This is a genomic window from Parabacteroides provencensis, assembly GCF_900232875.1.
Lineage (GTDB): Bacteria > Bacteroidota > Bacteroidia > Bacteroidales > Tannerellaceae > Parabacteroides > Parabacteroides chinchillae.
The window spans coordinates 757,501-872,843 of the sequence record NZ_LT960489.1; the positions used below are offsets into that span (position 1 = coordinate 757,501).

The following is a 115,343-nucleotide window of genomic DNA, read 5'->3' on the forward strand; positions in this document are numbered from 1 at the left end:
CTTCCGGTACGGCTACCTTGTTACGACTTAGCCCCAGTCACCAGTTTTACCCTAGGCCGATCCTCAACGGTTACGGACTTCAGGTACCCCCGGCTCCCATGGCTTGACGGGCGGTGTGTACAAGGCCCGGGAACGTATTCACCGCGCCATGGCTGATGCGCGATTACTAGCGAATCCAGCTTCACGGAGTCGAGTTGCAGACTCCGATCCGAACTGAGACATGGTTTGGAGATTTGCATCACATCGCTGTGTAGCAGCTCTTTGTCCATGCCATTGTAACACGTGTGTCGCCCCGGATGTAAGGGCCGTGCTGATTTGACGTCATCCCCACCTTCCTCACAGCTTACGCTGGCAGTCTCACTAGAGTCCTCAGCTTGACCTGTTAGTAACTAGTGATAAGGGTTGCGCTCGTTATGGCACTTAAGCCGACACCTCACGGCACGAGCTGACGACAACCATGCAGCACCTCGTAAAAAGCTATTACTAGAAAACCAGTTTCCTGGTCGGTCTTCTTACGTTCAAACCCGGGTAAGGTTCCTCGCGTATCATCGAATTAAACCACATGTTCCTCCGCTTGTGCGGGCCCCCGTCAATTCCTTTGAGTTTCACCGTTGCCGGCGTACTCCCCAGGTGGATTACTTAACGCTTTCGCTGTAGAGCTTACAATATATCGCAAACTCCTAGTAATCATCGTTTACTGCGTGGACTACCAGGGTATCTAATCCTGTTTGATACCCACGCTTTCGTGCTTCAGTGTCAGTTATGGTTTAGTAAGCTGCCTTCGCAATTGGAGTTCTGCGTGATATCTATGCATTTCACCGCTACACCACGCATTCCGCCTACCTCAAACATACTCAAGACGCCCAGTTTCAACGGCAATTTTATGGTTGAGCCACAAACTTTCACCGCTGACTTAAACATCCACCTACGCACCCTTTAAACCCAATAAATCCGGATAACGCTCGCATCCTCCGTATTACCGCGGCTGCTGGCACGGAGTTAGCCGATGCTTATTCAGAGGGTACATACAAAACAGGACACGTCCCGCACTTTATTCCCCTCTAAAAGAAGTTTACAATCCATAGAACCTTCATCCTTCACGCGACTTGGCTGGTTCAGGCTCTCGCCCATTGACCAATATTCCTCACTGCTGCCTCCCGTAGGAGTTTGGTCCGTGTCTCAGTACCAATGTGGGGGACCTTCCTCTCAGAACCCCTATCCATCGCCGACTTGGTGAGCCGTTACCTCACCAACTATCTAATGGAACGCATGCCTATCTATCAGCAATAAATCTTTAACAAATATTCCCATGCGGGACCCCTGTTTTATGCGGTATTAGTCCGACTTTCGCCGGGTTATCCCACTCTGATAGGTAAGTTGCATACGCGTTACTCACCCGTGCGCCGGTCGTCAGCGGGATATTGCTATCCCCTGCTACCCCTCGACTTGCATGTGTTAAGCCTGTCGCTAGCGTTCATCCTGAGCCAGGATCAAACTCTTCGTTGTTAATTTGTTTTTTATACCTTTGCTCAGAATCTCTAAATCTATTAAGTAATTGACGGTATTATTATTCTTTAAACAAACATCAATGTCTGTATAATACTTGTACTACTTGTTGTATGTAAATCTTTCAAAGAACTCGTGCGCTTTCTTTCGATTGCGGGTGCAAAGGTAAGGACTATTTTGAAACTAACAAATATTTCAGAAGAAATTTTTGAAAAAAGTTTCCCGAACATTTCAGGAGGTTGGACATTTTGCTTAGCCCGGCTAACCTCATCCCCTTCCTAAATTACCTTAAACCAATATTGTTATCAACCACTCTCGCTTGAATGCGGGGACAAAAGTAGTATTACCTTTTTTACTATCCAAATTTTTAAAGGGATTTTTTTAATGTTTTTATCTACATATTATATGCAAATACTGGAAATGAGTCAGGTAGCGATAATATATCTCAGCCTATCTTATTTCGTTCGGTTATTTTATGTTTTAATCTCTGCTTTCTTATATCATAGAAAACGATTATTACGTAAAAACAGATTCATAGTTATGACTTTTCAAAATCATTACGATGAATTGAATAAATCATTACGATGATTTTTTTTGACGTATGTAAATTTAAGTCATTATCTTTGTACATCTATACTTAATAAAAAACACGAAATAATGAGAAACAGCATTTTATTATTGGGATTTGGATTGTGTACGTTGCTTTCTTGTAAAGAAGTTCCGGCTCCTGCCCCCATTTTGCCGGTTCCCACGCCTGCACAAACAGAATGGCACAAAATGGAAACGTATGCATTTGTACACTTCGGGCTAAACACATTTAATGATCTGGAATGGGGATATGGCAATACGCCAGCTTCAACGTTCAACCCGACCGATCTGGACTGTGATCAATGGGCACGCACTATTAAAGCAGCCGGTCTGAAAGGTGTAATCCTGACTGCCAAACATCACGACGGCTTCTGCCTATGGCAAACAAAAACGACAGACTACAGTGTAAAAAACTCTCCTTGGAAAAACGGACAAGGAGATATGGTAAAGGAACTATCAGATGCGTGTCGGAAACACGGACTCAAATTCGGGATATATCTTTCTCCCTGGGATAGAAACAGCTCAAACTACGGCACCCCGGACTATGTGAAAAAATTTCATGCCCAAATGCATGAACTCGTCAGCAACTATGGCCCCTTATTCGAATACTGGTTTGACGGAGCAAATGGAGGAAACGGTTGGTATGGCGGTGCAGACGAAACCCGTTCTATCGATCCAAAGACATATTACAAATATGAAGAAGCCCGTGACACCATCAAGGCGCACCATCCTGATGTAATGATATTCGGAGGAACTGTCCCAGATATACGCTGGATCGGCAATGAAGAAGGATGGGCAGGTGATACTCAATGGAGTTTTTATTCATACGACAAAGAGACCAACTACCAGCAAAGCCAATGGGGTATGGAGGATGGCGATCAATGGCTTGGAGGCGAATGTGATGTATCGATACGTCCGGGTTGGTTTTATCATGCACGTGAAGATCATCAAGTAAAATCACTCGCCCATCTTGTAGACTTGTATTATCGCAGCGTTGGTCATAATACTAATTTCCTGCTGAACTTCCCAGTTGCATTAAACGGAAAAATCAGTCCACAGGACTCTATCCGGGCTATCGAATGGTATCAGACCATCCAAAATGACTTGAAAACAAATATACTGAAAGATTCCCGTATAGAAGCCAGCAACACTCGCGGGCAAAAATTCCGCGCCAGTTATGCGACAGACGGAGAATGGGACACATATTGGGCTACAGAAGATAACGTACACAACGGTTCTCTAACATTTACACTAGCTCATCCATCAGATGTAAACCGTATTATGATACAGGAATACATCCCACTAGGACAACGCGTAAAATCATTCAATATAGAATATGAGAAGGAAGGAATATGGCACCCGGTAGAGTCTGTCGATACAACTACCACGGTAGGTTATAAACGTATTGTACGCTTTCCAACAGTAAAAGCGAAAAAAATCCGTATCAACTTTACAGATTCGCGTGGTCCACTCTGTATTAATAATGTAGAAGCATTTTTGGCACCAGCCTTAATGACAGAGCCAGTTATTACCCGTAACCTGCATGGAGATGTAACAATTCTGGCCGGTGACAAAGTGGCAGAAATACACTATACAACAGATGGCTCAGAACCAACTAAAGACTCTCCTTTATATGAAGCACCATTTGCTTTTCGTCAGAAAGGAACTGTTAAGGCTATTTTATATGACGCTACATTCGGCAAAACCAGTCCTGTTTCTACCAAATTGTTGGACATTGCATCCGACAGTTACAAGGTTCTTTCTCCGAAAGACAAAAATACATCCCTGATATTTGACGGAAACGGCTACACCTCCTTCTACTTACCAAAAGGAAAGCAAGAGTTTACTGTACAACTTGATAAAGCATACAAAATAAGTGGTTTTCGTTATACCCCCAACCAGGGACGTGATGCCAGCGGACATATTGCAAGCTATCAGCTTTACATCGACAACCGGAAGGTAGCCGAAGGAGAGTTTTCGAATATAAAAGCCAATCCGATCGAACAGGAAATCCATTTCCCTGCAACCAACGGCCAACAAATACGTCTTGTCGCCACCCGCATTGTAGACGATTTGAAACAGGCGGGTATAGGTGAGTTTTCGGTGATAACAGAGTAATGGATAGCTCCCTGAATATTCATTTAACAAAGCCAATCTTCGGCCGCGGTTTATTCAGGGAGTTATTACGGTTTTGTAATCCAGCCAATGTTTCGTTAATCAACTCTAGCTGCATACGGGTATCATCGTTAATGTCATTGTAGTCGGCAAATACGTCGTCTATGTATTTTTTTAATTCCATTATCTGGTTTTCCAGTTCGTCTACTCTGTCAACCCGAGGTAGAACAACCAGCTGACGGATAGCCACAAATGCGCGTGTTACTAAAACACTGACTTGTACAGCTATTTTGCTACGTAATACACTCGCCAGCATTACTACCCCATGTTCTGTAAACGCCAAAGGAACAGCAGATTTAGGCCTTTTAGCTCTTGATGTCATCACAAATTGTGACGACATAGCGCCCCATTCCGCATCAGTCAACTGGAACATAAAATCTTCAGGAAATCGTTCTATATTACGTTTTACGGCCTGATTTAATACACGGGTTTCCACCTGATATATTTCCGCCAAGTCAAAGTCAAGCATAACCTTTTGCTCCCGTATTTCGTATATCTTGCTCTGTATCAATTGCAATTGTTCCATAGTCTCTGATTTTGATGTTAATATTTTTGCTACAACAAGGGCAAGTAATCCCAACTGAATTACTTTAATTATACACAAAAGTATGGATAATTATAATTAAAGAGAAATATTTACAAGAATTGAAACAAACAAAAACTACGGGACGCGTAAGTATATTAAGGAGAGAATATAAAAGAGAAGCAGCTACAACTTTCATTGTAACTGCTTTATTTTCAATCCGTGGTCCCACTTGGGCTTGAACCAAGGACTCCCTGATTATGAGTCAGGTGCTCTAACCAACTGAGCTATGGGACCTTTTCAGAGACTAGCTCTGAAATCGGATGCAAACTTATGAAACAATCTTGACTTATGCAAATGATTTGCATATTTTTTAAACAAACTACTTTATTTCCGGCCGATCTACTACAAAACGGCAAAAATCATGATACAACTTTTTATCCGTAGAATGAGATGATACACTCAACTTATACAGAGCATTATTACCCTGATAATAAGCCAAACGTTTGGTATCCCATATACCATTTTCACGGAAAGCATTCATATAATCATAAAGGCGATTGCCCCATTCATTCATTCCAACCAACACATTTTCATCAAACTCCACTTCCATATCCATCTCATTTTTGACCGCAATCTGGCAAGCTTCATCCAATCGATCATAAGGAACCGATTCATTAAAGAAATAATTGGGTTGGAGAAATGCGTAATTAAAACTCAAACCTTTCCACTCATTATAACCGTCCGACTTGAAATAAGGAATCCAGTTAAAGCTATATTTCAGTTCATTCAGATAAGCAGAAATATCACGGACAATGGCACGTGTATTAGTTGCTTCCTCTGCAATCCAGTAAAAGCCTGCCAACTCTACATTTTGCGGCATCAATTCCTTGAATTTTTTCCGAACATAATCAATATACCACTCACAGGCGGCAATACGATCTATAGAATAGGAAAAATCGAGCATCTTACCATCCTTTAGCGAGCCCCAATCCTTTTGTCCCTGTATAGGTTCGGGCAAACCTATCACAATACGGTGTTTTCTGGCAGGTTTTCCAATCCGGGGTATCGCATCGCCAATACATTTATCAAGTGCACCGACTGCAATTTTCGACTGGAAATAAAAGTCCGCCAAATCCATCCAATCTTTCTGAGTAGCCGGAGCATCTGTATATCCGGACGCAAACATCTTTCCCTTTCCATTATGAATTTCAAGGAATAAAAAACTGTCAAACAACCACTGTTCTTTTCCCGATTCATCCGTATAAGAAACATAAGGAACAAGATGTTCCTTATCCCATACAGTTGTCCGATGCGCACCGCCACCATAAATTAATACCATATCTTTGGTTGGCAACAAAGCCGTACGTTCCTTTTCCCAAGGATAATCTGATTCATCAACAGGGGGAGCAGGCACAGGTTCGGTATCATTCGTATCTCCACAGGAAGACACGAATAATATCAAACATATAATTAATGAGTATAATTTCATTTCGTCAAACCTTTTAGTTTTTTACTCTTTTGTCTTTCTGCAATACGTTTTGCCAATTCCATATATAACTGTTTATCTTCAATATCCTTAGAATGAAACAGATTATAGAAAGCCCTATCGCCCTGGTAATAAGCTATCGGGAACGAAGCAAATGCCCCACATTCATCAAAAGCATTAATATAGTCGGAAAGACGACTACCAAAGCCTCCATTCTTCAATGCTCTTTCATCAAATTCCATTTCGAGGCACATACCATTTTCGGCAGCCAGTTTACACGCTTGGTCAAGACGTTCGAAAGGAACTTTTTTATCAAAGAAATAATTAGGTTGCAAATAAGCTATATCGAAGCCTAAAGTTTTCCATTCCTGAAATCCATCGGATTTAAAGTAAGGAATCCAATTAAAATTGAAACCTTTAGAGCGAACATAGTCGCCAACATTATGTGCCAATGAACGGCTATTAGTTGCCTCTTCAGCAATCCAGTAGAAACCGGAAAGCTCCAAGTTGTCCAAATTAGCTTCATTAAACTTTTTAATGGCATAATTTACAAACCACTGACAAGCAGCCAAACGATCCTCACCATTCGAAAAGTCTATCACCTTTCCATCTATCTCTCCCCAATCTTTTTGATTTGGAATAGGTTCCGGCATGCCAATTACGACTTTTTTCTTTTCGAATTTTTTCGGATTGGCAGCACGTACTTCGCCAACACAATCATTCAAAGCACACACCATCTGCCCCGGCGTAAAATAATCATCCAGCAATTTTGTCCATTCTTGTCTGCGAGCTCCTTCTTTTTCATAATATGAAGCAAATCCCCTTCCCTGTCCGTTTTTAATTTCCAGGAAAAGATAACCATCAAACAACCATTGATTCTTTCCTTTACTATCTTTCATGGCCACATAAGGCTCAAACTGGCTTTTATCCCATGCCTTACGATGTGATCCTCCGGCATAAATCAACACCATATCACGGGCAAAGGGTTTTATTGCCAATATTGTTTCCGGCATTACACACAACATCATTACCAAACCTGCAATTACACTTAACAACTTCACATTCTTCATGATTATTAAATATTTTAATTAAAACTCCACTACAAATATAAAAAAAGAGTGTAACAAAAGGATTGTTCTCCTTTTATCACACTCTTAAAAACAACCTATATTACATATTATAACCCCATACATTCACTTCACAGAGAGAGAATGAGGTCGTCCCCCTATAATTTTCCAAACAACGAAGTCTCAGATAACGGACTTTTGGACTTTTATCTTTTTCGAAATAAAGATTATCGCCTTCACCGAAGTCTGTCAATCTGGAATTAGAATTATCTATGTCACCCAGTTTTGTCCATTCATCCCAATCTCCATTCTGAGAAGGGACACCATCACCTAAATAACCCCATAATTCATAACGCTTAGGGCATACATTTGTATATGCCCAATACAAACTGGCGCGAAAACGATACAGATTTATTGTTTCTCCAATGTCATAAGTAAATGAAGAAGGTGCATTTCCGGGATCACCACAAAGATAATTTCCATAATTAACTTCGTTATACGCTTCGGGTTTAGACATCCTCAATCCGTCCCACAACTTATCTATGTTTCCTTCAAGCACACGAGAATCATTGGATAATAAATGAGCTTTATGTTTGCTAACGTCAATCATTGTAAACTCCGGAATAGTAGCAGTCAATGTATAGGTAACATCTTTAAGCAAGTTGTTCACTACTACTTCATTTGGTTTCGTAAGATCCAATTTCAGAATCGTATCGGAAGGTGCAATCAATTTAGCCCGTTTGGCAATACTCAAATGCACATTAACATTGGATAAGCTCTGTAAATTTTTTAAACTCAATTCAATCGTTCTTGTTTTATCGGATATTACAGCCTGAACAGTCTCCGCTCCATCTTCAGCAGTAACGGCCTTGATAGGAGTCATTACCGGATTTACAGGAATAGATTCATCCATTCCTTCCTCTTCACAAGACGTAAAACAAAATACAGAATAGAGTATTACGCCTGATAATAAAATTATATTTTTCATAATCTGTTTCTTATTTAATATTACCACCAAGGATTCTGAACCAACGCTTTACTCTTTTCTATTTCTGTCTCAGGTATAGGGAACAAATAATAGGCTTTTTTAAATACGCGGGTTTCAAAAGGCACTCTCTTGTAGAAATCTGTAAATGCAAAACTGTTTGTATTAGCATCTCCAGCATTAATATCCATCCCGAACATACGTCCGCCATCACCAAACTTACGGTCTTTTGCTGCGCCGTCGTCCGGTGTATCGGCCAACCAACGACGACGGGTTGTAAAGTAACGGTCGCCTTCAAAACAAAGTTCAATCTGGCGTTCTCGGATTATATAATCACGCTGCGCTTCTTTGTTTCCGGTAATCTGAGGAGTGGCAATAAAAGCACTTGGCACACCGGCACGGCTACGGATCATATCCCAATATTTGCGTATATTCTGATTCCCCGGATCATATTCATTTAATGCTTCAATATAATTCAACAAAATCTGGGCATAGCGGATAAATACGTTTCCGTATTGCTGTGGGAAAACACGATCATACATATTTGCCATCGGGTCATTGTTTTTATATACCAGATAGCCCGTACGGGAGAAAAATGTATAAGAACCGGACTGGCGGGATTTACCTCCGTAATACAGCTCTGCGCGGGCATAACCATCTTGTTGGCCCGGTGAATTATAGAAATTACGCTTTTCTATATCGTCCGGTAAAGAAGGCATAATACGTTTATTATACAGAATAGAAGCATAAAAACGAGGTTCGCGGTTAGCATACATATTCCAGTCACCAGCCCAATGCCCCCAGGCTTCAGACTTACGGATATCTGATATCATCTGTTTGCGGCCTTCTTCCGTATTCACTTCACGATTATTTGGGTTCCAATGCTTGTTAGGGGCTGTAGAAAAGCCTTCTTCCACATAACCAGATGCCGGATCTTCAATCGGTTTTCCGTTCTCCATCAGAAATGCATCTACTATGCGTTGAGTAGCACCTACTCCACCCAATGTTTTAGGTCCGGGAAAAGTATGAATCATCCAGGCCTGTGTATTTGAACCTTCCGAACGGGCAAAAATGACTTCACAGTTCCAGTTGACCAAATGTACATCCACACATGACTTATAAGGATTAAACTCAGCATCTCCATTTTCATTATTTCTGTACAAACGTAGATTGGCTTCAGGATGTTGTTCCGAAATATCAATCACTTCACGGCTGGCAGCAGCAGCTCTGCGCCACTTATTTTCATCATACGTCGTATTTACCAATAAAGTCCCATCTTTATTTACAAAATCGGCATAATCTTTATTACCATTCCATTGCGGACTGGCAGCAAAAGTCAGAATTAATGACTTTACAGCTTTACAAACAATTTTGTTAGGCTTACCCATCCAATTGGTATTATCCTGCCAATGCAGTGGAAGATCTTTCTCCGCTTCATCCATCATCTCGCAAACATAATCTACACATTCATCAAACGGAGCACGTGCCATATTTGCAAAATCTGCGTCATTCGGTTGTTCTTCTTTAATCAAAACAACGGGGCCATATTGACGGATTAATAACCAATAATAATATCCTCTCAAGAACTTGACTTCTGCTTTATACTGCTTTTTCAAATCTTCACTCAATTCTCCACAGCGATCTACATTGTTTTCGAAGACAAAAGAAGCTCTAATGGCACGGTACCAGAGGGCATATTTATTATAGAAGTTACTTGAAGTTGTCCAGTTACCCAGATTAATATTATACGTATTATAAACTACCCACGACAAATCACACTCATCTGAGCATCCCAACCATGGATCATCCTGATGCAAATTATGCATTGGAATACCTGCATATACGTTTGCTAAATAACCTTCAGTCTCTATGCGCGAGCTCCAAACCATTTTATCTGTTTTCATATCATCGGGTTGTTTATCCAGATAATCTGCACATCCGGAAAACATAGTGAGAGCTGCAAATAAACCTATTATATAGTTTTTCATATCTGTATTATTTAAAATGAAGTTCTTACACCAAAATTAATCTTTCTCGGAAGCGGATATTTATTACCATTAGAAGTCCCCGTCTCCGGATCCCACATATCCCATTTGGAGAACAAGGCAACATTATTTGCCAACACATAAATACGCAAAGACTTCATGCCTATCGGCGCAATCCATTTTTTCTTAAAAGAATAGCCAACCTCCACATCTGCCAGACGTAGCAAACTACCATCATAGATAGTACGAGTAGAAGCTTGCCAGTTATTGGAAGAACGTCCGTTTGACAAACGAGGATAGAAAGCATTCGGATTGGGATTTTCAGGCGTCCAGCGATCTAAAGCCTTTTCAAATAAATTCCCTTTACCAACACCTTCATTAAACGGAATAAAAGTAGAACCTCCTAAAGCATAAGAGACATGAGCCTGCCCGCGGAAGAAAACACCAAAATCAAAACCGTTCCAGCTTAATTGCGTACCAAAACCATAATTAATTTCAGGGATAGAAGAATAACCAATAGGTACCTCATCCTCAATATCGACAATACCATCACCATTTACATCTTTGTATCTCACATCACCGGGACGAACTACTCCGAATTTTTGCTCTGGTGTAGAAGGATCATCAATTTCGGCCTGATCTTTAAATAACCCTAAAGCTATCAAACCAAACTGTTGTTTATAACGATTACCGGTTCTCATACGATAAGCCCATTTCTTTTCCGGCTCATCCATTTCAAGAATTTTATTACGCGTAAATGTGAAATTTCCGTATAAACGATAATCCACTTTACCCAAATGGTGACTAAATTCAAGCGTACCATCCACACCTTGGTTAGTCATAACACCCATATTAGCAAATGGCTGCTGATTTAAACCCGCAATAGCAGGTAAAGAGGCACGTTGGATAAGAATATCCGTTCTCTTTTCGTGGAAATAGTCGAAATCTAATGATATAGCATTATTAAACATCTTCAATTCTATACCTATATCTTTTTTCAAACCTTTTTCCCATGTCAGATTTTGAATACCAATCTGATCTTCTCCAACACCATTTATATATGAAGGATTCAAACCAAAAGACCAGCCACCCAATCCACTTCCATAAGTAGATAAATAACCGAAACGCATATTTTCCGGCAAAGATTCCGAACCAACCAAACCAACAGAACCCCTTATTTTTAATACATTGACAGATGGTATTTTCCAAAACGATTCGTTAGAGAGCAAATATCCTAAAGCTCCGGCAGGAAAGAAACCAAAACGATGTCCCTTGGGAAAGTTTTCAGAACCATTATATCCAAGATTAAACTCTGCAAAATATTTATCCTTGAAAGCATATGTTCCTCTAAAAGCCAGACCTTGTTTCTTATACGGCAAAGATTTAATAGAAGCACTCGCCGTACCATCCACATAGTCACGCTGATAATACATTACCATTCCACTCACACGGTGCATTTCTTTAAATAACTGATTATAATTAAACTGCAATTTCAATTCTTCTGCACGGTTATTAGAAGAACTGACATTATAACCCAAGAATTCCGAACCTTTATTTACTTCTGAGAATAATAAATTACCGGTTTCATCGTCTACGCCTGTCACAGCATACGTTGTAGACATTTTCCTGCGATTTTGAATAGACTGGCTATTGGAGTCAAATGAAAATGATCCTCTAAATTCCAATCCTTTCAACCAGAAAGACAAATCCTGAGTTAATACAATCTGGCTCATAATCTGTGTGCGAAATAGTTTATTATAACCGGATCCATATAGACGTTCAGCCGGATTTAATTCGCCCACCTGATTGGGAGCTCCCCATCCCCATTTTGTAGAACCGTCAGAGTTCGTACCGATAGGAAGCCGTACCGGACAAGAAAGCGGAGTAGATAAATATGTATAGTAATACAACATCTCAACTGGTGTATAATAAGTACCATACAACCATTCGTTTCCTACGCCAGGCTGGTGTGTATCTGTCAGATTAGCACCTAATTCAATGTTTAAATTAGTTGTTTTGGTTAAAGTAACATCCACATTGGAACGAAAATTATAACGGCGAAGAGTTACATTAGATTTATAATCATTTTCCTTACTATTTTTCAAATTACCATTATCTTCCAAAAAGCTGGCACTAATATAATAACGAGCTCTCTCACCTCCACCCCGAATATTAAGAGAGGCATTCATATTAGAAGAATACTTCTTAAAAACTTCATCTATCCAATTCACATTCGGATAAAGGAAACGGTTTGCATTGTTACGTAAATTTTCAATATAGTCTTGTGAATAATTTTCCTGCCCGAATGCTTCATTATATAACATTGCATAATCTGCTCCGCCCAAAAGTTTCGGCAAATTAGGCAGATCGGAAGTTCCATATTCAAATTTAGCTTCTACCGACGGTGCTTGTGCAACACCTTTACGGGTTGTAACCAAAACAACGCCATTTGCTGCACGTACACCATACACGGCAGTTGCAGATGCATCTTTTAAAATAGAAATGGATTCTACTTCTTCAATGGACAAATCAGACATATCACGTTCAACGCCATCAACCAGCATCAATGGTTTCTGATTAGCTCCAAACGAAGAAATACCACGAACCCAGAAATCGGCATTATCTTGCCCAGGCTCACCTGAGCGCTGCACAACAACAGCACCCGCAATACGTCCCGAAAGTGCTGAAGTCAACGAACGTTGGGGTATTTTCATATTTTCAATAGGAGCGGCAGCTATAGATCCAATCACACTAGCTTTACGCTGTTTACCCATACCAACAACAACTGCTTCATCCAGCTCCTGTACATCTTCTTTCAAAACAATGTCCAATGAGGGATTTTTACCAACCGGCACTTCCTGCAATTTAAATCCGATATAAGAAAACTGAAGAATATCTCCTTTTTGAGCCTTGATTACATAATAACCATTCACATCGGATACAACTCCACTTGTAGAGCCTTTAATTACAATATTAACACCGGGAAGTCCCTGCCCTGTAATATCAGAAATTTTACCTCGCACAGTATTATCATCCTGATGCGTCACCGATTTTTCGGGAACATCCGTTTTCTTATAAAGAATAATATGCGAGCCTTCTATACGATAATTCAATTCTGAATTAGACAGCAAAATGCCCAATACATTATCTAAACTTTCTTTTTGAGCATGAACAGAAACACTTTCTTGCAGATTTATTTCATCATCCCTGAACCAGAATGAATAATTACTCTGTTTTTTTACTGCATCCAAAGCCTTTTCCAATGTGACATTATTCAGCGCCAGAGAAATTCTGACATTTTGGGAATGAACATCAGCTGCAGATACAGTAAACAAGGAAAGCAAACAGAATATAAATGTCAATCTCATAACACTAAATAACTTACCACACCCACCTAGACACACAGGTAGATACAGGATGTGCTTTTTTTCCATAACTTTGTACTGATTTTAAATTAAACTTTTTGTGATTTAAATCTTAAAGGTCAGAAGACTGGCGGGTTTTCTGGCCTTTTTTATAGACTTCACGAACTAGGTTGAATCTTTCATAATTATACTTTTAAACAGGTTAACAACTTTAGCATCTTATTTCTCGTATACAAAAACCGAGTCATTTTTGATATTATATCTTATCCGGTTGTCCCAGGATATGATATGAAGTATCTCTTCCAAACTATCCGTAGACTTAAACTGTCCGGTAAAAGTTATCTTCTTTAAATTGTTGGAAGCTATAACAAATTCTTTTTTAAAATGACGTCCGAGAATAGCAGCAATTTCATTGAAGTTATTTTTCTCAAAATAAATTTCTCCTTTTAACCAGGAAGTATACGGATCAGTCTCTATTTGACGTTTTAAAAACTTATTGTTTTCCTTATTAAATAAAAGCTGTTCGCCCGGTACCAAGACAGCTTCTTCCATTTTATTTTCCAAATCCCGCACACCAACCTGTCCTTCAAGCAAAGTTACTGCAGTATTTAACGATTCATTATACGACTGAACATTAAACTTTGTTCCATAAACACAAACTTTCAATGCTTCACAGGTAACAATAAACGGATGATCCGAATCATGCGTTACTTCAAAATAAGCTTCACCTGATAAGTTTATATTTCGATTCTTACAAAAAGCTGAATTATATTCAATTGCAGAACCTGCATTTAATATCACTTTAGATTTATCTGGTAAAATCAATTCTTTCGTTTCGCCATTCATAACCTCAACCCGGACTAAGTCTCCTGATGAATTTATGTCATGCAAATAAAAAAATGCTCCCACAGACACTAGAACAGCAACTACTGCAGCCACAGATATCAGTTTCACAAATATTGAATGGCGTCGGGCTCCTTTGATTTTATGAATAACGCGACTTCTAATATCTTCTTTCAATTCCTCTGCTACCGATTCAACAGACGAAGAAATTTGAATCCGTTTAGTAAAACGGCTTTCCTCTTCTGTATTTTTCATTATTTCTTTCACAAAACACCTCCTTTTTATATAGAGGAGTCATGCTTTAAAAAAAAGGTTTAAAAGAAATCGATATTTTTATCAATTATTTTACAAAACGATAAAAATAGTATCGCCAGATCAATATCCGGATAGTATTTGCGCATTTGTTCTACAATCTTTTTTACTGCAATTCGAGCTTGTACATGGACAGTACTTTCTGCCAGACCAAGTATCTCAGCTATTTCCCGATACTTAAGTCCATCCCTACGGGACATCATAAAAATAATACGGCTTTTTTCCGGAAGGTCATTGATTACTTCGGTTAACATTTGCTCTATTTCACTTGTCAAAAGGTCATTTTCGGGATTATCGTCCAATTGTTCCACAGACATGGGGATCTGATCCAGCATTACATACTTAGACGAAGAGTTATTATTCAAATAACGGTAACATGCATTTTTGGCAATAATATAAAGGTACAATTCAATATTTGTAATCTCGGGCAATCTTTTCTTCGATTTCCAAACAGAAAGAAAGACATCAGAAACTACTTCACGACAAGCTTCCTTATTACGAAGAAAACAATAACAGAAACGAAAAGTCTTTGTATAATAGCAATCATAGAATTGGTTAAATGCAATCATGTTGTCTTCCGACACTTTTTGCAAAAGGTTTCTTATTTTATCTGTATCTTTCATGAAATAAGATTAACATAGGGCAGAATTTGAAATATTCTGCCCTTTTCCATTTAAATGGAAAAATTATTTTTCTGCAACTTCTTTTGCGGCAAACTCCATTAAGTATGATTTAATAAAACCATCTATTTTACCATCCATTACAGCATTAACATCAGAAGTTTGATAATTGGTACGATGATCTTTTACCCGGCGATCATCAAAAACATAACTACGAATCTGTGATCCCCATTCTATTTTTTTCTTTCCGGCTTCAATCTTTGCCCGCTCAGCCATACGATGTTGCAATTCTTTATCATAAAGAATTGAGCGCAATTGACGCATTGCATTTTCACGGTTTTTAGGTTGATCACGCGTTTCCGTATTTTCAATTAAAATTTCTTCTTCCTCTCCTGTATACGGGTCCTTGAACTGATAACGCAAACGTACTCCGGATTCAACCTTATTAACATTCTGCCCACCTGCTCCTCCTGAACGGAATGTATCCCAGGAAATAGCAGCTTGATCAATCTTCACCTCTATTGTATCATCCACCAAAGGAGTTACAAATACAGAAGCAAAAGAAGTCATCCGCTTCCCTTGTGCATTATAAGGAGATACACGTACCAGACGATGGACACCATTTTCACTTTTCAGATAACCATAAGCATAATCGCCTTCAATATTAATGGTTGTCGTTTTTATACCCGCTTCATCGCCTTCCTGATAATTGGCAATAGATATCTTATAGTTATTGTTTTCTGCCCAACGCATATACATACGCATTAACATAGAAGCCCAATCCTGACTTTCGGTTCCTCCGGCTCCCGAGTTAATCTTGAGTACACAACTCATTTGGTCTGCTTCGTCACGAAGCATATTACGAAATTCCAAATCTTCTATTAACCGAATGGCTTTACTATATGCCTGGTCTACTTCCTCTTCCGTAATAATTTCTTCCTTTACGTAGTCATACGACAGTTGTAACTCTTCCGCAGCACTTTGAACTTCATTATATAACTCAATCCACTTTTTCAGTTCTTTTACCTTTTTCATCTGGGCTTCAGCACGTTTGGCATCTTCCCAAAATTCAGGATCATGGGTACGAAGTTCTTCTTCCTCTAACTGGATGGTCTTGCCATCTATGTCAAAGATACCCCCTCAGCGCCCGCTGACGCTCCAACACATTACTTAGTTGGTCTGATGTTATCATATTTATGTTATTATTATTTTCTACAAAGATAAGTATTAAGTCAACACCCGGCAACCCTATTATTCCTGATACATGGCCTCGATCTGTTCCGCATATTTCTTTGCTACGACCGGACGACGTAATTTAAGGGTATCGGTAAGCTCACGGCCTTCCATTGTAAACGGTTGTGATAATAAAGTAAAACGTTTAATTCGTTCATAAGAAGCCAGATTCTTCTGGTGTTCTTCAATTCGAGACTCTATTAATCGAATTATATCTTTATTGCTCATCAAATCTTCACGGTTTTCATATCGAATACCTTTTTGTTCTGCATACTGCTCCAATAAAGAGTAAACCGGTACAATCAAAGCACTAACAAACTTTCTCTGGTCGCCTATAACAGCAATCTGTTCTATATATTTATCGCTGCTCATCAACATTTCAATAGCCTGCGGGGCGACATATTTACCATTGGAAGTTTTATATAAATCTTTAATTCGTTCTGTAAATAACAGCACATTGCCTTCCAACCGGCCAGCATCTCCTGTCCGGAAAAAACCATCTTCAGTAAAAGATTTCGCATTCTCTTCAGGTTTATTATAATAACCGGAAGTTACTGTTTTTCCTTTTACCAGTATCTCATTATTAGCTTCGTCTATTTTAACCTGTATATCCGGCATAATAGTTCCTATAGAACCAAATATAAATCCTTCTTCGGGATAAAAACAAACGGTTGCAGTCGTTTCACTTAATCCGTATCCATAACGGATCGGAATATTAACAGATTGCAAAAATTCATTAACTTCATCGGATAAAGGAGCTCCGGCGACAGGGAAGAAGCGCCCGCGATCTATACCTAAAACCTTTTTTAAGAGCGTGAAAACAGTTTTATCATAAAAAGCAAACTTCGTACTAAGTCCGCATGGTGCTTTCAATCCTTTATTTTTATATTCTAAATTATACAAACGTCCGGTTTCTATCGCATCCAAAAAGATTTTCTTCATGAACGGAGACGAAGAATTAATTTTCTCATGAACTCCTACATAAACTTTTTCCCAAAAACGGGGAACATTGCACATTAAAGTAGGACGTACCTCCACCAAAGTCTTTTGAATCATTTTTGGGTCCAAATTAATTGCAACTTTCACACCTTTATGCAAACAATAATATACCCACGCTTTTTCAAAAATATGGGTCAATGGGAGAAAACACATTGAAGTATCTTTATCTGTAACCATTGGCAAACGGATATCATGGATACGCATTGCTTCCAAATAATTAGAATGATGAAGCATCACTCCCTTGGATTCCCCCGTTGTACCTGACGTATATATTATCGTAGCCAGATCTTCCGGAGTAGCTCCGTTCATACGGATTTTCACAGCAGATGCAGCATGAGTATTATCCCCAAGACGCAAAAAGTCATCAAAATAAACAGATGTTTTATCCTCCGGGTTCAACTTTACGGAAGAATCAAAAATAATTATACGCTTTAATATGGCAGATTCTTTTTGAACTTTAAATGCATTATTGTATTGTAATTGCTCACCGACAAAAAGAGTACGGATATTAGCATCATTAATAATATATTCAATCTGTGCAGGAGAATTGGTTGCATACATCGGCACAGATACAATCCGATTTGTATAAGCTCCAAAATCGGTATATAAGCATTGAGGCATATTCTGAGAATAGACACCAATATTTTCCTGTACTTCTATTCCAAACTCAGCCATAGCTTCAGCAGTCAGCATAACTTTATCGGCAAATTCTCTCCATGAGATTTTCAACCATTTCCCGCTTGCATTATCTCTGTATTTAAGAGCTGTACGCGAACCATATTTTTCAGCTTGCCGCTGTATCAACTCGGCATAATGATAATAAATCATAACCCTTTATTTTGTATTGTTGACGCAAAAATAAGCTTTTATATTCTAAAAGACATAGGTTTACTTCTATTTTTACACAGATCAATCTATTTTGTGCAACAATTATAGTCTATTAATGATAATCGGTTCCAAATTGTTTTATACCTGAAAAACAAATGCTTCATACTAGAGAAACAAACACAGAAAACGTCACCAAATAATAGTAGATAATAAACAATAACACTTCTCATATTGTTAAAAGAGCATAAACTACAGTAGTATGTATTGCATAGTACACAGGCATTACATATTTTTGTAACATAAAACAATAAACAATGAATGCAGAGAACGTAAAATCACAAATGAGGAAGGGGACATTGGAATATTGCATTCTACTACTCCTCAAAAAAGAGCCGGCTTACACCTCTGACATAATTCAGAAGTTACAAGAAGCAAAACTGATTGTTGTAGAAGGTACATTATATCCTCTTTTAACTCGCTTAAAAAACAGCGAACTTTTAAGTTATCAATGGATAGAATCAACTCAGGGGCCTCCTCGCAAGTATTACCAGTTAACAGAAAAAGGCATTGTCTTCCTTGGAGAACTGGAAACTTCCTGGCAGGAATTAAATGATACAATAAACCACATTAGAAACAATTAAAAATAAAGACAATGAAGAAGACGCTTACTGTTAATCTGGGAGGAACGGTTTTCCACATTGACGAAGATGCATATCAGTTATTAGACAAATATTTGTCTAATCTCCGGGTCCACTTCAATAAAGAAGAAGGAACCGATGAAATTATGGGAGACTTTGAAATGCGTATTTCAGAGTTACTGAGCGAGCGTGTCCGGCTGGGCTATAATGTTATCACAATAGAGAATGTAGAAGAAGTGATAAAGCGCATGGGTAAACCCGAAGAAATCTTTGAAGAAGAGGAAGAAAAAAGCAAAGAAGAGCCCAAAGCCCGTCCAATGCAAGAACATCAGGCCTACACTGAAAAGAAAAGACTCATGCGTGATCCGGACAATCGCGTATTAGGAGGAGTAGCTGGCGGTATTGCTGCTTATATGGGTTGGGACGTAACAGCTGTCCGTTTAGCTATGATTATTCTTCTTCTCATACCTTATGCGCCAATAGTAATTATTTATATCATTCTTTGGATTGTCATGCCTGTTGCACATACTGCTGCCGATAAATTAATTATGCGTGGAGAAAGTGTTACATTGGAAAATATAGGAAAAACTGTTACTGATGGTTTTGAAAAAGTAAGTAATAATGTAAATGACTACATCAGCTCCGAACAACCCAGAAATTTCTTCCAGAAATTAGCTGATGCATTTGTTATGATTATCGGTTTTATACTCAAATTTTTCACTATACTAATAGGTATTATCTTATTACCGGTACTTTTATTAGTTATATTTATTCTGGTTATAGTAACAATTGCACTCGCAGCCGGAGGAGCCGGCTTTATCTATCATTTATCACCATTCGGAATGGATTTATACAATGGAGCTCCTATCCCATTAGTTATTTTAGGATGCCTGGGAACGATTTTATTGATTGGTATTCCGGTATTTTCTTTGGTATACACTATATGCGGACAGTTATTTAAAGCAAAACCATTACCAACACAAGCCAAATGGGCTTTATTAGTATTATGGATCATTTCAATGTTAATTTGCGGTATCTATCTATATTACACCAATATTAATGGATGGAACACGTTATTTTGGGACAATCTTTCCATTCATATATAATACAATTTCGTTAAAATAAATAATTTTCATAGTTATAATTGTGCGTTAAAAAAAGGAAGGCCGCTCTGTCTCAGAGGGGCCTTCTTCCAAGGTTAACAAATTTATGAGTAAAAACCACTAATGAATCTAATTTAGCCTATTTGCAAGTCCTAATAAACATAGCTTACATAATAGAGATTACAAATATAATAATCTTATTTAGAAATTAAAATAAATATTTCTTATTTATACTCTTTCTGAATTTTAGCCGCAATTTCTGCTAACTTTTCCTGGGATATTTCCAGCTTCTTTCCACCAAAATACATATCCGATTCTTTTGTAATAGGAATCAAATGAATATGGGCATGGGGAACTTCCAACCCCATAACAGCCAGCCCTACTCGTTTACAGGCTATAGCAGATTCTTGCGCATGAGCAACCCGTTTAGCAAATGCCATCATTCGGCCGAGCATGGGATCGTCAATATCAAAAATATAATCAACTTCTTTTTTCGGAATTACTAACGTATGCCCTAAAGCTACCGGATTTATATCCAGAAAAGCAAAAAATTCGTCATTCTCTGCCACTTTATGGCACGGAATCTCTCCTGCTACTATTCTGCTGAATATCGTTGCCATTGCCTTTTATGATTAAATTGATATGTCCATAATTTCGAAACTCATTATACCAGACGGTACTTTTATTTCAACAATATCACCCACTCTCTTGCCCATTAAACCCTGAGCTATAGGAGTACTTACAGCAATCTTACCTTCTTTCAGATTCGCCTCCGAATCTGACACCAGCATATATGTCATTACCGCATTATTCTTCGTATTTTTTATCTTTACTTTATTCAAAATCTGAATTTCTTCTGTCTGCACACGAGATTCATCAATCAAACGGGCATTAGAAATCAATGATTTTAATTGAGCCAACTTTGCCTCCATTATTCCTTGGGCCTCTTTAGCTGCATCATATTCTGCATTTTCAGACAAATCGCCTTTGTCTCTCGCTTCAGCTATTTGTGCAGAGATTTCAGGACGTTTCACGGTTTCAAGATAGTTGATCTCTGCCAAAATCTTGTTATAACCTTCCTCTGTCATATAACTAACAGCCATATTAAATCCTCCTTAAATTTTTATTTTAACAAATTTATTTACGACATAATAAAAAAAGAATCCCGACCAGTACCTGGCCGGAACTCCTCTTCTTATTTCATTAACACTTTACAAAAGTACGCTTTTTTTTCAAGACATACAACTTTCCGAAAGTGCTTTACAACATATCTACTTGATTGTTTACTAAGAATTTCACAGAACCGACTTCACATCAGATTCTAATTTTTTCACATCATCAACACGTTTTACCAAATTACCTTTCCGGTCTAAAATAAATATTGCAGGTAGTTGTTTCACATTATATAAACCGGCAATTTGAGAATAAACCGATTGCGGATCACGCACACATATCCATGGAAGATTTGAAGCACCGTTTTTCCAGAAATGAGAATCGCTATCCAGAGAAATCTGATATATTTCCAATCCCTTATCATGGTATTTAGTGTACAAATCTCCCAACTCCATATTTAACGCAGGAGACCATTCAGTCTGAAAAGCCGTAAAATTAATCAACACCGGCCTGTCTTTAGCAATCTCTGAAAGCTTAACAACATTACCACGAACGTTGGGCAATGCTATATCCACGAAACTTATTTCATTTGCTTCTACATTATTCAATATCACAGGGCGTTGGGCACGAATTACCTTTATAGATTGCAATGCTAAATTATGAAGATGTTTCGAGCGGGGACTTTCCGGATAATAATGATCAAAGCTAGTAGCAACCGCACCATAAGCTTTAGAATCCTTCTTGTCATATAAATCGAAGAATAATAAGCCATCTACCTGCTGAAATAAAGCAAAATAAGCCGCAGCCGACATCGGGGCGGAATAAATATACTTAAATGCCACATCTTTATATGCATTTGCCGCAGCCAGAACCTTGTCCCTGTATGTAGTATCTGCTAATTGTTTCGCTTCATATTCTTTACGTAAACGACCTATTATCTGATTTGCATCCAATTGAGCCAGAGTAATAGCTTTCATCGCTTTACAATTTTCAGAACCATCGACAGTATAAGAGGTTGCAAATGTACCTGCATCAGCAGCAATTGTAATAGTTTCCGTTGAATCTACAGAAAAGTTAATCAATTGATTATTTAATCTCAGTTGATAAAAATCAGGAAAAGCAGGACGGGGTTTCGAAAACTTGAATTTACCGGAAGCAGTCAATTTTACCGAATCCAGTAAAGTAACATTTGATATGCCTACATTCTCCAAATACATTATCTGGCCATCAGCACCCGCTACCACACCTTTCACCGTAAATTCAGATTTATTACAAGACGTAAATAAAAATGACATCACACAGAGCACAACCAGCAATTTAGTAGATATTTGTTTCATTGCTTTTTATATCTATATATATTTTGTGCTGCAAATATACATTAATTTGCAATTGTGACACTATTATTCTATAATTCTTCCGAGGTTTTTTACAAAAAACTACTTTTAACTCGTTATTTATTTTCATTTTCATGTATTTACACTCAAACTTTCATTACATTTGCAGCAATTTTTATAGATAGAAAAATAAGAAAAGAAGATTATGCTTAATCCAATTAACAAGACGATCGAATTAAGTGATGGAAGAACCATCACAATCGAAACCGGGAAATTGGCAAAACAGGCAGATGGTTCAGTTACTGTTCGTATGAACAACACTGTACTTCTAGCTACCGTATGTGCCGCAAAAGATGCAAATCCCGGTGTTGACTTTATGCCGTTACAGGTTGAATACAAAGAAAAATATTCTGCATTTGGCCGTTTTCCTGGAGGTTTTACAAAAAGAGAAGGTAAAGCTTCCGACTATGAAATCCTTACATCACGTCTGGTAGACCGTGCCCTCCGTCCGCTTTTTCCAGACAACTACCATGCTGAAGTATACGTAAACATCATATTGTTTTCTGCTGATGGCGAAGATATGCCGGACGCATTAGCTGGTTTAGCAGCTTCTGCTGCATTAGCTGTTTCCGATATTCCTTTTAATGGTCCTATCTCTGAAGTACGTGTTGCCCGTGTTGATGGTCAGTTTATCGTAAACCCGACTTTCTCACAATTAGAAAAAGCGGATATCGACATCATGGTTGGTGCCACTTTAGACAACATCATGATGGTAGAAGGAGAAATGAACGAAGTTCAGGAATCCGAAATGCTTGAAGCCATCAAAGTTGCTCACGAAGCAATCAAGAAACAGTGCCAGGCACAGATTGAATTATCTGAAGCTTGTGGCAAATTAAACAAACGCGAATACTGCCATGAAGTAAACGATGAAGAACTTCGCAAAGATGTACACGACAAATGCTATGCAAGCGCTTATGCAGTTGCAACGTCAGGCATAGGCAAGCACGAGCGTGCCGAAGCTTTCGAGAAAATTATCGAAGATTATAAGGCTCAATTCTCCGAAGAAGAACTGACCGACGAAAAAGTTGGAATGATCGGCCGTTACTATCATGATGTAGAAAAAGAAGCAATGCGTCGCGCTATCCTTGATGAAGGAAAGCGCTTGGATGGCCGTAAAACAACTGAAATCCGTCCGATCTGGATCGAAACTGACTGTTTACCTGGCCCTCACGGATCCGCTATTTTTACACGTGGTGAAACACAATCATTATCTACCGTCACATTAGGTACTAAATCTGATGAAAAGATGATAGACGACGTATTGAACCAAAGCAAAGAACGTTTCCTTTTACATTATAATTTCCCTCCGTTCTCCACTGGTGAAGCTAAGGCATCCCGCGGTGTCGGACGTCGTGAAATTGGACACGGCCATTTAGCATGGCGTGCCCTGAAACGTATGATTCCGGAAAACTATCCTTATGTTGTACGCGTCATTTCCGACATTCTGGAATCAAATGGTTCTTCTTCTATGGCAACTGTTTGTGCAGGAACATTAGCTCTGAGAGATGCAGGTGTAGCGATGAAGAAACCGGTATCAGGTATCGCTATGGGACTTATTTCCGAAAACAAAGGTACGAATTACGCTATCCTTTCGGACATCTTAGGTGATGAAGACCACTTAGGGGACATGGACTTCAAGGTTACCGGTACAGAAAATGGCATTACAGCAACTCAAATGGATATCAAAGTAGACGGATTGTCTTACGAAATTCTTGAGAATGCGCTAGCCCAGGCAAAAGCCGGCCGTATGCACATCCTAGGCAAGATAATGGAAGCACAACCGGAAACCCGTTCAGATTTGAAACCGCATACTCCACGCATCGAAACAATGATTATCGGTAAAGAATTTATTGGTGCAGTAATCGGCCCGGGCGGAAAAATTATCCAGGGAATCCAGGAAAAAACCGGAGCAACAATCACTATTGAAGAAGTAGATGGTGCTGGAAGAATTGAAATTGCAGGCAACAATAAAGAAACTATTGATGCAGCAATCAGAGCTGTCAAAGGTATCGTTGCTGTTCCAGAAGTAGGTGAAGTTTACGAAGGTAAAATATCCTCTATCATGCCTTACGGCGCATTTGTAGAATTTATGCCGGGAAAAGATGGTTTGCTTCACATTTCTGAAATTGACTGGAAACGTTTGGAAACAGTGGAACAAGCAGGTTTGAAAGAAGGTGATACCATCTCTGTTAAGTTAGTCGATATTGACGCAAAAACAGGTAAGTTCAAACTTTCTCACAAAGTCCTTCTTCCTAAACCGGAAGGTTATGAAGAACGTCCGCCAAGACAAGAGCGCGGGCCAAGACCGGAACGTGGCGATCGTGGTCCTCGTCAGGATCGTGAAAATCGTACACCATACCGTGACCGTCAAGAATAATCATTCATTATTATTATAAAGAAAGGGGCTATCTAACGAGTGTAGATAGCCCCTTTGCTTATGCACTTTTATTGTAATACTTATATTGGCTCTATTCCCTGCTCTTTTAGTAGCTGCAGGCTTAAGTCTTTTAATTTGAACTTCTGTATCTTGCCACTTCCGGTCATGGGGAATGTATCTATAAAAAATACATATTTGGGTATTTTGTGACGGGCAATTTTACCACGGCAAAAATCTTTTACTACATCTTCTGTCATGCTCACTCCTTCATGTAGAATAATGAAAGCTCCGGCTTCTTCTCCATATTTTTTTGATGGAACAGCAGCCACCTGCACATCTTTTACACCTTCTAAATGATATAAAAATTCTTCTATTTCACGAGGATAAATATTCTCACCACCACGGATGATCATATCTTTGATACGTCCGGTAATACGGTAATTTCCGTTTTCATCTTTTACTCCGAGATCACCACTATGTAAGAAACCGTCTTTGTCAATTATTTCAGCAGTAGCAGCCGGGTTATTATAGTAGCCTTTCATATTATTATAACCGCGGTTACACATTTCTCCCTGTACGCCAACAGGGCATTCTTCTCCAGTTTCAGGATCAATCACGCGTACTTCGGTAAACTCGAAGTCACGCCCTACTGTATTATATCGTATTTCAGCCGGATCGTCAATTCGTGAATGAGTCATGCCCGGTGATGTTTCTGTTAAGCCATACACACTGGTTACGCGCATAAACATTTTCTCATCTACCTGTTTCATTAGTTCAACGGGACAAAGGGAACCTGCCATAATCCCGGTACGGAGAGAGGTAAGATCAAACATCTTAAACATTGGATGATTCAGCTCTGCTATAAACATAGTAGGTACTCCATAAAGAGCAGTACACCGTTCTTTGTGAATGGAGGCAAGTACAACAAGCGGGTCAAACTTCTCAACCATAACCTGTGTACAACCATGTGTCAATACGTTCATAGAAGCTAATACTACGCCAAAGCAATGAAACAGAGGTACACAGCAACAAAGCTTATCATCTGCTGTGAACTTCATGTGTTCACCCGTTAAAAAACCATTATTGGTTATATTATGGTGTGTCAGCATGACTCCTTTGGGAAATCCGGTTGTTCCGGATGTGTATTGCATATTCACAACGTCGTGGCAGTTTACTTTTGCTTTTGCTTCAGCTAATGTTTCATTACTTACATTATCGCCTAATAGCAATAATTCCGGGGTATTGTACATACCACGATATTTTTCCTGACCGATATAAACTACGTTTTTTAATACAGGAAATTTTTTACTTTTCAGATAGCCTCGTTGCGATTCTCTTAATTCGGGAAGCATAGTATAAACCATGTCAACATAACTTCCGTCGAATACACCGTCTGTAATACATAGAGTATGAATGTCTGCATTTTCAACCAGAAACTCTAATTCACTCTGTTTGTAATTGGTGTTGACTGTTACCAATACGGCCCCGATTTTAGCACCTGCAAAAAGGAATGTTAACCAATCCGGAACGTTTGTTGCCCAAATCCCGACATGTGTTCCGTGTTTTACCCCAATGGAAAGTAATCCTTTCGCCATGTTGTCGACACGTTTATTAAACTCACTCCATGTAAAGCGCAAATCGCGATCGGAATATACAATATATTCTTTGTCTGGTGTGGTTTCCGCCCAATGCTCAAGCCATTGGCCGAGTGTTCTGTTTTGTAATTCCATACCTGTAAAAATTAATAAGGAGTATAAACAACGCCTAAGATTCTGGCCGTACTGTCTGTTCCGGCATGTACATGATGGGCTACAATTGAATCATAATAAATACTATCTCCTTCTTCCAGAACGAATGTGTTTTTTCCATAGTTTATTTCCACTATACCATCTAATACATAGATGAATTCTTCACCTTCATGTGTAGAAAGAACGAAGTCTACACCTTCTTCCGATGGAGCTATATCAATCAGGAACGGTTCCATGTGGCGTCCGGATTTATCTTGTGAAAGCGAATGGTATTCCATATGCTTTCGTTCCATAGATGCGTTGTTGGTGAAGCCTATGCTGTTTGTTTCATTGCTGTCTTTTTTGCGGCAGATGACAGGCCCTAATTCGGATTGGTCGTCGAGGAACGTTCCTAATCTTACACCGAATACCCGGGCTATTTTTATTAGAGGAGCCAAAGACGGAAAGTCTATATTTGACTCAATACGTTCAATCTGTTCCACTTTCAAACCTGAGCGTTCTGCAACTTCTTCGATCGACAATTGCTTTGATTCTCGGATGCTTTGTATTTTGGCACCGATTATTTTGTTATTTCCCATAAGTATGATTTTATATTAGAATCCGTATTAAGTTTGATATTTTGTAACCAAACGCCGCAAATTTACATTAATATTTTATTATACACTCAATAAGTAAAAGAAAAAGGGGTAGCTTTATGATCAAGCTACCCCTTTATAAACTTCGTATGAAGTGAATTTTTTACTTTCTTATACCAAGTTCTTTGATGATAGAACGATATCTTTCGATATCAACTTTTATCAGGTAATCCAGTAAACGACGACGCTTACCTACCAACATCTTTAGTGCTCTTTCAGAACTATGGTCTTTATGATTAACCTTCAAGTGTCCTGTTAAGTGAGCAATACGAACTGTGAATAAAGCAATTTGGCTTTCTGCAGAACCGGTGTCAGTAGCTGACTTTCCGTACTTCTCAAAAAGTTCTTTTTTCTTTTCTGAATCTAAAAACATGATTCTTGTTACTTTAATAAATTAATACTATGTTATCTAAGCGGATGCAAAGGTATGGATTACTTTTTGATTTGCAAGACTTTTGTCCTTCTTTTTTATATTTTGGGCATTGAATGTCACTGAGATGTCATAAAAATATTGTATTTTTGTGCCCAATAAATTAGTCTTCAATGCAAAAGATCAGAAACATCGCGATTATCGCGCACGTAGACCACGGTAAAACAACACTCGTGGATAAGATGTTATTAGCCGGCAAGCTCTTCCGTGAAGGACAGGCTGAGCCGGATCAGTTCCTGGATAATAACGACCTGGAACGCGAAAGAGGTATTACTATCCTTGCCAAAAACGTATCAATTAACTATAAAGATTGTAAGATCAATATCATTGATACTCCGGGGCACGCAGACTTCGGAGGAGAAGTTGAACGCGTATTGAATATGGCAGACGGATGCCTGTTATTAGTTGATGCATTCGAAGGTCCGATGCCTCAGACCCGTTTTGTATTACAGAAAGCGATCCAACTCGGATTAAAGCCAATTGTTGTAATTAATAAGGTAGATAAACCGAATTGCCGTCCGTCTGAAGTACAGGAAATGGTGTTCGACCTGATGTTTAGTTTAGATGCGACAGAAGAACAATTGGATTTCCCTACTATATACGGATCTGCAAAACAAGGGTGGATGTCTACAGATTGGAATCATCCGACAGAAGATATTACCGCTTTGCTGGACGCAATTGTTGAACATATACCAGGGCCTCAGGTATTGGAAGGTTCTTCACAGATGTTGATCACTTCGCTTGACTATTCCAAATATGTAGGCCGTATTGCGGTAGGTCGCGTACATCGTGGCGAATTAAGAGAAGGTCAGGACATTATGTTGTGTAAGCGTGATGGTTCGATGGTAAAATCAAGAATCAAGGAAATTGACGTTTTTGAAGGATTAGGACGTACCAAGGTAAATGCTGTTCAGTCTGGCGATATATGTGCTGTTATCGGTATCGAAGGTTTTGAAATTGGTGAAACAATTGCAGATGCGAATGGGCCGGAGGCTTTGCCAACAATTGCTATTGACGAACCAACGATGTCTATGCTTTTTACAATCAATAATTCTCCATTCTTCGGAAAAGAAGGAAAATTCGTTACTTCCCGTCATATTTTCGAACGTTTGCAGAAAGAATTGGATAAAAACCTGGCTTTGCGTGTTGTTCCTACAGACTCGGCAGATTCATGGCTAGTGTATGGCCGTGGCGTATTGCATTTGTCTGTCTTGATAGAAACCATGCGCCGTGAAGGGTATGAATTGCAAGTCGGACAACCGCAGGTTATCATTAAAGAGATTGATGGTGTTAAATGTGAACCGGTAGAACAGCTTACAGTTAATTTACCGGAAGACTGCTCGAGCCGTATTATTGATATGGTAACCAAGCGTAAGGGTGAAATGACTATGATGGAAAGTAAGAATGAACGTATGCATTTGGAATTTGTAATTCCCTCCCGTGGTATTATCGGTTTGAATAATGCTGTCCTTACTGCATCGGCCGGAGAAGCTATTATGGCACACCGTTTTTTGGAATATCAACCTTGGAAAGGTGATATAGAACGTCGCATGAATGGTTCTATCATAGCAATGGAAACGGGTACGGCTTATGCTTACGCTTTGAATAACTTGCAGTCACGCGGACGTTTCTTTATTGAACCTCAGGAAGAAGTATATGCAGGACAGGTTGTCGGAGAGCATACTAAAGAAAATGATTTGGTCGTGAATGTTACGAAATCAAAGAAACTTACAAATATGCGTGCATCCGGTTCCGACGACAAAGTATCTTTGGCTCCTCCTACAGTATTTAGTTTGGAAGATGCTTTGGAATATATCAAAGGAGATGAGTATGTTGAAATTACGCCTAATAGTATGCGTATGCGTAAAATTATTTTGGATGAAACAGAGCGCAAACGTGCCGGAAGATAAAATTTTTAACAGATAAAGTAGAAGTATAGGCGGTATAAATCAATTTATATCGCCTATATTGTTTTGTTTAAAAGCTTGCGCATGTTGTGTTTTTTACGATTATTGCAGCTTCATTCCTCGCTCAATATATTTATTAGAAATTCATAGGTGCCCGCTTTGTATTTGTACATCCTTTAAATTTTAATTAAATTCGGGATTTACTAGTATTTCGTCTGCCAACAGCCAGTAATTGGCCTTGTTGGAGGCAACAACCTTAATGTAGCGTGCCTGTTCATTTAATCCGTCGGCTACAGCAATATCAATCCAGCAATCATGTATGTTATTAGGTGTTGTTTCCATTGCCACGGTCTTTACCTTTTTAAACGATTCCCCATCCGTAGACAAATAGAAGTCTACCATATCAGGCAAAGCTATGGATTTAGGCAGATAGTTCAGGAAGCGGATTGCTAATGTCCGGATAACCTTTACAGAATCTAAATCTAATATGGCATCCATGTCTTTATCTTTAAATCCTAACCAATTCGGGTTTTTCATATCTTCATCACCCAGTTTCTTGTCTGTCAGATTTCCTCTATTATATTTAGAGCTTGGTTGTGATATAAATGTTATATTCTTATCTATGGCATCGTGGTATAGATCATTTGTAAATGTAGCTTCTAATAAAGGCCAGCGTCCTTTCCCTGCTTTCCAGTCCATATAATCCAGGTAGGCTTTGGCGGACAAGCATGGTTGTCCGATAGGCATTTCCGAGCTCGGTTTGTCATATATGCCATACATAGCAAAACTGATTACCTCTTCGGCGCCAGCCTTCGTTACTCCAGTCATTTGGGAAAGGAAACGCGGAAATGCTGCAGGGATTAATGCCGATTCTCTGGAATTTGTTCCTTTCTCCCAAGTAAACGATTCGTTGTTTGCCCAAAAACGGATCCCGGCTTTTTTATGGATATCGCATAGCTTACGGAAGTTTTCTTTCATCAGAGGCAGTGGAAGTGTTTCAGGAACACACCCTATTTCATCCTGGAATGCAATAATATCTACTTTTAGTTTTGCTATTTGTTCCCCGAACTTAGGATCATCTACATTTGATAAACGAACTCCATAAGGAGAAACCATTACTACAGCATCCGGTTTGCAACGGCGTGCTTCTGCCGTTAATGTATTAACAGCATCGACGGCGTGTTCCGGCAGATAAGGATTAACGGCATCTTCAACCGGTAAATACCATCCGTAGAATGATTTATGATGACCGAATTTTGCGGCTACTTCTTCCATTATCCGTATCTGTGTTTTGCGTATTTCGGGTTTGCGAAGATCATCATCTTGGTTTTTAGCCCAGCCACAACTCATAAAAACCTGCATGTTATTATCATCGGCTGCGTTCATAATAGCTTCTACCGGACTTTCGCGATTGTCGGAATATGCGTGAGGCATAAAATCGGATGGATAGAATGATTGTCCTTCATTGGCAACAGCCATAATGACCAGATAATTCACACCCATTTCCGACAGTTCTTTTACTTTGAGCCTCCATAAATCCGGGTTGGTATTATCTATATGTGCAGGGTTCATGTATTTATTGCGTACATCCTGATAAGTAAGGTTGAGCCATGTTCCACGTATTGGCTTTGTGGTACGTGCTTCTGTTACTAGTGTCCCGATAGTTAATAAAATCAATAATGCAATTGCTTTGCTCAATGTGTTCATCTTTTTTCCCGTACTTTTTTTGAATGAGTAAATAAGTTATACTGCCAATAAGACGCAGTTGCGCCCTTATATACGTACAAGATGAGTTTTATTTTGTGTTTTTTATAATTTTGACTAGTCCTAAATAACCGTTACAGTTATTGGACAAAACTAAAACATTTATCACAGTTCAGCAAGGCTAGCCTTGCTGAACTGTTTGTTTTTATAACTTTTAATTTTAATCTGCCTCTGATGGTGCATATACTCCGGTGTTTTGTATCCGCACGAGTAATGTGGTCTGAGATTATTATATTTATAAACAGCATCCTTTACCAGACGCTTCATCTGTGCCAATGGAAGATTAAGGTCTTCAAGCAGAAACTCATGTTTGAGTATCCCGTTTATCCTTTCTGCTATGGCATTTGCATAAGGATCATAGGATTCAGTCATGCTCGGTATGATATGATACCGTTTCAATAATCTCTGATATGCATCGGAGCAGTATTGTATACCACGATCTGAGTGATGTATTAAGGGTTCCTCCCTGTACAATCGGTTGCCGTTGGCCATCTTTAAGGCATTAAGGGTACCCTGAGTGTCCAAAGAACAGGAAAGGTCATATCCCATAACCTTCTTTGAATAAGCGTCTGTAACCAATGAGAGATACAAGTGACTGTTTCTATTTCTTATATAGGTTATATCCGAAACCCAGATTTCTTCCGGACGTATAGATTCCATATTTGCCACAAGGTTCTTGTGCCTGTGGAACCGATGGTGGGAGTTGTTCGTCACATGATAGGAACGGACAGGCTTTATGAGCATGTGGTTGGCACGTAGTATGTCAAACAGCCTGTCACGGCCAACTTTCTTCTCTTTCAATACCGGCTGAAGCATATGATAGAGTTTACGGGTACCTATATGGGGCATCTCCAAACGGAGACCCTGTACTATCTCTACAACTTCGGTAGCTTTTTGGCGACTCCTGTCTATACTCCAATGCTGACGGTAATATTTTTGCCTGCTTATCCCGAGCAGTCGGCAGATCCCGCTGATACTTACGGATTTTTCTTCTTTGTATTGGAGGACTGTTCGGGAAAGGAGTTTTTTCGGATATCGATGTGATATTCCTTTTCTGCGATATCTATCATCATATCAAAGAATTCGGCTTTTATATCCTTTAATTCGAGTTCCTTCTCCAGGCGGGCGTTCTTGCGCTCCAACAACTTTATTTTCTGCTCCAATTCAAGCAGTTGCTGTTCCTTACTCTTTTCCACGGGACAATGAGATTTGTTTGACACGTCAAAGTTACCATATTTTTCAATCCAACGTTTTAATGTATGGCTTCCTTGTATGCCATATTTACGCTGAATAGCCTCCATACTTAGCCGGCTTGTTTCATACTCTTGAACTACTGATAATTTAAAGGACATGCTGTAATCCTTTTGTGTACGTCTAATGTACTTGGTTTCTGACTTTTTCATTTCGTTACTTAATTTGGTGTAACGCTATTTTAGGACTAGACATTTCTATATAAAAGAAAAGGGCTGCATCCAAATGGATGCAGCCCTTTTATGTGGATTGTAAACTTAATTACTTAACCAATGATGCGAAATCTGCGTTAGTTGCATATTTAGCAAATTCCAGATCGATAGCAGCTTCTTTAGCCAAAGCCTTATCTGCAGCGATAGCAGCTTTCAAATTGCTGATAACACCGTTAGCATCGTTTGTACGGGCAGCAACAACAGCTTTCAGATAAGAAGTGATAGCGTCAGGAGTAGCAACTGCATTCAATGTCTGAGAAGCTTTGCTGTAATCCTTAACCAGGATCTGAGCCAATGCAGCGTTGTTAGACTTAACTGAACCGAAAGAGTTAGCAGCTTTAGCCCATTCGCCTTGTTCCAGATAAAGAACACCCAGAGCTTCGCTCAATTCAGCAACACCGGCAGCGCTACCGAACAATTGCTGAGCCTTAGCTTGGTCACCCTTAGTTAAAGCGATCAAACCTAAGTTCATGTTAGCTTCAGGATTGTTCTTAACTGAGTTGGATTTGTTGAACATTTGTTCTGCCTTGTTCAAATCACCAGCGCGGAATGCCATCATACCGATGTTGTTCCAAGTACGGTAATCGTTAGGATATAATTCAGCAGCTTTAGTATAGATAGTCATCTTTTCGCCATTGTTGTTAGTCAATGTTGCAGCGTAAAGAATTTCTTCTACGTTCAGTTCAGAAGGATTGCTCTTAGCCAATGCGCTGATTTCGTCATCAGACTTACCGATGATTTCAACGTTAGCTGTCAAACGAGAACGACGCAACTGAGGCAGGATTGTGTTAGCCAAATCCAAATAAACAGCAGAGATGTTCTTGATTTCTTTTTCTCTTGTTTCAGGATCCTGATACATAGAGATTACACGCAAGATAAGATCTTTGTCCTGTAAGCTGGAAGCAGATACCAATTCTTTGAAACCTTCCCAGTCCTGAGCAGTGTAACGAGCATCGACCGGAGCATCAACTTTCATCTTCTTCAATTCCTTGTTCAGATATTTGGTTGTATTCTTTTCACGGTTTTCAGACAATGTATTGTTCAATTTGAAACCACCATCAGGAGAAGCATAAGCCTGGATTTCGATAGCTACACTCTGGTTAGGAGCTTCGTCAGCATTCTTAACGATTTCCTTCCATTCTTTAACTGCGTCAGAGTTGATTTCTTTTGCACGAAGATTAGCTTGTTGGATCAGGAACATGATGTTTGCATCATGAGCTTCTTTGATAATGCGTTGGAATTTGTCGGCAGCGATAGCAGCGTTAGCTGATGCAGCGTCTGCCAATTCTGATGTAGCGATAACGCCTTCACCGATCTTTACATCCGGCAACTTAACAGTCTTGTTTTTGATTTTTGCTTCGAAAGTAAGATACAGTTCAGATTTCTTCATTTCAGGTTTGTAGGTGAAAGAAGACTTCATTGTTACGTTTGCACCTTCTTTTTGAGGGATAACCTGGTTGTTACCTTTCACTTTTTCACCTTGGTAAGTATAAGAAGTACCCCAAGCTTCACCACCCTGGTAACGAAGTACCGGAGTAACGGTTACTACAGCTTTCTTATTGAACCATTTAGCAGGGAAAGTTGCATTGATAGTTACAGGTACTTTGCCACCGATAGCCTCTAGCGGCTGCGGTTCAGCTTTAATGTACTGTTCTGCTAACGGTTTCAACTTGTTGGAACAAGAAGAAAAGGTTACGATTGCTGCCAATACTAAGAAAGGCAATAAAAACTTTTTGTTCATAATTTGATGTAAGTTTAAAATGTTACTATGTTTATATATTCACTTCCAATTGTCCCTTACCTATCAAAGTGCAAAATTAAAGTATTTTTTTTGTTATGAGCGGTAAAGATAAGGAAAAATCTTTCTAATTTTGATTAAAATATTAACTTTTGTGTATAGTATCTGTTATTACATGTTATTTTTACAAGATAAATTCCTTTTGCAGATACATTTACAGGGATGATGCCAATATTGGAGCGGATGTTTCCGGCCTGAAGAATTTTCCCTTCCAGGGATAATAGTTCATAACTGGCTTTTTCCGTACCGTTGGGCAGCAACACGCGTAGTGTTTTGTGGTTATTTTCTAAATAGATACGTATAGGATTATTATCTTCTATATCTTCTATCCCAACGCTTGTTGTATATTGTATGACCGGGTCAATGTACAGTGATGTGCTGAATGGGTTTTGCGGGTAAGTTGTAGCCTCGATCCACTTGCCGTTGTAATTAGCCCATGCCGTGTTTTTAGTTGTTTCTCCTTTCGGGAGATTATAGACAGAGAAAGTAGTTCCTTTAGGGGCTGTTATTTTATAACTTATGTAAAATGTTCCATCAACGGCGATAGGTTTGGAAAAATGAATGTAAGTCTCTTGTGAGCGGTTTAACGGCTTGTCGGTCTCCTGAAAAGAATTATCGGATGTGTTCAGGTTCTGGTAGGAGGGACGGAATGGTTCCGTATGTAAAAGTGTTTGGGGCTTATCTGTCCCGCCATAAACGTTAACCTCGACATTCAGATCTTTATAACTGCCTGTAACGGATGGTGTAACAAAATAAGCTCCGTAAATCAGGGCTTTGCCGGTGATAGTATAGGCTTCGGCACATTCGGTAACACCTAAGGAGTTGTTTCCGAAAAGAGGCTCGGTGTTAGTTGCCGGGATTGATGCCGTTTCGATTAATTCCTGTTTTCCGGTAGCTTCCACATTACTCAGTTTCAAACAATGGTCTTGTTCGTAAGGATCGAGCCCTTTGCATAAAAGTTTATTTGTATTGGCCGGGTCCAGCCAGTGTTTTAGTTGCTTATCTGTTTCTTCCGAAATTGTCCACGTCTGGCTAAGTGCATAATAAAAGTCGTCAAATGGTTTGTCTTGCATGGATAGTCCGCCGGATAAAGCTCCTATTACGTATCCTTCCGAGTCGAATAGTGCGGAACCCGATGAGCCTTTTGAGGTAAATCCGTCAGACCATTTTTGTACGTGCCAATGACAATTATCATAGAAATGTGTCCCGATTGTATTAAAAGTATTCAACTTTATATTGTCTTCCGACAGACTTATCCGTTTTACGGAACCTCCGGGATGATGAATGCCTGCATAAGGAGGATTGCTTATCTGTGTTGCATTCCATCCGGCATAATATGGCTGGTAATATACCGGAGGGCGTTGTGATAGCTCAAGTAATGCCAGGTCAGTTTGTTCGTTTATGGCAATACTTTTGGCAGAGGCTACGGACATTTCTTCTGTGCCTTTTAAAATAGTATTGCAGGTTGGACTGTCGTAATTGAAGAAAAACACAATCCGTCCGGCCACCTTTTGGTAATCGGGATTAGAGACTGTAAAACTGCGGTTCAGGCAATGTGATGCCGTAAGCAAATAAGGTTTCCCGTCATTTTGCATGTTGTTGACTAATGTGCCCGAACATGCAATCACTCCGTCTATAAGCATCATTACCACACTTCTGCCCAATGGTTCATAAATACTTCCCCCGGTTGCGTAACAGGCTAATGGAGGAATGGCTTTATATTCGTCTGAGCCCGGCCTAGGTTCGTCTCCTCTTAAATCACGGTAGGCATGGTTCACTTCTCCAACAGTCAATTTTCCTCTGAAGGCGGCTTTGGCCGGTTCCTGATATTCAATAATAAGTTCGTCGCCTTGTACAGGCGCTACAGGAAGGATTCCGGATTCGGAATTGTTCATCTGGTTGAAAGAGCCAAGTATCTGGCTTCTGTCCCGGTTATATAAGAATAGTTGGGCGCCTTCAGGCAATTCATACCGGGTAAATAAGATATTAATAGAATAAGCACCCGGGGAACGGATTCCCAGCCGCCACACACGCGTGCCGTCCGGTAATGTGAAATTTACACCTGAGTTGTTGGGATTGTAGTCGGTTATGAACTTATAGGCAAAACGGTAACCGCCGCGCGTATCACTTTCATTAAGCGAATCGATGCGTAATTCCTCTTCAACGTCAAAAGACGGCATATCCACAAACAATGAAGCTTCTGCACTTCTGGATTCTATTCCGGACAGGGCATTCCAGGCCAGGGGCTTTCCTCCGTGAGATATTTGGGCTATGGTTGGTTTGACAGCCAACAGCAGGAAAACAGATATAAAAAGAAACCCTTTACTCATAATACCGGCAAATGTAGATAAAAATATGCTGATATTTTATATCTTTGGTGCTTTACTTATAATCGTTCATTGGTCGGCGGACGGTTGTCCGTCGAATGGCGGACAGTTATAAGTATGGGAGCAAACAGGTAATATATCCTGACAAAAGGATTAACAGAATACGTATAAAACTAAATCAATTTACTTAATATGTCTGCACAATACAAATTAGTACGCAATCTTACTCCTGACAAAGAGAATGGAAAACAGCCGCTTCATGCCCGTTTCGTACCTAACGGAACTATGCGTTTAGACGATCTGGTAAGAAATGCCAACGGACGTTCGTCCCTTTCTTCGGCCGATATAAAAGGTGCTCTGCAATTATTGCAGGATGTAATAGCCGATGCTTTGCTGTTTGGATACAATATCGAGCTGGAAGGGATAGGCACATTCGGCATTGCGCTTAAATGCCGTCCGGTGATGGATAAAAAGGAAATAAGGGCAGAGTCGGTACATTTTCGTGATGTAACTTTCCGCTCGTCTTCCAAATTGCGCGATCGTCTAAAAGCAATGCCCGTAGTCCGTTCGGAAGAAAAGGAAAGAGAAATGTATACACCCGAACAATGCGAAGCCTTTACGATGGAATACCTGAAAACACACCCTTACATTTCCGGTAAAATATATCGTAGCCTTTGCCATTGCGGAAAGACAAAAGCCGCTGCCGATCTGAAACGGATGATGAAGGAAGGAAAACTCAGGAAAGAATCTGTAGGAAGTACATTTCTTTATTCTATTTCAGATTCATTTTAAAATTGTGCTTCATCTTTGTCTTACCGAAAGGTTGGTAAAAAGATGTCTGACAATAAAAATGAACAACAATGAAGAAGATTTTGGTCTTATTAATGTGTCTGCTGGCCGTAAATACGGCGGTACATGCGGACGACGACCGCCCTATTCCGTTTAATGAGTTGCCTGCCAAGGCACAAGCGTATGTAAAGAAGTACTTCCCAAACGATAAAGTTGCCCTGACCAAAATGGAAAAGGAATGGTTCGACAAGAAGTATGAGGTTATATTTACGAATAGTATTAAGGTAGAGTTTGACAAGGATGGCAGTTGGAAAGAGGTGGATTGTAAATATGCAGCAGTGCCCGAAGCGGTTGTTCCTTCTGTAATTCTTCGTTATGTGAAGTCGAATTATGCGGAACAGACTATCGTGAAAATTGAAAAAAGCTCCCGTGATTATGAGGCAAAGTTATCGAATGGCCTCGAATTAAAATTTGACAAGAAGTTTAATCTGATTAACATTGATAATTAAATAAGAAAGGAATTTACTATGAAGAGAATGGTATGCACTATTGTATTGGCTGCAGGGTTGTTAATGAGTTGTGACGATAAAAATGATAAAGGTCTGGAGTGGGTAAGCGAAACAACCCAAACTGCTTTTACAACTCAATATCCGTCTGCTAAAAGTGTGGGATGGGAAAAGCGTAACACGTACCTGGTAGCCGATTTTAAGCAAGACAATAAAGATACAGAAGCCTGGTATGACAATAACGGGGTTTGGTATATGACTGAAACGGACATTCCATTCGATGCCCTTCCTTCTGCGGTGAAAACATCTTTCCAGCAGAGTGAATATAAAAACTGGAAGGTTGATGACGTGGATATGATAGAACGCAAAGACATGGAAACTGTTTACGTAATTGAAGTAGAAGAAGGAAACACTGAAACGGATATTTATTACTCGCCGGACGGCATATTGATAAAGGCAGTAGCTGATGTCGATACTGACGATGACTATGAGGACTTTATCCCTGCCCAACCTGCCGGAAATGTTGAGGAATATATAAAGACTACTTACCCGGATGCCCGTATTATTGAGATCGAAAAAGAAAAAGATATGACGGAAGTCGATATACTGGATGGAAAAGTTAAGCGTGAACTATTGTTTAAAGCGGATGGCTCTTGGGTACAAACCAAAACGGACGTGCATGCTTCCGAATTGCCTTCTGCCGTAGTTGCTGCAATTAAAGCATCTCCTTATGCCACCTATGAGATTGACGATGCAGAGTTTATCCAGACTCCTTCCGAAGAATGGTATCTGGTGGAATTGGAACAGGGCAAGCTGGAGGTGGACTTGCGGATAACTGAAGACGGAATTATTTTATAAATAAAGATGTTTTTATTTGGAAAGGGAGAACAAGTGTTCTCCTTTTCTGTATTCATAAGAAAGATGGAGCTGATACTGTTTGCAGATAGCGTCTGCAATGGCTAGCCCCAGTCCGGTAGATTCTTCCTTGCGGCTTCCCTGATAGAAGCGGTCGAAAATATGCTCGCTGTCCAGTGGGAAATCTGTGCCTGTATTGGCAATAACAAAACTTTGTTCTTTCAGGGTGATATGGATATAACCATTCTCCTTATTATGAATGAAAGCATTTTTGACCAGATTAGAGATTAGAGCCTCTGCCAGTGCTTCGTTCATTATAAGGGTAAATGTTCCGGATTCTTCCAGCGAAACAATTAGTCCGTTATAGCAGAATATTTCTTTATAATCGTCCAGGAGTCTTTTTACCAGATTGTTTATTTCGATCGGGCAGCTTTCTGTAAATTGCCGGTTATCAATTCGCGACAGGAACAATAGAGATTTATTAAGGCGGATGATATAATTCAATGTATGCTTTGTTTTAAACAATTCAGCCATCTGTTCCTCAGTCAGGTCTGTATTGTCCAGTAGCCATTCAATCCGGTTTGTGCATACGGCCAGTGGGGTTTGAAGTTCGTGCGAAGCATTTCCTATGAATTGCTTTTGCTGGTTGAATGCCAGTTCCGAACGTTTTGCCGCGCGTTGGGCAGCATCGTTCAAACGGCGGAATTCGCTGATTGTCGTTTTATTTTGTAACGGAGCAATCGGTTTACCGGGCAAATATCCGTCCAGCCAATGTAGCAGCGTATAAAGCGGTTTCAGGCTTCTGTAGAATACCCAAGCACATACAATCAGCAGAGTAACAAGAAGTGTTGCGTAAAGGAATACGATCCAGGAGGCAACGGCTCCACGCAAGTCTTCTTTTTCGAAAGAAGGTGTAGACACCTCGAGCAGGAAATAACGTCCTTCGTTATTGGCGAAAATAGTCCGGAGTATACGTGCGGGTTCGGTTTCTTTTTTCTCCTGAATGTAAATCTCCGCATCATAATAATGTATTGAGGGGTAAGAGTCTGCTTCCTCTTTGGTTATTTCATGTATTTGATAGGTGTTGTTTGTACCGTCGTTGGCAGAAGGAAGTTCCCGTCCGGCCAGTGCCCGAAGGACAATTGTTTCGGAGTAGTCTTCAAGGGCATCGTCTACTTCATCGTTTATTTCTTCAACCATTGTGTAATAAAAGAATACTGCCCAGCCGCTAAGTATAAGGAGCAGCACAACCGAAAGACGGATTAGTATGCGGTATATCAATTTCATTGTTTGCCGGTAGATTCGTTATTACAGATTACAATTTTATAACCGAAACCATAAATGGAACGAATCTCAACGTCCGCTCCGGCTTTTTTTAATTGTTGACGCAGGTTCTTAACCTGAGCGTATACAAAGTAAAAGTTGTCCGACTGGTCGATATGGTCGCCCCATACGGCTTCAGCCAATGCGGCTTTGTCGATGAGATGGTTCGGGCGGTTCATGAAATAAAGTAATATGTCATATTCTTTTTTGAGTAATTCGATTTCTTTGCCGGCAATAAATACCCGGAAACTATCCGGCTCTATCCGTATGTTGCCAAGTTGTATAGACATGTCGCCGTTGCCCCATCTACGGCGCATAACGCTTTTGATGCGTGCGTTGAGTTCTGCCAAATGGAAAGGTTTGGGCAAATAGTCGTCTGCACCTAGCTCTAATCCGGACACTTTGTCGTCTATAGAGTCTTTGGCCGAAATGATAATGACACTTTCTTGTTTATGTTGCTTCTTTAAATCGTCCAGCAGTTTCAATCCGTTTCCGTCGGGTAGCATAATATCAAGCAGAATACAGTCGTAGCTGTAATCCGTTATCTTTAAACTGGCTTCAAGATATGTACCGGCTGTTTCTACTACGTACCTTTCCTGTAAGAGCGTTTTATACATAAGTTCCCGCAATGAAGGCTCGTCTTCTACAATTAATATCTTCATGTGCATGTTTTGTTTACAATCTTCAAATATACTAACGGAATTTAAAATAAACTTGAAATACAGATTTTAAAAGGCCAAACAACGGCTGTATCTCACGAATTTTAGTTAAGTTTGCCAGTCCGTAAGAAAGACAGTAATTCTAAACCAATATTATAAATTAAAATACAAACGCTATGGCAACACCTCCTTTTAAGTATCAGGAACCGTTCCCATTAGGACCGGATACCACAGAGTATTATTTGCTTACAAAAGATTATGTATCCGTTTCGGAATTTGAAGGAAAACCTATTTTAAAGGTCGCTAAAGAAGGCCTTACGGCAATGGCAAATACCGCATTCCGTGATGTATCCTTTATGCTTCGCCGTTCGCATAACGAGCAAGTGGCTAAGATTCTGAATGATCCTGAAGCCAGCGATAACGATAAATATGTGGCATTGACTTTCCTGCGTAATGCAGAAGTGGCAGCAAAAGGCGTACTTCCGTTCTGCCAGGATACCGGTACGGCTATTATCCACGGTGAGAAAGGACAGCAAGTGTGGACAGGTTATTGCGATGAAGAAGCCTTGGCCTTGGGCGTCTATAAAACATATACGGAAGAAAATCTGCGCTATTCGCAGAATGCTCCTTTGAATATGTATGATGAGGTAAATACAAAATGCAACTTGCCGGCACAGATAGATATTGAAGCTACGGAAGGTATGGAATATAAATTCCTGTGTGTAACCAAAGGAGGCGGTTCGGCAAACAAAACTTATCTGTATCAGGAAACAAAGGCGATCCTTAACCCGGGTACCTTGGTTCCATTTATCATTGAAAAAATAAAAACATTAGGTACGGCAGCTTGCCCTCCTTACCATATTGCTGTTGTTATTGGCGGTACTTCTGCCGAGAAGAACCTGTTGACAGTGAAGTTGGCTTCTACTCATTACTATGACAATTTGCCTACTACAGGTAATGAATACGGCCGTGCTTTCCGCGATGTGGAACTGGAAAAGCAGGTAATGAATGAAGTATATAACATCGGATTGGGTGCACAGTTCGGCGGAAAATATCTGGCGCATGATATCCGTATCGTTCGTTTGCCCCGTCATGGAGCTTCTTGCCCGGTAGGCTTAGGTGTAAGTTGTTCTGCCGACCGCAACGTTAAATGTAAAATCAATAAAGACGGTATCTGGATTGAGAAACTGGATAGCAATCCCGGTGAATTGATTCCCGCCGAATTACGCCAAGCTGGTGAAGGTAACGCTGTAAAAATCAATCTTAACCAACCGATGGCCGATATCCTGAAAGAATTGGATAAATATCCGGTAGCAACCCGTTTGTCATTGAACGGAACGATTATTGTAGGCCGTGATATTGCCCATGCCAAGCTGAAAGAACGTTTGGACAAGGGAGAAGACCTGCCTCAATATATCAAAGACCATCCAATCTACTACGCCGGTCCGGCTAAAACACCGACCGGTATGGCTTGCGGTTCTATGGGACCGACTACGGCTGGCCGTATGGACTCTTATGTCGACCTGTTCCAGAGCCATGGCGGTAGCCTGATTATGCTGGCGAAAGGTAATCGCAGCCAGCAGGTAACGGATGCTTGTAAGAATCACGGTGGTTTCTATCTGGGTTCAATCGGTGGTCCGGCTGCAATTCTGGCGCAAAACAATATCAAGAGTATTGAATGCGTGGAATATCCAGAATTGGGTATGGAAGCAATCTGGAAGATTGAAGTAGAAGATTTCCCTGCTTTTATTCTGGTAGACAACAAGGGTAACGATTTCTTCAAGCAGATCAAACCGCGTTGTACTTGCAATAAGTAAACATTACAGAGTTAATTATATATGGAAAGCGGAAGTCCGGTATAGCACCAGACTCCGCTTTCCTTTTTTTGTCTTGTTTTGGGTGTTAGTACCTATAAATAGTGACTGGACAGGACAAAAGCCTAGCTGTATTTTACCTATTTATGGCGATTGATGTGTTTTTGATTTATGGGGAACTTTGCAGCGTTTTATTAACGTTACAAAATTCATTATACATTGAAAACGGTTATTTATAAGTTTTCCCTGGTACTTCTTTTATCAGTCTTTTCTACTTATGCATGGTCGCAGGATGGCTCCATGATTTCGGGCAAAGTTCTGTCTACGGAAAAAGAGATCGTAGATTTTGCAACAGTTTACTTGAAAGGCACGAATTATGGAGGCACTACTAATAAGGATGGTATTTTCCATCTGAAAGCTCCCGCAGGCGACTATACACTGGTTGTGTCTGCTATTGGCTACAAAACTGTAGAAAAGCCGGTGAAACTTGTTGCCGGCGAACGAACGAAACAGAATGTAACTATCTCTCCTCAAACTACAGAATTGGAAGAAGTTGTGGTCGTTTCCAATGGAATAAGCCGTTTGAAACGTTCTGCATTCAATGCTGTGGCTCTCGATACGAAAGCTTTACAAAATTCCACCCAGAACCTGAGTGAAGCGCTAACACAAGCTCCGGGGATGAAATTACGTGAATCCGGAGGTGTTGGCTCGGATATGCAGTTGATGATGGATGGATTCAGCGGTAAACATATTAAGATATTTATAGATGGCGTACCGCAGGAAGGCGTAGGAAGTTCATTCGGATTAAATAATATCCCGGTTAATTATGCAGAGCGGATCGAAGTATATAAAGGTGTCGTGCCTGTTGGCTTTGGAACTGATGCAATAGGAGGAGTTATCAACATCATTACCAAAAAGAATCAGAAAAAGTGGTTTCTAGATGCCTCTTATTCTTTTGGGTCATTTAATACACATAAATCGTATGTTAATTTCGGACAGACCTTAAGTAATGGGTTTACTTATGAAATCAATGCTTTTCAGAACTATTCTGATAACGACTATTATGTGGATACTCCGGTGAAAGACTTTGCTACCGGGGCAATTAATAAAAAAAAGATTGAACATGTGAAACGGTTTCATGACAATTTCCATAATGAAGCTGTGGTAGGAAAGATTGGTATTGTTGATAAGAAATGGGCTGACCGGTTCATGTTCGGTTTTACCTACTCACGGATGTATAAAGACATTCAGACCGGTGTCCGGCAGGAAGTTGTGTTTGGCGGAAAGTACCGGAAAGGGTACTCCCTTATGCCATCACTTGATTACCGCAAACAAGACCTGTTCACAAAAGGATTAGATTTGGTACTGACGGCTAACTATAATAAGAATATGACGAACAATGTCGATACTTCTTCTTATGAATTTAATTGGCGTGGTGAAATGCGTCCTCTTAAAATGCCGGGCGAACAGTCCTATCAGAATACCCGTTCGGATAATAACAACTGGAACGGGACATTGACGGCTAATTATCGTTTGGGCAAAGCACACATGTTTACCTTTAATCATGTGTTGAATGCCTTCCGGCGATCAAACCGTTCTCTTCTGAATGAAGATTCGGAGGCAAATGCAATTCCTAAGGAAACCCGCAAGAACATTAGCGGCCTGTCTTATCGTTTGATGCCTTCCGAGCACTGGAACGTGTCTGTGTTTGGTAAATATTATAATCAGTTTATAGCCGGTCCGGTTGCTACGTCTGCTGCACAAGATAAATATGTACGTACAACCAACTCTGTAAATGCAATGGGATATGGAGCGGCAGGAACTTACTTTATTTTAAAGAGCCTGCAGGCAAAGTTATCTTATGAGAAAGCATATCGTTTGCCAACCAATGAAGAGATGTTTGGTGATGAGGATCTGGAATCCGGTGATATCGCATTGAAACCGGAAAATAGCGATAACCTGAACCTTAACCTGAGTTATGACGAAATGTTTGGGAAGCATTCCATATATGTTGAAAGCGGAGTGATTTACCGAAATACAAAAGACTACATCCAGCGTAATATATCCGATTTAAGCGGCGGTAAATATGGGGCGACTTATGTGAATCATGGACGCGTGTTGACAAAAGGATTTACTTTTTCTGCACGATATGGTTTTGCGGATTGGATTAGTGTAGGTGGAAGCTTTACACAGATGAACGTGCGTGATAATGTGAAAACCGTTAGCAACGGAAGTAATCAGGAAAGCCTGACATATAAGGCGCGGATGCCGAATTTACCATATCAGTTTGCTAATTCGGACCTTACATTTTATTGGCGCAACTTAGGAAAGAAAGGTAATATGCTGACAGTTACATACGATAACTTGTATATGCACAGTTTTCCGCTCTATTCGGAAGCTGTGGGTAGTGAGTCCGAATTTGTGGTTCCTACACAATTCTCCCATAACCTTACTTTATCTTACGGCATTCAAAACGGACGATACAATATCTCTTTCGAATGCCGGAATTTTACAAATGAAAAACTATACGACAATTTTAGCCTCCAGAAAGCCGGTCGTGCTTTCTATGGAAAGGTAAGAGTTTATTTCGGCGGTAAATAACTCATACAGGCATACATATAAATATTAATTATTAAAAATCTGTTTTGTATATGAAAAAGAACTATTTAAACTGGAGTCTTGCTGCTATCCTATGTTTAGGGTCAATAACATCCTGCAACAATGATATAGTTGAAAGCGGAAATGGTGGTGGCGACGGCGATAATGAAGCCTTAACCAGTTATGTTATCGCTGCTTCTGTTGGTGATGCCAATTATCTGTTAACTGCTGACGAACTGGCCGAAGGAAAAGTGTCGGCTAAGAACAACGGTCTTACAACGGAAAGCGGAACGCAGTGGATATTCTATCAGGATAAGTATTTATATCGTCTGGTGTATAATCAAGGCAATGCAGGAGTTACTTCTTCATATATACTGAATGCAAAAGGAAAAGTGGAAGAACGTGATAATACATACGAGATTAAACGTTTCACCTCTTACGGTATTTATAATAATTATATCATTACATCTTCTACCGGTGATTTGGGTTCGTCTTACGCTGATGAGAATGGTTATTTACCGAAAGGTTTCCTGTTGTCTTATCTGGATGTGGTCAATGAAACATTTACCACAAATAATAATGTGATTATGTCTGAAAACTACCTGGGTAATGGTGAGTATGTTACGTTGGCCGGTATTTTGCAGGCCAATAATAAAATATATTCTGCGCCGATTCCGATGGGATTAAGCAAATATGGAGTGAAAGCCGAAGGTGGCAAATATGTTGTATATCCGGAATTAGTGAAAACAGAATCCGGAGGTAGCAATAGTAGCGCATACGAAAAAGGGGAACTGCAATGGACCCAGCATCCGAATGAAGCATGGATTGCAATTTATGAGAACGAGAAATTGGAAAATCCGAAACTGATTAAAACAGATAAGATCAGTTATGCTTGCGGACGCAATAAATCGCAATACTATCAGACTATTTGGGCAGCTGATAATGGCGACATATATGTGTTTTCGCCAAGTTATGCAAAAACCATGACGGCAGATGTCCAGAAAACAAATTTGCCTGCAGGCGTGGTGCGTATCAAATCCGGAACTGATGATTTCGATTCCGGTTATTATTTCAATATCGAAGCGGCAACGAATGGCAAAGCCTTTTTGCGTTGCTGGCATATCGCAGAAGACTATTTCTTGTTGTTGATGTATGACAGACCTTTGACGGAACCGGGATTTGTAGCTAAAGAACTGGCTGTTTACAAAGGCGAAGACAAAAAACTTACTTATGTGACGGGAATGCCTTCGACAGATATTATCTCAGGATTTGGAAATAGCCCTTATTCAGAGAATGGCAAGGTGTATATGCCTGTAACCACTACGGACGGAAACCAGCCGGCAATTTATCAGATTGATCCTAAGACGGCTGTGGCAACAAAAGGTGTTACTGTCGAGTCTGAACAGATCAGCGGTGTTGGAAAGCTTACAGTTTCTAAGGATTAGTAGTTGCTAAACACGGAAAATGGTTAAAATTCAGTTTCTTTTAATATTCCTCCTGCTCTCGTCGGTTATGCGGAGCCAGGAGGATATTTATATCGGTAAAAAACAAACATTGTATTCTGCGGCTTTGCAGGAGGAACAGGGTTACTGGATAAATCTGCCGGAAAACTATGAGCAGGATAAGGCACAAACTTATCCGGTGATTTATCTTCTTGACGGGGATTCGTTTTTCCATGCTTTGGTAGGGATCAGTAAGGCTTTTTCTTCCGGTAGAGGAAAGTACCTTCCACCAAGTATAATTATCGGTGTATCAAGCACAGACCGGACACGGGATTTCACGCCTACGGCTTCGGCTGCCGGACGTGATGGCAAAGTTTCTCCAGGTACAACATTAGAAGGGGGAGGTAGTGAAACGTTTAGCCGCTTTTTGACTGAAGAGCTTCGTGCTGTTGTTGATAGTGCATACCGGACGAATGGTCGGAATGTATTGATAGGACATTCGTATGCGGGACTTTTCACCCTGAATACATTCCTTTGCCATACGGAGTTGTTCGATATTTATATAGCTATCGATCCTAGTTTGTGGTGGGATAATGGCCGGTTGGCGGATGAAGCGGAAAAACGAATTGAAAACAAAGATTTTACTGGAAAAAGCTTATATATCGGTGTTGCAACAAAAAAGAGGACTGACCGGGTGGATATTCACTTGAATAAAGTGAACCATCTTCTTTTGAATGTATTACCGCAAGCGGAGAAGCTGCGTTTTTTTAGTAAATCATTTCCAGATGAAAACCATGGAACGGTTGCTGTTCCGGGGATATATGATGGGATAAAACAAGTATTCGGAAAATGAGAAGGTTTTTTTTTAAAGTACATTTATGGTTATCGGTGCCTTTTGGTATTATCATTGCTGTTGTTTGCCTGACAGGGGCAATACTTGTATTTGAAACGGAGATATTGGAATTGTGTTATCCTTCACGCTATTTTGTAAAAGAGGTAAAGAACGAACCGCTTCCGCCTGCATCTCTAATAAGTTTGGCACAACAGCAACTTCCTGATTCTATGAAGATAAATGGCATTCGTGTTTTTTCTGATCCAAAGCGAACATATCAGTTGATTTTGCCGGGAAAGAAAGCTGCAGTTTTTATGAATCCATATACCGGAGAGGTAACAGGAATAGATGACGGACAAGGTTTCTTTATGCAGATGATGCGTCTCCACCGTTGGTTATTGGATGAATATAAACGGGACGGAGGTTTTTCGTGGGGAAAAACGCTTGTTGGAGTTTCTACACTAATACTGGTTATTATTATTGTCAGTGGCGTTTTTATCTGGTTTCCGCGTAATAAGAAAGTAATGAAGAACAGGTTAAAAATAAAGACTAAAGCCGGTTGGTTCCGATTCTTTTATGATCTGCATGTTTCGGGAGGTTTTTATGCTGCATTGCTTTTGCTTGTTCTGTGTTTAACTGGGTTGACCTGGTCTTTTGATTGGTATCGTAATGCTTTCTATACGGTTTTTGGAGTTAAGGCAACTCAAACACAAGTACATGCTTCGCCTTCTTCTGCTTTGACCTCAAAAGAAACTTACGGAAAAAAGGCCGGTTCTCATGAACATTCCAATGCGGAAAGAAAAGAAAAACGGCAGAAAAAAACAGATTATACGCAATGGGCGGATGTGTTAACGGCTTTGCAAAACCGCTATGCTAATTTTAATTCTATTACAATTCAAGATGGTTCGGCAACTGTATCTTCTGCTGAATATGGCAATACGCGAGGTAGTGACCGTTATTCTTTTAATCCGGCAACCGGTGAAATTACAGAAATTCAATTATATGACGATATTCCAAAATCCGGTAAGATAAGAGGATGGATTTATTCTGTACACGCTGGTACTTGGGGCGGTATTACAACCCGGGTACTTTCCTGCTTGGTCTCATTGCTTGGAGCAATTTTTGCTGTAACAGGTTACTATTTCTGGTTGAAGAAGATGATGAGGAAACTAAAATAGTCGGCCTTGCATGATTGGAAATTTATAGATAAAGGACTGTCTAATGAATTAAACTATTTAGACAGTCCTTTTTTATTACCTACCCTTTTTGTATAGCATCGTTCTCTAAGAACTACGGCTAACAATCATATCACACTCCTTGATTTTTCTTTCAAACCAGGCATAAATAAGATAAACTAATTAATAAAACATCCTTTTTCAACTGTCTATGAAATAGAAACACAGCTTTTTATAAGAAATTATTACTACTTTTGCATAAATAAACAAAGTTCTTAGAGTACTGAGAAAGTCAATCTATGGAAGACAAAACTATCATAAAAACACTGATAACAAGTAGAACCGACAATATACTCATCCAGCTATTCCGATATACATTGGTTGGAGGGACTGCCTTTATAGTAGACATAGGACTACTCTACCTATTAACAGAATATCTATATATACACTATATAATATCCGCATCTTTATCATTTATCGCAGGATTATTAATAAACTATATAATCAGCACCCATTGGGTATTTGACAAAGAGTCTTCTATAGTAACAAATAAGAGCTTGGAGTTTCTATTTTTTAGTTTGATTGGAATTATAGGGTTAGGATTAAATGATGCACTGATTTGGGCATTTACAGAATTTTTAGGCCTATATTATATCTTATCTAAAATAATTACAGCTGTTCTAGTTTACTTATGGAATTTCCTTGCTCGAAAATATTTCATCTTTAATAAAAAATCATCATGACAGAATCTACAAAAACCGCAATTATTGCAGGCGCAGGTCCGGCAGGTCTGACTGCAGCGATTGAATTCCTTCGGAAAACAAATATTCATCCTGTTATTTATGAGTCAACAAATGATATCGGAGGAATTTCAAAAACCGTATGCTACAAAGGTAACCGAATGGATATAGGTGGACATAGATTTTTCTCTAAAGAAGATACTGTCATGAATTGGTGGGCAGAAATGATGCCTCTACAAGAAATGCCTGCCAAAGATGAAATATTATTAAACAAGACAAACTCGGATTTAACTAAAAATGGTATTAATCCGGAAAAAGAAGATCGGGTTATGCTTGTAAGACAACGGGTATCACGTATATTCTATTTACGCAAGTTCTTCGATTATCCCATTTCATTGAAATTAGAAACATTTTCAAATATGGGGCTATTCAGAACCATAAAGGCAGGAACAGGTTATTTGTTATCAACTATTCATAAAAGAAAAGAAAATTCATTAGAAGATTTCTACATTAATCGCTTTGGTGAGCCTTTGTACAAAATGTTTTTCGAAGATTATACCGAGAAAGTGTGGGGAATACACCCTGCCAAGCTGGGGGCAGATTGGGGGTCGCAGCGGGTAAAAGGACTTTCACTTATTACAATTTTGAAGGATATGGTAAAAAAGACTTTTACTTCTCCCAAATCAATTGATCAAAAGCAAATTGAAACCTCTCTTATTGAAAAATTCATTTATCCTAAATATGGGCCGGGGCAACTTTGGGAAACCGCAGCTAAAGAAGTAGAAAACAAATCCGGTGAACTATATAAAAATCAGGAAATTGTAAAAATCAATATAGAAGAAAACCGTGTAATCTCTGTAACTACTCGTTCTATAGAAGGAAAAACAGAGACTCGACCTTGTGATTATTTCTTGTCCTCAATGCCTATAAAAGATTTAGTAGCATCACTATCCGGAATCTCTATTCCTGAGGAGATTCAAAGTATTGCAAAAGAATTACCTTATCGGGATTTTATTACAGTAGGATTATTAGTAAATAAGCTCCGGATAAGGAATAAGACTAAAATAAAAACATATCAGGAACGGGTCCCTGATACTTGGATATATATACAAGAGCGTGACGTAAAAATCGGACGTCTGCAAGTTTTTAATAACTGGTCTCCTTATCTGGTTGCCGATTATGAAAATACGATGTGGATTGGCTTGGAGTATTTCTGTACAGAAGGTGATGACATGTGGAATATGCCCAAAGAGGAGTTTATAAAAATGGCAATAGAAGAACTAGTTAAAATAGATATCATAGATAAACAAGACGTACTAGATGCCGTTCAGGTGAAAATAAAAAAAGCTTATCCTTCTTACTTTGGCAGTTATTACCAATTAGACAAAGTAAAAGCTTTTCTCGATAAAATACCGAACCTATATTGTATTGGAAGAAACGGACAACACCGATACAACAATATGGATCATTCAATGATGACTGCAATTGCCGCTGTTGACAATATAAAAAATGGTATTATAAGTAAAGAGAATATATGGTCTGTAAATACGGAGGAAGAATACCATGAAGTCAAAAAATAAGTTTATTACTTTCTTATTAGAAAAAAGACAAAAAAGAGAAATATGTATATTAGTTCCCCTGTTATGCATATTGGGTATTGTTTATCACCACCTCTATCCTTACCCTTTTACATTTCCAGACACTGGAGCATACATGCTGGCTGCAATAACCGGAAACACAAATATCTTTCGTCCCATGGGATACTCATGGTTCATCAGTTTTATACATAATATTTCCGGTAGCATACATTTTATTTTCATCGCATCATATCTATTACACATTGTAACAAGCCTATACTTTGTGTACTCTTTTAAGTACCTTATGAAATTGGAAAATAAATATATCTTTTATACTATTCTTTTCTTCGTATTCCTGTCGCCAAGCATTTTATTTTGTACCAACTATTTAATGAGTGATGGTATATTCCATTCTTTTACATTAATATTTTTAGCAACGGCATTGTGGATTATATATTCACCCAAAATATATACAATTGTGTTCCATTTGATGGCTTTCGCTTATCTGTATTATATACGCTACAGCGGAATGTTTTATTTGCCAATTTCAGTATTTGTATTATTCCTTGCATACCGGAATAAAAACATATTCATTCGCTCACTAATAAGTATTATTCCGATCATCCTCTTCTTCGGAATACAGTCACAGGCAAAAAATAATTATAAAAAAGCTACCAATATCAATGTCGTTTCAGGATTCAGCGGATGGCAACTCTTAAATAATGCATCAGTCCTATTTCCAGAGGCAAAACAGATCCCAATAAACAAAATCGATTCTGATAAGAAGAAACTCTTACATCAATATATAACAACGCTACCCGACTCTCTTTTTACGACAGAAAAAGCGCTATCTTCCGGATTAATGTGGAACAATGGCGAACCATTAAAACAGTTTATGTTTTACTACATGTCAGCAACAAAAATCCCTTATGCAAATGCATGGCCCAGCATGGGAGAATTATACGGGGATTATGCCACAGATCTAATTTTATCTCATCCTTTTCTATTTATCAAACGTTTCATTTGGCCTTCATTTCTAGTTTTTTTCAGATATGGTTCTATTCCCGGACAAAGTGAATTTGTAAATGAAGATATGTATCGTTCATATTATAATATCCAAATTGAACGATATACTTCTCCATATACACTGTTTGACAAAATCAATCCCATACGACATATATTTCATTATATTTATTGGTTGTTGCAGATTTTTGTTTTATTCATGTTTGTATGGGATTCTGCAAAAATACGTAAATATGATAAAAATTGGCAGATATGTTTTATATTAATCGTATTTCAATATACATATATCGGTTTTTCTGCATTAGCCAGTGCCGGTGACTGGAGGTATTCAATTCCCATTTATGTACCATCGTTACTGCTAATGGCATATTATACTGAGCTATTAATAAAAACATCATTAAAAAACAAAATAAAGTAACTACCTTTGTAGCCTTTAAAAACACTTATAGTAATTTTATTATGTCTCAATTATTTCCAACTAATCTGCCTTATAAAGTAGCAGATATGGGTTTGGCAGAATTCGGCCGTAAGGAAATCGAAATCTCCGAACACGAAATGCCGGGATTGATGGCGCTTCGCAAGAAGTATGCCGATCAGAAACCTCTGAAAGGTGCACGTATCACCGGCTCACTGCATATGACTATCCAGACTGCAGTGTTAATCGAAACATTAGTTGCGTTGGGAGCAGATGTACGCTGGGCAAGCTGCAACATCTTCTCTACACAGGATCATGCCGCTGCCGCTATCGCTGCATCAGGAGTTCCGGTATTTGCCTGGAAAGGCGAAACACTGGAAGAATACTGGTGGTGTACAGATATGGCATTACGCTTCCCTGACGGCAAAGGCCCGAACCTGATTGTAGATGACGGTGGCGATGCCTCTTTATTAGTTCACATGGGTTACCGTGCTGAAAACGACGCCGAAACAATAAATCGTAAAGGTGGTAATCATGAAGAACAAGTAATTCTGGACACATTACACCGCATTTTGGCAGAAGATAATACGCGTTGGCACCGTACTATAGCTGAAATGAAAGGCGTGTCGGAAGAAACTACTACCGGTGTACACCGTCTGTATCAGATGATGGAACGTGGCGAACTGCTGGTTCCTGCTATTAATGTAAATGACTCCGTTACAAAGTCCAAATTCGATAACTTATATGGTTGCCGTGAATCATTAGCTGATGGTATCAAACGTGCTACCGATGTAATGATTGCAGGTAAAGTTGTGGTTGTTGCCGGATACGGTGATGTAGGAAAAGGCTGCGCACACTCTATGCGTACATACGGTGCCCGTGTAATCGTTACTGAGATAGACCCGATTTGTGCACTTCAGGCTGCAATGGAAGGCTTTGAGGTAACTTCGATGGAAGAAGCTGTTAAGGAAGGAAACATATTCGTTACTACAACTGGCAATTGCGACATCATTACTATCGAGCACATGACACAAATGAAAGACCAGGCAATTATCTGCAACATTGGTCACTTCGATAACGAAATCCAGGTAGAAAAGCTAGTAAACTATCCTAATATCCAGCATACCAATATCAAACCCCAGGTTGATAAATACACATTCCCCAACGGCAATTCTATCTTCCTTTTGGCAGAAGGCCGTTTGGTAAACCTGGGATGCGCAACGGGACATCCTTCTTTCGTGATGAGTAACTCATTTACGAACCAGGTGTTAGCCCAAATGGATTTATGGCAGATGGCTTACGAAGTAGGTGTTTACCGTCTTCCGAAACGTCTGGACGAAGAAGTTGCCCGCTTGCATCTGGAGCGTATTGGCGTTAAGCTATCCACTCTTTCACAAAAGCAGGCCGATTATATCGGTGTTCCAGTAGAAGGTCCTTACAAAGCTGATCACTATAGATATTAATTCAGTGGACAGGTGACAGGTGACAGTGGACAGTTAAAAATACCACTACGCACCTGTCAACCGTCAACTGTCAACTGTCAACCAATATGAAGATCGCTATCCTCTCCCCTGTCTATCCCTACCGTGGTGGCATTGCCCAGTTTAGCGCTATGCTATACACTCAATTGCAAAAAGAAGGACACGAAGTAAAGGCTTTCAACTTTTCACGCCTTTATCCCGATTTTCTTTTCCCCGGCAAAACGCAATATGTAGAAGAAGGAGACAGAGCGATAAAGGTAGATAGTGTTCGTTCATTAGACAGCATTAATCCTATAAGCTATTGCAAAACTGTAAAAGAAATTAAAGCATTTGCTCCAGACATATTGATCATAAGTTACTGGATGTCTTTCTTTGTCCCTGGGTATGCACACATTGCAAACCGGATGAAGAAACATTGCAAAGTAATAACCCTTATCCATAACGCTATTCCGCATGAACCCCGTTTCTTTGACAAACCGATGGCAAAATTATTATTCAAACAAAGTCATGGTTTTATCGTGATGAGCGATACGGTAAAGAATGATTTGGAATCGCTCTGTAACGGTGCTAAGTATATACAAAACCCTCATCCTTTATATAATCATTTTGGTAAAAAGCAAGACAAAGAAAAAGCCCACCAATCCCTAGCTCTTGATCCCTGCAAGAAAACTTTACTGTTTTTCGGCCTTATACGCGATTATAAAGGGCTTGACTTGTTAATAGAGGCAATGTCCAAACTGGATGAAAGCTATCAGCTGCTGATTGCCGGAGAATGTTATGGCAGCTACGACAAATACCAGACCTTAATTGAGGCGTCTCCAGCCTGCAAACGTATTTATTCATACAACCGGTATATTGCAGATAATGAAATACCGGTATTTTTTTCAGCTGCCGATGCTCTGATTCTGCCCTATCGTTCGGCAACTCAAAGCGGCGTAGTATCTATAGCCTATCACTATAACCTACCGATGCTTAGTACACCTGTAGGTGACTTTCAGCATAGTATTGCCGACCCGGGAACGGGTATTGTCGTACCTGAAATATCTTCACAAGCCATAGCCCAAGGAATTAGAGACTTGCTATCACCCGAAAAATTGCTTATTATTGCTGACAACATAGAAAAAGAAAAAGCTGTTCTTTCATGGGAAAGTCTCACAAAAAAACTGCTTCATTTTATCAACACAGATTTATAAAACGGAACCTCAACCTTCTAGAATAGGTATGCCCGTACCTTCATATCATAAGCTTTTTAGGGACATTTAATGATCGACTCTTTTTAATCATGCGCTATGCGGCTTTACTCTGTCTGTTTTTGATTTTGTCAATCATCAATATGGCGTTTGCCGTATGTATTCCGAAGAAAATCCACAGGAATTCCGTTTTCCTGTTCCGCGCCTTTATCCTTGATAGTGAGTAATGCTGTTTCTGCGTACCCAAACTGCCTTCAAGCCTGGTAGCTCTCTCCTGAGAGTTCACTTCTGAGAACTTTCCTTACTGCCTCGTCCTTTGCAGCCCTTCCCTTACGTACAAAGGATATTGATATCCCATATTTTGTATAGAACTTCCTGTTGGCATTATTTTAGTGGCGTATATGGAATCGGCAGCAACACATCTTACCCTCATATTCATCAGCTTCTGCTGCATGCGGATACAGTCCTTCAGACGTATGCCCTCATTGAATACCTTGAACATTAATTAGTTAGATGATTTTTTTATTATTTGCTGAATATCCCTAAAGACAAAAAAAGGTGATTGCTCCTTTGTCTGGGACAATCACCTTATAAAGATCTCTCCAATCATATATTAAGTTTGGTTAAAATAGATCTTTTATTTCATAGTTAAGTTGTTTTTTTCATAGTTAAGGTCTTGATTATTATGTCCTACAAAGGAAGCGATTGTTTTTGAGAAATGCAAATTTTTTCCAAATTAATTTTAAAAATAACCTATCCACATTATTCAACAACAAATCATTTTCTTTTGATATTTATAAGTTTTCGTTATCTCTGAAAGGAGAATTTTTTTTTCTATTTATAATATTCCAAATAGAATAACCTACAGCAACAACGAGCAAAAGCAGAATAACAAATCCGCTATACGCTGCTACATTCGTAGCTATAATATACCCTTGTGGTTTAAACTCAAACACAATCTGATGCTCTCCGGCAGGTACTAATATACCTCTTAGTATCCAGTCCACACGGAAATGAGAAGCCGGTTTACCATCTATATATGCATTCCAACCCGGCTGGTAATAGATTTCAGAGAATACAGCCAATTGTTCGGATGAAGTGATGGAAGTATATACCAGCCTATTCGGACGATAACTATCCAGTTTGATCGTAGCCGTAGAATCCGGTTGTGGAGTAAATCCTTTCAGATCATCAGCAAAGCGCTTATCCACAACAGCTGTTTGCAAAGGATTAATTGTATTTAATGCAGCAATTTCGGCATCCGCATTCTCTACAATATCCACTTTATCTACAAACCAGGCATTGCCATAAGCAAACGGATTCACTAATGGAGGTTGCTCAGGGTTGTAAATAATATAACGGGTATTCAACATATTCAGGGAGTGGTTTGCAGCCAAAGCAGGCAATAGGTCATTCACTGTTTGCGCATTCTTAAGAGCTTCTATTGTTGTACCTATTTCACCTTGCAGACGATAATCTATCAACTCCTGGTACCTTCTTAACTTAGCAGCATGATAACCGCCAATAGAATGATGATAGTAGGATGTATTAGTTTCCAGAAACGGGTTATTCAGATTCAGCACACGATAAGAAGTAGTATCTTTCAGTATTTCCGTATCAGCAACCGAAGGCTTGAATATCTCTTTTGTCTTATTAGGACTCACAAAGTTACTATCATTCAAATAACGTTTATCTACGCCCCATAAATCGACAAGAATCAAAATTGCAACCCCAGCACTTACTATTATTGCAGCCGTCGGCTTATTCTTAGCCTTATTATACCAAAATAACAAACCAGCCCCTAACAAAATAAAGACCAATGAACGTAATGCATCAGAAGAAGCCAAAGATGCACGATCTATCAATAATGCATTATAGTACCAATCCGGCAGCTGATATTGAGCATCAAAAGAAGAACGAAAATCAAGAAAAGCACTTGGCATTATCCAAAGAATCAATGATAAGCCACCTGTAATAGCCAAAGCTCCTATCATCCCATGCTTAAATGCTTTCGCATCCACATTATCAGATAATATCTCCTTCAACCCCCAAATCCCTACAATCGGGAATATCAATTCCGGTATAACCAAAGCAAATTCTACCGTACGAAACTTATTATATAGCGGAAGATAATGGAATAAAAACGTATTGAATGAATCAAAATTACGTCCCAAAGCCATCAGTATAAGAAACATTGTGCCGGCAAATACCCACCATTTCATAGGGTTTCTAATCACAAACATTCCCAATACAAAGAGGAAGCAAACCAAAGCTCCGAAATAAACAGGTCCCGACGTAAACGATTTATCACCCCAATATGTAGGCGCTTGTACTTCCTTACCCACCTGGGCACCTTTCGCTTTCAGTTCTTTATACAATTCAGAATCGCTACCCAGCATTCCTCCGGAACCACCACCATAGGCATTCGGTACAAGTAATGTCAACAATTCGCTTTTGCCATAACTCCATGCAAAAGCATAATCTTTATCTAATCCGGAAGATATCTTCTCACCACTCGGTGTAGTTGTAGTCAGTTCCGTAGCCCCACGAATAGAGTGTTGCCCCAGATCCCAGTTTACATACATTCCTCCTGCATTCGGCATTACAGCTACTATGACACAAGCAGCCATAATTCCCGTCGTTTTAGCAAGTTCTGCAAACGCTTTTTCTTTTACTTTCCAGACAGCATATCCCAAGTATATAAAGAGACAAATCAGTACTAAATAATAAGTCATCTGAATATGGCCATAATTTACAGAACAAGCTACTCCCAACAAGAACAGAGCGGCTCCCCAGAGCCACTTCTTCTTAAAGAGAAGAACCATTCCTGCTAACGTCACAGGCATAAATGCAATTACCCAAGCTTGTGTAATATGTCCGGCTTCTATAATGATAATATTAAATGAGGTAAATCCAAATGCAATAGAACCGGCAATAGCCAGCCATACATTTACTCCCATGATACACATTAAAAGATAAAAACATACCATTCCGGCAAAGACGATACCTGCATCATAAGCCCCCAGTTTCAACAATAAGCTGGAGACTACCCCATAGCTAGGCAATTGCGGAGCAGGATTTCCATATCCCGAAACATACGGCATTCCCCCAAACATCGCATCAGACCAAGCACTAAACTCACCTGGTTGAGCTGTCTTTGCATACTTGTCCATTTGGCTATGACCCATTCCTGCATGTTTTTCCATATCCCCCTGACGCACTTGTTTTCCTTCAAACACTGCCGGAGAGAAATAAACAGCAGATATGGCTAAAAACACGATTAGGGCAAGTACATGCTTACCCCATTTCTTCACTAAATCTTGCATATATAAATTATCTGTTTTCTTTTTAAACTCGTCCTTTAAACCATTTAGCAAAATAAAAACGAACAGCAAACCAACCATGCATTAATATAGTTGGCAATGTACCATAATATTTGCACATCACTTCATACCGTTCTTTCAACGAAGCCTTCCGTTGTACACTACTCATTCCTTCTTCCAGGAAATTCGATAAAATAAGATGCGTATTATAAACGCCTCTCGCCTCTTTCAGGCAACGGATGCACCAATCAAAATCGGCCACCAAACGATAATTCGTATTATATAACGGAGCTATCTCCCGTTTTGATATAAATGACTGATGACAAACCAGCATACCTTTGCGGAAACTCTTCCATGTTAATTTCCTCGGAGCATTCAAACGACGCATACCTAACGACTTTCCAGCCGCATCAACAATTGCAGTTTCCCCATAGATAACATCCGGTAATCGCTTTCTCTTGCTTATAGCAATTACAACTTGCTGTACTATATCCGAGGTATATAACGTATCACCTGCATTCAAGAACCAGACATAATCTCCCGTAGCTTTTTGCAGACCTTTATTCATAGCATCATACAGGCCTTTATCCGGTTCACTAATCCAGTGAGCAATACCAGATTCATACCTTTTAATAATATCAACTGTCCCATCTGTAGAAGCCCCGTCAATAATGATATACTCAATATTGGGGAATGATTGGCTAAGTACACTTAATATGGTACGCTCAAGCCATCGGGAGGCGTTGTAAGTGATGGTGATTATAGAAAATGTCATAAAAGCAATTTTATTTTCTTTCTAATAATGAATTATATAAAGAAAGATATTTTTCTGCAACAACCTTTTCAGTATAGTTCTCTTGCACCTTCTTCGCACAGGCCAAAGAAAGAGCTTCTTTATTTTCATTATCCAACACCCATCGGATACCTTTAGCCAAGTCTTCCACATTTTTATATTGAGCTAAGTAGCCATTTTGCTTATGATCAATTATATCTGTCTGGCCACTATTATCAAAACTAACGACCGGACACCCACAAGCCATCGCTTCCGTTATCGTTTGTCCAAATGTTTCATAAAAAGAGGGACATACAGTAACATCTGCAGCTGCATATAGCCGAGCAATTTTTTGAGTATCAAAAATAGACCCCAAATAAAGAACTTCCACCGGAAAAGAAGATAAAAAGGATATATCCCCCTTCATTCCTCCAAATAATACTAATAAAATATCATCTCTACATTCATTCGACAAAACACCTAATGCTTCTCGCAAAAAATCCAGCCCTTTTATCGGATCATCAATGCGGGCTGCGCCCATCAATACCACACGTTTTTGCATAGGAATTGATAATAACAAACGTGCATCCTTCCTAACTGTCGGATAAAATATTGCAGTATCTATAACATTCGGAATAACCGAAATATTTAGCCTTCTAGTAAGAGCACTTTTCTTTGCAAGATTTTTCAGCCAAGAACTCACAGCAACGATATGGATATCCGACTTTATAATAAAGCCTTTTCCTTTTAATATGCGATAAGATAAATCAATATTGCTTTTACTGTCCAAAAACTTACATTGACCACATGACAACATAAATTTATCACATCCCCATGCATAGTGGCATATCCCTGTACATGGCCACATATCATGCATTGTCCACACTATAGGTTTACCAAGTTCCATTAATTTTCGAATATCCTCCAAAGAAAGAAAGCCCTGATTAATCCAATGCAAATGAATAATATCTGCTTCTTGTACTAATGGATGCTTACTTATATCTGTACCAGTATTAGCTATTGAAACTTTAAATAAATCTTTCCGGTTAAAATGGTTACAGATAAATATTACCAGCCTTTCCCAGACAAAACGGAAAAAGTTAATCTTTCGCTTTACAAAAGAGTCATTCAATGATACAACAGAACAATTATCTGTTGTTTTATCACGTACAAGCATTTTCACATCTATACCTGCACTTTGTAAAGCATGCATGAGACGATTAGCAGCAACGGCAGCACCGCCAGTACGTTCGGAGGTGTTTAGGAAAAGGAGCTTCATCTAAAATAAATTATTTCTTGTGTTTCAATCTTTTCCAAATATAGTAAATCCACGTATATTTCAAATATTTTGCAATTAAACCTCCGTTTATTTTATCCTGAAATTTTCGATGATTTCTTAATATATCTTCATTATATCCTTTAAACGGAATAAATGTTGTCAATTGATTCCGTTCGTCTAGCTCTGGTTTTGTCCAAAAATAGTTTTTATCATTACAATGTATGCCAGTTCCGTCAAATCCCCAATTCTGTGTTTTTGAAACAACAGGAAAAACAGAACACATATCATTTTTAACCATATGATAATACCAACGCATATCGTCAGCTTCTATTTCTCCCTTCGAATCAGCTATCAAAATTCCCTTAATATAAAACCCAATAGATAAAAATTTTTTATATAAAACTTTATTCTTTTTCAATTCAAAATATCGATCATAATAGTTTTGATCTATTTTTTCATACCTATCTTTCCAAATTGCAAATCCCCACGGAGATAAACCATTATAAAAATAAACATCTTTATTATAATACTTTGGTATCCGAAATGGAGCCGTAAAAGCACATATACAAAAAACTTTCTTATCTTCTTTATAGAATTGTAAACCATCATTCAAATATTGTAAATAAGATGGAGCAACCAAAATGTCATCCTCCATTCCTATAAAAGAATCATGATTTTGCAAAACGATTTCAATTGCTTTTTTCCAAGAAGTACTCGGTCCTAAATTATCTTTCCAAAATAATAAATGTGTTTTCTTAAATCCTTCTATATGTTCAGCAAAACAACGAACTTGTTCAACTAATAAAATATCTTCTGATCTATATGCAGCATCAGATACAATATATAATTCAGAGTCTTTCGCTAAAGAATTTTTTCTTAATGCCTCAATCGTACGTTTAAAATGCTTTATTCTAGTATAAACAGTTATTATTATTGGAGCTATATTCATTTCGTCAATCTCATATCAAATTTAAAATGGCTATATGGAAATTCTTTTGGTTGTGGTAATATTTCCACATGACTAAAGCCACAATATCTTCCCATTTCTACCAAATCATTAGGTAAAAACCAATTTCCAATTGCAGGTGTTCCAGCTTTTAGATTTTTAAAATAATCAAATTTATAGCGCTCTGTATTAGCAAAAGACCATAATAAAGAACGATCAGGTATATCACCCACATAAAAAATTCCTCCGATTTTCAATGATTGAAAAACTTTTTCAAAAATATTTAATGCTTCTAGCTCATCAAAATATTGTATGCCTGCATACAATATTACAGTATCATACTGTAATATTGGCAAAGAAACATCATTAATATCTTTTTGTATTTTCTTTATCTTTGGAGAATTTATTTTTTCTAGTAATTGCGCTGAATAATCTACCGCCGTAACTTCTTCGGCTATTTCTGAAATTGGATTTGAAAATAAACCATTACCTGAACATAAGTCTAATACAATAGAAGATTGATGTAGATTTAACTTACCAAGAACATAAACAACTATAGGACTTCCTTGGTAAGTATGTTCAACTTGCGCCAACAATGATTTTTTCTGAGAAATCTCACTACTATTCCAATGTTCCCTCCAATATTTATTCATAAATTTAATATATTAATTATGCGATCTAAATCTGAAATTTCTAGTCTTTGGTCTATAGGTAAAGCTAAAACATTTTTAGTCAAAAAAAACTCCATACTCTTTGGATTGCACCACTCCAAAACATTAGGCCAATAGGTTGCGACAAAAACATGTTTCGAAATTAACATTTCTTTTAACGATTCTCCTTCTTTGGACAAAAATGGATATACCATAGGAATCTCATTTGTTCCAATAGTAAAACTATATTCATTTTTCGAGCCTAATTTAGAACTTAAATATTCAAAATTCCGTTTTCTTACATTTGCAATATACTTATAATCAATTGATTTCATTAATGTTTCCGTTAATAAAGACATTTTTAGAATTGGTTGATCTATAAATTCTTCATTATTTTTAAAATCCTCATACCCCTGTTCTACACCTAAATCTATACGTTTTAATAAATGAGACATTCTATTTATTGAAATATCACAGCCAATATCCATTTTTAATGTTTCATCAATATACAAATAAGCTCCATCAGGAACACCAAAAAACTTTCTTGCAGAATAAAATGTATCTATACCTTCTACTGGTTGTGCATAAAAAGCCTGTGAATTATCAACAATTAAACGTCTTCCATAAACATTTTTGAGATTCATTATAGTTGAAGATTTTAATCCCCAATAATTAGTATACAAAAAAGCCTCATTTTCTTCTAATCTATACTCTTTGATCGGATCAAAGAATTTATTAATTGAATAAAATTCAACATCAATATCTACACGACGTAATGGTTCCAATAATACTTCACAAGTAAAATATGGAATATAAATTCTTTTATATTTTCGTACTCGAAGAATATATTCCAAACAGTTTCTCGCGAGATTTAAAGGTATAGCATTTCTATGATACGATTTTGCTCGTTTTAATTCAAGTTCAAAATATCCCCCAATTGCTTTCATTAAATCAATTTATACTGATCCAACATCTGATTTACTTCTACCGGAGAATTAAACATCAATAAGTCTAAGATTGATAGATTTGGAATAAAAATATCACCAAATTGTTTATAAGAAACCATTTCTGACTGAATAAACTTCAAATCAACATTATATTTATTAAAATCCTCTTTACTATATAGCTCCTGCCCTCCGACCGCATTTACATAAATATTTGCATTCAGTAATTTACAAATATGTAAAACTTTATCTTGCCCTTTCAATGACATATCTTTGGAAAGAGATGAAGATAATAATAAATCGGTTTGGATATTCAAATAAGACAATATTTCCCTAAATGAATTTGCTAAAAACGAAGCTAAATTTTTTTCTTGAAAATTGCAAATAGATTCAACAATAGGAAAAAAATCTTTATAATAGGGAGCCTTTGAATAATTCAAATAAATCATTTTCAAAAATTTCTTGAAATCATCTTTGATTTCTATTTCATTTATTAATTTATAAGGGCTTGGCGAATTCAATGTGATTGTAAACATTTTTTTTTCTCTATTTATCAAGAAATTATTACGATTTATCCACCCGCCTTTTATATAGTTGACATCATCATAAATGACATATTTATCAACCATTTTCATAAGTTGCCAATATCCTATATATGGAAAAAAATAAGGTTGCATAATACCAACTCTCATAATGCAGATTTTACAAAAATTTTATTTTATAACATATTATTTACCGATACTCTTTTTCCACAAAAACGCTTCAACTTTAATAAGAATGTTTTTACTAAATTGTCTTTAAATGACGATGACGGTTTTATGCAAATTTCTTCAATATCATCCTTTTTACTAAGAAATCTATTATAATATTCAATGGCAGAAGAAAATATATTATACTGATACAATAATTTTTCCCTTGCTTTTAAAAGGTAAGGATATTTTTCTTTATATATAGCTTCTGCATTTTTTATAACATATTCAATTATAGATAATGAGCTATCAATATCATTTATATCCAATTTTATAAAAGACTCTTGAGGAAAATAATCTTCAATGTTGTTACATCCACAATAAATTGGAATAGAATATCCCAATATTGCATCCGCAATTTTCTCACTCCAATAATCAGGTATATTACAGTTTTCTATACATATTGAAAACCGATATGGTAGTATTGCATCTGCTTTGTCAGCAACATATGAAATACCCGCTCCAAAAAAATCTATTTCAGATTCATAACGTTGTTGAACTTCTTTTAAAAAGCGGAGTCTTGCTTTATGTCCAGGTAAAAAAGCTCTACTTGATGTAATAAAAGAAATGTTTTTCGTTTTATGGTTAGGTAGGTCTATTAAATCATCAAAATTATATGTTACAATCTTTTTCTCAAAATTATATCCAAAATACCATAGTAATGATTGTTGTAATAGATGATTACTAGGATGAAGAAGATTTCTGTGAGAAGATATTATATGAGAAAACTGTTCAGTAAATTTTTTTGAATAAATTTTACATATAGGGGGTTCACCTGAAAAAAACATTGTTGCCCCTTTTTTACATTTTAATGTATAAATAGTATCTATTTCTTCATATACAATAACTAAATCCCAAATGATATTTTCCTTTGAATTGTAAAAAAACTTGAACTCAGAAGGAAATATATTCTCCGAATATTGTTTAAAAACAAAAGAGACATCTTCATTAGATAATATATTGATATTTTTCATAATACAATATTAATGAATATCCAAATTCACAATCTTCCTTATCAAACGCTTAGTTTTAACGCCTAATATTGTAGACAAAAAGGTTTTTATTTTATTAACTTTTCCCATTCCGTAAGGTTTTTTATCGACTATTGGTATTTTCCAGTTTTTCCCATAAAGAAAACACAATACTTTATGAGTATTATACGGAACTCTAAACTCTTCCCCCAAAAACTCGAGATAACCAAATCTATTAAAATATTTTTTTGGAAAAAATTGACCTATAATAGATACATATTTTGCCCCCATAATTCCATTTACCTTCTTTGGAATATAAACATCTATATAAACCTCATCTTTAATAAAAGAATATATCTTAAGATCTTCATCATAACGAACAAAAACAAAGCCTTTTTCTCGTAATATCGGTATTAAATTCAATAAAGATTCTTCATTAAACACACAAATATCTATATCTTCATCATGTTTAATAAAATTTCGTTCTCTTACAGCACCTAATAAAGTCCCAAAAAACAATGTAAACTCAACTCCTTCCCTATCTAATTCTTTCTTAAATTTTAAAAGATTAGTTTTCGCTATTTCTAGATTAAGAGGCTTACAAGGCAACTCTACATCTTTTTCAAAAAACAATTTGTGATTTTTGATAATAATTTCTATTTCCATTTTATATTTTCTTACAAATCAATCTCATAAAAGTCTGATCATCATTATTATATGGAGAGAATCCTTTTTTTTCTTCATTTAATACAATCTGAAATCCTATATCATGAAGCTTTGAACAAAACCTTTCATTATTTATAAAACGCCTATAATGATCTTCATATATATATGCGTCTCTCTCATTTGGCACAGGTATACCTTTTCTATATATTTCATTTTTTTGTCCTCTTACTTCTATAAAAAAATATCCACCCTTGCTTAAAGAGTTATAAGTCCATTTTAAAACATCATTTTCTTGATTCTCACTAATTGAATGCAGAGTGAAACGAGAATACACATTATTAAATATACCCAAATCTGATAAAGCTGTAAAATCAGCACACAAGAAATGCAAATTATGAGAATTATTATTAGAAATAAGCCTCAATATATCTTTCTCACATTGGTCTATAGCCAATGTACATATTCCCATTTCCGAAAAATAAACAGCATCACGTCCATTTCCACAACCAAACTCAACTAAAGTAGTCCCTTCTCTCAAATATTCGTTCATTACGAACTTTGCAAATAACGAAGGTTCTACACATCCCCTTTTATTCGCATAAAATTTTTCCCAATAATCTTTATTCATTATATTTCAAATAGTTAATATTATTTCGTACGTATATTAGATATTATATATGATACATCATTTGTGCTTAATTTATGATGCATAGGTAAACAAATGACTTCATCTGCTAGCTTATATGCATTAGACAAATTATAACGATTTGCAGACTCTAATCCTTTGTATGTAGAGAAAGTGCTAATTAATGGATAAAAATATCGGCGCCCATATATTCCTTTAGACTTCATTTTTTCATATAATTTATCTCTACTCATACCATATTTTTCCTCATTTATAAAAATTGGGAAATAAGAATAATTGTGTTTTACATCTATCAAATCATTAAAAAAACGAATTCCCAATATATCTTTTAGCCCCTCTCTATACTGAATAGTAATTTGTCGTCTTTTTTCTATAGCTTCATTTACATATTTAAGACTTAATAATCCATAAGCTGAACGTATTTCATCCATCTTTCCATTAATACCAGGTGCTACAACTATTGTTTCATCAGCATATCCAAAATTTTTTAGATAATCTATACGTTGCTTCGTTTGTTCATCATGGCAAACCAATGCACCTCCTTCTATTGTATTATAAACTTTCGTTGCATGAAAACTCAAAGTGGCCATATCGCCGGCATTTACAACAGAAACACCATCTTTTTCCACACCAAATGCATGAGCAGCATCATATATAACTTTTAATCCATATTTATCAGCTATTTCTTGTATCCTTTTTATATCACACGGGGTTCCATAAACATGTACAGGCATTATAGCCGTTGTTTTGGGAGTAATAGCAGCTTCTATTTTATCAGGGTCTAAATTCCCTGTCGATGGGTCTACATCAACAAATACAGGTTTTATACCATTCCACCAAAGAGCATGAGTTGTTGCAACAAAACTATATGGAGTTGTTATAACTTCTCCTGTAATACGTAGTGCTTGTAATGCACACATCAGGGGTAATGTCCCATTTGTAAATAAACTTATATAAGGCACTTTTAAATATTCACAAAGAGCTTTTTCTAATTCTTGATGATAATGCCCATTATTAGTAAGCCATTTACGATTCCATATATCCTGAAGATATGGGATAAATTCTTCTAATGGAGGGAGAAGGGGTGATGTTACAGTTATTATATTATTCATTTTCTAAATATAAAAATAAAATTTTCTCCTTTTATATCCAATATATAATCATATACAGATAATGTAGAAAAAACAGACTTTGCACATCCAAATTGCATTCTATCATGTAACTCTATAACCAAAGTGTTCACCAAGGGAAGCCATTGATGTGCCGTTTCATCAAAAACTTTTTTTTCTGCACCTTCTATGTCCATTTTCAGCAAATCAATCCTTGGATAATTATATCGACTCAATATTTCTGCTATTGTTATAGCAGAAATACTTGTACAAGTATTTGATTCTTTCACAGAAAAAGAATCAAAGTTTGCATGCACTGAATTAAAACTTAAAAAACAAGATTTATTCCAAACTGCCGCTTTTAGCAAATTTACATCTTTAAAATTCGCCGTATTTAATTTCAACAATTCAAAATTAGAATCTTCCGGTTCTATTGCTACAATTTTTGACATCGGCCATTTTTCTTTAAAATAGCAAGTTGCTAAGCCAATATTGGCTCCTCCATCAATTATATATTCAGGAGAGCATATATCTATTTCATATTGCTTCGAATAAAATATTTGTTCAAATATTCCTAAATCAGTGGTACCTAATCGAAAATAAAATTTTCCAACTTTTATAATCTTACCTCTCATACATGGAGGTGCAAAAAAAAGCAGAAATGATTTAAGCCCAAAAAATTTTATCAATTTAATTGATTTGATAAATTTACCCAATCGATACCTAAATTTCATGATTATAAAAATTTAAGATCCCTAAAAAGAACAAACCATTTTTCACCAACATTTTCAATATCATACTGCTTTACCTTCAATATTGCATCTTTAGCTATTTTAAACCTTAATTCATCGTCCTTAGCCAAACGAATCAATGACTTAGCATATAACTCCATATCAAAAGCAGGAATTATTACCCCATTTTTCCAATTATCTATCATATCATAAATGGCAGAAAAAGTATTAAATCCAATAGGAATAACCCCCATAGACATTGCCTCTAAAAAAACAGTAGGAAGTCCCTCTATTATAGAGGTCAAACATAATATAGATGCTCTGTCAATTAAAGGCCTTGAATCTACATATCCCTTAAATTCTACCCTTTCAAGATTATAATCTTCATACAACTTTTTACATAACGGCATTTGTATTCCATCTCCGACAATAACAAGTTTCCATTCTGGTATTTTGTATTGAATCTCCTTCCATATTTTCAATAATGTCATTACTGATTTTTCTATCCTTATACCTCCAACAAAAAGAATTTCTTTCTTTTTGTTCTCTATTGAAACATTACTTTTCAAAAATGAACTAGGAGCCAGCGAATTAGGAATAGCAAACACTTTATCTGATTTTTCTTTACCTATCATCGTTAAATATTCAGAAATATAAGATGAAGATAAGACAACTATTGCGTCGTGTAAATTATACGCCTGTTTATTTTCTTGATGAAGTTTTTTTTTCAACAAGATTAAATACAATTTAGGAAATACTTTTACAATTCTTTCTTTCAACGAACTTGGCCGATAACCTGAATCAGGATTCATTAAACAATATTCCTTTAATTGAAGAGAATGGTTTGGACAATTATGTATTAATTCTATCAACTTAACATCAGGATATGCATTTTTTATTGATATAAAAAATGCACCTATCTTCCACACTGGAAGATAAAAATTAAATACTATTTTTATCTTATTTAGTTTCATATAGTTTACTATTGCAGAAACATTTCTCTGCGAATTAAAACTATATGCATCTGGCAATTGTAATCCGTTAATTACTTCTTTCTCTTTTTTATCTAAATAGCAGAAATGCAATTCACTAGGATATCCTTTCTTATTGAACCATAAAACTAATTGTTTATAGAACCAATAAAAACTATCATCTTCACTAAAAGGAGTATAATATAACAGTAATATATTCATTTCTTACAAACCACTACATAATTCAAAGTATAATTATCATTAAAATATTTCTTATCCATAAAAACAAAAAACTTATTTGATAAATACAGAAACCATTTCTTAATAATATTAAGAAATGGTTTCCTTGGAACAGGGAAAAACAATCCTAAATTTATCATCTGCCCAATCATCGCCCATTTTCCACCATTTGAATAAATCTCTATATCACGAAACCCTGCTTCTTCTAAATAATTTTTTATTCCATACTTCGTAAAACGGTGAAAGTCATAAGGAGCCAAATGGATTGGCCAAACTAACGGAACAGATATAATATAGACTCCATTGGGCTTTAATAGCCTAAAACTTTCAGAAATACATTTTTTCGTATCAAATACATGCTCCAATACTTGCGTAGAAATTATAGTATCAAACGATTCATTTTCTAAAGGAATGTCTATAGCATCACATACTAAATCAACATTATTTTCCTTCGATTGGACAAAATCACAACCATAATATGTATCAACATATTTTTCTAAATTACACAAATAAGGTTTACTCCCGCATCCTATATCCAGCAAATAGCCTTTAGCATATTTCTCAAAACATTTAAAAAGTATTGGATGAAGAAAATAAGAGGTAATATAGTCAACATCAGAAAGTTTATTTTTTTTCATAAAATCTATTTTTAATTAAAAATATGGATTCTCTTAAGATTTTTGATCCTAAAACGTAATTTAAGCCAAGATAAATAATTGTAGAAAAAGTAATTTTAATTCCAATCAAAAAATAAATATTTATAATTTTTCTTGTCAACAAATATACTAAAAAGATTGTCACTAACATTATAAATAAATATGTACCAATATCTATAAATACCTTTTTCATTGATAGTACAATTTCCTTATTCACACAATGATGCCAATACAACAATGATAGCAAAAAGCTAGAAACATACATAACGACCATGACTATTATACCCCATTTAAAAGCAATCAACACAGAAACTATTTGTAATATTCCCTGAAATATGCTTCCCCTCAAATAAAGATCTGAACGACCATAAACTATTAATAATTGATTATATAGAATTTGTAAAAATAAAAATGCACCCCATATCGACAATATTTGTAAAATAAGAACAGACGGCAACCATTTTTCACCGAGTACTATAAAAACAAATTCACGCGCCACAAATGCCAACCCCAACATTACAGGAAAAGAAACAAATGCACCAAAACGACACATTTTACGGAACACATTTACTTGGCGTTCTCTATCATTAGAAACCTCTACTAAGACAGGTTGGGCAACAGCACTAAACATTCCCCATAAAGATTGACTACCCATAACAACCCACTTCTGCCCTTGAGTAAAATACCCAACATCTGTAACTTTATAAAATCGTCCTAATATTACAGGGAAAATATAAATATTTAATTGTTGAAATATATTGGTAAAAAATAACTTTAAGCTAAAAGAAAACATATCTTTTAGTGGTCTAAAATTAATTTCAAATGAAGGTTTCCAAGGGGCGAAAATAAAACGGAGCAAAGCTCCACCGCAAATAAAAGTCATACTTTGAAATACTAATGCCCAATAAGCACAACCTTTCATAGCAAGAGTTATCCCCACTATACCAGATAAGGTCATAACAGTAATATCAATTTGAGCCTGTCTTTTTACCATTAACTTTTTAAATAATACTGTATAAGAAACTCCCGCACATCCATTAAAGAAAAAACTTAAGAAAATAACCCTAGCTAGATTTGTCAACTCTGGCTGATTATAAAAATTAGAAATTAAAGGAGCACAAAAGAATAATATAATATAACAAGCCAAACCAACAAAAAATGAAAACCAAAATACAGCATTATAATCTTCATGAGTTGCATCCTGTTTATTAGTCAAAGCAATTGTAAAACCACTATTTATAACCGTACTCGCTAATCCAGAAAAAATAGCCAACATCCCAACCAAACCATAATCTTCTGCATTTAAAACACGAGCTAAGTAAATACCAAATAGTACTCCCAATAACTGTTGCACTCCATTACTCAATCCTCCCCAAAAAAGTCCTCTTGCAGTTTTTTGCTTTAATGTTTCTTCTGTCATCTTATCCCTACTTGATTTTGTAAAAACATTCTCCACTACCTTTATCTTCAGCAATTAAAATTAAATGAGAAAGAAACCATTTAGAAGGAGTAGCACTTTTATATATACGTATATATTCTATATTATTATTTCTAATAAAATCAAGACGAATTTCGTCATCCGATATCTCTGGCAATTCTGCTTTCCGTTTGTTATAATAGTCCCTATAAGGAGTATGGTCTGTAGACCATCTTGCTTCATTTTCTCCTTTATTTATAGAATAATGAATAACATTATTATGATAATAGTCCAAAATATCAGGAATAGTAATGGCATCAACAACACCTGAGACATAATTACCACCACTTCCTAACCTTATATTCTCTCCTATATAAAAACCTATATGATATTCTTCCTGGCGAGGAATTTTTTCTACTATTTTTGCATTATAATCAGAAGCAACAGGACGCCACGGTATTAAATCCATTTTATATTGAATAATACTTACAGCCAAGGATATAATACAAAAAAAGTATAAAAGATAACGCTTAAATAACATAGTATCAAATGTAATAGTGATAAGGAAAGTTGATACAATAACAACAAAAACAAAAATAGGGATAGTGCCATTTACAAATTGGGTTGCATCATAATTAAAAGGACGCATAATTATACTCATTGTTATTGTCACAAAACACAAAAGAAAATATATCATACTGTATGTCTTTAAGACTTTTCTCAAAAATATTTTATTTAATATAAAAATCACTATTACAAAATGAATATAAGCTATTACATACAATATCGGTTGAGTTATATAAAGACGCAATAAGTCCCAATGAAAAAGTTCTGCCCAATGAGTCGAACGAGGAGGAGACTGCAATACATAAATTAAATATAATACCAAAACACTAATTAAAGGAAACCAATATATCCAATCTATCTTACGCTTTTTGTATGTATTAAATAATAAAATTACTCCCATTGTACCCCAAACAGCAACTAATGGTATAATATTTAGTATCGGTATCGACAATAATGTGAAATATGCAGTCTCTTTTTTCTTATATATGTATAATACTAATGAAGTAAACAGAAATAAAAATATTGGCAACATTTTAGGATAACTTAATCTATATGTACTACCTTTTATCAAAGGTGTTATTCCTGAAAGAAAAGGAATTATATCCGCTAATAATAATGCTATAAATGCAAACAATATATATACAAATGTTATTTTTTTTCTTTTTTCAATTATTGCCAATAAGGATATAAATATCAAAGAATTAAAAAACATAGGGAGTGAGACCATATATGAAATCACGGCATTTAAACCTGTAAATTTATATAATAAAACATTCGTCCATAATTCAAAATAATGATATGGAGATGGAGCTATATACTTGAAAAAATTATATTCCAACAAGCCATTCTCATAACCTTTACCTAAAAATTGAGAAACCTTTGCATAGTAATCCAGATCATATGAAAATGGCACAAACAAGCCATTTTCAAAATCTATAATCCTGTACATGAAGAACAGAAAGAAGGGAATATTAATTGAGCATATTATAACAGAATAAATACCCCATGAAGATGTATAAGTTTTTTTTACTCTTATTGAAACATATCCCTTTTTATAGAAAAACCAATATATAATAAATAAAAACAACAAAACCCAATTTACGGTTAATCCTTTCGTTATGACAATTGAATATATAGTTATAATACCACTAAGTCCTAAAACAGAACATGTTAAAATTGAAAATGCAGAAATAGGTTCTTTTATTTTAAAACAATAATACTTAAGAAGCCATCCTGCTACAAATACAATCATTAACAGAACATTCGCAAAAACATAATACAACAGCAACGTACTTGCAGAAATAGGTAAATTTAAATTCACGTTTAATTATTTTTTAATTATATATCCCGGTCTAGCTTTCACTTCTTCGTATATCCGCCAAATATACTCAGCAATTATTCCAAGACTTAGTAATATCAGTCCTCCGAAGAATGTAATAAACAATATTATTGATATCCATCCTGGAACTGTTACTCCCCAAAACTGACGATTACCAAACAATGCAATATACCCATAAAATACCATTATAATCACAGATATTGCTGCAGTCCAAAAACCAAGATTAGTTATAAATTTTATAGGAAAAGACGATGATGAGAAAAACACATCTTTCGCTAAACGCAATTTCTTCTTAAATGTCCATCTAGATTTTCCTTGATTCAGTCCTAATGGACGTTCATAAGGAAAATATACAGGAGAAAATCCTAAACGAAATATTTCGGGAACAACCGCCGTATTTATAGGGTGAATTTTGGTATTTAAAACATCTATCACTTCCCTGTCAATAAAAGCTAAATCTGCTCCTCCTTCTGGATAAGTTATCTCTGAAATAGCATTAATTATTCTATAGTAGCAAATTGAGAATATTCGGCTACTCCAAGGATCTTCTCTCATTATACGATTAGGTATAATTACTTTATGCCCCTGTTCCCATAATCGGTACATATCCACGACTGTCTGGTAAGGTTGCTGTTCGTCATCCGGCAAAGCTATTGCACATGCGCCTTTACAGACCGATAGCCCAGCAAACCATGAATAATTACTCGTGTAATTTCTGCTTAATTGGTATGCTCTCACATTTGGATTTTCTTTTTCCAAATTTTTTGCAATTTCAAAAGACTTGTCCGTTGAACCATCATCCATCACAATGAATTCAAACGGGATATTTCCTTTATCCAACAAGTCTTTTATCTGTTGGTAAGAGACTAGTATTCGCTCTCCACTATAATAACTCAATAAAATAATTGAAAGTAATTTATCCGGCATACTCAACCTTCTTTTTAGTTAACATTTTATTCACAAAGAAATAATTCCACAACATTGTAACAGGCAATACTGCCACACTAAGAATTGTCTCATTTATCGATGAAAATAATTGCAGATATATCCATAAAATGACAGTCCCCAATATCATACTGGAAATATAGATTAACCTATATTTCAGCATATCTTTTTTCTCCAATGATGTTTTATAGACAATCTTTGCATTCAATATATAAATATAAGCCACTACATACGCGATATAAGGATTGGCATGAAGGATTTCATTAAACAAAAGGAAAAATGAAAAGAATGTTATGCCAACTCCAACCAGAGAAAATCCGCGAAACCTCTTCCAATGCTTGCGTATAATTTTTTCATTTGATTAAAATTGATTTAACGCCAAAACGATTTGCTCTTGCTCTGCTTTTGTTAAGCATGGCCCCATAGGTATACTCAAAATCTCCCGATGTATCTGTTCCGTAATCGGGAATGACAAATGGTTCCATTCCTTGTAGCATTCCTGTTTATGCGGAGGGATCGGGTAATGAATAAGTGTTTGTATATTCTGTTTAGTCAGATACTCCTGCAAAATATCACGTTCTGCAGAACGAATCGTAAACAAATGAAAAACATGAGAATTCCAATCCTCAACTTTTGGTAAAATAATTTTCGGATTAGAAATATACTGCATATAATACGTTGCAATTTCTTTTCTCATTGCATTATTTTGATCCAAATATTTCAACTTCACATCTAACACTGCAGCTTGTATTTCATCCAATCGACTATTTCGTCCTCTATATTTAAACACATATTTTTTTGCAGATCCATAATTTGCCAATGCCCTTATAAGTTCCGCCAAATCTTTATCGTTTGTAGTAATAGCACCTCCATCACCTAAAGCTCCTAAGTTTTTACCGGGGTAAAAACTATGTCCTGAGGCATCGCCTAAGGATCCCGTTTTTCTGCCACTAAACCTACATCCATGGGCTTGCGCATTATCCTCAATAAGCTTCAAATTATATTTTTCACATAATTTCCCTATATTATCCGTATAAGCACATTGTCCATATAAATGCACAATCATAATACCTTTAGTCCGGTTCGTTATAGCTTCTTCTATTCTAGCATCATCAATTTGATATGTATCTAAAGAAGGTTCAACCAAAACAGGTTTCAGATTATTATCCGTAATAGCCAATATTGATGCAATATATGTATTTGCAGGGACAATAATTTCATCGCCCTCAGACATTATTCCCATCTCTATATAAGCACGTAATATCCAATATAGAGCATCAAGACCATTCGCTACACCAACACAATATGAGGAACCTATGTAAGCCGCATAATTAGTCTCGAACTTTTGATTTTCTATTCCTTGAAGATACCAACCGGAATCTATAACGCGAGATATTGCGTCATGAATCTCAAGAGAATACTTATCAGTAATTTGTTTTAAATCTAGGAATTTAACCATTGACATTATAATTTTGTAATCGTTCCCTCTTTTGTAACATACCCCTTTAAAACTGCTGGATTTCCATACCATACCGTATTTGCCGGAATATTTTTCGTTACGACACTACCTGCTCCAATCAATGCATTTTCACCAATCTCAACACCTGCTAAAATTGTAGAATTAGCTCCAATAGAACACCCTTTTTTCAATAATGTTTTTTCAAATTTTTCAGGATATTCCTTAGAACGAGGATATAAATCATTCGTAAATGTAACATTAGGACCTACAAACACATTATCTTCAATAATTACTCCATCCCATAATTGGACTCCCGATTTTATTGTTACATTATCGCCAACATTTACGTCATTTTCAATAAATACATGAGCACATATATTACAATTTTTTCCTATTACAGCATTTTTCAGCACTACACAATATTGCCAAATATAAGTATTCTCATCAACATTTTTACTCTGAACATCAGACAAGGGATGTATATATACCATTCTTATATCTAATAAATTCGTTATAATTCCTTATATAATCTTCTTCTTCATATTTATGCGAAGCTAATACCAAACAGACCGCTCCTGAAGAAAAGTCATTTAATTCACGCCATATTCCAGGGACTACTAGTAAACCTTGATAAGGTCGATTCAATGTAAATGTCCTTTTTATATTTCCATCATCCAACGTTACATTAAAACTTCCACTTACAGCAATGATTAATTGTTGTAACTCCTTGTGAGCATGCCCTCCTCTAGATTCTCCTCCGGGAATATCATATAAATAGTAAACACGCTCTACGTCAAAAGGAATTGTTTTGCCATTTTCTACAACAGTTATATTCCCTTTATAGTGATGGTGCTTATCTAATTCTATGATAGTACAATCATAAACTGTAGTCTGTATCATGCAACAAGTTCCTCCCTTTTTTGTAAAGAAGAGAAACTAGACATATATATCCTACCCCCCCCACCAGTTAATACAATTTAACATATTTGTAAATAAAACAAAATCTCTATAATTCCTTATATAATCATTCTCATCATACTTATGTGAAGCTAATACTAAACAAATTGATCCAGAAGAAAAACCTTGTTCTGACGCCCATATACCAGGCGGTATATGTAATCCATAGAATGGACGATTTAATAAAATTGTTCGCTTATTTAGTCCATCATCCAAAACAACTTCAAAACTACCACTAGCTGCCACTAATAATTGATGGCATTCTTTATGAGCATGGGCACCACGAGCTTCTCCTCCAGGTATATCATAAGTATAAAAAACCCGCTCTATTTCAAAAGGAATATTCTTCAACCCTGCAATCGGAGTTATATTCCCTTTTTCATTTTCAATTCGAGGGAGCTGAAGAATAGAACAATCAAACACAGTCATTACTTAACCAATCTTACTTATTTGTTCAAAAAATAGATCATAATCACGGATATAATCATTTTCGCTATATTCAGTAGAAGATAAAATTAATGCAAGTGAATTAGTAGAAAAATTCTTCATTTCTCTCCAATACATTTTAGGAATATACAATCCGTAATAAGATCTATTCAAAGAATAAACTTTTCTCTCTTTTCCGTCATCAAGTACAATATCAAAACTTCCAGACAAAGCCACTATAAACTCTTCATTCTCTTTATAAGCATGCCCTCCTCGATTCTCTCCACCTGGGACATCATATATCCAATATGTACGTTTTATATCAAATGGAATATGATTCTCTGCTTCTATGAAGGAAAGGTTTCCACGTCTATCAATAATTTTAGGGAGATTTATAATTTTCACATTATCCATTTATGAATAAAGTTAATTTCATCTATATTTTTTATTCTTTCTCTGTTTTCCTTTTCACCGTATGCTTTACCTTTAACACTGCCAGATTCAATTCGATTGTTGTTTCAGAATCTGTTACTTTCTGTTCATCATCCAAAAGATCAGCTATCAATTCTCCACTTTTCTGCGTCAGACTTTTTTGTTCCTGTCCGTTTGCTTCGGATAAAGCGGAAACGGTACGGGAAAGTTCCTTTAGTTTGGCAAACGTCTCTACAATAGCTATCGTAGTCTGAGTTGCACGCTCACTCTTTAAAATGGTGGCGAGCATATAGAGTCCTTTTTCGGTAAAGGCTTTAGGTACGGTTCTTATTTTAGCCCAATTTGCGGTCGGAAATTTCGACCGCAAAGACATTAACTCTTTGTTATTTAATTCAATAACATATCCACTTGGAAATTTATATGGATTATTTTTAACAGCTTCATTAATTCTCTTGGTTTCTACTCCATAAAGATATGCAACATCCGAATCTAATAATACTCGCTGATCTCTTACAATAATAATCCGGTCTTCAACTTCCTGAAATTTAACGATTTCTTTTTTCATAATTAAGGTCTTGGTCTATCTGTTAATTTAATATCTGTCTTTTACCGTCCTATACAATGGTATTCAAACCCATATTCCTCCATTTCTTTGATATCATAAATATTACGTCCATCTATTACCAATGGATTTGCCATTAACTTATGAACGGCAGTCCATGAAGGCATACGGAACTCTTTCCATTCGGTGATGAGCAACAAAGCATCAGCATCCACAACAGCATCATAAATGTCTTTAGCGTAGTAGATAGTATCACCAATACGACGGCGGGATTCATCCATAGCTACCGGATCGTAAGCACGAACATCACAACCGGCTTTCAGAAGTTTGTCTATAATAACCAGAGAAGGTGCCTCACGCATATCGTCTGTTTCCGGTTTAAAAGCCAACCCCCAAATGGCAATGCGTCTGCCTTGTAATTGTCCGCCAAACTGTTTTTCCAATTTTCGGAAAAGAATAGATTTTTGCTCATCATTTACGTCTTCCACTGCCTGAAGGATACGCATCGGATATCCGCTTTTATTAGCAGTTTTTATCAATGCTTTTACATCCTTCGGAAAACAAGAGCCTCCATAACCACAACCGGCATATAAAAAACGATGGCCGATACGATCGTCTGTGCCTATTCCTTTACGAATCATGTTGACATCGGCTCCCACAATTTCACAGAGGTTAGCAATGTCGTTCATAAAGCTTATACGGGTTGCCAACATAGCGTTGGCAGCATATTTAGTCATTTCTGCAGAAGGTACATCCATAAAGATTACACGGAAGTTATTCAACAGGAAAGGGCGATATAAACGAGTCATCAATTCCTGTGCCCGTTCAGACTCCACACCAACAACTATACGGTCAGGGCTCATGAAGTCCTTGATAGCAGCTCCTTCTTTTAAAAATTCGGGATTAGAGGCTACATCAAAAGGTATATCCAGCCCCCGCTTATCCAGTTCCTCCTGTATAGTCTGACGTACTTTTTTAGCTGTACCAACCGGAACGGTACTCTTTGTAACAAGCAATAAATATTTCGTCATGTTACGTCCAACTGTACGGGCAACTTCCAGCACATATTTCAAGTCAGCACTACCATCTTCATCGGGAGGTGTACCTACGGCACTGAAGACTACTTCCACCTCATTCAAGCATTCTGTTAAATCTGTAGTAAATTGCAAACGGCCTGCTTTTTTATTACGATTTACCATTTCTTCAAGACCTGGTTCGTAAATAGGCATAATTCCGTTATTCAGGTTTTCTATCTTTTTAGTATCTACATCCACACAAAAAACTTCGGTACCCATTTCTGCAAAACAAGTACCACTGACAAGACCAACATACCCTGTCCCTACTATAGCGATTTTCATATCAGAATTACTGTCTATTATAAATTACGGAAATATTCGATGGTAGGCTTCAATCCTTCTTCCAGCTTCACTTTAGGTTCCCAACCATTCAACATTTTTTTTGCCAGCGAAATATCCGGTTTACGTTGTTTTGGATCATCTGATGGTAATGGCATAAAAGTTATCTTTGACTTCGAACCAACCAGACGGATAATCATCTCTGCTAGCTCCAGCATAGTAAACTCACCCGGATTACCTAAGTTAACAGGACCTGTAAAATTCTCTGTAGCCATCATACGGATCATACCTTCCACCAAATCATCCACATACTGAAAACTGCGAGTCTGTGTACCATCACCGTAAATTGTCAAATCCTCACCCTTTAGAGCCTGTACAATAAAATTAGAAACTACACGACCATCATCAGGACGCATATTTGGGCCATAAGTATTGAATATCCGGATGATCTTTATATCTACCTTATTCTGACGATGATAATCCATAAATAAGGTTTCCGCACAACGTTTACCTTCGTCATAGCAGGAACGAAGTCCTATCGGGTTCACATTTCCCCAGTAGCTTTCTTCCTGTGGATGTACCGCCGGGTCTCCATATATTTCACTGGTAGAAGCTTGTAATATACGGGCTTTTATACGTTTCGCCAAGCCCAGCATATTAATAGCCCCGATAACCGATGTCTTCACTGTACTTACCGGATCAAATTGATAATGGATCGGAGAAGCAGGGCAAGCCAAGTTATAAATTTCGTCTACTTCCACATAATAAGGAAATGTTACATCATGGCGAACCAATTCGAAATAAGGATTGTTTAATAAGTGAAGGACGTTTTTCTTTTTCCCGGTAAAATAGTTATCCATACAAATAACGCTATTACCCTCTTTCAAAAGACGTTCGCAAAGATGCGAACCGATAAAGCCGCCTCCACCGGTGACCAGAATTTGTTTCATTTTATCTCCCTTTTAATCCTTAAGCTATACATTATGGAATTCTCTTATAGATACACAAAAGCTCGTCACCCCCATCCAAGGACAACTAAAAGTGCCACAAAGATAGGAATTTGAATAAATTAAAGTTCATAAAATGGTAGTTATTTATCTGGTTTCGGGCTTTCGTTATTTGAATCAAAATCCTTTTCACGTAATATAATCTAAATTCCGTTTGAATTTTAAAGGTTTTGGTAAAACATCCTGCATAAGGATAGGACTTCCCATACAAGCAATTATAAACCATCCCGATGATTTTTCAAAATCATCGGGATGGTTTCCTAAAATGATCGGGATAGTTTTATTATTTCAATGCATATATCCGCTGCACTATATCCACAACCTTCATGCCCTCCAGTACATTCGTAGTAATAGCAGCGGAGCCGGATAATACATTCACAACATTACGGATAACAAAGTTATGGTTTTGCGCAGATCCTTTGTATGGTCCATAATCGTTACCCGGATTAGTAGGAGCTAATTCGGGCATTTCATAATTTTTAATATGGCAATACTCTACTTCGTTCATGTATTGGCCGCCGATTTTAACACTACCGTTTTCAGCTACGACCAACATACTGCTCTCCATATTTTTATTCCAGACAGATGTAGAATAATTCAGGCATCCCATTCCTCCGTTTACAAATTGGAAATTCACAAAACCGGAATCTTCAAAAGCGGTCAAATCCTTATGATTAAAATCAGCAAAACGAGCCTGGATATTACATATATCACCAAAAAGCCAATACATTATATCTATGAAATGGGAGAATTGAGTAAAAAGAGTCCCTCCATCCAAAGCTGCATCGCCATGCCAACCACCAGCCTTATAATACCGTTCGTCACGATTCCAATAGCAGTTAAGCTGTACCATATAAATTTTACCCAACTTTCCGGATTCTACCATCTCCTTTATCCACACAGAAGGAGGAGAATAACGGTTCTGCATTACACAAAATACCTGCTTACAATATTTAAGAGAAGTATATACAACTTTTTCAGCATCAGGGAGAGTTAATGCCATTGGTTTCTCTATTACGACATGATGGCCGGTCTCTATCGCGCGAATTGCCATTGGTGCATGCAAACCGTTAGGAGTACAGATATTAATTACGTCAATATCCAAACCGGAGTTTAGCAAATCTTCCAGGCTCTGAAAAAAAGGAACTGTATAAATATCAACTTCCAATTCTCCTTTAGTACGGATATCGCACAAAGCTACCAGTTCCGCCCCTTCATCACGGGTTATCATTTCTGCATGACGTTTACCTATATGGCCACAACCTATAACAGCAAAACGAATTTTATTACCTTGTTTCATTCTATATTCCTATCAGATCTTTTGATCTGCTTCCAAAATCGTTTTTATAATATAATCCTGTGTTTCAACCGTCATTTCAGAGTAAATCGGAATTGATAATACGGATTTTGACAAATCGCCTGCCACCTTTATCTTATAAGGAATAAAGGCTGTGTCCTTAAATGCCTCCTGATCCTGCAAAGGTATTGGGTAATAGACTGTAGACGCAACTCCCTTTTCTTTCAGGTATTGTTGGAGAGAATCTCGTTTTCCATCTTTCACAACCAATGTATACTGGTGAAATATATGCTGTGAGAAAGTTGATTTTTGAGGAACTTCAATATGCTTACAAGAAGACAACATTTCATCATACCGGACAGCCAATTTTATTCTATTATCATTAAATTCATCCAGATATTTCAACTTCACATCCAGAATGGCTGCTTGTATCGTATCTAAGCGTGAATTACAACCTACCAATTTATGATGATATTTTTCGGTCTGTCCATGACTGGCTATCATCCGGATTCGCTCTGCCAACCGACGATCGGACGTCATCAAAGCACCTCCGTCGCCATAGCATCCCAACGGCTTGGAAGGGAAGAATGAAGTAGTACCGACATGGCCTAACGTTCCGGCTTTTTTTACAGTCCCGTCTTCACAAATATAACCAGTCCCCAAGGATTGGGCATTATCTTCTATAACATACAAATGATAAGATTTTGCAATTCCCAAAATGATTCCCATATCACATGCCTGTCCGAATAAGTGTACTGCAATAATCGCTCTAGTCCGTCTGGAAATACACTGTTCGATCTGCCAGGGATTAATATTAAATGTCCACGGGTCTACATCGACCAACACCGGAACCAATCCTAAGAGAGTAACGGTTTCCACTGCTGCCACATAATTAAATGCAGGAACAATTACCTCATCTCCCGGACGCAGCCCTAATGCCATCAATGCAATCTGTAACGCATCCGTTCCGTTACCACAAGGTATTACAAAAGGAATTTCCAAATACTCCTCAAGATGAGTTGCAAACTCTTTTACCTGTGGACCATTAATAAAAGCTGTGCTTTCATTTACAGTTAAAATAGCCTCATCAATTTCACCTTTTAAACGATGATACTGACTACGCAAATCCACCATCGGAATATTCTTTCCTTCCATAATAATATCGTATTAAGTAGTTATTTACTTTACCTCACTACCTGGTTTTACCTCTTTCTCAGGAGTAATAACGGCCAATTTACCGTCAAAATTTTCTGCAGAAAGGATCATACCTTCCGAAATTATACCTTTTAACTTACGTGGAGCCAGGTTTGCAATAAAACAAACCTGTTTACCTACCAATTCTTCCGGGTTGTAATGTTGTGCAATACCCGAAACGATCGTACGTTTTTCCAGACCGTCATCAATACGGAACTGCAAAAGTTTATCTGCTTTCGGCACTTTAGCACATTCCAGAATTGTACCTACACGGATATCTAATTTCAGAAAATCATCAAACTCGATATTTTCACGTACCGGTTTTGCTCTATAATTAGCCTCTTCGTTTGCTTTTTTGATATCCAATAGTTTTTGCACCTGAGCCTCTATAACAGCATCTTCTATCTTTTCAAATAAAAGTTCAGCTTTTCCCAATTGATGTCCGGCTTTCAACAAATCTGTCGCACCTAAACGACACCAACCAAGCGGTTGCACATTCAACATTTTATTTAATTTTTCCATGCTGAACGGAAGGAATGGTTCAAAAGCAATTGCCAGGTTTGCAGTAATCTGCAAAGCAATATTCATAATTGTAGCGACACGGGCCATATCTGTCTTTGCCAACTTCCATGGTTCCATATCTGCCAGATACTTATTACCGATACGTGCCAGGTTCATAGCTTCTTTCTGTGCATCACGGAAATGATAGGTATCCAACAAACGTTCTACATTGGCTTTTACATCTTCAAAATCTTTTAAAGTCTGACGATCATAATCGGTCAGTTCACCTGCAGCAGGTACTTTTCCTTCAAAATATTTCTCGGTAAGCACTAATGCACGGTTGACAAAATTACCTAAGATGGCAACCAACTCATTGTTATTACGTGCCTGGAAATCTTTCCAGGTAAAATCATTATCCTTTGTTTCCGGAGCATTTGCAGTCAGGACATAACGTAATACATCCTGTTTACCCGGCATATCTACTAAATATTCATTCAACCAAACAGCCCAGTTTCGCGAAGTGGAGATTTTATCACCTTCCAGGTTCAGAAACTCGTTAGCCGGTACATTTTCCGGTAAATTATAAGAACCTTCGGCCTTCAACATGGCAGGAAACACAATACAGTGAAATACAATATTATCTTTTCCGATAAAATGAACCATCTTCGTTTCAGAATCTTTCCACCAAGTCTCCCAACTATCAGGCAGCAACTCTTTTGTATTAGAAATATAACCAATCGGTGCATCAAACCACACATAAAGAACCTTACCTTCGGCTCCCTCAACCGGTACGGGAATACCCCAATCCAAGTCGCGGCTTACTGCACGAGGTTGCAACCCCATATCCAGCCAGCTTTTACATTGACCGTACACATTCGATTTCCATTCTTTATGCCCTTCCAAAATCCATTCACGCAAAAATGGTTCCCATTTATCCAGAGGTAAATACCAGTGCTTGGTCTCCTTCATTACAGGCTGGCTACCACTAATAGCCGATTTCGGGTTAATCAGATCCGTAGGGCTTAAAGACGTACCACAAGCCTCGCATTGGTCGCCATACGCTTTTTCATTACCGCAGTGGGGGCAAGTTCCGGTAATATAACGGTCGGCCAAAAACTGTTTGGCCTCTTCATCATAGTACTGTTCGCTTGTTTTTTCAATAAATTCTCCCTTATCATATAAAGTACGGAAAAAGTCGGAAGCCATTTGATGGTGCGTAGGAGATGTCGTCCGGGAGTAAATATCAAATGAGATTCCAAATTCTTTAAAAGACTTCTTTATAATAGCATGATAACGATCAACAACATCCTGAGGAGTAATCCCCTCTTTCTTTGCCCGTAATGTAATAGGCACACCATGTTCATCCGAACCCCCTATCATCAAAACCTCTTCACCTTTTAAACGAAGATAACGTGCATAAATATCGGCAGGCACATACACACCGGCAAGATGACCAATATGTACCGGTCCGTTTGCATACGGCAACGCCGTAGTTATCAGCGTCCTCTTAAATTGTTTTTCCATATCTTTGCGTTCTCTTTTTAAGATGCAAAGGTAAGGAATTATTATGAAAGTCTGATATTGGAGATTCTTATTCTATTTCATACCTTTGAATCAATTTTTAATAATATACATTATGAAAACACCTGTTATTTTAATTTCATTACTTCTTTTCTCGTTTTCTTTTTCAATAAAAGGACAAATCGTTTATCACGACGCATCCAATTTTCCTCTTTTAGGTAAAGCTACAGAGAATACTTATACACGCTATAGCCGTTTGCCTGAATCTCTAAAATCCATATCGAGAGGGCCCGTCTGGGAACTTGGTAAAAACAGCGCGGGGCTTGCCATCCGCTTTCATTCCAACTCCACAACCATAGCTGCCAAATGGGAGGTTCTGACCAACAATCTCATGAACCACATGACCCCGACAGGAACAAAAGGACTTGACCTTTATTGTCTGCTTGACGGAAAATGGACATTCGTTAATAGCGGACGGCCAACAGGAAAAGATAATACGGCAACTATAATTTCCAATATGAAACCGAAAGAACGGGAATATATGCTATATCTCCCATTATACGACGGAACAGTTTCTTTAAGTATCGGTATTGACTCGCTTGCAGAAATTACACAACCTAAAATAAACTTGCCCGTAAGAGAAAAACCCATCGTATTTTATGGCAGCAGTATTCTTCAGGGAGGATGTGCCAATCGTCCAGGCATGGCACACACAAATATTCTTTCCCGCTGGTTAAACCGGGAATGTATAAATCTGGGATTTAGTGGTAACGCATTGTTGGATCTCGAAATAGCAGAATTGATCTCCGAAGTGGATGCCTCCATGTTCGTATTAGACTTCGTGCCTAATGCCAGTGTAGAGCAAATGAAAGAACGGGCTGTTAAGTTCTATACCATCATTCGCGAAAAACATCCAGATACACCAATCCTATTTATAGAAGATCCCATATTCACTCATACACGTTTCGACCAGCAAATTGCCAAGGAGGTAAAAGACAAAAACGACGAGATCAATACAATCTTCCGTTCGTTAAAAGAAAAAGGAGAAAAAAATATCTATATGCTTTCCTCCAAAGATATGATCGGCCACGATGCAGAAGCAACCGTCGATGGGATTCATTTCACAGACTTAGGCTTTATGAGGTATTCGGAATTACTTTATCCGGTATTGAAGAAACATATAAAGGAATAATCAACCAATTACAAATAATTTGCTCCGCTTATCATCCAATAATTGGATGATAAGCGGAGCAAATTATTTTATAACAGAAAGTTTATCGTATCGATATTTTCACTGGTTTATTTTCACCCACCTTCACAACATATTCACCGCTACGCAGATTTACTGCAGAATTGCCTGCCGGAATACCTATATTATGTGTCATCTGTCCACCAAAATTCCAAATACATAAACTCATAGCTTTTTCTGCTTCCACATGCAAGACTCTGCCGGAAACATAAATACGTACGCCATCCATTCCAATCGACTCATTATTTAATGGAATATTTCCATTTCCAAATTGAGCACTAAACGCACAATCTCCGGTTACTGTATAAGTATATGGATTCATCGTATTACCATCACCCCATTTCAAAAATATATTACCATTCGAAGGTGTAGCATTCAGAGTAATTACTGTACCATGCTTCAACAAACCGGTTTTACTGGCACGTATCGTACCTCCCGTATTTTGTTGTAGTGAGACTGTATAACCATTCAATTCCAATCCGGATACTTCCACCTTCACATCCTTCGCCAGTTTATCCAGATTATAAAATAATGTTTTTGTTTCCGAAGAAGAACGCATTAACATACCAGGTTCAAGCACTTTACCTTCTACTGTCACAATCGGCTGGCTCTTACTGTACTGTGGCAGGATAACCAGTTTCAGTTGCACATCGCTACCGGAAGCAATAGCCTCGGCATTAGCATTGACAGCCCCCATACCGGCTCCCGGTATAAGAGGCAGATCTACTTTTACTGTCTTCTCGCTCGAAGTCGATATAAATAGTGGCAACAATTGCTGTGCATCCTTCACTGCAATGATACGCGGATTATCCGCTTTACCATCATTCCACATAGAGAAACGTTTACCTGCAGGCGATTTGGCCAACAGATAAATCAATGTTGTAGGCGTCAGAGCCTGATCCGTAATCTGTTCTGCCGTTTCCAGATTAAAGGCAAGCACATTCTCTGCAAGCTTTAGCACCGTTTTATTCAGTTGGATGCCATCCACGGCAATCACTACGTTTTCCTTTACATTATAGATACTATATACATCCTTGTAAACCGTTAATTTTTCACCATTTGCATATACTTCTGGAACCGATTCGCTATAATCGCTTTCCTTGCTGATATAGAACTTAAACGTTCCACCTTTTTTCACTTCGGTAGCATAGCCTGTCAGCGGTTTCACCTTTGCCCCTGTTAAGGTTGGCAATACCATCAAATAGCCCGGATCTTCCTGTACGAAGCGTGCCTGGATAACAGTGTCCTTTTCTACAAGCACCTGGCGCGGATTATCACTTGTTCCATCCGTCCACGAGAAGAATTTATAATCTGTATCTGCCGTTGCTGTAACCGACACCCTATCACCATGGCTCACCGTACGCGGTGCGCTATCTTCATTTTCTCCCGTATAACAGATATATCCATTTGCCGATTGTTTTAGTGTTACAGTATGAGTAATGCCATTGATACCACTGACCCGGACAGTAATATTGCCTGTTTGATTAGGCAACGTATAAATATTCTTCGCATTCGGATGAATCACCACTCCGTTTGCTTCCACTTTCAAATCATCCACCGATTCAAAATAAGCTTTTTCTACCAGCAACTTAAATTCAAATGATCCTCCACTGGCAACAGCCGATATAACCTCGCCACCTTCCGGATTTATAGCCGTTACTCCCTTCGGTAAAGTAAACATAATCGTTACTTTGCCTTTGCCAAAAGCAACATTGCGCGTTGCCACTCCATCCTTATGACCGTTTTTTTTCGCATAAGCTGTAACAACAACTGTTTTACCTTCGGCAAGGCTACTCACCTGGAAAGGTTGTGTATATTGTTTCGGAGTAGAACCATCTATACTATAATACAAGGTAGCCGCGTCATCCGTATTCGTTAATGAAACCGTTACACTTTCTCCTGCAGGAACAAAATCTGTATTTGAAGGTGTCGTTGTTATTTTAGGAGCTAATGCCGATGGACGCAAGTCTGCAAATTCGGCGGAAACAGTCAAACCCTTATCTGCAGGCACTTCTACTTCTTGTGGCGAAGAGGTATATTCCTTTCCATTTACAGTAAGTTTCACCAAACTATACACAGAAGATTCCGGAATAGCCATAACTGTTAATTTCGTATTTGCACCAACTTTTTCTCCCGATTTAATTTCTGTCGTGCCATTCTTTACCGAGATTTTACCATTAGCCGGTTTATCAAATACTACAATATTTCCAGCCAGCCATTTCGCATAATAGGTTTTATCTCCCATAGAACCTTTCGGCAGTTTCTCTATCCTATTTACCAAAGATTGCTCAGTATACCATCCTGCAAAGGTAAAGCCCGAACGTACCGGATAAGGCAAGGTAATATCTTCCGATATTACAGTATAAGTCTTAGCCGCATCTCCCGATAAAGTTCCATAATAAGCCTCATAATTAATAGAATACTCTGCTAACTTCCATTTGGCATATAAATTCAAGTCGCGTTCCGTACCTTTCTTTATGGTAGTTATTATAGCTTCTTGCCCTTGTTCATACCATCCTACAACATCATATCCATCTACAATATCCCACACAGGCAACTTTATTTCATCTTCCTTTGTAAAAGATATTTTCTTGTCCTCTACCTTATCAATACCAGGACGTGTCTCAGACTCCCAGTGACATATAGCATAATAAGTTGTTACCCATTTAGCATAATAATGTTTGTTTGAAATATCTCCTTTGGCTATGGTCGTTATCGGATCACCTGTTAAACCGGGATTATTATACCAACCTTTAAAAGTTATATTTTCAGTCTTCGGCTTTGGTACCGGTAATACATACGGAGTCTTTTCTATTGTATAAGTTGCATCTGGAGTAATTGCAAAAGTACCGCCTCCATTCAAATCATAGTTTAATGTATAAGGGATTGCCTCCCATTTTGCATATAGTTTAAGTGATACAATTACATTTTTTCCATCCTGTGGACATGGAGCAACAGTTACAGGACTGCCGTCAAACTTCTCATTGTCGTACCAACCCTTAAAGGTATAGCCTTTTCTTTCCCATGTAGAAGGAATTTTTATTGTACCGGATGTTGCTTTTGTATAATTTTGAGCTGAGGGTGTTGTCTCTGTATTTGTAACATACGAAAGCGCATACTTATACTCCGACCAACGTGCCGTTAAAGTAACATTTCCGGCTAATGCGGTAGGAGATGTAACAGGGGTAGCTCCGTTAAACCAGCCTGTGAACATATAGCCATCACGTGTTGGGGTTGGTAAAGATTCGGGATAGTTTTCTACCGTATACGGTGTACTGGCAATTGTACCTCCCCCATCTGTATTATAGGTGATAGTGTAAGGCAAGGCCTCCCATTTAGCTTTGAAACTGACTGTTTGGTCGTCTTTGTGATCAATATCTATATAAGGGAAAGTAGATGGCGCTAATGCCGTATTTTCATTTATATTATCTCCTGAATTGTTATACCAATGGAGAAGTTTATAATGCTCACGTGTTGCTATTGGTAAAGTTCTTGCTTCTCCATCATTTAAAATTGAATAGGAAGTTGTATAACTATCTGAAGTTATTTTGCCATTATTTGAATCGTACTTGATGGTATAGTTTATGGGAGATATTGTTATAGAACCTTTCATATCATTGCCCGAAGCATCCTGTCCAACACCATCTTTTTTAACAACACATCCTTTTGCCAAATTAGAAACAGATAGATTTGACCTAATAGCATATCCATAAGATGCATTATCATTCGTATTCTCGCCTTTAATACCACCTCCTATAATCTTCACGTCTCCGCCTGAAACTTTTAAACCAATTGCATCTTGTAAATTAGAAATATTTTTAATTGCTGTTGCTGATATTTCTCCACTTCGCATTAAAAATGTTCCTCCATTTATCTGTATACCAATAGCACCATACCTTTCTTTCTTTGCTTCAATCTTTCCTCCATTAATAATACACGAACCGTTATTCACTGTTATTGCATTAGCAGTCCTTGATGTTGTTGAGTTAGGATCATTTGAATAAATATAGCCTGAATTAACTTTTAAAATTCCACCGTCAACAACAATAGTGGAATTATCAGTATTTCTATTGTAAAGAGTTCCTCCATTTCCTTCTATTGTTAATGAGCCTCCTGAAATACGGAAAATATTAATATCCAAATAAGTTATTATTCCAAACAAACCTTTATCATATCCATTACATATATAATTATTACCACCTAAGTCTAAAATTATATCACCTGATACAATGTTAATTTCCTCTCTTCTTTCTATATTCCCCGTCAAAGTAACCACATTACCATTAACTGAAGCATTCCCCAAAGCATTTTTCAACTCTTGAGCAGAAGAAATATTAACTGCCTGTATCGAAGTTACAGTTAATAGCATAAAAGCCAATACGGTCAAACTACACAAATTACTTTTTAGTTTCAATATTTTTTCCATAATAACATTCCCTTATTCAAACACCAACTCAAACTCATCCAACAACAATACACTCTTCGTACTACCCGTAAAATAATCTCCATATTTACTGGCACTGGCAACAATCAATATATAAGTCGGTTTAGTAAAATAATCCCGGTACTTCATGTTTATTTTAAATGTACTGTAATCCGTATTCGTTGCACCGGTCTTAAACTCTCCAAAAGCAATCATAGATTCATTACTCCAGCTTAAATCAACAAATAACGACTTTTGTGTATTCACACGAAAAGGTTGTGTCCAATCGAACAAAGCGATATAAATATGGCAAGAATCTTTTTGTCCCATCATATCGGCATATGCCCCCTGGGCATAATCGATAGTACCCGGACGATAACTATAATATCCTCGCATTCCGGAAGGACGGCCTACATACGGACGGCCAAAATCGAGTTCAGCTCCCGGGTTCGCCAAATCGACAATCGCTTTAACAAACTTACCTGTATAAATATTGCCTGCAGCAAATGCCACCATTGCATACTCCGAATGTAAATTAGCTGCCGACCCTTTTACAACATTGCGTTTTTCTTCTTCCGTAGGTATCTTCCCGGCTGTTTTAGCACCTCCATTGCCCGAATCCCAGAAATAATTGGATTCCAGATCCAGGTTGGGATATACTGTTCCATTTGCACTGATCCAGTTATCAAAGCCCATATTAGGAACTTCTTCCATCTTCTCCGTAGTAAACTCCTGCATTTCTTCAGCGCTACCGTCTATTGTCAGTATATATTCATAGGTAGTTCCTGGATGCAAATGTGTTATAACAGCAAGGAAAGTTTCGCCATCTACCGTTAAGTCACCAGACAACATATACTCCCATTCTTCCTCGCCTTTCACGCGATATTTCAAATCTACCTCACCTCTCTTAGTTGTACCGCTAAAATAGGTTCTTTTCGCCCATGCCGAAACTTCGGTTGTCTCTATATCTCCTGAAGGATATTTTACACTAACCGTCCATTGTTCCGTTTCTCCAAATACAGATACAAGGAAAACACGAGGGCGCGTAAAGTCTGTTACAGACTGAGGTTCCGGTACTGTTTCGGCAATCGAACTACCCAACTGCAACTCCTCTATTTCTACATTGCGGAAAGAAGGCTGTGATTCTTTATCCACATAAATAATAACATTCTTTGTATTTTCATCTACCAAGGCCTTTCCTATCTGATTTTTTACTCTGATTTTACGATCAATCGCATGTGTTACATTTACTTTCCATTCATAATCCTGATATAAACGGAGTATGAACGAAACCGGCTTTCTGAAATCCATATGCGTATTAGCCGAGCTTGGCAAATAGTCCAATGAGGTAAAGCCCGTATCCGGGAAGTTCACAAAGTCTTTACATGCCTTTTCGTCCGGAATGACTGTTACTTTATCTGTTACCAGCAGTTTCTTTATCGTCATATCTTTTAGATCCAACGTATCCGCCACCTTGACAGTAACGGTGTTTGTGGCATCGTCAATCTTCACAGATTGAGCACCTTCTATAACTAATTCAAGTATCTCTGCCTTAACCGTAGGCAACGGATAGTCATTCTTGATACATCCTGTAAAAGGTAAAAGCAACAAACAACAATATAGAATAGCACTCCCTCTCATAACACACTAAAGATAAAAGACAATACCCAAATCGATAGACAACAGATTGATTTTAAAATTAGCAGAACTGGAACTTCGTTTACCCTGAATAACCTGGTCACGCGTTTGGTCATACCAATTAAAGTTAAGACCAGCCACATTAATTGAAGCTTCTACAGCTGTAAAATCGTTCACAAAACAAGTAATACCAGGAGCCACACCAATATTCAGGTTATGCTTCAGTTCATACATTCCGGTCAAATCCACCCCTGTTCCGGTAGAGCCATTGCTCTCTGAAAAACCATAACTTACACGGGCTTCATTAAACAAGCCAAACCGTTTGCTGTCTCCCAGGTTCAGATACGTACGCAAAAACACTGCTGCCGAATAAGTATTCCCTACACTATTATAATCCTTAACTTCAAAACTCAGATCATCGCCTAAGGCTAATTTTATGTTATCCAATTTAGTGAATGAGCGAGAATAAGCAAAACGTCCTCCGATACTAATATTATCGCGGATAAAGTAACTCACCAACGGAGTGACCTTAAATGAATATCCGGTACTGTTTATATCTTTTAGTACAGACAAAAACTCAAAGTTATCGTCTACATGTTCGGAATACGAAAATGTAGCACCTACCATCCATTGACCTTTCGGTATAAACGTTTTCATTACGATTCCACGATCATATTTATTACCTTTTGCCTGCACAGACAATGAAGCGGAACATGCTAAAAGTACAATAAGGAATAGAAATCCTCTCATATTTTGTTTATTCATTAATCTTTACCGGTTTCAAGTCTTTTAGCCCCGTTTGAGAAAAAGCCTTCTCGTCATAATCATAATCGAGACTAAACTCATCAATATATAGGCTACTTCCCTTAGCTCCTGTAAAATAATCCCCATAACGGCTGGAGGTTGCCACAATAACTATACAAAATTGTCCTGTAGGAGGAACAGCATTATCATAATTCAATGTGATTTCAAAAGGTACATAACCTCCTAAAATACCCTCCACTTCTTTTCCTGTATCATTTTTAGTCTCTGTGATTATATATTCTCCATAAGCAAAAGCTTTTGCACTCTCTTTATTGAAAGAGACTATAGTTCCACTTGTTTTGGAAACAACATCAAATGTTTTAGGAACTAAAGCAATATAGATAATCCCCTGATCCATTTTTCCCTTCAAATCCTTAACAGGGCACCGATCATCCACATATTCCCCAATTTCTTTCGGTTCATATTTATAATATCCCCGTAACTTTGTAGGGAATCCTTGATATGCCCTACCGTATACCAATTCTGCACCTTTATCAGAAACAGCTTTAGGATAACCAGAATAAATACTTCCTGCTGCATAAGCTCCAAAAGATGCAACACCGGCCCAAGTAGAAGTTAGTTGAGCCGCTTTTTTTGAAGAAGACAATGCAACTACTGCAGTTTCATTTGTTAGAACTGCACTGCCTGCGATTGCTCCTAAGTTTCCAGACTCCCAAAAGTAATTTTCATCATTTGGAGAAATGTATTCTTTCGTTCCCCCAACTAAAGGCGCATCCAAATATCCTTTGTGTGTTCCCCAACTATCAAACCCTATATTCGGCACTTCAGTAGGCGTACTCAACGTAAACTCCGTCGGGTCGCAAGTAATATCCGGATTTTCATCCGATGTCAGCCAATATTTATAAGCAACATCCGGTTTTAAACCAATCACCAAAGCCGTCATATTTCCTTCCGAATCCCATTTACAATCTTTCACATCAACCGTATTTCCGTTTCCAAGCTGCAATTTAAAATAGCTGGTTTTATCTTCACAAAAACCTTTCAAAACAGCAAATGTACTCCAGCAATTTGGATCTTCTACATAAATTGCCACATCAGGTTTAGCCTCATACGTAAACCTTATCTCCATTTCCTGATGTAAAGCATCCATTGCATACACCGTGAATTTATGCAATTTCTTTGCTTTTGAAGTGGCAATATCTTGCAAAAATGTTCCTGCCAACTTATCAAAATTCAATGTAATACTCTTTACATCCTGTTCTTCAGCCAACAAAGGGAAGCCTAAAGTCTCTAATTTAGCCTTAGTCATCACATCCAGCTTCATCAGATCAAACATTTCCATTCCATCTTTAAATAAATCGGACTCTGCTTTTACCGTCAACATTTCTATTCCAACAAGCGATGTAATATCTAATGAAGAAGAAGGTACAGCTTCGCCTACTTTTATAGAAAGTTGGTTATCTTTAAAAGAATCGGAGAGTTTAAGAACAGGTACACCTTTACCCGACAAGCTGGTCTCATCTATTACGATATTACAAGTTACTATTTTGGCGTTATCATCCACTTCAATCCCAAATTCGCCGCCACCTTCCGGTTTATCCGGTTTATTGCCGTCTCCCGTTGTAAAATTAATTGTATAATGATAACGAGGCTTGATGTCTGCGAATACCCGTTTGATAGTATATTGTTTCCCATTATTATTAGTCAAAGCCAAACTGGCTGTCAATTTTTCCGGCATAAAATAACCGGAACGATATTCATCACGTGTATAAAGCAACGAACCGCTATTATTACTAACCGTCGTTTCGCAGTTCACAAAATTATCCATCAACTCTTTAGAATAAACAACTGTCACCTTTATATTTGCTATTTTACAAATAATCGTAGCACTTGTTATTTCACCGGACTTCACCTCAACCGTTTCTTTTCCTGCATAAAAAGGTGTTTCCCAACCGGCATCTTCAGACTGGTTGGAGGCAACCGATACCGTGTATGTACCTACAGGCAATATCAGTTCCTCATTCTGTACCTCTTTTACATAATCGTTATAAGACTTTACGGTATCTCCTGCAGCATTGATAATACAAACTTTCAAAAGTTCATTCGTAACAGCAGTCTTTGTAAAGACCTGATCATTCTTATCAACACTCAGGCGCAATGTCCCTACAGGAGCCACACTCCCTCGATCGTCGTTACATGCCGTAAAAGATACAACTAGCAAAAGCAAGCTATATAGTATATATTCTTTTATCCTCATAATTTCTTATTTAAAGTAATTTTACCTCCACCCTGGGTATCATTATTATCAGTCATAATCACTTCGAAAGTATTTTCCCCTTCACCCAGCATGGTCATAAAAGCAGATATTTCAAACTCCTGCATGGCTGTCACACCTTTTTTAGGCAATTCCATTCCTTCCAGAATACCAGCAATTGCAGGATCGAGGTTAAATATGTCCAGATCCATCATATTCATTTCGCCATCAATCATTATCCCGGCTTTAACCATCAAAGTTTTCAATCCGCCGGGCGCTGTCAGCTGTATTACTACTTTTGAAGAATTTGTCACATCCTGCGTAGTCGCAATATTGAACGCCTTTCCATCCAATGTAGCAGCAATAGAAGGTTTGGACGAAGGATCAGTAGGTTTGTTTGAGTCATCGCCGCCAGGCATCACCGTAGAAGGAATTTCAATTACATAATCCTTTTCTATTAAAGAAATATCCACTTTAATAGTCGGAGCTTCTACCGGCTGGTCGGGTCTGTCATCATCTCCCGGATCAGCAGGTTCATCTGTATCTCCTCCGGGGCCATCAGGATCATCAGGATTCTCTTCCACTATTCCAAGATCAACCAATATATTATTATGTTCCTGTACTTCTGTCTCTTTAGAAAGATCGATATTATATACCTGGTCTTTCTTTCCATTACGGGTAGTAGTGTAGATAGTAAACTGCAATGTCCCCGTATTTTTCAGATAACTTGCACGTTTCTCATCTTTGAAAGTAGTAAGCGCGCCGTTTCCATTATCCACAACAATTGAATAATCATCATCAAAATTTTTAAGAAATTCATCCGAACAACGAAAAACAACTTTCTTATTACTTAATACACAATCCGTAATAACCTTTGCAACTTCTTTTGGTGTTATCTCGCATTTATTTGTACCGGAATAAAACGGGGCATCAAATCCTGCATTTACATCCTCTCCCAACGTAGCTCTGACTGAATAAGTACCGACAGGGAGCAATAAACCGCCTTCCGTTTTTAGATCGGCATAACTTTCATAATGCTTATATACCTGCCCGATGCTGTCCAAAATATCTACGGTAAAATCATTAACATCTATCACAACCACATCCGAACCCGATACACCACCCTTCGATTCCGGTATATCCGCTTCTTTATTCGGTTTCAGTTCCAAATCCAACATTCCGGCTTTTTCTGCAGGTAGTTTATTGTCCGTAGATTTGTCTATTTCCCCAAATAAATCCTTCTTCATTTCGCAAGAAGAAAGGACAGACACCAATACGACTAAAATCAAAAACGAAACTTTATTAACTGCTTTCATCTGTCCTAATTATTAAAGTTTACACGAAGACATTTTTAATTCACTCTTTCCGGCATCCAGTGTTATAATGTAATATTCACCTGGTTGAGGAGCATTTTCTCCATTCTTAAAATACCAGGTACGTTCCGGATATGTTAATCCGGCCATCTTTACAACCACTTTTACTGTTAAACGGCTACATCCATCCAAAAAATAACCGGTAACCATATTCTTTTTATCAAAACTCCAGGTTGCCAGATCGTTTGAAACAGTAACCTTATAATCATAGTTTACAGGTTCTGAGGCAAGTAGCGCTTTGAAACGATCAGAAAGACGCAGTTCCACTCCCACGCTTTTAAACTTACATAATACAGAAGTATTCAACACTTCACCTTCTTCAATGGTAAAATCTTTTGTTCCTTCAAAATAAGGTTTTTCCGAAACTTTTTCATTAGAAGCAGGAATAAAAGAACAGGACTTTACTATATAATCTCCAATTGGCAATACGAGTGGAGTCCCCGCTTCAATTAATGCAGTGAAAGATTCAAAAGATTTCACTACAGCCTGATCTTCTTTATTACAAATAGACACAGGAAATGTTTCGGGCTGCATATCGAACACGATATCCCCGGAACGAGTATAAATAATCGGAATATCGTTACTATTTTCCATTGCAGGAGCTTTTAGTCTGAAACCACCTGTTCCCTTATCAAAATGTTGCATTCCGTCATCTTGTTTGCTACAACTGATTGTACACAAACCTACTGCTATTATAAATATAGAATAAACTATAGATTTCATATCGTCGTCTTTTTACTATCACTTTGTTTCTTCGGGTAACATAAAGTCTGGTATTGTTTCCCAAATATCTTGCTTCACCAATTCATCATCAATCTGAATATCCAATCCTAAGCCACTTTCCGTCCCGTCCGTCTTAAAGATCAAACGAACGTTCTGACGACGCTCCAAAGGAACAGCTGCCGGAACCGGATAAGTTATTTCTTTTGCTTCGCCCACCTTTTTCAAACGAAGCGTAATACTCAATGCCGTACCATCTTTTGCAACCTGCAAATAAGCCGGACGTGTTTCGTTTTGCGCTATTTCAATACTTACAGCATTTTTGGCTGATGTCTTAAGTGATGCCGTACAGTCTGTAAATACTTTTTTAAAGTCTTCCGTATAATCTACTGTTACCCGCGCATTACTTAATGTACAAGTAACATCTATAGGGGTACTCATATCGGCTTTAACCGTAAAATCGGTATTGCCTTCAAAATAAGGATTCTCAAAAGCGGCAGGCAAATCGTCTCCTTTATAAGCAACAAGAGTATAAGCACCTTCCTGCAATCTCATTTCGGAAGGCATTTCATCGTAGCGCTTAAAAGCCTGGACAGTATCTTTACCTTGCACAATGCGGATTTTATAATCGGAAGTAATCAAAAATTGAGCAAATTCATCTTTCGTAGAAATTGTTCTTGTTGAACTATCCACCCCTTTTTTCAAAGACGTAGTATCAGCTACCAAGTTGAGCCGCAAAAGGCCAGATTGTTTACTTCCATTATGATCATCCGTATCACACGAGAAAAGGCATGCTGCAACGATCAGCATGCTGAAAGAATACAACATAGTCTCCAACAGGCTATGTGCTAATTTACTTTTTTTCATTATATAGTAAATAATTACTTAATTCAGCCTCAATAAAACACAAACAAAAAATAAAATAATGCCCTTCTTCACCTATTAATAAACCGACGCAAAGAAACGACAACTGCATAAACTTAACAAGGTCTATTTATTCGATTATATGTTCTTTTTTTTAGAAATTATATAAATGGCAATATTTTAACATGCTGATTTTGCACAAAAAGGAATTAGTGCCATTTCGTTCGTGTCCTATTTTTCAGAAATAAACCTTATACAAGAAACCAAACCTGCTTGAGCCTCATTAAAGATTCATCGGGATGTTTTTATAAAATCACCTCGATGATTTCTCAAAAACATCCCGATGATTTTAAAACTTACCTGCCCACGACTTTTTTCTTATACAACAATCCGTTGTTTAAGCAACTATTGTAAAATTAAAACCTAATTTTCAGACAACTTCTAAAATCATTTTATCTTTGCACATACAGAAATATATCATAGAATGGAAAACGATATACCTAAAATAGATCTGCCGCATGACTGGGTAATAGGAACAAATGTCACTAAAGAAATCCTGAGTCTTTATACTGATTTTCCTTGCCGGTTAAAAGCCCAGATTTTTGTATTATGCATGCAGGGGGAGATAGAAGTATCTATTAATCTGACCCGTTTCCAGGTAAAACCATGCTGTTTCATCACAATTCTACCAGGTTCTATTTTCCAGATACATACCATAAAAGGTGATTTACGTATCTATTTTATAGGGTTTTCTTCTGATTTCATCAACAATACCAATATCACAAAACCAGCATTAGATGCCATATATTCAATAAAAGAAACTCCTATTATACCTCTAAAGGAAGAATCAGCTTATCTAATAGAAGACTATTTTAAACTATTGATCAAGACTTATGCTAATTTTCAATTAAGCAAAGATATATTAAGCCATCTTCTATCAGGCATATTATTATGTGTTGGAGCAATATATAAAGACAAGGTTCCAAACAAAACAAATCTATCCAAAGCCGAACAAATAAGTAAAGACTTCGGACAACTCGTTATGCAAAATTACACCACGCAACGTAATGTTGCGTGGTATGCCAAGCGGCTTGGCATCACTCCCGCCCACCTCAGCACCATTGTAAAACAGGTAACTGGCAAAACTTGTATCGAAATCATTACTCAAATGGTAATTATGGATGCAAAAACCCAATTAAAATCAACAGATTTAACTATTCACGATATTGCATATTCACTAAACTTCACAAATATGTCTTTTTTCGGCAAATATTTTAAGAGAAATGTAGGCATGGGGCCTCAGGAATACAGAAATAGCTAAGGAGAGTTACGTACCCCAATTTTCCCTATCCAGATTACGATAATTAATAGCCTCAGCTAAATGGAAAGAATGTATATCGGAAGAACCATCCAAATCGGCAATGGTACGGGATACTTTTAATATACGATCGTATGCCCGTGCAGAAAGATGAAGGCGCTGCATAGCATTTTTCAAAAGCAATAAACCCGTTTCGTCAGGGACAGCGTATTTGTGGAGCAACCGGGTAGTCATCTGTGCATTACAATAAATATCATTGCAGTCAACAAAACGTTGTTGTTGAATTGCACGAGCCTTCACTACACGATCACGAACCAACGCACTGGACTCGGAAGGGCGTTGCTCCGATATCTTTTCAAAAGGAACCGGAACTATTTCAATCTGTATATCTATACGGTCAAGTAATGGGCCGGAAATACGGTTCATATACTTTTGCACAGCTCCGGGAGTACACAAGCAGGGACGTTCAGGATGATTATAATAACCACAAGGGCATGGATTCATCGAGGCTATTAACATAAAGCTAGCCGGATAATCGACAGTAAAACGTGCTCTGGAAATACTTATCTTACGATCTTCAAGCGGCTGGCGCATGACTTCAAGAACACCACGATTGAATTCCGGCAGTTCATCAAGGAAAAGGATTCCATTTTGTGCCAGGCTAATTTCTCCGGGTTGAGGAAAGCTTCCGCCGCCAACCATTGCTACCGTAGAAATTGTATGATGCGGAGAACGGAACGGACGTTGAACCATAAGAGATGTATCACCACTTATCTTACCTGCAACCGAGTGTATCTTAGTTGTTTCAAGTGATTCCCGTAATGTAAAAGGAGGCAAAATTGATGGTAAACGTTTTGCCAACATAGATTTGCCGCTTCCCGGTGGCCCTACCATTATTAAATTATGGCCGCCGGCTGCAGCAACTTCTAACGCTCTTTTTACATTCTCCTGGCCGCGAACATCCGAAAAATCATAATCAAAAAAGTCCTGCTGCTCATAAAACTCTTTCTGGGTATCTACAATTGTTGGTTGCATTGTCTGGTTACCATTCATAAACTCGATAACCTCTTTAATATTAGTTGCACCATACACATCCAGATCATTTACAACAGCAGCTTCACGAGCATTCTGCTTCGGAAGGATAAAACCTTTAAAACCCGATTCCCTGGCTTTAATTGCTATAGATAAAGCTCCTTTTATAGGTAAAAGGCTTCCATCCAATGACAGCTCACCCATCAGCAGGAATTTATCAAGCAGAGAGACATCCAGTTCTTCTGCTGCAGCCAATATCCCTACGGCCAAAGGAAGGTCATAAGCCGAACCTTCTTTCCGGATATCCGCTGGAGCCATATTTATAACAATTCGATTTCGGGGAAATTTATAACCGCTTACCTGTAATGCTGATATTATCCGTTCATGGCTTTCACGAACAGCAACATCCGGCAACCCTACCAAAAAGAACTGGATTCCTTTCGTACAATTTACTTCAATAGTGACAACAGTAGCTGAGATACCCTGCAAGGCAGCAGCATAGGATTTTACTAACATAGTTAAGATTTATAAGTTATAGTCGGACTTCTTATCTTTCAATCAGATTTTCCAACGTCTGTTTTATTTCCGCCCCATTATCCGTCTTCAAAAGGATCTTACCTTCTTCATCTATTAAAAAACAACGGGGTAAAGCATTCACATTATATAAATCGATAAGCATTGTGGCTTGTCCGGCTGAATCGGTTACCAGATTCCAGTCAATGCTATCTTTCTTTAATACATCGCGAACGCCTTTTTGATTATCGTCCAGGCTGATTAATAAAATATCTAGTTTTTCTTTTGGATATTCAGTTGCTACCTTGTCCAGATAAAGGTCTTCTGTTTGGCACATGTCACACCAAGGAGCAGTAAAAGCCAACAATACATATTTCTGAGAAAACGAATCAAGGCTAACCGAATTCCCATATATATTTTTTACTGTAAATCCGGGTGCTTCGGCTCCAATAGCTGTCCGTTTTGCACGGGCACTGGCTTGTTCCAACTCACGCACAAGATAAAAACTCTTTATCTTCGGATCTAGCAAAGCTAATAATTCATCTGTTTTACGTGTATCTTCGGCATCATTAAAAAATAACTGAATCAATACAATAGATGCTTCTTCATCGGGATTTTCCTTAATATATTCCATAGCGTGCTCCGACAATTGCAAATTTACATTTGCCAAACGTGAAGCTACATCGGCTTCTTCTATCGCACTATTGTATTTCTTTTCGTTTAATATACGATTCAGATCGGTAAATTCTTTTAGCAAAGGTGCTATACCTCTACGCATAGCTGATAATTTATCATTAATACGTCCGCCTTTTACTTGCAGCAACAAAGGATATTGCGCATCTCCCGATATTGTTACTTTTTCTCCCGGCTCCAGATATGCAGTAATCCACCGGGTTTTATTTTCAAAAAACACAGTTACACAATTAAAATCATTTTGTGCCTGTTCAATTACAAAAACGCCTGGCTTTTCGCAAGTTACGGTATCAACAACCTTATAATCACCTCCTTCAAAAACGGCATATATTGTCTGGTCTTCCAGATTTATAAGTTTACCCTCTATCTGGTAAGTATCATTCCTGCCACATGATGACAAAAACAACAAAATTCCGACAAAATATATTAGTTTTTTAATCATTATACCTTCTTTCCCTGTAATAACAGATAATTTGGGGTAAAGATATGAATATATTTTTAAAACAACTTCACAATTCTAATAAAATTAACTCATATATAACAAAAAAAAGCCCAGAATGTAATATTCTGAGCTTTTTAATTCAAATATTTCTAATCGTAAGTAAAAATTACCAACGAATTTTAACCAATTATAACTTAGGACCAGCAGCAACCAAAGCCTTACCTGTTGCGTTGCCAGTAAACTTAGCAAAGTTTTTCTGGAAACGGGTAGCCAAATCTTTAGCTTTTTCATCCCATTGTGCAGGGCTTGCATATGTATCGCGAGGATCAAGGATATTCGGATCAACACCTGGAAGAGCTGTCGGAACAACAAAGTCGAAATAAGGGATAACCTTTGTAGGAGCTTTATCAATAGAACCATCAAGGATAGCATCGATGATACCTCTTGTATCCTTGATAGAAATACGCTTACCAGTACCATTCCAACCTGTATTTACCAAATATGCCTTAGCACCGGTTTTCTGCATTTTCTTAACCAACTCTTCACCATATTTTGTTGGGTGCAATGATAAGAATGCAGCACCGAAACAAGCAGAGAAAGTAGGAGTAGGTTCAGTAATACCGCGTTCTGTACCAGCCAATTTAGCTGTGAAACCAGACAAGAAGTAATACTGAGTCTGTTCCGGAGTCAGGATAGATACAGGAGGCAATACACCAAATGCATCTGCAGACAAGAAGATAACTTGTTTAGCGTGAGGTCCTTTAGAAACCGGCTTAACAATGTTTTCAATATGATAAATAGGATAAGAAACACGAGTATTTTCTGTTACGCTCTTATCTGCGAAGTTAATATGACCTTCAGCATCAAGAGTACAGTTTTCCAACAAAGCGTCGCGTTTGATAGCATTCCAGATATCCGGTTCGCTATCTTTATCAAGATTGATAACCTTAGCATAGCAACCACCTTCGAAGTTGAATACACCTTCATCATCCCATCCGTGTTCGTCATCACCAATCAACAAACGTTTCGGATCTGTAGATAATGTAGTCTTACCTGTACCTGACAAACCGAAGAAGATAGCAGAACTCTTGCCTTCTTTGTCTGTGTTAGCAGAACAGTGCATAGAAGCCATACCCTGCAACGGTAACAGATAGTTCATATAAGAGAACATACCTTTCTTCATTTCACCACCGTACCAAGTATTCAGGATAACCTGGATCTTTTCAGTCAGGTTGAATACAACAGCAGTTTCAGAGTTCAAGCCAAGTTCTTTGTAATTTTCAACTTTTGCTTTAGAAGCGTTCATAATAACGAAATCCGGTTCACCGAAGTTCTTCAGTTCTTCAGCTGTAGGACGGATGAACATGTTTGTTACGAAATGAGCTTGCCATGCAACTTCCATGATGAAACGCAGTTTCAAACGAGAATTTTCGTTAGCACCGCAGAATGCATCAACAACGAACAATCTTTTGTTAGAAAGTTCTTTAGTTGCTAATTCCTTACAAGCTTTCCAGCATTTTTCATCTACCGGCTTGTTATCATTTTTGTATTCGTCAGAAGTCCACCATACAGTATTCTTGCTGGTTTCGTCCATTACGAAAAATTTATCTTTAGGAGAACGACCTGTATAAACGCCTGTCATAACGTTTACAGCGCCCATGTCACTTACCTGACCTTTTTCAAAACCTTGCAAACCTGGTTTTGTTTCTTCAGCGAACAGAACATCATAAGACGGATTGTGTACAATCTCTGTAACACCTGTAATTCCGTACTTGCTTAAATCTAAATTAGCCATCTTGAATTAATTTAAATAATTGACTTATATAATTTTTATCTCACTCAGTAAGTAAAGCGGTTTTAATATACTTATACTCTAACCTTGCTGTTTTTAAGTTTCCCTTGTTAACCGCGGTACAAAAGTAATACATTTTTTTATAGTCCGAACCCTATTAAGGAAATTTTTCAGTAATAATGACTCTTTTCTATGCATTTAACAAAACATGTATTCCATTTGCTCAGTGGAGATTACAATTCACCTCATTTTGCTACTTAATTTCCCAGACTTCACCACTCATAAGCAGGTCATGCAACTTACGAATCGGTTTTTTGGCCTGTACTTCTTCTATCTGCTGATGAACTGCTTCATCATATGTAGGAGCATCCACATCACGGATCACACCCAAGGCTACCGGCATATCATCTCCCATCATTGCAAGCATCATGTGAAGTGTATTGTCTTTTTCATGAGCATCATGTACAAGAACATCATCTATTGTATAACCATCTTCTCCTACTGTTACAGCTTTCAGCTTTAAACCTTCCAATACGATACCTTTCTGGCTATCCTTACCAAACAACATTTTCTCTCCATGACGAAGAAAAATAGTACGTTCTGCACGATATTCCTTATCAACGATACCTTTATGAATAGCATCATTGAAAATGACGCAATTCACTAACACTTCGGTTACCGATGTTCCCTTATGGCGAGCCGAAGCTGCCAGGATTTCAGTGGTATTCTTCAAATCAACATCTATAGCACGGGCAAAGAAATTACCACGGGCTCCTAAAGCCAACTCTGCCGGAACAAAAGGGTCTTCTACAGTTCCATAAGGAGAACTTTTAGAAACAAATCCTCTATCTGACGTTGGAGAATATTGTCCTTTTGTCAGACCATAAATTTTATTATTGAAAAGCACAATATTAATATCCACATTACGACGTACGGCATGAATAAAATGGTTACCGCCAATAGCCAGACAGTCTCCATCACCAGTTATCAGCCATACATTCAAATCGGGGCGTGCTGTCTTTACACCCGTAGCAATAGCAGCACCACGGCCATGTATCGTATGAAAACCATAAGTATTCATATAATAAGGTAAGCGTGAAGAACACCCAATACCAGAAATTACGGCCATATTGTGAGGAGCTACTCCAACTTCGGCCATCGCTTTATGCAAACAATTCAATACTGCATGGTCTCCACAACCCGGGCACCAACGTACATACTGATCGCTTTTATAATCTTTCGGTTGAAATTTTACTTCTTCTGTTGCCATCTTTTTAAGCCTCCATTATTTTAGTAAATTCCTCAACTAATCGTGAAACAACAAAAGGTTGTCCTTTTACACGGTTGAATTTATACGGATTAAATCCTGATATTTTGCTACGTAAGTAATTTGCAAACTGCCCATTATTCTGTTCAGCAACAACAACCTTTTTGTATTTAGAAAGAACCTCTGCCGTATTCTTTGGCAACGGGCTAATAAACTTAAAGTGTGCAAAAGCAACTTTCTTGCCATTTTCTTGCATTGTTTCCATAGTTTCATACAGGTGTCCATACGTTCCTCCCCATCCAACAATCAGCAATTCAGCATCCTTATCACCAACAACATCCAATTCGGGTATATAATCGGCAATCTTATCTATCTTGGCCTGACGGGTAGAAACCATCTTCTGATGGTTAGCCGGATCAGTAGAAATAGCACTCGTTTCATAATCCTTTTCCAGGCCACCTAAACGATGAGCAAATCCTTCTGTACCCGGAACAGCCCAATAACGAACAAAACTGTCTTTGTCACGCCTATAAGCTTTCCATACTTTTTCATCATTATAATTGGAAACATAGTTCGGCTTAATTTCCGGATACTTATCCAGATCAGGTAATTTCCATGCAGAAGATCCGTTAGCAATAAAGGCATCTGTCAATAAAATAACAGGAGTCATGTGCTCAACAGCCAACTTACTAGCCCAAAACGCAGCATCAAAACAATCACAAGGAGTAGAAGCAGCAATAACGACTAACGGGCTTTCACCATTACGTCCGTACAAAGCCTGCATTAAATCAGTTTGCTCACTCTTGGTAGGCATACCAGTTGAAGGGCCACCACGTTGAACATCAACAATAACTAAAGGAAGTTCCGCTATTACAGCCAAACCGATCGCTTCACTTTTTAAGGCCAAACCCGGGCCTGAAGTTGATGTTGCAGCAAGACAACCTGCAAAACTGGCCCCGATAGAAGTACAAATACCCGCAATTTCATCCTCTGCCTGTACGGTAATAACTCCTAAATCCTTACGTTTTGACAACTCATGTAAAATATCTGTAGCCGGAGTAATAGGATAACTACCCAGGAATAACTGCAAACCTGCCTTTTCTGCAGCAGCAATCAGTCCGTAAGAAGTTGCTTTATTACCATTCACATCCGTATAAAACCCGGGAGTTGCTTTTTTACCTTCAATACGATACGTTGAAACAGAAGCATGTATATTATGACCATAATTATACCCGTCCGTCAAAACCTTAATATTAGCTTTAGCAATATCCGGCTTCTTGGCAAACTTATTCTGCAACATATGCATAGCTTCATCCAAAGGACGCTCAAACAACCAACATACCAACCCAAGGGCAAACATATTTTTGCAACGAAGGGCTGATTTATTATCCAGACCAAACTCAACCAGCCCTTCCTTTACCATTGTAGATATAGGAGCAGCAACCACCTGTACGCTATTCAAACCCAATTCGGCAAACGGATCATCTGTTGTAAACAAAGCCTTATCCAGATCATTTTTCTGGAATGAATCGGTATCAATAATGACAATTGCATTCGGCTTTAAATGCTTCACATTTACTTTTAATGCTGCCGGATTCATTGCAACCAGTACGTCAGCCTTATCACCTGGTGTAAAAATTTTACGTGATCCCAAATGTACCTGAAATCCTGATACGCCACTTAGTGTGCCTTGTGGAGCACGTACCTCGGCCGGGTAGTCCGGAAATGTAGATATTTCATTCCCGAAAATAGCCGACAGATTTGAAAAGATTGTTCCGGTTAACTGCATGCCGTCTCCGGAATCTCCCGAGAAACGCACTACAACCTTTTCCAGAGTTGTAACTTTTGTCTGTTCTGCCATAATATTATATATTAGCTTAATCGCTTATTAATTTAAGACCCTGCACTGCAAAGTAAAGCATAAACTTTACGAGTACAAAACTTTTATTACTTAAAACGCCGAGAGGTATAAATCCAAACTATTAGAGGATAAATTAAAATGATTAGAGACATAACTGTTGACTGGTTTTCCACAATACATATAGACTCCCGACCTGAAACCGCTATCCGCCTTTATCAATCCCTGAATCGACCCTGCGTCGCCATAAAAAAGGAGTAAAGGAACAAATATATTACTGAAAGCCATTGATGCTGTTCGTGCTACACGGTTACTGATATTCGGCTTACAATAGTGCAATACGCCATATTGTTCAAAAACAGTCGGCTCCTCCGGAGATAAGCAACAGGTTGTTTCAAAACAGCCACCCTGATTAATCCGCAAATCTATTACCAAAGCTCCTTTTTTCATTGTACGGACCAGTTCTTCCGCAATTACATAACGGTGGCGGGTATTTATATATCGCATTGCTCCTATCACAACATCGGCACTACGAAAAGCATTTTGTAATACATTCGGGTGAAAAGTAGAAGTAAAAAGTCCTTGCCCCAAAACTTGCTGGATAGTCCGCAGTTTATTTATATCATCATCAAATACTTTCACGGAGGCTCCCAAAGCTAAAGCAGCCCGCGCAGCTACCGTTCCCGCATTACCAGCCCCCACAATAACAACTTCAGTAGGAGAAACACCGGGGATACCTCCAAGCAGAATGCCTTTTCCCCCTTGTACGTTACTTAATAATTCGGAGGCAATGGTTATAGATGCCGTTCCTTCTATTTCGGAAATCACGTTCAATACCGGATATTTTTTATGATCATCCGCTATCAGTTCGTAAGCTATCGCATTAATGCGTTTTGCCATCATCAGCTCGTAGGCTTCCTGAGTAAACAGATTCAACTGAATCATCGAAAACAAGGTAGTTCGCGGACGCATCAATGCAACTTCTGCTTCCAGTGGCGGTAACACTTTTAATATAATATCGGCCTGAAACACTTCGGCTGCCGTAGAAACGATTTCTGCCCCTGCTTCGGAAAAATGATTATCAGAATAATTAATTCCTAATCCGGCACCACTTTCTACCAAGACACGATGTCCGCATCCTGTCAGCATGTCTACTGCTTCCGGTGTAAGGATCAAACGTCTTTCATCCTTATTGCGTTCACGGGGAATACCTATCAGCAAACGATTACCAATTTTACTTATTTCCTTCAGTAACTCCTGAGGAATATAAGCCCCCTGAATCTGCCCACAACCTGTCGTTTCCATAACAATACTATAATATCTTTTCCAAAGCCGCAGATATGGTTTGCACATCCGAATCCGTCAACATAACTTCGGCGTCAAAAACGACAGACGCCTGTTCATAAAACGGACTTCTTTTACTCAAACTCTCTGCAACAAAATCTTTCAATTCTTTTCCTGAATGACCTTTCAGAACCGGGCGGGTATGTTTACAAAGTTCTAAACGTTTTACCAATTCATCCACAGAAACACGCAAATAAACGGTTTTACCGTTTCGATTCATAAATTCCATATTTTCAAAAAAACAAGGCGTACCTCCTCCGGTAGAAATCAATACATCTTCAAACATGGATACCTCCTGAAGCATATTACGTTCAATCTTACGAAAAGCATCTTCTCCTTTTTCGGCAAAAAGCTGTCCCACCGTTTTAAGATAACGGCCCTCTATATAACAATCCAAATCTATAAATGAAAGCCCCAACCGTTTGGATAAATCCTTCCCTATCGTTGTTTTGCCGGCTCCCATATAGCCTATCAGGAAAATACGTCTCATTTTATATCATATAGTTTAACCGCAAATGTAATTATTAAATTGCATTAGGTAATGTAGGAAAAGAGAAAATTATCTCACTATAGCATCCAACGGGTTACTTGTTGCAGTTTTCCAACTCTGCCAACTAACAATCGTTACAGTAATTACCACAACGAATAATCCACTGACAAAAAATACCCACCAATAAAGAGGTGTCTGCAAGGAAAAATTCTCCAGCCATTTAGCAATAAAATAATGAGCTATAGCACATGCTATCGCAAAACATACGATTAAAATTGTCAAATAGGTTTTATTAAACAATACTAATATCTCCATTTCACCGGAGCCTAATACCTTGCGAATGCCTATCTCTTTTTGGCGGTATTCATTTTCAAAAAACACAAGACCTAAAACTCCAGTAATTGATATAATAATAGCAATTATACTGAAAAGTGAAATGAGTAATGTCAAATTTTGTTCTTTCTCATAAACCTGATTAAATATATCATCATAAAAACGTATTTGCAACGGGTCTCCGTTTTCAAAACCATGAACCACCGATTGTACATGCTGCATGGCCGATTTCATATTACTGCCAGCCTTTACTTTTATATAGGCATAACTTGCAAAGTCTTTGTGATTGGACGGCACATAAAAAGCCATCGGAGCCGATGTCGTACGGAAAGTCGTATATTGTATATCTGGAATGAACCCGATTATTTCTACACTATCTACAAGCGTGTTCAATGTCAATCCAAATTCTTTTTTAGCCTTCTCATTAAAAATATATTTACCCGATTTCTTGTCGTCCTCCCTAAAACCACGGCCTTCTGAAATTTGAATATTCATAACGCTCAAAAATGAAGGATCCACCGGTATCCATTGAAACATTATTTTCTCTCCGTCAAATTCTGTACTCCAGGCGTTATAATTGTCTTCAGTCGACAATGCACTAGCGGCATAGGCTACATCCTCTATTCCGGCAAATGATTTCAACTGGTTTGTAAACGCATTTTTACTGTTAATAATACTTTGATTAATACCCGATAGTATTATCTGATCCTTATCGTAACCTACATCGGCATTACGCAAGCAGCCATTTTGCAGATACATAAACCATGAAGATATTATTAGCACAAAAGCCGTTATAAATTGTATTCCGATAAGAAGTCTGCGCAGGTTCTTTGCTTCTATTGTCATTCCGAAAGCACCTTTAAGCACCAATGCCGGCTGGAATGAAGTTATATAGAAAGAAGGATACAGCCCAGATAAAACACCTATTAATAGAGCTATAATCATAGCAGTAACAACCAATCCCGGATACATCCAAAAATTAATATTTGCATCCAACAAAGAGGTTACAGACGTTTTTGAAACCAAAAAGACGAACACCAATCCAATCAAAAACGAAAGTGAACTTACAATTATCGATTCAAAAATATAGTTCACTCTTATAGACGAGTTTGTACCTCCTAGTACTTTATGTATATTTATTGACTTCATCCGTTTAGGGATCAGAGCCATGCTCATATTCATAAAATTAATTCCTGCAACAATAATAATTGCAAATGCAATGGTCAGTAATATCGTAGCCGTCTGTCTATTCGATTTAGGAGTATTGTCATACATTACATCCGTGATGTTATGTAAATCTCTAAGCGGCGTAAGGTAGAGTTTGGTTTCGGGCATGCCCGGCTCATTTTCTTTTAATGTCTTGGACAGTTCTTTCTCTAATCTTATTCTTTCTTGGGCTATATTGCCCGTCGGTATTACTTTTACATAAGCATTATACCTCAAGTCTCCCCATCCACCTGATTCATTGTCAGGAATAGCTCCGTATATTACATTCCGGATAGACGAATTCTTAGGGAAATCTTTATAAACCCCTCCAACTATAACAGAGCCAGACAGTTCTTCAAGCTGTTTTCCAACAGCAGATTCATCTCCAAAAAATTTCTTTGCCAAACTCGCAGGTATAAGAACTTGGCTAGGAAGAGCCAAGACTTTATCTGTACCTTCTAAAATATCAAAATGAAAAACATCCGTAAATGAAGGTGTCACCCTTTGAGCCAGCTCATTATAACGGTTCTTGACATTATTACAGATAACGGTATAAGAGGTACTTGCAGCACTCGACGTTATAAGGGCAAACGTTTCAATTTGTGGTGATTTGGAAATAAATTCGGAGATAGGTCTCGATACAAGCGCAAATTTATTGCCCTGTATACCTAACTCAATACGGTAAATCCGTTTGGCATCCTTATGAAACGCGTCAAAACTCCGGTCAAAATAAACTTGCATCAGAATTATAAGGAAAGCTGCAAATGCAACAGACAACCCTAAAATATTTATAATCATAGCTCTCTTAGATCTCTGAAAAACGTTGTATAAGTTTCTGAATATAGATTTCATAATTTTCTAATTTAGTTAGCACTATGCGGTTTATTTATTCATAAGAGAAGAACGGTTATAAAATCGCAAAAAACGTGCCAAAACAGACAACAATATATTCATCAAACAATTACAAATACAGGAATAAAGCCGGAGTGTCCAATAATTTTACAATACTGTCTAATTATTAGACATATATAAAAAATTGATATTTGGCGAAAATGGCATTTTCAGTTTTTTTCTGTAAGTTTGCAACATAGCTTTATTAATAAATTATTTATCTGTATCATGAGAAAAACACTACTTGAGAAAAAAGCGTATGTTAAACGTACGCTTAGTTTATTTATTTTAATTTTCTGTTCTATCGTAACAGCACAGGCACAAAGCAAAGAGATTACCGTGATGGTTTCGCCCGACAAGGCGGATTGCCTGTATACCGAAAACGAACCATGCACATTCACTATCCGTGTATTCAAGGCTCAGAACGAGCTGAAAGGTGTGACAGTCGACTATGAGTTGGGGCCAATCGAATATCCGGCAGAGAAAAAGACAAATCAACCGCTCAAAAACGGCAAGTTGGAGGTGAAAGGGCGCATGTCTGTTCCCGGATTCCTTCGTTGCAAAGTAACAGCCCATGTAAATGGAAGAGATTATTCCGGCCTTGCCACAGTAGGTTATGCTCCCGAAAAAATAAAACCGGTTACGGACATGCCTAAAGACTTCAAGACGTATTGGGATTCGACTTTGGATAAAGCCCGTCAGACAGAACTTAACCCGACAATGGTTTTACTGCCCGAACGTTGTACCGACAAAGTAAATGTATATCACGTCAGTTTCCAGAACGTCCGTCCCGGATCACGCACCTACGGCATTCTTTGCATACCGAAGAAAGAAGGTAAATATCCTGCACTATTACGTGTGCCCGGAGCAGGCATCCGCCCCTACAACGGCGATGTTTACACCGCTTCACAGGGTGCCATAACGCTGGAAATCGGTATTCACGGTATTCCGGTCACCATGACGCAATCTTTTTACAACAACCTTTTCAACGGTGCATTAAAAAACTATTGGCAAATCAACAATACCGACCGTGACGCTTTCTACTACAACCGCGTGATAGCCGGCTGCATACGGGCTGTAGACTTTTTATGCAGTCTTGAGCAATTTGATAATAAAACATTAGGAGTTGCCGGGTCAAGCCAGGGAGGCGCCCTAAGTGTTATCACTGCTGCATTAGACAAACGTGTAACTTTTTACGCTCCCTTGATGCCGGGTATGTGCGATCATCTGGCTTATCTGGAAAAAAGAGCCGGAGGATGGCCGCATTATCTTAGTCAGTCTACAGAAGTTAAGGAAGCGGTTAAAAATGTCTGCAAATATTATGATGTCGTAAACTTTGCCAAATTCCTCACCGTCCCGGGATGGTTTAGTTGGGGGTATAACGATGAAACATGTCCTCCTACCTCCATGCAAGCAGCTTATAATACGATAACTTCGCCTAAAGAATTACATATTTATCCGCAGGACGGACACTTCTGGTATGACGAGCAAGCAGAGGAATGGAGTAATTGGATTTGGAAACAATTGAACATAAACTAAAGATCCATATCGATCCTTAATCATTTAAAAAACATCCCGATCATTTTTTCAAATCATCGGGATGTTTTTTAAAAATGATCGGGATGTTTTTTTTATAATAATATTACTTTTCTACTAGGGATATCTTTCCATGTATCGTTATTTATATAAATCACATAATATATAATACTACATGGAAGAACTTTTACTACGATATATCAAAGGCGAAGCAACCGAAGATGAGAAAAGGTCCGTGATGTTATGGATCGAGCAATCCCCGGAAAATATGCGCCAATATATGGCTACCCGCAAACTATATGATATTTCTTTATGGAATGTAACAAAAGACCACAACCAGACCAAGAAACCTGCACACAAATTTAATCTATATCGCATTGCCATAGAATTTGCCAAAATCGCAGCCATTCTTATCATCTGTTTTATGGTAACCAAGCAATTATTCAACCAGGATACGATTTTACCGGAAATGCAGACTGTCTATGTACCGGCCGGCCAGCGTGTTGAGCTTACTCTTGCCGATGGAACAAAAGTATGGCTTAACTCCCATTCTACATTTAGATTCCCGAATCATTTTACAGCCAATGCACGAAACGTAGAATTGGATGGAGAAGGATATTTCACGGTTCAGCATAACAAAAAAGCCCCATTTACAGTCCAAACAGGAAAATATGCCATACATGTTTTAGGAACCGAATTCAATGTGAAAGCATACAACAGAAGTAATATGTTTGAGACTTCATTATTAAAGGGGGCTGTCGAAATATCATCTCCGGATATGACAAAAAACTTGCGGTTGCGACCAAATGAAATTGCTCAGCTCACCAACGGAAAGCTAACAAAACAGCATATTCCTGATTATAATTATTTCAAATGGAAGGACGGATTGTTCTGCTTTGAAAACGAAACGATCGAAAATCTGATCGAAAAGATGCAACTCTACTATGATGTAACCATAAAGGTAGAACGGGCTCCGCTTCTTCAATATCGTTATTCCGGTAAATTCCGTATAAAAGACGGTATCGAACATGTGCTAAAAGTACTTCAACTCAAACATAAATTTACATACGAAAAAGATGACCAACGTAATCTAATTACAATAAAATAAATCGAATCACATTGTTAATCTTAATTCAGACAAGCCTATGAAGAATGTAACCTGATTATCGTGGTGCAAAAACACGGGGTATATTCACACACACCCCGCGTCAAAGTCAGCACCCTAATGAATTATTACGAAAATTACAAGTGCTAACATCATTAGAAAACAAAAGTATGAAAAAAAATTGGAATAAGAGATTCTTGTGCCCTGAAAAAACACAACACAAAACAATTAGAAGGATGAAGTTAACTTTAATATCGCTATTTATGTTTACCGCCGGCATGTTTGCATCCGTCAATTCCCAAACGATGCGAGTCAACATACAAGTGCGAAACGTAGACACCCGGAAAGTTCTGGAAGAAATAGAAAAGCAAACGGATTATCTGTTTATCTATAACAGTAAAGAAGTGGATCTGCACCGTAAAACCTCTGTTACGGCATCCAACCGCACAGTTGCAGAAGTTCTGTCGGATATTTTCGACAAAACAGATGTCGTATATGCAATGGAGGGAAACAATATTATGTTAATGCGCCGTGAAGCGTCGGTTGCACAACAGTCTCAAAGGACAATTACAGGAACAATAATAGATGATCGCGGAGAGACGGTTATTGGAGCTAATGTAATTATTAAAGGCACCGATCACGGAACGATTACGGATCTTGACGGGAAATTTACTCTGGAAGTCCCAAACTCAGGAAGCATATTACAAATTTCCTATATTGGTTATCTAACGCAAGAAGTTGCCATTAATAATCAAAACAGCTACAACATTCAGCTAAAAAGCGACAATCAGGTATTGGACGAAGTTGTAGTAGTTGGTTACGGTACACAGAAAAAAGGCGAATTGACCTCCTCCATTGCCAGTATTAAAAGCGAATCGTTCGTTAAAGGAGCCGTACAGGATGCCGCCCAATTATTACAAGGTAAAGTAGCCGGCCTGGGAGTAGTATTACCCAATGGAGATCCAACTGCT

Annotated in this window: 91 protein-coding genes, 1 tRNA gene, 1 rRNA gene and 1 pseudogene (2 of these 94 only partly in view); 23 read left to right on the top strand and 71 right to left on the bottom strand. The window is 37.8% G+C overall.

From position 1 onward, the window contains the following. Positions 1-1,506, bottom strand: a 16S ribosomal RNA gene (locus CTY47_RS10025); it reaches 22 nt to the left of the window's first position. Positions 1,507-2,163: 657 nt separating this feature from the next. On the opposite strand from CTY47_RS10025, the gene CTY47_RS10030 reads away from it, so the two are divergent. Beyond that, positions 2,164-4,212 carry an alpha-L-fucosidase gene (locus CTY47_RS10030; RefSeq protein ID WP_099464611.1) on the top strand — a complete coding sequence of 683 codons (2,049 nt, stop codon included), beginning with the start codon at positions 2,164-2,166 and terminating at the stop codon, positions 4,210-4,212. A gap of 19 nt (positions 4,213-4,231) precedes the next feature. Here the strand turns inward: CTY47_RS10030 and CTY47_RS10035 are convergent, their stop codons facing one another. The 11 genes from CTY47_RS10035 to CTY47_RS10085 form a co-directional block, all read right to left on the bottom strand. Further along, positions 4,232-4,795 (bottom strand): ORF6N domain-containing protein, encoded by a 564-nt coding sequence (locus CTY47_RS10035; protein WP_099464876.1) that lies wholly within the window; start codon positions 4,793-4,795, stop codon positions 4,232-4,234. A gap of 220 nt (positions 4,796-5,015) precedes the next feature. Then, positions 5,016-5,089: transfer RNA gene (locus tag CTY47_RS10040), tRNA-Ile, on the bottom strand. Between the two features lie 85 nt (positions 5,090-5,174). After that, positions 5,175-6,284 (bottom strand): DUF4855 domain-containing protein, encoded by a 1,110-nt coding sequence (locus tag CTY47_RS10045; protein ID WP_099464612.1) that lies wholly within the window; start codon positions 6,282-6,284, stop codon positions 5,175-5,177. Beyond that, positions 6,281-7,351, bottom strand: coding sequence for a DUF4855 domain-containing protein (locus tag CTY47_RS10050; protein WP_099464613.1), 1,071 nt, complete (start codon positions 7,349-7,351; stop codon positions 6,281-6,283). The genes CTY47_RS10045 and CTY47_RS10050 overlap by 4 nt, the downstream gene beginning before the upstream one ends. A 100-nt stretch (positions 7,352-7,451) precedes the next feature. Continuing rightward, entirely contained in the window at positions 7,452-8,336 is an 885-nt protein-coding gene (locus CTY47_RS10055) for a DUF5000 domain-containing lipoprotein (RefSeq protein WP_099464614.1), read from the bottom strand. A 20-nt stretch (positions 8,337-8,356) separates the two neighbouring features. Further along, a complete protein-coding gene (locus CTY47_RS10060) occupies positions 8,357-10,321 on the bottom strand; it encodes a RagB/SusD family nutrient uptake outer membrane protein (protein WP_099464615.1) in 1,965 nt (654 codons plus the stop codon). A gap of 11 nt (positions 10,322-10,332) precedes the next feature. After that, a complete protein-coding gene (locus CTY47_RS10065; RefSeq protein WP_158228526.1) occupies positions 10,333-13,686 on the bottom strand; it encodes a TonB-dependent receptor in 3,354 nt (1,117 codons plus the stop codon). Between the two features lie 216 nt (positions 13,687-13,902). Continuing rightward, positions 13,903-14,781 carry a FecR family protein gene (locus tag CTY47_RS10070; RefSeq protein WP_099464617.1) on the bottom strand — a complete coding sequence of 293 codons (879 nt, stop codon included), beginning with the start codon at positions 14,779-14,781 and terminating at the stop codon, positions 13,903-13,905. A 59-nt stretch (positions 14,782-14,840) separates the two neighbouring features. Continuing rightward, on the bottom strand, positions 14,841-15,461 hold the full coding sequence (locus tag CTY47_RS10075; RefSeq protein ID WP_099464618.1) for an RNA polymerase sigma-70 factor: 621 nt from the start codon (positions 15,459-15,461) through the stop codon (positions 14,841-14,843). A gap of 63 nt (positions 15,462-15,524) precedes the next feature. Next, a protein-coding gene (gene prfB / locus CTY47_RS10080; RefSeq protein WP_143813372.1) for a peptide chain release factor 2 occupies positions 15,525-16,650 on the bottom strand; the annotation gives its coding sequence in 2 pieces (ribosomal slippage) (positions 15,525-16,586 and positions 16,588-16,650; 1,125 coding nt in all). A gap of 59 nt (positions 16,651-16,709) precedes the next feature. Continuing rightward, on the bottom strand, positions 16,710-18,518 hold the full coding sequence (locus CTY47_RS10085; RefSeq protein ID WP_099464620.1) for an AMP-dependent synthetase/ligase: 1,809 nt from the start codon (positions 18,516-18,518) through the stop codon (positions 16,710-16,712). 314 nt (positions 18,519-18,832) lie between these two features. Between CTY47_RS10085 and CTY47_RS10090 the strand changes: the two genes are divergently transcribed. Together CTY47_RS10090 and CTY47_RS10095 are read left to right on the top strand one after the other, a co-directional pair. Beyond that, positions 18,833-19,159, top strand: a complete 327-nt coding sequence (locus CTY47_RS10090; protein ID WP_099464621.1) for a PadR family transcriptional regulator — start codon at positions 18,833-18,835, stop codon at positions 19,157-19,159. A gap of 11 nt (positions 19,160-19,170) precedes the next feature. Beyond that, on the top strand, positions 19,171-20,262 hold the full coding sequence (locus CTY47_RS10095; RefSeq protein ID WP_099464622.1) for a PspC domain-containing protein: 1,092 nt from the start codon (positions 19,171-19,173) through the stop codon (positions 20,260-20,262). A 221-nt stretch (positions 20,263-20,483) separates the two neighbouring features. Here CTY47_RS10095 and CTY47_RS10100 read toward each other — a convergent pair whose 3' ends face one another. From CTY47_RS10100 to CTY47_RS10110, 3 genes are all read right to left on the bottom strand, one after another. After that, positions 20,484-20,879 (bottom strand): HIT family protein, encoded by a 396-nt coding sequence (locus tag CTY47_RS10100; protein ID WP_099464623.1) that lies wholly within the window; start codon positions 20,877-20,879, stop codon positions 20,484-20,486. 12 nt (positions 20,880-20,891) lie between these two features. Next, positions 20,892-21,362: a transcription elongation factor GreA gene (gene greA / locus CTY47_RS10105; RefSeq protein ID WP_099464624.1), complete on the bottom strand. Its 471-nt coding sequence runs from the start codon at positions 21,360-21,362 to the stop codon at positions 20,892-20,894. A 192-nt stretch (positions 21,363-21,554) separates the two neighbouring features. Beyond that, positions 21,555-22,709: a TlpA disulfide reductase family protein gene (locus CTY47_RS10110; protein ID WP_099464625.1), complete on the bottom strand. Its 1,155-nt coding sequence runs from the start codon at positions 22,707-22,709 to the stop codon at positions 21,555-21,557. A gap of 202 nt (positions 22,710-22,911) precedes the next feature. Between CTY47_RS10110 and CTY47_RS10115 the strand changes: the two genes are divergently transcribed. Beyond that, the gene (locus CTY47_RS10115; RefSeq protein WP_099464626.1) at positions 22,912-25,143 is read left to right on the top strand and encodes a polyribonucleotide nucleotidyltransferase; all 2,232 of its coding nucleotides are present in this window, start codon (positions 22,912-22,914) and stop codon (positions 25,141-25,143) included. 80 nt (positions 25,144-25,223) lie between these two features. On the opposite strand, the gene CTY47_RS10120 is transcribed toward CTY47_RS10115, so the two are convergent. From CTY47_RS10120 to rpsO, 3 genes are all read right to left on the bottom strand, one after another. Continuing rightward, the gene (locus CTY47_RS10120) at positions 25,224-26,873 is read right to left on the bottom strand and encodes an AMP-binding protein (protein WP_099464627.1); all 1,650 of its coding nucleotides are present in this window, start codon (positions 26,871-26,873) and stop codon (positions 25,224-25,226) included. 11 nt (positions 26,874-26,884) lie between these two features. Beyond that, on the bottom strand, positions 26,885-27,469 hold the full coding sequence (locus CTY47_RS10125; protein ID WP_099464628.1) for a helix-turn-helix domain-containing protein: 585 nt from the start codon (positions 27,467-27,469) through the stop codon (positions 26,885-26,887). Between the two features lie 160 nt (positions 27,470-27,629). Continuing rightward, positions 27,630-27,899 (bottom strand): 30S ribosomal protein S15, encoded by a 270-nt coding sequence (gene rpsO / locus CTY47_RS10130; protein WP_099464629.1) that lies wholly within the window; start codon positions 27,897-27,899, stop codon positions 27,630-27,632. Between the two features lie 170 nt (positions 27,900-28,069). Between rpsO and typA the strand changes: the two genes are divergently transcribed. Beyond that, positions 28,070-29,866 (top strand): translational GTPase TypA, encoded by a 1,797-nt coding sequence (typA, locus tag CTY47_RS10135; RefSeq protein ID WP_099464630.1) that lies wholly within the window; start codon positions 28,070-28,072, stop codon positions 29,864-29,866. 180 nt (positions 29,867-30,046) lie between these two features. On the opposite strand, the gene CTY47_RS10140 is transcribed toward typA, so the two are convergent. From CTY47_RS10140 to CTY47_RS10155, 5 genes are all read right to left on the bottom strand, one after another. Continuing rightward, a complete protein-coding gene (locus CTY47_RS10140; RefSeq protein WP_099464631.1) occupies positions 30,047-31,570 on the bottom strand; it encodes a DUF4434 domain-containing protein in 1,524 nt (507 codons plus the stop codon). A gap of 162 nt (positions 31,571-31,732) precedes the next feature. After that, positions 31,733-32,674, bottom strand: a complete 942-nt coding sequence (locus CTY47_RS17365) for an IS3 family transposase (RefSeq protein ID WP_317044074.1) — start codon at positions 32,672-32,674, stop codon at positions 31,733-31,735. After that, positions 32,605-33,030, bottom strand: coding sequence for a transposase (locus tag CTY47_RS17370; RefSeq protein WP_233202126.1), 426 nt, complete (start codon positions 33,028-33,030; stop codon positions 32,605-32,607). Before CTY47_RS17370 ends, CTY47_RS17365 begins: the two co-directional genes overlap by 70 nt. A 109-nt stretch (positions 33,031-33,139) precedes the next feature. Further along, complete coding sequence (locus tag CTY47_RS10150) at positions 33,140-34,831, bottom strand: tetratricopeptide repeat protein (protein ID WP_099464632.1); 1,692 nt, start codon at positions 34,829-34,831, stop codon at positions 33,140-33,142. A gap of 134 nt (positions 34,832-34,965) precedes the next feature. Next, positions 34,966-37,218, bottom strand: a complete 2,253-nt coding sequence (locus CTY47_RS10155) for a trypsin-like peptidase domain-containing protein (RefSeq protein WP_099464633.1) — start codon at positions 37,216-37,218, stop codon at positions 34,966-34,968. A 189-nt stretch (positions 37,219-37,407) separates the two neighbouring features. Here CTY47_RS10155 and CTY47_RS10160 point away from each other — a divergent pair, with 189 nt between their 5' ends. The 3 genes from CTY47_RS10160 (at position 37,408) to CTY47_RS10170 (ending at position 39,368) form a co-directional block, all read left to right on the top strand. Next, a complete protein-coding gene (locus CTY47_RS10160) occupies positions 37,408-38,007 on the top strand; it encodes an HU family DNA-binding protein (protein ID WP_099464634.1) in 600 nt (199 codons plus the stop codon). A gap of 68 nt (positions 38,008-38,075) precedes the next feature. Next, on the top strand, positions 38,076-38,513 hold the full coding sequence (locus CTY47_RS10165; protein WP_099464635.1) for a PepSY-like domain-containing protein: 438 nt from the start codon (positions 38,076-38,078) through the stop codon (positions 38,511-38,513). A gap of 18 nt (positions 38,514-38,531) precedes the next feature. Next, the gene (locus CTY47_RS10170) at positions 38,532-39,368 is read left to right on the top strand and encodes a PepSY-like domain-containing protein (protein ID WP_099464636.1); all 837 of its coding nucleotides are present in this window, start codon (positions 38,532-38,534) and stop codon (positions 39,366-39,368) included. A gap of 12 nt (positions 39,369-39,380) precedes the next feature. Here the strand turns inward: CTY47_RS10170 and CTY47_RS10175 are convergent, their stop codons facing one another. Both CTY47_RS10175 and CTY47_RS10180 read right to left on the bottom strand, forming a co-directional pair. Then, positions 39,381-40,652, bottom strand: coding sequence for a sensor histidine kinase (locus CTY47_RS10175; protein WP_099464637.1), 1,272 nt, complete (start codon positions 40,650-40,652; stop codon positions 39,381-39,383). After that, on the bottom strand, positions 40,649-41,350 hold the full coding sequence (locus CTY47_RS10180; RefSeq protein WP_099464638.1) for a response regulator transcription factor: 702 nt from the start codon (positions 41,348-41,350) through the stop codon (positions 40,649-40,651). The genes CTY47_RS10175 and CTY47_RS10180 overlap by 4 nt, the downstream gene beginning before the upstream one ends. A 173-nt stretch (positions 41,351-41,523) precedes the next feature. Here CTY47_RS10180 and CTY47_RS10185 point away from each other — a divergent pair, with 173 nt between their 5' ends. The 7 genes from CTY47_RS10185 (at position 41,524) to CTY47_RS10215 (ending at position 51,528) form a co-directional block, all read left to right on the top strand. After that, positions 41,524-43,164 (top strand): fumarate hydratase, encoded by a 1,641-nt coding sequence (locus CTY47_RS10185; RefSeq protein WP_099464639.1) that lies wholly within the window; start codon positions 41,524-41,526, stop codon positions 43,162-43,164. A gap of 297 nt (positions 43,165-43,461) precedes the next feature. Beyond that, positions 43,462-45,762 (top strand): TonB-dependent receptor, encoded by a 2,301-nt coding sequence (locus tag CTY47_RS10190; protein WP_099464877.1) that lies wholly within the window; start codon positions 43,462-43,464, stop codon positions 45,760-45,762. Positions 45,763-45,812: 50 nt separating this feature from the next. Then, positions 45,813-47,204, top strand: a complete 1,392-nt coding sequence (locus CTY47_RS10195; RefSeq protein WP_099464640.1) for a DUF4374 domain-containing protein — start codon at positions 45,813-45,815, stop codon at positions 47,202-47,204. A gap of 19 nt (positions 47,205-47,223) precedes the next feature. After that, the gene (locus CTY47_RS10200) at positions 47,224-48,054 is read left to right on the top strand and encodes an alpha/beta hydrolase (RefSeq protein WP_099464641.1); all 831 of its coding nucleotides are present in this window, start codon (positions 47,224-47,226) and stop codon (positions 48,052-48,054) included. Further along, positions 48,051-49,211, top strand: a complete 1,161-nt coding sequence (locus tag CTY47_RS10205) for a PepSY-associated TM helix domain-containing protein (RefSeq protein WP_099464642.1) — start codon at positions 48,051-48,053, stop codon at positions 49,209-49,211. Before CTY47_RS10200 ends, CTY47_RS10205 begins: the two co-directional genes overlap by 4 nt. Positions 49,212-49,507: 296 nt before the next feature. Further along, the gene (locus CTY47_RS10210) at positions 49,508-49,951 is read left to right on the top strand and encodes a GtrA family protein (protein ID WP_099464643.1); all 444 of its coding nucleotides are present in this window, start codon (positions 49,508-49,510) and stop codon (positions 49,949-49,951) included. Then, positions 49,948-51,528, top strand: coding sequence for an NAD(P)/FAD-dependent oxidoreductase (locus tag CTY47_RS10215; RefSeq protein WP_099464644.1), 1,581 nt, complete (start codon positions 49,948-49,950; stop codon positions 51,526-51,528). Before CTY47_RS10210 ends, CTY47_RS10215 begins: the two co-directional genes overlap by 4 nt. A gap of 99 nt (positions 51,529-51,627) precedes the next feature. On the opposite strand, the gene CTY47_RS16910 is transcribed toward CTY47_RS10215, so the two are convergent. Then, the gene (locus CTY47_RS16910; RefSeq protein WP_158228527.1) at positions 51,628-51,768 is read right to left on the bottom strand and encodes a hypothetical protein; all 141 of its coding nucleotides are present in this window, start codon (positions 51,766-51,768) and stop codon (positions 51,628-51,630) included. Positions 51,769-51,829: 61 nt separating this feature from the next. On the opposite strand from CTY47_RS16910, the gene CTY47_RS10220 reads away from it, so the two are divergent. From CTY47_RS10220 to CTY47_RS10230, 3 genes are all read left to right on the top strand, one after another. After that, positions 51,830-52,966, top strand: a complete 1,137-nt coding sequence (locus CTY47_RS10220) for a hypothetical protein (RefSeq protein WP_143813373.1) — start codon at positions 51,830-51,832, stop codon at positions 52,964-52,966. 41 nt (positions 52,967-53,007) lie between these two features. Next, positions 53,008-54,426, top strand: coding sequence for an adenosylhomocysteinase (ahcY, locus tag CTY47_RS10225; protein ID WP_099464646.1), 1,419 nt, complete (start codon positions 53,008-53,010; stop codon positions 54,424-54,426). A gap of 86 nt (positions 54,427-54,512) precedes the next feature. Beyond that, positions 54,513-55,637 (top strand): glycosyltransferase, encoded by a 1,125-nt coding sequence (locus CTY47_RS10230; RefSeq protein WP_099464647.1) that lies wholly within the window; start codon positions 54,513-54,515, stop codon positions 55,635-55,637. Between the two features lie 94 nt (positions 55,638-55,731). Here the strand turns inward: CTY47_RS10230 and CTY47_RS10235 are convergent. The 30 genes and pseudogenes from CTY47_RS10235 to metG form a co-directional block, all read right to left on the bottom strand. Continuing rightward, positions 55,732-56,139, bottom strand: a pseudogene (locus tag CTY47_RS10235) (DDE transposase); the annotation flags it as partial. A gap of 289 nt (positions 56,140-56,428) precedes the next feature. Then, a complete protein-coding gene (locus CTY47_RS10240) occupies positions 56,429-58,960 on the bottom strand; it encodes a YfhO family protein (protein ID WP_099464878.1) in 2,532 nt (843 codons plus the stop codon). A gap of 22 nt (positions 58,961-58,982) precedes the next feature. Then, positions 58,983-59,732: a glycosyltransferase family 2 protein gene (locus tag CTY47_RS10245; protein ID WP_099464648.1), complete on the bottom strand. Its 750-nt coding sequence runs from the start codon at positions 59,730-59,732 to the stop codon at positions 58,983-58,985. Positions 59,733-59,742: 10 nt separating this feature from the next. Further along, a complete protein-coding gene (locus CTY47_RS10250) occupies positions 59,743-61,008 on the bottom strand; it encodes a glycosyltransferase family 4 protein (RefSeq protein WP_099464649.1) in 1,266 nt (421 codons plus the stop codon). A 10-nt stretch (positions 61,009-61,018) separates the two neighbouring features. Further along, positions 61,019-61,957: a glycosyltransferase family protein gene (locus CTY47_RS10255; RefSeq protein ID WP_099464650.1), complete on the bottom strand. Its 939-nt coding sequence runs from the start codon at positions 61,955-61,957 to the stop codon at positions 61,019-61,021. Further along, entirely contained in the window at positions 61,954-62,607 is a 654-nt protein-coding gene (locus CTY47_RS10260) for a class I SAM-dependent methyltransferase (protein ID WP_099464651.1), read from the bottom strand. The genes CTY47_RS10255 and CTY47_RS10260 overlap by 4 nt, the downstream gene beginning before the upstream one ends. Next, the gene (locus tag CTY47_RS10265) at positions 62,604-63,551 is read right to left on the bottom strand and encodes a hypothetical protein (protein ID WP_099464652.1); all 948 of its coding nucleotides are present in this window, start codon (positions 63,549-63,551) and stop codon (positions 62,604-62,606) included. The genes CTY47_RS10260 and CTY47_RS10265 overlap by 4 nt, the downstream gene beginning before the upstream one ends. Further along, a complete protein-coding gene (locus CTY47_RS10270; RefSeq protein WP_099464653.1) occupies positions 63,551-64,240 on the bottom strand; it encodes a WbqC family protein in 690 nt (229 codons plus the stop codon). The genes CTY47_RS10265 and CTY47_RS10270 overlap by 1 nt, the downstream gene beginning before the upstream one ends. 26 nt (positions 64,241-64,266) lie before the next feature. Then, complete coding sequence (locus CTY47_RS10275; RefSeq protein WP_099464654.1) at positions 64,267-65,271, bottom strand: glycosyltransferase family 10 domain-containing protein; 1,005 nt, start codon at positions 65,269-65,271, stop codon at positions 64,267-64,269. A 9-nt stretch (positions 65,272-65,280) separates the two neighbouring features. Continuing rightward, on the bottom strand, positions 65,281-65,934 hold the full coding sequence (locus CTY47_RS10280; protein ID WP_099464655.1) for a LicD family protein: 654 nt from the start codon (positions 65,932-65,934) through the stop codon (positions 65,281-65,283). Between the two features lies 1 nt (position 65,935). Then, entirely contained in the window at positions 65,936-66,562 is a 627-nt protein-coding gene (locus tag CTY47_RS10285; protein ID WP_099464656.1) for a class I SAM-dependent methyltransferase, read from the bottom strand. 20 nt (positions 66,563-66,582) lie between these two features. Continuing rightward, on the bottom strand, positions 66,583-67,692 hold the full coding sequence (locus CTY47_RS10290) for a DegT/DnrJ/EryC1/StrS family aminotransferase (protein ID WP_099464657.1): 1,110 nt from the start codon (positions 67,690-67,692) through the stop codon (positions 66,583-66,585). Continuing rightward, entirely contained in the window at positions 67,689-68,423 is a 735-nt protein-coding gene (locus CTY47_RS10295) for an FkbM family methyltransferase (protein WP_099464658.1), read from the bottom strand. The genes CTY47_RS10290 and CTY47_RS10295 overlap by 4 nt, the downstream gene beginning before the upstream one ends. Positions 68,424-68,425: 2 nt before the next feature. Beyond that, complete coding sequence (locus CTY47_RS10300; protein ID WP_099464659.1) at positions 68,426-69,613, bottom strand: glycosyltransferase; 1,188 nt, start codon at positions 69,611-69,613, stop codon at positions 68,426-68,428. Next, positions 69,610-70,269 (bottom strand): class I SAM-dependent methyltransferase, encoded by a 660-nt coding sequence (locus CTY47_RS10305; RefSeq protein ID WP_099464660.1) that lies wholly within the window; start codon positions 70,267-70,269, stop codon positions 69,610-69,612. The genes CTY47_RS10300 and CTY47_RS10305 overlap by 4 nt, the downstream gene beginning before the upstream one ends. Continuing rightward, positions 70,256-71,707: a lipopolysaccharide biosynthesis protein gene (locus tag CTY47_RS10310; protein WP_099464661.1), complete on the bottom strand. Its 1,452-nt coding sequence runs from the start codon at positions 71,705-71,707 to the stop codon at positions 70,256-70,258. Before CTY47_RS10310 ends, CTY47_RS10305 begins: the two co-directional genes overlap by 14 nt. A 7-nt stretch (positions 71,708-71,714) precedes the next feature. Then, a complete protein-coding gene (locus CTY47_RS10315; protein WP_143813374.1) occupies positions 71,715-73,592 on the bottom strand; it encodes a hypothetical protein in 1,878 nt (625 codons plus the stop codon). A 6-nt stretch (positions 73,593-73,598) separates the two neighbouring features. Next, entirely contained in the window at positions 73,599-74,537 is a 939-nt protein-coding gene (locus tag CTY47_RS10320) for a glycosyltransferase (protein ID WP_099464663.1), read from the bottom strand. Further along, on the bottom strand, positions 74,527-74,904 hold the full coding sequence (locus CTY47_RS17630; protein WP_099464664.1) for a GtrA family protein: 378 nt from the start codon (positions 74,902-74,904) through the stop codon (positions 74,527-74,529). The genes CTY47_RS10320 and CTY47_RS17630 overlap by 11 nt, the downstream gene beginning before the upstream one ends. 12 nt (positions 74,905-74,916) lie before the next feature. Continuing rightward, complete coding sequence (locus CTY47_RS10330; RefSeq protein WP_099464879.1) at positions 74,917-76,014, bottom strand: DegT/DnrJ/EryC1/StrS family aminotransferase; 1,098 nt, start codon at positions 76,012-76,014, stop codon at positions 74,917-74,919. Positions 76,015-76,019: 5 nt separating this feature from the next. Further along, positions 76,020-76,505, bottom strand: coding sequence for an acyltransferase (locus CTY47_RS10335; protein WP_099464665.1), 486 nt, complete (start codon positions 76,503-76,505; stop codon positions 76,020-76,022). Further along, positions 76,480-76,914 carry a sugar 3,4-ketoisomerase gene (locus CTY47_RS17375; protein WP_099464666.1) on the bottom strand — a complete coding sequence of 145 codons (435 nt, stop codon included), beginning with the start codon at positions 76,912-76,914 and terminating at the stop codon, positions 76,480-76,482. Before CTY47_RS17375 ends, CTY47_RS10335 begins: the two co-directional genes overlap by 26 nt. A 51-nt stretch (positions 76,915-76,965) precedes the next feature. Next, positions 76,966-77,400: a sugar 3,4-ketoisomerase gene (locus CTY47_RS17380; RefSeq protein WP_099464667.1), complete on the bottom strand. Its 435-nt coding sequence runs from the start codon at positions 77,398-77,400 to the stop codon at positions 76,966-76,968. Positions 77,401-77,403: 3 nt separating this feature from the next. Then, positions 77,404-77,811, bottom strand: a complete 408-nt coding sequence (locus tag CTY47_RS10350) for a sugar 3,4-ketoisomerase (protein ID WP_099464668.1) — start codon at positions 77,809-77,811, stop codon at positions 77,404-77,406. Positions 77,812-77,842: 31 nt separating this feature from the next. Next, on the bottom strand, positions 77,843-78,394 hold the full coding sequence (locus CTY47_RS10355) for an ORF6N domain-containing protein (protein ID WP_099464669.1): 552 nt from the start codon (positions 78,392-78,394) through the stop codon (positions 77,843-77,845). Positions 78,395-78,435: 41 nt separating this feature from the next. Further along, complete coding sequence (locus tag CTY47_RS10360) at positions 78,436-79,749, bottom strand: UDP-glucose dehydrogenase family protein (RefSeq protein ID WP_099464670.1); 1,314 nt, start codon at positions 79,747-79,749, stop codon at positions 78,436-78,438. Between the two features lie 17 nt (positions 79,750-79,766). After that, the gene (locus CTY47_RS10365; protein WP_099464671.1) at positions 79,767-80,696 is read right to left on the bottom strand and encodes a UDP-glucuronic acid decarboxylase family protein; all 930 of its coding nucleotides are present in this window, start codon (positions 80,694-80,696) and stop codon (positions 79,767-79,769) included. Positions 80,697-81,036: 340 nt separating this feature from the next. Continuing rightward, entirely contained in the window at positions 81,037-82,053 is a 1,017-nt protein-coding gene (locus CTY47_RS10370; protein WP_099464672.1) for a Gfo/Idh/MocA family protein, read from the bottom strand. Between the two features lie 12 nt (positions 82,054-82,065). Next, positions 82,066-83,205 carry a DegT/DnrJ/EryC1/StrS family aminotransferase gene (locus CTY47_RS10375; protein WP_099464673.1) on the bottom strand — a complete coding sequence of 380 codons (1,140 nt, stop codon included), beginning with the start codon at positions 83,203-83,205 and terminating at the stop codon, positions 82,066-82,068. A 24-nt stretch (positions 83,206-83,229) separates the two neighbouring features. Beyond that, positions 83,230-85,269, bottom strand: a complete 2,040-nt coding sequence (metG, locus tag CTY47_RS10380) for a methionine--tRNA ligase (RefSeq protein ID WP_099464674.1) — start codon at positions 85,267-85,269, stop codon at positions 83,230-83,232. A gap of 112 nt (positions 85,270-85,381) precedes the next feature. On the opposite strand from metG, the gene CTY47_RS10385 reads away from it, so the two are divergent. Continuing rightward, entirely contained in the window at positions 85,382-86,458 is a 1,077-nt protein-coding gene (locus tag CTY47_RS10385; protein WP_099464675.1) for an SGNH/GDSL hydrolase family protein, read from the top strand. Positions 86,459-86,540: 82 nt separating this feature from the next. Here the strand turns inward: CTY47_RS10385 and CTY47_RS10390 are convergent, their stop codons facing one another. The 7 genes from CTY47_RS10390 to CTY47_RS10420 are packed head-to-tail and all read right to left on the bottom strand — an operon-like array spanning position 86,541 to position 98,555. After that, the gene (locus tag CTY47_RS10390; RefSeq protein WP_099464676.1) at positions 86,541-90,941 is read right to left on the bottom strand and encodes an InlB B-repeat-containing protein; all 4,401 of its coding nucleotides are present in this window, start codon (positions 90,939-90,941) and stop codon (positions 86,541-86,543) included. 12 nt (positions 90,942-90,953) lie between these two features. Further along, entirely contained in the window at positions 90,954-92,579 is a 1,626-nt protein-coding gene (locus CTY47_RS10395; RefSeq protein ID WP_099464677.1) for a PCMD domain-containing protein, read from the bottom strand. 6 nt (positions 92,580-92,585) lie between these two features. Further along, on the bottom strand, positions 92,586-93,341 hold the full coding sequence (locus CTY47_RS10400; protein WP_233202145.1) for an autotransporter outer membrane beta-barrel domain-containing protein: 756 nt from the start codon (positions 93,339-93,341) through the stop codon (positions 92,586-92,588). After that, a complete protein-coding gene (locus CTY47_RS10405) occupies positions 93,334-95,598 on the bottom strand; it encodes a DUF4493 domain-containing protein (protein WP_099464678.1) in 2,265 nt (754 codons plus the stop codon). The genes CTY47_RS10400 and CTY47_RS10405 overlap by 8 nt, the downstream gene beginning before the upstream one ends. Next, positions 95,595-96,911: a DUF4493 domain-containing protein gene (locus CTY47_RS10410; protein ID WP_099464679.1), complete on the bottom strand. Its 1,317-nt coding sequence runs from the start codon at positions 96,909-96,911 to the stop codon at positions 95,595-95,597. The genes CTY47_RS10405 and CTY47_RS10410 overlap by 4 nt, the downstream gene beginning before the upstream one ends. A 12-nt stretch (positions 96,912-96,923) precedes the next feature. After that, complete coding sequence (locus CTY47_RS10415; RefSeq protein WP_099464680.1) at positions 96,924-97,691, bottom strand: DUF4493 domain-containing protein; 768 nt, start codon at positions 97,689-97,691, stop codon at positions 96,924-96,926. A gap of 18 nt (positions 97,692-97,709) precedes the next feature. Next, positions 97,710-98,555, bottom strand: coding sequence for a DUF4493 domain-containing protein (locus CTY47_RS10420; RefSeq protein ID WP_233202146.1), 846 nt, complete (start codon positions 98,553-98,555; stop codon positions 97,710-97,712). A gap of 481 nt (positions 98,556-99,036) precedes the next feature. Here CTY47_RS10420 and CTY47_RS10425 point away from each other — a divergent pair, with 481 nt between their 5' ends. Then, positions 99,037-99,873: a helix-turn-helix domain-containing protein gene (locus CTY47_RS10425; protein WP_099464681.1), complete on the top strand. Its 837-nt coding sequence runs from the start codon at positions 99,037-99,039 to the stop codon at positions 99,871-99,873. A 6-nt stretch (positions 99,874-99,879) separates the two neighbouring features. Here CTY47_RS10425 and CTY47_RS10430 read toward each other — a convergent pair whose 3' ends face one another. The 8 genes from CTY47_RS10430 to CTY47_RS10465 all read right to left on the bottom strand — a co-directional run bounded on the left by CTY47_RS10430 (position 99,880) and on the right by CTY47_RS10465 (position 111,638). Further along, complete coding sequence (locus CTY47_RS10430; protein WP_099464682.1) at positions 99,880-101,418, bottom strand: YifB family Mg chelatase-like AAA ATPase; 1,539 nt, start codon at positions 101,416-101,418, stop codon at positions 99,880-99,882. Between the two features lie 31 nt (positions 101,419-101,449). After that, positions 101,450-102,550: a TlpA disulfide reductase family protein gene (locus CTY47_RS10435; protein ID WP_099464683.1), complete on the bottom strand. Its 1,101-nt coding sequence runs from the start codon at positions 102,548-102,550 to the stop codon at positions 101,450-101,452. A gap of 187 nt (positions 102,551-102,737) precedes the next feature. Next, the gene (gene pckA, locus CTY47_RS10440) at positions 102,738-104,345 is read right to left on the bottom strand and encodes a phosphoenolpyruvate carboxykinase (ATP) (RefSeq protein ID WP_099464684.1); all 1,608 of its coding nucleotides are present in this window, start codon (positions 104,343-104,345) and stop codon (positions 102,738-102,740) included. A gap of 250 nt (positions 104,346-104,595) precedes the next feature. Beyond that, on the bottom strand, positions 104,596-105,612 hold the full coding sequence (locus CTY47_RS10445; RefSeq protein ID WP_099464685.1) for a 2-oxoacid:ferredoxin oxidoreductase subunit beta: 1,017 nt from the start codon (positions 105,610-105,612) through the stop codon (positions 104,596-104,598). Between the two features lie 4 nt (positions 105,613-105,616). Continuing rightward, positions 105,617-107,470 carry a 2-oxoacid:acceptor oxidoreductase subunit alpha gene (locus CTY47_RS10450; protein WP_099464686.1) on the bottom strand — a complete coding sequence of 618 codons (1,854 nt, stop codon included), beginning with the start codon at positions 107,468-107,470 and terminating at the stop codon, positions 105,617-105,619. A 90-nt stretch (positions 107,471-107,560) separates the two neighbouring features. Further along, positions 107,561-108,772: an alanine dehydrogenase gene (locus CTY47_RS10455; protein ID WP_099464687.1), complete on the bottom strand. Its 1,212-nt coding sequence runs from the start codon at positions 108,770-108,772 to the stop codon at positions 107,561-107,563. Between the two features lie 7 nt (positions 108,773-108,779). Continuing rightward, positions 108,780-109,301, bottom strand: a complete 522-nt coding sequence (locus tag CTY47_RS10460; protein ID WP_099464688.1) for a shikimate kinase — start codon at positions 109,299-109,301, stop codon at positions 108,780-108,782. 69 nt (positions 109,302-109,370) lie between these two features. Next, positions 109,371-111,638, bottom strand: coding sequence for an ABC transporter permease (locus tag CTY47_RS10465; RefSeq protein WP_158228528.1), 2,268 nt, complete (start codon positions 111,636-111,638; stop codon positions 109,371-109,373). A 321-nt stretch (positions 111,639-111,959) separates the two neighbouring features. Here CTY47_RS10465 and CTY47_RS10470 point away from each other — a divergent pair, with 321 nt between their 5' ends. The 3 genes from CTY47_RS10470 to CTY47_RS10480 all read left to right on the top strand — a co-directional run. Beyond that, positions 111,960-113,270, top strand: coding sequence for an acetylxylan esterase (locus CTY47_RS10470; RefSeq protein WP_099464690.1), 1,311 nt, complete (start codon positions 111,960-111,962; stop codon positions 113,268-113,270). A gap of 172 nt (positions 113,271-113,442) precedes the next feature. Next, positions 113,443-114,375, top strand: a complete 933-nt coding sequence (locus tag CTY47_RS10475) for a FecR family protein (RefSeq protein ID WP_099464691.1) — start codon at positions 113,443-113,445, stop codon at positions 114,373-114,375. Between the two features lie 233 nt (positions 114,376-114,608). Continuing rightward, a protein-coding gene (locus CTY47_RS10480; protein WP_099464692.1) for a TonB-dependent receptor crosses the window boundary here: on the top strand, positions 114,609-115,343 show its 5' end (the start). The gene runs 2,505 nt beyond the window's last position; 735 of the gene's 3,240 nt are visible here — the first part of the coding sequence; its start codon is at positions 114,609-114,611; its stop codon lies beyond the right edge, outside the window.

Bases quoted from the DNA above. Each gene is read 5' to 3' on its own strand.
- CTY47_RS10465 (WP_158228528.1), bottom strand. From the start codon at position 111,638: ATGATTATAAATATTTTAGGGTTGTCTGTTGCATTTGCAGCTTTCCTT.
- CTY47_RS10085 (WP_099464620.1), bottom strand. From the start codon at position 18,518: ATGATTTATTATCATTATGCCGAGTTGATACAGCGGCAAGCTGAAAAA.
- CTY47_RS10050 (WP_099464613.1), bottom strand. From the start codon at position 7,351: ATGAAGAATGTGAAGTTGTTAAGTGTAATTGCAGGTTTGGTAATGATG.
- CTY47_RS10090 (WP_099464621.1), top strand. From the start codon at position 18,833: ATGAATGCAGAGAACGTAAAATCACAAATGAGGAAGGGGACATTGGAA.
- CTY47_RS10285 (WP_099464656.1), bottom strand. From the start codon at position 66,562: ATGAATAAAGATTATTGGGAAAAATTTTATGCGAATAAAAGGGGATGT.
- CTY47_RS10275 (WP_099464654.1), bottom strand. From the start codon at position 65,271: ATGAAAAATATCAATATATTATCTAATGAAGATGTCTCTTTTGTTTTT.
- CTY47_RS10330 (WP_099464879.1), bottom strand. From the start codon at position 76,014: ATGGTTAAATTCCTAGATTTAAAACAAATTACTGATAAGTATTCTCTT.
- CTY47_RS10055 (WP_099464614.1), bottom strand. From the start codon at position 8,336: ATGAAAAATATAATTTTATTATCAGGCGTAATACTCTATTCTGTATTT.
- CTY47_RS17375 (WP_099464666.1), bottom strand. From the start codon at position 76,914: ATGATACAGACTACAGTTTATGATTGTACTATCATAGAATTAGATAAG.
- CTY47_RS10110 (WP_099464625.1), bottom strand. From the start codon at position 22,709: ATGAAACAAATATCTACTAAATTGCTGGTTGTGCTCTGTGTGATGTCA.
- CTY47_RS10320 (WP_099464663.1), bottom strand. From the start codon at position 74,537: ATGCCGGATAAATTACTTTCAATTATTTTATTGAGTTATTATAGTGGA.
- CTY47_RS10370 (WP_099464672.1), bottom strand. From the start codon at position 82,053: ATGAAACAAGGTAATAAAATTCGTTTTGCTGTTATAGGTTGTGGCCAT.
- CTY47_RS10295 (WP_099464658.1), bottom strand. From the start codon at position 68,423: ATGAAATTTAGGTATCGATTGGGTAAATTTATCAAATCAATTAAATTG.
- CTY47_RS10270 (WP_099464653.1), bottom strand. From the start codon at position 64,240: ATGAGAGTTGGTATTATGCAACCTTATTTTTTTCCATATATAGGATAT.
- CTY47_RS10240 (WP_099464878.1), bottom strand. From the start codon at position 58,960: ATGCAAGATTTAGTGAAGAAATGGGGTAAGCATGTACTTGCCCTAATC.
- CTY47_RS10375 (WP_099464673.1), bottom strand. From the start codon at position 83,205: ATGGAAGGAAAGAATATTCCGATGGTGGATTTGCGTAGTCAGTATCAT.
- typA (WP_099464630.1), top strand. From the start codon at position 28,070: ATGCAAAAGATCAGAAACATCGCGATTATCGCGCACGTAGACCACGGT.
- CTY47_RS10185 (WP_099464639.1), top strand. From the start codon at position 41,524: ATGGCAACACCTCCTTTTAAGTATCAGGAACCGTTCCCATTAGGACCG.
- greA (WP_099464624.1), bottom strand. From the start codon at position 21,362: ATGGCTGTTAGTTATATGACAGAGGAAGGTTATAACAAGATTTTGGCA.
- CTY47_RS10075 (WP_099464618.1), bottom strand. From the start codon at position 15,461: ATGAAAGATACAGATAAAATAAGAAACCTTTTGCAAAAAGTGTCGGAA.
- CTY47_RS10420 (WP_233202146.1), bottom strand. From the start codon at position 98,555: ATGAAAAAAAGTAAATTAGCACATAGCCTGTTGGAGACTATGTTGTAT.
- CTY47_RS10065 (WP_158228526.1), bottom strand. From the start codon at position 13,686: ATGAGATTGACATTTATATTCTGTTTGCTTTCCTTGTTTACTGTATCT.
- CTY47_RS10155 (WP_099464633.1), bottom strand. From the start codon at position 37,218: ATGAGTAAAGGGTTTCTTTTTATATCTGTTTTCCTGCTGTTGGCTGTC.
- CTY47_RS10445 (WP_099464685.1), bottom strand. From the start codon at position 105,612: ATGGCAACAGAAGAAGTAAAATTTCAACCGAAAGATTATAAAAGCGAT.
- CTY47_RS10035 (WP_099464876.1), bottom strand. From the start codon at position 4,795: ATGGAACAATTGCAATTGATACAGAGCAAGATATACGAAATACGGGAG.
- CTY47_RS10195 (WP_099464640.1), top strand. From the start codon at position 45,813: ATGAAAAAGAACTATTTAAACTGGAGTCTTGCTGCTATCCTATGTTTA.
- CTY47_RS10255 (WP_099464650.1), bottom strand. From the start codon at position 61,957: ATGAATATAGCTCCAATAATAATAACTGTTTATACTAGAATAAAGCAT.
- CTY47_RS10205 (WP_099464642.1), top strand. From the start codon at position 48,051: ATGAGAAGGTTTTTTTTTAAAGTACATTTATGGTTATCGGTGCCTTTT.
- CTY47_RS10385 (WP_099464675.1), top strand. From the start codon at position 85,382: ATGAAAACACCTGTTATTTTAATTTCATTACTTCTTTTCTCGTTTTCT.
- CTY47_RS10180 (WP_099464638.1), bottom strand. From the start codon at position 41,350: ATGAAGATATTAATTGTAGAAGACGAGCCTTCATTGCGGGAACTTATG.
- CTY47_RS10030 (WP_099464611.1), top strand. From the start codon at position 2,164: ATGAGAAACAGCATTTTATTATTGGGATTTGGATTGTGTACGTTGCTT.
- CTY47_RS10175 (WP_099464637.1), bottom strand. From the start codon at position 40,652: ATGAAATTGATATACCGCATACTAATCCGTCTTTCGGTTGTGCTGCTC.
- CTY47_RS10165 (WP_099464635.1), top strand. From the start codon at position 38,076: ATGAAGAAGATTTTGGTCTTATTAATGTGTCTGCTGGCCGTAAATACG.
- CTY47_RS17380 (WP_099464667.1), bottom strand. From the start codon at position 77,400: ATGACTGTGTTTGATTGTTCTATTCTTCAGCTCCCTCGAATTGAAAAT.
- CTY47_RS10230 (WP_099464647.1), top strand. From the start codon at position 54,513: ATGAAGATCGCTATCCTCTCCCCTGTCTATCCCTACCGTGGTGGCATT.
- CTY47_RS10405 (WP_099464678.1), bottom strand. From the start codon at position 95,598: ATGAGGATAAAAGAATATATACTATATAGCTTGCTTTTGCTAGTTGTA.
- CTY47_RS10100 (WP_099464623.1), bottom strand. From the start codon at position 20,879: ATGGCAACGATATTCAGCAGAATAGTAGCAGGAGAGATTCCGTGCCAT.
- CTY47_RS10425 (WP_099464681.1), top strand. From the start codon at position 99,037: ATGGAAAACGATATACCTAAAATAGATCTGCCGCATGACTGGGTAATA.
- CTY47_RS10290 (WP_099464657.1), bottom strand. From the start codon at position 67,692: ATGAATAATATAATAACTGTAACATCACCCCTTCTCCCTCCATTAGAA.
- CTY47_RS10160 (WP_099464634.1), top strand. From the start codon at position 37,408: ATGTCTGCACAATACAAATTAGTACGCAATCTTACTCCTGACAAAGAG.
- CTY47_RS10470 (WP_099464690.1), top strand. From the start codon at position 111,960: ATGAGAAAAACACTACTTGAGAAAAAAGCGTATGTTAAACGTACGCTT.
- CTY47_RS10475 (WP_099464691.1), top strand. From the start codon at position 113,443: ATGGAAGAACTTTTACTACGATATATCAAAGGCGAAGCAACCGAAGAT.
- metG (WP_099464674.1), bottom strand. From the start codon at position 85,269: ATGGAAAAACAATTTAAGAGGACGCTGATAACTACGGCGTTGCCGTAT.
- CTY47_RS17370 (WP_233202126.1), bottom strand. From the start codon at position 33,030: ATGAAAAAGTCAGAAACCAAGTACATTAGACGTACACAAAAGGATTAC.
- CTY47_RS10410 (WP_099464679.1), bottom strand. From the start codon at position 96,911: ATGAAAGCAGTTAATAAAGTTTCGTTTTTGATTTTAGTCGTATTGGTG.
- CTY47_RS10335 (WP_099464665.1), bottom strand. From the start codon at position 76,505: ATGGTATATATACATCCCTTGTCTGATGTTCAGAGTAAAAATGTTGAT.
- CTY47_RS10260 (WP_099464651.1), bottom strand. From the start codon at position 62,607: ATGAATAAATATTGGAGGGAACATTGGAATAGTAGTGAGATTTCTCAG.
- CTY47_RS10070 (WP_099464617.1), bottom strand. From the start codon at position 14,781: ATGAAAAATACAGAAGAGGAAAGCCGTTTTACTAAACGGATTCAAATT.
- CTY47_RS10250 (WP_099464649.1), bottom strand. From the start codon at position 61,008: ATGAAGCTCCTTTTCCTAAACACCTCCGAACGTACTGGCGGTGCTGCC.
- CTY47_RS10095 (WP_099464622.1), top strand. From the start codon at position 19,171: ATGAAGAAGACGCTTACTGTTAATCTGGGAGGAACGGTTTTCCACATT.
- CTY47_RS10365 (WP_099464671.1), bottom strand. From the start codon at position 80,696: ATGAAACAAATTCTGGTCACCGGTGGAGGCGGCTTTATCGGTTCGCAT.
- CTY47_RS10045 (WP_099464612.1), bottom strand. From the start codon at position 6,284: ATGAAATTATACTCATTAATTATATGTTTGATATTATTCGTGTCTTCC.
- CTY47_RS10435 (WP_099464683.1), bottom strand. From the start codon at position 102,550: ATGATTAAAAAACTAATATATTTTGTCGGAATTTTGTTGTTTTTGTCA.
- CTY47_RS10280 (WP_099464655.1), bottom strand. From the start codon at position 65,934: ATGGAAATAGAAATTATTATCAAAAATCACAAATTGTTTTTTGAAAAA.
- CTY47_RS10170 (WP_099464636.1), top strand. From the start codon at position 38,532: ATGAAGAGAATGGTATGCACTATTGTATTGGCTGCAGGGTTGTTAATG.
- CTY47_RS10455 (WP_099464687.1), bottom strand. From the start codon at position 108,772: ATGGAAACGACAGGTTGTGGGCAGATTCAGGGGGCTTATATTCCTCAG.
- CTY47_RS10360 (WP_099464670.1), bottom strand. From the start codon at position 79,749: ATGAAAATCGCTATAGTAGGGACAGGGTATGTTGGTCTTGTCAGTGGT.
- pckA (WP_099464684.1), bottom strand. From the start codon at position 104,345: ATGGCTAATTTAGATTTAAGCAAGTACGGAATTACAGGTGTTACAGAG.
- CTY47_RS10220 (WP_143813373.1), top strand. From the start codon at position 51,830: ATGAAATTGGAAAATAAATATATCTTTTATACTATTCTTTTCTTCGTA.
- ahcY (WP_099464646.1), top strand. From the start codon at position 53,008: ATGTCTCAATTATTTCCAACTAATCTGCCTTATAAAGTAGCAGATATG.
- rpsO (WP_099464629.1), bottom strand. From the start codon at position 27,899: ATGTTTTTAGATTCAGAAAAGAAAAAAGAACTTTTTGAGAAGTACGGA.
- CTY47_RS10150 (WP_099464632.1), bottom strand. From the start codon at position 34,831: ATGAACAAAAAGTTTTTATTGCCTTTCTTAGTATTGGCAGCAATCGTA.
- CTY47_RS10400 (WP_233202145.1), bottom strand. From the start codon at position 93,341: ATGAATAAACAAAATATGAGAGGATTTCTATTCCTTATTGTACTTTTA.
- CTY47_RS10200 (WP_099464641.1), top strand. From the start codon at position 47,224: ATGGTTAAAATTCAGTTTCTTTTAATATTCCTCCTGCTCTCGTCGGTT.
- CTY47_RS10350 (WP_099464668.1), bottom strand. From the start codon at position 77,811: ATGGATAATGTGAAAATTATAAATCTCCCTAAAATTATTGATAGACGT.
- CTY47_RS10215 (WP_099464644.1), top strand. From the start codon at position 49,948: ATGACAGAATCTACAAAAACCGCAATTATTGCAGGCGCAGGTCCGGCA.
- CTY47_RS16910 (WP_158228527.1), bottom strand. From the start codon at position 51,768: ATGAAAATAAAATGTATGCTACCGGAAATATTATGTATAAAACTGATG.
- CTY47_RS10210 (WP_099464643.1), top strand. From the start codon at position 49,508: ATGGAAGACAAAACTATCATAAAAACACTGATAACAAGTAGAACCGAC.
- CTY47_RS10310 (WP_099464661.1), bottom strand. From the start codon at position 71,707: ATGACAGAAGAAACATTAAAGCAAAAAACTGCAAGAGGACTTTTTTGG.
- CTY47_RS10355 (WP_099464669.1), bottom strand. From the start codon at position 78,394: ATGAAAAAAGAAATCGTTAAATTTCAGGAAGTTGAAGACCGGATTATT.
- CTY47_RS10190 (WP_099464877.1), top strand. From the start codon at position 43,462: ATGATTTCGGGCAAAGTTCTGTCTACGGAAAAAGAGATCGTAGATTTT.
- CTY47_RS10415 (WP_099464680.1), bottom strand. From the start codon at position 97,691: ATGAAATCTATAGTTTATTCTATATTTATAATAGCAGTAGGTTTGTGT.
- CTY47_RS10305 (WP_099464660.1), bottom strand. From the start codon at position 70,269: ATGAAAAAAAATAAACTTTCTGATGTTGACTATATTACCTCTTATTTT.
- CTY47_RS10140 (WP_099464631.1), bottom strand. From the start codon at position 31,570: ATGAACACATTGAGCAAAGCAATTGCATTATTGATTTTATTAACTATC.
- CTY47_RS10390 (WP_099464676.1), bottom strand. From the start codon at position 90,941: ATGGAAAAAATATTGAAACTAAAAAGTAATTTGTGTAGTTTGACCGTA.
- CTY47_RS10265 (WP_099464652.1), bottom strand. From the start codon at position 63,551: ATGAAAGCAATTGGGGGATATTTTGAACTTGAATTAAAACGAGCAAAA.
- CTY47_RS10125 (WP_099464628.1), bottom strand. From the start codon at position 27,469: ATGGGAAATAACAAAATAATCGGTGCCAAAATACAAAGCATCCGAGAA.
- CTY47_RS10395 (WP_099464677.1), bottom strand. From the start codon at position 92,579: ATGAGAGGGAGTGCTATTCTATATTGTTGTTTGTTGCTTTTACCTTTT.
- CTY47_RS10460 (WP_099464688.1), bottom strand. From the start codon at position 109,301: ATGAGACGTATTTTCCTGATAGGCTATATGGGAGCCGGCAAAACAACG.
- CTY47_RS10245 (WP_099464648.1), bottom strand. From the start codon at position 59,732: ATGACATTTTCTATAATCACCATCACTTACAACGCCTCCCGATGGCTT.
- CTY47_RS10060 (WP_099464615.1), bottom strand. From the start codon at position 10,321: ATGAAAAACTATATAATAGGTTTATTTGCAGCTCTCACTATGTTTTCC.
- CTY47_RS10300 (WP_099464659.1), bottom strand. From the start codon at position 69,613: ATGAATATATTACTGTTATATTATACTCCTTTTAGTGAAGATGATAGT.
- CTY47_RS10120 (WP_099464627.1), bottom strand. From the start codon at position 26,873: ATGGAATTACAAAACAGAACACTCGGCCAATGGCTTGAGCATTGGGCG.
- CTY47_RS10450 (WP_099464686.1), bottom strand. From the start codon at position 107,470: ATGGCAGAACAGACAAAAGTTACAACTCTGGAAAAGGTTGTAGTGCGT.
- CTY47_RS10115 (WP_099464626.1), top strand. From the start codon at position 22,912: ATGCTTAATCCAATTAACAAGACGATCGAATTAAGTGATGGAAGAACC.
- CTY47_RS10430 (WP_099464682.1), bottom strand. From the start codon at position 101,418: ATGTTAGTAAAATCCTATGCTGCTGCCTTGCAGGGTATCTCAGCTACT.